Source organism: Methylobacterium nodulans ORS 2060, from assembly GCF_000022085.1.
In the GTDB taxonomy this organism is placed as follows: Bacteria; Pseudomonadota; Alphaproteobacteria; order Rhizobiales; family Beijerinckiaceae; genus Methylobacterium; species Methylobacterium nodulans.
In genome coordinates this window covers 7,082,025-7,194,043 of the sequence record NC_011894.1, presented here as the reverse complement: position 1 = coordinate 7,194,043, position 112,019 = coordinate 7,082,025, and the positions used below count along the sequence as shown (strand labels likewise).

Annotated in this window: 103 protein-coding genes and 3 tRNA genes (1 of these 106 only partly in view); 48 read left to right on the top strand and 58 right to left on the bottom strand. The window is 70.0% G+C overall.

The window, feature by feature from the left end; all coding sequences use genetic code 11:
* Positions 1 to 27: 27 nt before the first annotated feature.
* Complete coding sequence (locus tag MNOD_RS33600; protein WP_015933415.1) at positions 28 to 1,281, bottom strand: aminotransferase class V-fold PLP-dependent enzyme; 1,254 nt, start codon at positions 1,279 to 1,281, stop codon at positions 28 to 30.
* 482 nt (positions 1,282 to 1,763) lie between these two features.
* On the opposite strand from MNOD_RS33600, the gene MNOD_RS33595 reads away from it, so the two are divergent.
* Positions 1,764 to 2,054 carry a hypothetical protein gene (locus tag MNOD_RS33595; protein ID WP_015933414.1) on the top strand — a complete coding sequence of 97 codons (291 nt, stop codon included), beginning with the start codon at positions 1,764 to 1,766 and terminating at the stop codon, positions 2,052 to 2,054.
* Positions 2,055 to 2,331: 277 nt separating this feature from the next.
* Here MNOD_RS33595 and MNOD_RS33590 read toward each other — a convergent pair.
* The 3 genes from MNOD_RS33590 to MNOD_RS33580 all read right to left on the bottom strand — a co-directional run bounded on the left by MNOD_RS33590 (position 2,332) and on the right by MNOD_RS33580 (position 3,147).
* Positions 2,332 to 2,407: transfer RNA gene (locus MNOD_RS33590), tRNA-Ala, on the bottom strand.
* 97 nt (positions 2,408 to 2,504) lie between these two features.
* A tRNA-Ala gene (locus tag MNOD_RS33585) sits at positions 2,505 to 2,580 on the bottom strand.
* Positions 2,581 to 2,763: 183 nt separating this feature from the next.
* Positions 2,764 to 3,147, bottom strand: a complete 384-nt coding sequence (locus MNOD_RS33580; RefSeq protein ID WP_015933413.1) for a TIGR02300 family protein — start codon at positions 3,145 to 3,147, stop codon at positions 2,764 to 2,766.
* Positions 3,148 to 3,315: 168 nt separating this feature from the next.
* On the opposite strand from MNOD_RS33580, the gene aroA reads away from it, so the two are divergent.
* On the top strand, positions 3,316 to 4,665 hold the full coding sequence (gene aroA / locus MNOD_RS33575) for a 3-phosphoshikimate 1-carboxyvinyltransferase (protein ID WP_043749908.1): 1,350 nt from the start codon (positions 3,316 to 3,318) through the stop codon (positions 4,663 to 4,665).
* A gap of 43 nt (positions 4,666 to 4,708) precedes the next feature.
* Complete coding sequence (gene cmk, locus MNOD_RS33570) at positions 4,709 to 5,341, top strand: (d)CMP kinase (RefSeq protein WP_043752832.1); 633 nt, start codon at positions 4,709 to 4,711, stop codon at positions 5,339 to 5,341.
* 3 nt (positions 5,342 to 5,344) lie between these two features.
* On the opposite strand, the gene hrpB is transcribed toward cmk, so the two are convergent.
* Together hrpB and MNOD_RS33560 are read right to left on the bottom strand one after the other, a co-directional pair.
* Positions 5,345 to 7,816 (bottom strand): ATP-dependent helicase HrpB, encoded by a 2,472-nt coding sequence (gene hrpB / locus MNOD_RS33565; protein WP_043752829.1) that lies wholly within the window; start codon positions 7,814 to 7,816, stop codon positions 5,345 to 5,347.
* Between the two features lie 226 nt (positions 7,817 to 8,042).
* On the bottom strand, positions 8,043 to 8,957 hold the full coding sequence (locus MNOD_RS33560) for a helix-turn-helix domain-containing protein (protein ID WP_015933409.1): 915 nt from the start codon (positions 8,955 to 8,957) through the stop codon (positions 8,043 to 8,045).
* A 279-nt stretch (positions 8,958 to 9,236) separates the two neighbouring features.
* On the opposite strand from MNOD_RS33560, the gene MNOD_RS33555 reads away from it, so the two are divergent.
* From MNOD_RS33555 to MNOD_RS33545, 3 genes are all read left to right on the top strand, one after another.
* Positions 9,237 to 10,322 carry an aromatic ring-hydroxylating dioxygenase subunit alpha gene (locus MNOD_RS33555; RefSeq protein ID WP_015933408.1) on the top strand — a complete coding sequence of 362 codons (1,086 nt, stop codon included), beginning with the start codon at positions 9,237 to 9,239 and terminating at the stop codon, positions 10,320 to 10,322.
* Between the two features lie 7 nt (positions 10,323 to 10,329).
* Positions 10,330 to 11,304 carry a PDR/VanB family oxidoreductase gene (locus MNOD_RS33550; RefSeq protein WP_015933407.1) on the top strand — a complete coding sequence of 325 codons (975 nt, stop codon included), beginning with the start codon at positions 10,330 to 10,332 and terminating at the stop codon, positions 11,302 to 11,304.
* A 64-nt stretch (positions 11,305 to 11,368) separates the two neighbouring features.
* The gene (locus MNOD_RS33545; RefSeq protein WP_015933406.1) at positions 11,369 to 12,745 is read left to right on the top strand and encodes an MFS transporter; all 1,377 of its coding nucleotides are present in this window, start codon (positions 11,369 to 11,371) and stop codon (positions 12,743 to 12,745) included.
* Positions 12,746 to 13,237: 492 nt separating this feature from the next.
* Here MNOD_RS33545 and MNOD_RS33540 read toward each other — a convergent pair whose 3' ends face one another.
* On the bottom strand, positions 13,238 to 15,529 hold the full coding sequence (locus MNOD_RS33540; RefSeq protein ID WP_015933405.1) for an NADP-dependent malic enzyme: 2,292 nt from the start codon (positions 15,527 to 15,529) through the stop codon (positions 13,238 to 13,240).
* 571 nt (positions 15,530 to 16,100) lie between these two features.
* Here MNOD_RS33540 and mutS point away from each other — a divergent pair.
* A complete protein-coding gene (gene mutS / locus MNOD_RS33535) occupies positions 16,101 to 18,890 on the top strand; it encodes a DNA mismatch repair protein MutS (RefSeq protein ID WP_015933404.1) in 2,790 nt (929 codons plus the stop codon).
* 370 nt (positions 18,891 to 19,260) lie between these two features.
* Here the strand turns inward: mutS and MNOD_RS33530 are convergent, their stop codons facing one another.
* Entirely contained in the window at positions 19,261 to 20,334 is a 1,074-nt protein-coding gene (locus MNOD_RS33530; RefSeq protein WP_015933403.1) for a sensor histidine kinase, read from the bottom strand.
* A 407-nt stretch (positions 20,335 to 20,741) separates the two neighbouring features.
* Here MNOD_RS33530 and MNOD_RS33525 point away from each other — a divergent pair, with 407 nt between their 5' ends.
* From MNOD_RS33525 to MNOD_RS33500, 6 genes are all read left to right on the top strand, one after another.
* A complete protein-coding gene (locus tag MNOD_RS33525) occupies positions 20,742 to 22,085 on the top strand; it encodes an AmpG family muropeptide MFS transporter (RefSeq protein WP_015933402.1) in 1,344 nt (447 codons plus the stop codon).
* Positions 22,086 to 22,422: 337 nt separating this feature from the next.
* Positions 22,423 to 22,671, top strand: coding sequence for a hypothetical protein (locus MNOD_RS33520; RefSeq protein ID WP_015933401.1), 249 nt, complete (start codon positions 22,423 to 22,425; stop codon positions 22,669 to 22,671).
* Between the two features lie 204 nt (positions 22,672 to 22,875).
* On the top strand, positions 22,876 to 23,766 hold the full coding sequence (locus tag MNOD_RS33515; protein ID WP_015933400.1) for a LysR family transcriptional regulator: 891 nt from the start codon (positions 22,876 to 22,878) through the stop codon (positions 23,764 to 23,766).
* Between the two features lie 147 nt (positions 23,767 to 23,913).
* Positions 23,914 to 25,266: a glucarate dehydratase gene (gene gudD / locus MNOD_RS33510; protein ID WP_015933399.1), complete on the top strand. Its 1,353-nt coding sequence runs from the start codon at positions 23,914 to 23,916 to the stop codon at positions 25,264 to 25,266.
* Between the two features lie 21 nt (positions 25,267 to 25,287).
* On the top strand, positions 25,288 to 26,058 hold the full coding sequence (locus tag MNOD_RS33505) for an HpcH/HpaI aldolase family protein (RefSeq protein ID WP_015933398.1): 771 nt from the start codon (positions 25,288 to 25,290) through the stop codon (positions 26,056 to 26,058).
* Between the two features lie 23 nt (positions 26,059 to 26,081).
* On the top strand, positions 26,082 to 26,963 hold the full coding sequence (locus tag MNOD_RS33500; RefSeq protein ID WP_015933397.1) for a 2-hydroxy-3-oxopropionate reductase: 882 nt from the start codon (positions 26,082 to 26,084) through the stop codon (positions 26,961 to 26,963).
* Positions 26,964 to 27,013: 50 nt separating this feature from the next.
* Here the strand turns inward: MNOD_RS33500 and MNOD_RS33495 are convergent, their stop codons facing one another.
* Together MNOD_RS33495 and MNOD_RS33490 are read right to left on the bottom strand one after the other, a co-directional pair.
* Positions 27,014 to 27,262, bottom strand: a complete 249-nt coding sequence (locus MNOD_RS33495) for a hypothetical protein (RefSeq protein ID WP_015933396.1) — start codon at positions 27,260 to 27,262, stop codon at positions 27,014 to 27,016.
* 139 nt (positions 27,263 to 27,401) lie between these two features.
* Positions 27,402 to 27,938, bottom strand: a complete 537-nt coding sequence (locus MNOD_RS33490; protein ID WP_043749905.1) for a response regulator — start codon at positions 27,936 to 27,938, stop codon at positions 27,402 to 27,404.
* Positions 27,939 to 28,564: 626 nt separating this feature from the next.
* Between MNOD_RS33490 and MNOD_RS33485 the strand changes: the two genes are divergently transcribed.
* From MNOD_RS33485 to MNOD_RS33465, 5 genes are all read left to right on the top strand, one after another.
* Positions 28,565 to 29,410 carry an AAA family ATPase gene (locus MNOD_RS33485; RefSeq protein ID WP_015933394.1) on the top strand — a complete coding sequence of 282 codons (846 nt, stop codon included), beginning with the start codon at positions 28,565 to 28,567 and terminating at the stop codon, positions 29,408 to 29,410.
* A 15-nt stretch (positions 29,411 to 29,425) separates the two neighbouring features.
* A complete protein-coding gene (locus MNOD_RS33480; protein ID WP_015933393.1) occupies positions 29,426 to 29,950 on the top strand; it encodes a SixA phosphatase family protein in 525 nt (174 codons plus the stop codon).
* A gap of 131 nt (positions 29,951 to 30,081) precedes the next feature.
* The gene (locus tag MNOD_RS33475) at positions 30,082 to 31,296 is read left to right on the top strand and encodes a hypothetical protein (RefSeq protein WP_015933392.1); all 1,215 of its coding nucleotides are present in this window, start codon (positions 30,082 to 30,084) and stop codon (positions 31,294 to 31,296) included.
* 69 nt (positions 31,297 to 31,365) lie between these two features.
* Positions 31,366 to 32,811 (top strand): YcjX family GTP-binding protein, encoded by a 1,446-nt coding sequence (locus MNOD_RS33470; RefSeq protein ID WP_015933391.1) that lies wholly within the window; start codon positions 31,366 to 31,368, stop codon positions 32,809 to 32,811.
* 7 nt (positions 32,812 to 32,818) lie between these two features.
* Positions 32,819 to 33,832 (top strand): YcjF family protein, encoded by a 1,014-nt coding sequence (locus MNOD_RS33465; RefSeq protein WP_015933390.1) that lies wholly within the window; start codon positions 32,819 to 32,821, stop codon positions 33,830 to 33,832.
* Positions 33,833 to 34,090: 258 nt separating this feature from the next.
* Here MNOD_RS33465 and pobA read toward each other — a convergent pair whose 3' ends face one another.
* A complete protein-coding gene (gene pobA / locus MNOD_RS33460; RefSeq protein ID WP_015933389.1) occupies positions 34,091 to 35,266 on the bottom strand; it encodes a 4-hydroxybenzoate 3-monooxygenase in 1,176 nt (391 codons plus the stop codon).
* A gap of 161 nt (positions 35,267 to 35,427) precedes the next feature.
* Here pobA and MNOD_RS33455 point away from each other — a divergent pair, with 161 nt between their 5' ends.
* The 3 genes from MNOD_RS33455 (at position 35,428) to MNOD_RS33445 (ending at position 37,881) form a co-directional block, all read left to right on the top strand.
* Positions 35,428 to 36,315: a helix-turn-helix domain-containing protein gene (locus tag MNOD_RS33455; protein WP_015933388.1), complete on the top strand. Its 888-nt coding sequence runs from the start codon at positions 35,428 to 35,430 to the stop codon at positions 36,313 to 36,315.
* A 7-nt stretch (positions 36,316 to 36,322) separates the two neighbouring features.
* The gene (locus tag MNOD_RS33450) at positions 36,323 to 37,228 is read left to right on the top strand and encodes an aldo/keto reductase (protein ID WP_015933387.1); all 906 of its coding nucleotides are present in this window, start codon (positions 36,323 to 36,325) and stop codon (positions 37,226 to 37,228) included.
* 257 nt (positions 37,229 to 37,485) lie between these two features.
* Entirely contained in the window at positions 37,486 to 37,881 is a 396-nt protein-coding gene (locus MNOD_RS33445; RefSeq protein ID WP_015933386.1) for a hypothetical protein, read from the top strand.
* A 190-nt stretch (positions 37,882 to 38,071) separates the two neighbouring features.
* Here the strand turns inward: MNOD_RS33445 and MNOD_RS33440 are convergent, their stop codons facing one another.
* Complete coding sequence (locus tag MNOD_RS33440; RefSeq protein WP_015933385.1) at positions 38,072 to 38,326, bottom strand: hypothetical protein; 255 nt, start codon at positions 38,324 to 38,326, stop codon at positions 38,072 to 38,074.
* Between the two features lie 230 nt (positions 38,327 to 38,556).
* Positions 38,557 to 39,021 carry a tRNA (cytidine(34)-2'-O)-methyltransferase gene (locus MNOD_RS33435; protein ID WP_015933384.1) on the bottom strand — a complete coding sequence of 155 codons (465 nt, stop codon included), beginning with the start codon at positions 39,019 to 39,021 and terminating at the stop codon, positions 38,557 to 38,559.
* A 118-nt stretch (positions 39,022 to 39,139) separates the two neighbouring features.
* On the opposite strand from MNOD_RS33435, the gene MNOD_RS33430 reads away from it, so the two are divergent.
* Positions 39,140 to 41,005, top strand: a complete 1,866-nt coding sequence (locus tag MNOD_RS33430; RefSeq protein WP_015933383.1) for an ABC transporter ATP-binding protein — start codon at positions 39,140 to 39,142, stop codon at positions 41,003 to 41,005.
* 381 nt (positions 41,006 to 41,386) lie between these two features.
* Here MNOD_RS33430 and MNOD_RS33425 read toward each other — a convergent pair whose 3' ends face one another.
* Positions 41,387 to 41,851 carry an outer membrane protein assembly factor BamE gene (locus MNOD_RS33425; RefSeq protein WP_015933382.1) on the bottom strand — a complete coding sequence of 155 codons (465 nt, stop codon included), beginning with the start codon at positions 41,849 to 41,851 and terminating at the stop codon, positions 41,387 to 41,389.
* Positions 41,852 to 42,026: 175 nt separating this feature from the next.
* On the opposite strand from MNOD_RS33425, the gene MNOD_RS33420 reads away from it, so the two are divergent.
* The 11 genes from MNOD_RS33420 to MNOD_RS33370 all read left to right on the top strand — a co-directional run bounded on the left by MNOD_RS33420 (position 42,027) and on the right by MNOD_RS33370 (position 52,850).
* Positions 42,027 to 42,578, top strand: a complete 552-nt coding sequence (locus MNOD_RS33420) for a ubiquinol-cytochrome C chaperone family protein (RefSeq protein WP_015933381.1) — start codon at positions 42,027 to 42,029, stop codon at positions 42,576 to 42,578.
* An 82-nt stretch (positions 42,579 to 42,660) separates the two neighbouring features.
* Positions 42,661 to 43,179 (top strand): YceD family protein, encoded by a 519-nt coding sequence (locus MNOD_RS33415; RefSeq protein WP_015933380.1) that lies wholly within the window; start codon positions 42,661 to 42,663, stop codon positions 43,177 to 43,179.
* Positions 43,180 to 43,287: 108 nt separating this feature from the next.
* Positions 43,288 to 44,322, top strand: coding sequence for a phosphate acyltransferase PlsX (gene plsX, locus MNOD_RS33410; protein ID WP_015933379.1), 1,035 nt, complete (start codon positions 43,288 to 43,290; stop codon positions 44,320 to 44,322).
* Positions 44,323 to 44,341: 19 nt separating this feature from the next.
* Positions 44,342 to 45,319: a beta-ketoacyl-ACP synthase III gene (locus tag MNOD_RS33405; RefSeq protein ID WP_015933378.1), complete on the top strand. Its 978-nt coding sequence runs from the start codon at positions 44,342 to 44,344 to the stop codon at positions 45,317 to 45,319.
* A gap of 105 nt (positions 45,320 to 45,424) precedes the next feature.
* Positions 45,425 to 45,742: an integration host factor subunit alpha gene (locus MNOD_RS33400; RefSeq protein WP_015933377.1), complete on the top strand. Its 318-nt coding sequence runs from the start codon at positions 45,425 to 45,427 to the stop codon at positions 45,740 to 45,742.
* A 156-nt stretch (positions 45,743 to 45,898) separates the two neighbouring features.
* Positions 45,899 to 46,417: a MerR family transcriptional regulator gene (locus tag MNOD_RS33395; protein WP_015933376.1), complete on the top strand. Its 519-nt coding sequence runs from the start codon at positions 45,899 to 45,901 to the stop codon at positions 46,415 to 46,417.
* A 17-nt stretch (positions 46,418 to 46,434) separates the two neighbouring features.
* Positions 46,435 to 46,878: a hypothetical protein gene (locus MNOD_RS33390; protein WP_043749903.1), complete on the top strand. Its 444-nt coding sequence runs from the start codon at positions 46,435 to 46,437 to the stop codon at positions 46,876 to 46,878.
* 189 nt (positions 46,879 to 47,067) lie between these two features.
* Entirely contained in the window at positions 47,068 to 47,487 is a 420-nt protein-coding gene (locus tag MNOD_RS33385) for a hypothetical protein (RefSeq protein ID WP_015933373.1), read from the top strand.
* 335 nt (positions 47,488 to 47,822) lie between these two features.
* Complete coding sequence (locus MNOD_RS33380) at positions 47,823 to 49,775, top strand: PrkA family serine protein kinase (RefSeq protein ID WP_015933372.1); 1,953 nt, start codon at positions 47,823 to 47,825, stop codon at positions 49,773 to 49,775.
* Between the two features lie 105 nt (positions 49,776 to 49,880).
* On the top strand, positions 49,881 to 51,191 hold the full coding sequence (locus MNOD_RS33375) for a YeaH/YhbH family protein (protein WP_015933371.1): 1,311 nt from the start codon (positions 49,881 to 49,883) through the stop codon (positions 51,189 to 51,191).
* A 72-nt stretch (positions 51,192 to 51,263) separates the two neighbouring features.
* Positions 51,264 to 52,850, top strand: a complete 1,587-nt coding sequence (locus MNOD_RS33370) for a SpoVR family protein (RefSeq protein WP_015933370.1) — start codon at positions 51,264 to 51,266, stop codon at positions 52,848 to 52,850.
* 95 nt (positions 52,851 to 52,945) lie between these two features.
* On the opposite strand, the gene MNOD_RS33365 is transcribed toward MNOD_RS33370, so the two are convergent.
* The 3 genes from MNOD_RS33365 to MNOD_RS33355 all read right to left on the bottom strand — a co-directional run bounded on the left by MNOD_RS33365 (position 52,946) and on the right by MNOD_RS33355 (position 55,329).
* Positions 52,946 to 53,281: a DUF1476 domain-containing protein gene (locus MNOD_RS33365; RefSeq protein WP_015933369.1), complete on the bottom strand. Its 336-nt coding sequence runs from the start codon at positions 53,279 to 53,281 to the stop codon at positions 52,946 to 52,948.
* A gap of 247 nt (positions 53,282 to 53,528) precedes the next feature.
* A complete protein-coding gene (locus MNOD_RS33360; RefSeq protein WP_015933368.1) occupies positions 53,529 to 54,809 on the bottom strand; it encodes an extracellular catalytic domain type 1 short-chain-length polyhydroxyalkanoate depolymerase in 1,281 nt (426 codons plus the stop codon).
* Positions 54,810 to 54,900: 91 nt separating this feature from the next.
* On the bottom strand, positions 54,901 to 55,329 hold the full coding sequence (locus MNOD_RS33355; protein ID WP_015933367.1) for a hypothetical protein: 429 nt from the start codon (positions 55,327 to 55,329) through the stop codon (positions 54,901 to 54,903).
* Positions 55,330 to 55,510: 181 nt separating this feature from the next.
* On the opposite strand from MNOD_RS33355, the gene MNOD_RS33350 reads away from it, so the two are divergent.
* The 3 genes from MNOD_RS33350 to MNOD_RS33340 all read left to right on the top strand — a co-directional run bounded on the left by MNOD_RS33350 (position 55,511) and on the right by MNOD_RS33340 (position 59,502).
* A complete protein-coding gene (locus MNOD_RS33350; protein WP_015933366.1) occupies positions 55,511 to 57,190 on the top strand; it encodes an L-lactate permease in 1,680 nt (559 codons plus the stop codon).
* Positions 57,191 to 57,202: 12 nt separating this feature from the next.
* On the top strand, positions 57,203 to 57,892 hold the full coding sequence (locus tag MNOD_RS33345; protein ID WP_015933365.1) for a glutathione S-transferase family protein: 690 nt from the start codon (positions 57,203 to 57,205) through the stop codon (positions 57,890 to 57,892).
* A 107-nt stretch (positions 57,893 to 57,999) separates the two neighbouring features.
* A complete protein-coding gene (locus MNOD_RS33340) occupies positions 58,000 to 59,502 on the top strand; it encodes a helicase HerA domain-containing protein (protein WP_015933364.1) in 1,503 nt (500 codons plus the stop codon).
* A gap of 44 nt (positions 59,503 to 59,546) precedes the next feature.
* On the opposite strand, the gene MNOD_RS33335 is transcribed toward MNOD_RS33340, so the two are convergent.
* The 7 genes from MNOD_RS33335 to ubiE form a co-directional block, all read right to left on the bottom strand.
* A complete protein-coding gene (locus tag MNOD_RS33335) occupies positions 59,547 to 59,723 on the bottom strand; it encodes a hypothetical protein (protein ID WP_341874480.1) in 177 nt (58 codons plus the stop codon).
* 26 nt (positions 59,724 to 59,749) lie between these two features.
* The gene (coaBC, locus tag MNOD_RS33330; protein WP_015933362.1) at positions 59,750 to 60,970 is read right to left on the bottom strand and encodes a bifunctional phosphopantothenoylcysteine decarboxylase/phosphopantothenate--cysteine ligase CoaBC; all 1,221 of its coding nucleotides are present in this window, start codon (positions 60,968 to 60,970) and stop codon (positions 59,750 to 59,752) included.
* Positions 60,971 to 61,031: 61 nt separating this feature from the next.
* Positions 61,032 to 61,346, bottom strand: coding sequence for a helix-turn-helix transcriptional regulator (locus tag MNOD_RS33325; RefSeq protein WP_015933361.1), 315 nt, complete (start codon positions 61,344 to 61,346; stop codon positions 61,032 to 61,034).
* Positions 61,347 to 61,358: 12 nt separating this feature from the next.
* Positions 61,359 to 61,622: a type II toxin-antitoxin system RelE/ParE family toxin gene (locus MNOD_RS44515; protein ID WP_244424612.1), complete on the bottom strand. Its 264-nt coding sequence runs from the start codon at positions 61,620 to 61,622 to the stop codon at positions 61,359 to 61,361.
* A gap of 244 nt (positions 61,623 to 61,866) precedes the next feature.
* Positions 61,867 to 63,129 (bottom strand): ABC transporter substrate-binding protein, encoded by a 1,263-nt coding sequence (locus tag MNOD_RS33320; protein WP_015933360.1) that lies wholly within the window; start codon positions 63,127 to 63,129, stop codon positions 61,867 to 61,869.
* Positions 63,130 to 63,164: 35 nt separating this feature from the next.
* Entirely contained in the window at positions 63,165 to 64,718 is a 1,554-nt protein-coding gene (ubiB, locus tag MNOD_RS33315) for a 2-polyprenylphenol 6-hydroxylase (RefSeq protein ID WP_015933359.1), read from the bottom strand.
* A gap of 31 nt (positions 64,719 to 64,749) precedes the next feature.
* A complete protein-coding gene (gene ubiE / locus MNOD_RS33310; RefSeq protein WP_015933358.1) occupies positions 64,750 to 65,508 on the bottom strand; it encodes a bifunctional demethylmenaquinone methyltransferase/2-methoxy-6-polyprenyl-1,4-benzoquinol methylase UbiE in 759 nt (252 codons plus the stop codon).
* A 294-nt stretch (positions 65,509 to 65,802) separates the two neighbouring features.
* Here ubiE and mutM point away from each other — a divergent pair, with 294 nt between their 5' ends.
* The gene (gene mutM, locus MNOD_RS33305; RefSeq protein WP_015933357.1) at positions 65,803 to 66,696 is read left to right on the top strand and encodes a bifunctional DNA-formamidopyrimidine glycosylase/DNA-(apurinic or apyrimidinic site) lyase; all 894 of its coding nucleotides are present in this window, start codon (positions 65,803 to 65,805) and stop codon (positions 66,694 to 66,696) included.
* A gap of 77 nt (positions 66,697 to 66,773) precedes the next feature.
* Here mutM and MNOD_RS33300 read toward each other — a convergent pair whose 3' ends face one another.
* Positions 66,774 to 67,820 carry a DUF6925 family protein gene (locus MNOD_RS33300; protein ID WP_015933356.1) on the bottom strand — a complete coding sequence of 349 codons (1,047 nt, stop codon included), beginning with the start codon at positions 67,818 to 67,820 and terminating at the stop codon, positions 66,774 to 66,776.
* Between the two features lie 98 nt (positions 67,821 to 67,918).
* On the opposite strand from MNOD_RS33300, the gene MNOD_RS33295 reads away from it, so the two are divergent.
* The 6 genes from MNOD_RS33295 (at position 67,919) to MNOD_RS33265 (ending at position 73,880) form a co-directional block, all read left to right on the top strand.
* A complete protein-coding gene (locus tag MNOD_RS33295) occupies positions 67,919 to 68,662 on the top strand; it encodes a DUF502 domain-containing protein (protein WP_244424611.1) in 744 nt (247 codons plus the stop codon).
* A 147-nt stretch (positions 68,663 to 68,809) separates the two neighbouring features.
* Positions 68,810 to 68,887, top strand: a tRNA-Pro gene (locus tag MNOD_RS33290).
* Positions 68,888 to 69,976: 1,089 nt separating this feature from the next.
* Positions 69,977 to 71,338 (top strand): ATP-binding protein, encoded by a 1,362-nt coding sequence (locus tag MNOD_RS44510; RefSeq protein WP_015933353.1) that lies wholly within the window; start codon positions 69,977 to 69,979, stop codon positions 71,336 to 71,338.
* A complete protein-coding gene (locus MNOD_RS33275; RefSeq protein WP_015933352.1) occupies positions 71,338 to 72,282 on the top strand; it encodes an O-methyltransferase in 945 nt (314 codons plus the stop codon). The genes MNOD_RS44510 and MNOD_RS33275 overlap by 1 nt, the downstream gene beginning before the upstream one ends.
* Positions 72,283 to 72,361: 79 nt before the next feature.
* Positions 72,362 to 73,438, top strand: a complete 1,077-nt coding sequence (locus MNOD_RS33270; RefSeq protein ID WP_015933351.1) for a DNA cytosine methyltransferase — start codon at positions 72,362 to 72,364, stop codon at positions 73,436 to 73,438.
* 1 nt (position 73,439) lies between these two features.
* Complete coding sequence (locus tag MNOD_RS33265; RefSeq protein ID WP_015933350.1) at positions 73,440 to 73,880, top strand: very short patch repair endonuclease; 441 nt, start codon at positions 73,440 to 73,442, stop codon at positions 73,878 to 73,880.
* Between the two features lie 94 nt (positions 73,881 to 73,974).
* On the opposite strand, the gene MNOD_RS33260 is transcribed toward MNOD_RS33265, so the two are convergent.
* Together MNOD_RS33260 and MNOD_RS33255 are read right to left on the bottom strand one after the other, a co-directional pair.
* Complete coding sequence (locus MNOD_RS33260) at positions 73,975 to 75,303, bottom strand: Y-family DNA polymerase (protein WP_015933349.1); 1,329 nt, start codon at positions 75,301 to 75,303, stop codon at positions 73,975 to 73,977.
* Positions 75,300 to 75,755, bottom strand: a complete 456-nt coding sequence (locus tag MNOD_RS33255; RefSeq protein ID WP_015933348.1) for a LexA family protein — start codon at positions 75,753 to 75,755, stop codon at positions 75,300 to 75,302. The genes MNOD_RS33260 and MNOD_RS33255 overlap by 4 nt, the downstream gene beginning before the upstream one ends.
* 109 nt (positions 75,756 to 75,864) lie before the next feature.
* Here MNOD_RS33255 and MNOD_RS33250 point away from each other — a divergent pair, with 109 nt between their 5' ends.
* Both MNOD_RS33250 and MNOD_RS48445 read left to right on the top strand, forming a co-directional pair.
* The gene (locus MNOD_RS33250) at positions 75,865 to 76,119 is read left to right on the top strand and encodes a hypothetical protein (RefSeq protein ID WP_015933347.1); all 255 of its coding nucleotides are present in this window, start codon (positions 75,865 to 75,867) and stop codon (positions 76,117 to 76,119) included.
* Between the two features lie 79 nt (positions 76,120 to 76,198).
* The gene (locus MNOD_RS48445) at positions 76,199 to 76,411 is read left to right on the top strand and encodes a helix-turn-helix domain-containing protein (protein ID WP_198157567.1); all 213 of its coding nucleotides are present in this window, start codon (positions 76,199 to 76,201) and stop codon (positions 76,409 to 76,411) included.
* 50 nt (positions 76,412 to 76,461) lie between these two features.
* Here the strand turns inward: MNOD_RS48445 and MNOD_RS33240 are convergent, their stop codons facing one another.
* From MNOD_RS33240 to MNOD_RS33230, 4 genes are all read right to left on the bottom strand, one after another.
* Positions 76,462 to 76,740 carry a hypothetical protein gene (locus tag MNOD_RS33240; protein WP_157091620.1) on the bottom strand — a complete coding sequence of 93 codons (279 nt, stop codon included), beginning with the start codon at positions 76,738 to 76,740 and terminating at the stop codon, positions 76,462 to 76,464.
* A gap of 672 nt (positions 76,741 to 77,412) precedes the next feature.
* Positions 77,413 to 77,568, bottom strand: coding sequence for an FAD-binding protein (locus MNOD_RS47370; RefSeq protein ID WP_244424610.1), 156 nt, complete (start codon positions 77,566 to 77,568; stop codon positions 77,413 to 77,415).
* A 30-nt stretch (positions 77,569 to 77,598) separates the two neighbouring features.
* Positions 77,599 to 78,252: a response regulator transcription factor gene (locus MNOD_RS33235; protein WP_015933344.1), complete on the bottom strand. Its 654-nt coding sequence runs from the start codon at positions 78,250 to 78,252 to the stop codon at positions 77,599 to 77,601.
* 28 nt (positions 78,253 to 78,280) lie between these two features.
* Positions 78,281 to 80,746 carry a TonB-dependent receptor gene (locus MNOD_RS33230; protein WP_015933343.1) on the bottom strand — a complete coding sequence of 822 codons (2,466 nt, stop codon included), beginning with the start codon at positions 80,744 to 80,746 and terminating at the stop codon, positions 78,281 to 78,283.
* Positions 80,747 to 81,119: 373 nt separating this feature from the next.
* Between MNOD_RS33230 and MNOD_RS33225 the strand changes: the two genes are divergently transcribed.
* Positions 81,120 to 81,827, top strand: coding sequence for a Stf0 family sulfotransferase (locus MNOD_RS33225; protein WP_015933342.1), 708 nt, complete (start codon positions 81,120 to 81,122; stop codon positions 81,825 to 81,827).
* Positions 81,828 to 81,833: 6 nt separating this feature from the next.
* Here the strand turns inward: MNOD_RS33225 and MNOD_RS42030 are convergent, their stop codons facing one another.
* From MNOD_RS42030 to MNOD_RS33195, 5 genes are all read right to left on the bottom strand, one after another.
* On the bottom strand, positions 81,834 to 84,017 hold the full coding sequence (locus MNOD_RS42030; RefSeq protein WP_015933341.1) for a glycosyltransferase family 2 protein: 2,184 nt from the start codon (positions 84,015 to 84,017) through the stop codon (positions 81,834 to 81,836).
* Entirely contained in the window at positions 84,014 to 84,670 is a 657-nt protein-coding gene (locus tag MNOD_RS33210; RefSeq protein WP_015933340.1) for a DapH/DapD/GlmU-related protein, read from the bottom strand. The genes MNOD_RS42030 and MNOD_RS33210 overlap by 4 nt, the downstream gene beginning before the upstream one ends.
* Positions 84,658 to 85,755: a DegT/DnrJ/EryC1/StrS family aminotransferase gene (locus tag MNOD_RS33205; protein ID WP_015933339.1), complete on the bottom strand. Its 1,098-nt coding sequence runs from the start codon at positions 85,753 to 85,755 to the stop codon at positions 84,658 to 84,660. Before MNOD_RS33205 ends, MNOD_RS33210 begins: the two co-directional genes overlap by 13 nt.
* A complete protein-coding gene (locus MNOD_RS33200) occupies positions 85,752 to 86,147 on the bottom strand; it encodes a sugar 3,4-ketoisomerase (protein ID WP_043749895.1) in 396 nt (131 codons plus the stop codon). The genes MNOD_RS33205 and MNOD_RS33200 overlap by 4 nt, the downstream gene beginning before the upstream one ends.
* A gap of 186 nt (positions 86,148 to 86,333) precedes the next feature.
* Positions 86,334 to 88,013, bottom strand: a complete 1,680-nt coding sequence (locus tag MNOD_RS33195) for an IS1182-like element ISMno33 family transposase (RefSeq protein ID WP_015933337.1) — start codon at positions 88,011 to 88,013, stop codon at positions 86,334 to 86,336.
* A 515-nt stretch (positions 88,014 to 88,528) separates the two neighbouring features.
* Between MNOD_RS33195 and MNOD_RS33190 the strand changes: the two genes are divergently transcribed.
* Positions 88,529 to 88,759 carry a hypothetical protein gene (locus tag MNOD_RS33190; protein ID WP_015933336.1) on the top strand — a complete coding sequence of 77 codons (231 nt, stop codon included), beginning with the start codon at positions 88,529 to 88,531 and terminating at the stop codon, positions 88,757 to 88,759.
* On the opposite strand, the gene MNOD_RS33185 is transcribed toward MNOD_RS33190, so the two are convergent.
* The 16 genes from MNOD_RS33185 to MNOD_RS33110 all read right to left on the bottom strand — a co-directional run bounded on the left by MNOD_RS33185 (position 88,756) and on the right by MNOD_RS33110 (position 108,790).
* Positions 88,756 to 89,331, bottom strand: a complete 576-nt coding sequence (locus MNOD_RS33185; protein ID WP_015933335.1) for a hypothetical protein — start codon at positions 89,329 to 89,331, stop codon at positions 88,756 to 88,758. The two genes, MNOD_RS33190 and MNOD_RS33185, sit on opposite strands and share 4 nt — an antisense overlap.
* The gene (locus MNOD_RS33180; protein WP_157091619.1) at positions 89,318 to 89,569 is read right to left on the bottom strand and encodes a hypothetical protein; all 252 of its coding nucleotides are present in this window, start codon (positions 89,567 to 89,569) and stop codon (positions 89,318 to 89,320) included. Before MNOD_RS33180 ends, MNOD_RS33185 begins: the two co-directional genes overlap by 14 nt.
* A gap of 47 nt (positions 89,570 to 89,616) precedes the next feature.
* A complete protein-coding gene (locus tag MNOD_RS33175) occupies positions 89,617 to 89,988 on the bottom strand; it encodes a hypothetical protein (RefSeq protein WP_015933333.1) in 372 nt (123 codons plus the stop codon).
* 130 nt (positions 89,989 to 90,118) lie between these two features.
* On the bottom strand, positions 90,119 to 90,682 hold the full coding sequence (locus MNOD_RS33170; RefSeq protein ID WP_015933332.1) for a hypothetical protein: 564 nt from the start codon (positions 90,680 to 90,682) through the stop codon (positions 90,119 to 90,121).
* A gap of 103 nt (positions 90,683 to 90,785) precedes the next feature.
* On the bottom strand, positions 90,786 to 91,580 hold the full coding sequence (locus MNOD_RS33165) for a glycoside hydrolase family 19 protein (protein ID WP_015933331.1): 795 nt from the start codon (positions 91,578 to 91,580) through the stop codon (positions 90,786 to 90,788).
* A gap of 43 nt (positions 91,581 to 91,623) precedes the next feature.
* A complete protein-coding gene (locus MNOD_RS33160) occupies positions 91,624 to 91,998 on the bottom strand; it encodes a hypothetical protein (protein ID WP_015933330.1) in 375 nt (124 codons plus the stop codon).
* Positions 91,995 to 92,456, bottom strand: a complete 462-nt coding sequence (locus MNOD_RS33155; protein ID WP_015933329.1) for a hypothetical protein — start codon at positions 92,454 to 92,456, stop codon at positions 91,995 to 91,997. The genes MNOD_RS33160 and MNOD_RS33155 overlap by 4 nt, the downstream gene beginning before the upstream one ends.
* Positions 92,453 to 101,473, bottom strand: coding sequence for a TipJ family phage tail tip protein (gene gpJ, locus MNOD_RS33150; protein ID WP_015933328.1), 9,021 nt, complete (start codon positions 101,471 to 101,473; stop codon positions 92,453 to 92,455). Before gpJ ends, MNOD_RS33155 begins: the two co-directional genes overlap by 4 nt.
* Positions 101,474 to 101,480: 7 nt before the next feature.
* Entirely contained in the window at positions 101,481 to 102,068 is a 588-nt protein-coding gene (locus tag MNOD_RS42025; RefSeq protein WP_015933327.1) for a tail assembly protein, read from the bottom strand.
* Entirely contained in the window at positions 102,065 to 102,892 is an 828-nt protein-coding gene (locus tag MNOD_RS33140) for an NlpC/P60 family protein (protein WP_015933326.1), read from the bottom strand. The genes MNOD_RS42025 and MNOD_RS33140 overlap by 4 nt, the downstream gene beginning before the upstream one ends.
* Positions 102,870 to 103,601 (bottom strand): phage minor tail protein L, encoded by a 732-nt coding sequence (locus MNOD_RS33135; protein WP_015933325.1) that lies wholly within the window; start codon positions 103,599 to 103,601, stop codon positions 102,870 to 102,872. Before MNOD_RS33135 ends, MNOD_RS33140 begins: the two co-directional genes overlap by 23 nt.
* Positions 103,598 to 103,963, bottom strand: a complete 366-nt coding sequence (locus MNOD_RS42020) for a phage tail protein (protein WP_015933324.1) — start codon at positions 103,961 to 103,963, stop codon at positions 103,598 to 103,600. The genes MNOD_RS33135 and MNOD_RS42020 overlap by 4 nt, the downstream gene beginning before the upstream one ends.
* 10 nt (positions 103,964 to 103,973) lie before the next feature.
* Positions 103,974 to 104,378, bottom strand: coding sequence for a hypothetical protein (locus tag MNOD_RS33125; RefSeq protein WP_015933323.1), 405 nt, complete (start codon positions 104,376 to 104,378; stop codon positions 103,974 to 103,976).
* 10 nt (positions 104,379 to 104,388) lie between these two features.
* Positions 104,389 to 104,733 (bottom strand): hypothetical protein, encoded by a 345-nt coding sequence (locus tag MNOD_RS33120; RefSeq protein WP_015933322.1) that lies wholly within the window; start codon positions 104,731 to 104,733, stop codon positions 104,389 to 104,391.
* Positions 104,734 to 104,783: 50 nt separating this feature from the next.
* Complete coding sequence (locus MNOD_RS33115; RefSeq protein ID WP_015933321.1) at positions 104,784 to 105,158, bottom strand: hypothetical protein; 375 nt, start codon at positions 105,156 to 105,158, stop codon at positions 104,784 to 104,786.
* A 20-nt stretch (positions 105,159 to 105,178) separates the two neighbouring features.
* Entirely contained in the window at positions 105,179 to 108,790 is a 3,612-nt protein-coding gene (locus MNOD_RS33110; RefSeq protein WP_015933320.1) for a phage tail length tape measure family protein, read from the bottom strand.
* On the opposite strand from MNOD_RS33110, the gene MNOD_RS33105 reads away from it, so the two are divergent.
* A complete protein-coding gene (locus tag MNOD_RS33105) occupies positions 108,789 to 109,010 on the top strand; it encodes a hypothetical protein (RefSeq protein ID WP_043749887.1) in 222 nt (73 codons plus the stop codon). The genes MNOD_RS33110 and MNOD_RS33105 overlap by 2 nt on opposite strands.
* Here MNOD_RS33105 and MNOD_RS50795 read toward each other — a convergent pair.
* The 6 genes from MNOD_RS50795 to MNOD_RS33080 all read right to left on the bottom strand — a co-directional run.
* Positions 109,007 to 109,417 carry a phage tail assembly chaperone gene (locus MNOD_RS50795; protein ID WP_425277521.1) on the bottom strand — a complete coding sequence of 137 codons (411 nt, stop codon included), beginning with the start codon at positions 109,415 to 109,417 and terminating at the stop codon, positions 109,007 to 109,009. The two genes, MNOD_RS33105 and MNOD_RS50795, sit on opposite strands and share 4 nt — an antisense overlap.
* Entirely contained in the window at positions 109,414 to 109,836 is a 423-nt protein-coding gene (locus tag MNOD_RS33100; protein WP_015933318.1) for a hypothetical protein, read from the bottom strand. Before MNOD_RS33100 ends, MNOD_RS50795 begins: the two co-directional genes overlap by 4 nt.
* Before the next feature lie 14 nt (positions 109,837 to 109,850).
* Positions 109,851 to 110,333, bottom strand: coding sequence for a hypothetical protein (locus MNOD_RS33095; RefSeq protein ID WP_015933317.1), 483 nt, complete (start codon positions 110,331 to 110,333; stop codon positions 109,851 to 109,853).
* A 68-nt stretch (positions 110,334 to 110,401) separates the two neighbouring features.
* Positions 110,402 to 110,836, bottom strand: a complete 435-nt coding sequence (locus tag MNOD_RS42015; protein ID WP_015933316.1) for a DUF4128 domain-containing protein — start codon at positions 110,834 to 110,836, stop codon at positions 110,402 to 110,404.
* 2 nt (positions 110,837 to 110,838) lie between these two features.
* Positions 110,839 to 111,282 carry an HK97 gp10 family phage protein gene (locus MNOD_RS33085; RefSeq protein ID WP_015933315.1) on the bottom strand — a complete coding sequence of 148 codons (444 nt, stop codon included), beginning with the start codon at positions 111,280 to 111,282 and terminating at the stop codon, positions 110,839 to 110,841.
* Positions 111,282 to 112,019: the 3' portion of a phage minor head protein gene (locus tag MNOD_RS33080; RefSeq protein WP_015933314.1), read on the bottom strand. It continues 270 nt past the right edge of the window; the window shows 738 of its 1,008 coding nt (coding positions 271-1,008); its start codon lies beyond the right edge, outside the window; it ends in the stop codon at positions 111,282 to 111,284. Before MNOD_RS33080 ends, MNOD_RS33085 begins: the two co-directional genes overlap by 1 nt.

Here is a 112,019-nt window from a genome sequence, read left to right as displayed (position 1 = left end):
TGGAATACCAGACCCGCGGCTTTCTCCTCACACCCGGACGACGCCGTCGGAGTGGTTGCGGTCGAATTTGCCGGCCTCGCTCGGGCGCTTGTCCTTGGCGAGGATGGTCTCGCGGAAGTGCTGCTGCGCCGCCGCGACGCCGCTGCCCGGCTCGATCTTGATGCCGGCATCCAGCATCGACATCTCGGCGCCCGCGAGCGCGCCCAGCAGCATCAGGTCGTTGAGGTCGCCGAGATGGCCGATGCGGAACAGCTTGCCGGCGACCTTGGACAGGCCCGCCCCGAGGGCGAGGTTGTAGCGGCGGAAGGCGATGTCGATCACGTCGGCGCCGTTGATGCCCTCCGGCACCATGATGGCGCTCACCGTGTCGGAGTACCACTTGGGCTCCTTGGCGCAGAGGGTCAGGCCCCAGGCCTTCACGGCGGCGCGGCAGCCGTCGGCGAGGACGCGGTGGCGCTCGAAGACCCGCTCCAGCCCCTCCTCGAACAGGCAGGCCATCGACTCGCGCAGGCCGTAGAGCAGCGGCAGGGCCGGCGTGTAGGGGAAGTAGCCGGTGGCGTTCGCCTTCGACATGTCGCCGAAGTCGAAATAGACGCGGCGGCACTCGGCAGTCTTGTAGGCGGCGAGCGCCTTGGGGCTGACGCAGACGATGCCGAGGCCGGCCGGCAGCATCAGGCCCTTCTGCGAGCCGGTGATGGCACAGTCGACGCCCCATTCCGAGGCACGGAAGTCGATGCTGCCGATCGAGGACACGCCGTCGACATAGAGCATCGCCGGGTGGTTCGCCGCGTCGATCGCCCGGCGCACGGCCCCGATGTCGCTGGTGACGCCGGTGGCGGTCTCATTGTGGACGATGAGGACGGCCTTGATGCGGTGATCGCGGTCGGCGCGCAGGGCCTCCTCGATCCGGTCCGGATTGGCACCCGTGCCCCATTCCTCGTCCTGGATCACCACGTCGAGGCCGACGCGCTGGGCGAGGTCGATCCACAGGGTGCTGAACTGGCCGAAGCGCGAGGCGAGCACGCGGTCGCCCGGCGAGAGGGTGTTGGTGAGGGCCGCCTCCCAGGCGCCGGTGCCGCTCGACGGGAAGATGAAGACCTGCCCGTCCTTCGACTTGAAGACCTTCTTCATGTTCTCGAACAGGGGCAGCGTCAGGTCCGGGAACGACGACGAGCGATGGTCCTCCATCGGCACGATCATCGCGCGCTGCACGCGCTCCGGCACGTTGGTCGGACCCGGCACGAAGAGGAAGTTGCGACCCGGCCGTCTCGATCCTGCCATGTTGTCCTCCAATTTCCTTCACCGTCGTCAGCGTCGAGACCCGGGACGGGCTCGCCGGGGAAAAGCCTCACGCGCGCGCCGCGCGCCGCCCCGGACGGGCATCATGTCGGTGCTGGAGCGCCCTGCGGGCCGAGGATCGGAACCCGATTGCCATGGAGCGCCTTCCCGTCCGGTTCGTTCTGCTTCACGGTGGGCAGGCTCGCGGCGCATTCGGCCGAGGGACCGCCTTCCGTGTCGCGGCGGACTATGGGTCGGGCCGGATCAGAAGGAAAACTGAAAAATCTTTCCATGTCGTTCAAAATATTCGAATTTGTACTTTCGACCGGAGTCTGCGGCCGCCTCGTGGCTCCCTCCGGCCCGGGTCCGGCCGCGCGCCGCAGCGTCCGGCCAGCATCTCTCAGATGAGAGCCAGCACAGGTGGAGAACCAAATCGCGCCCTCTGCGTTGATGTGCGCAGGCATGCTTCAGGCGGAGGACGGGACATGCTGATGAAATCTCTGATGATCGCCGGGGTTCTGGTTGCCGGGGCGGGGGCTGCCCGGGCGGAGGATGCGAGTCTGGCCGCTTCCGGCCTTCAGCCGATGGAGGTGGTGGGCTTCTCCGACAGCGTGCCGCAGGGCATGCCGCTGTTCGTGGCCCTTCCCCGGATGGCGCCGGGGGCGGAGGTCGATCTGCGCGACGTCGGGACGAGTGGCCTCGTCGCCTTCGGCCGGACGGTGCCCGCCGCACTCGACCCGAATGCGGAGATCGCGACCGGCACGGTCACCAAGTAGGATGGGCGCACGATCCGAGAAAAATCCTCCCCCGCGGGGGAGGATTTTTTCGTGCCGAGACCACGTACTGCCGATCGGCACGGCCCCGGTCGGATGATACGGTCTCCGGACGATTCCTTCCTCAGACCGTATCAGTTCGCCACCGGCCTTTGCCGACCCTGAGGGATGAAATCGGCTGAACGAGCCCTTCCTTCCATGGCAGCCAACCCCGGCCCTCATGCTGAGGTGCGGCGGCTTCCACGCAGGTCAGGTTCTATTTAGACGGTGAAGCGGGTGCTGGTGGAGCCAGGCGGAATCGAACCGCCGACCTCTTGAATGCCATTCAAGCGCTCTCCCAACTGAGCTATGGCCCCGCACCGGACCGCGACGCTTGGGGTCGCCGCGGCTATCACGCACTCAAAAAGGCCGCCTGCGGCGGCCTCGTCAATCCGGGTTCGACCGGAGGAAATCTGGTGGAGCCAGGCGGAATCGAACCGCCGACCTCTTGAATGCCATTCAAGCGCTCTCCCAACTGAGCTATGGCCCCACTGAAGATCCGCGGCGGCTGGGTCGTCCGCGGTGCCGCCGGACGCCCCGGAGTGGGGCGGTCGCGTTCGGTGGCGGCTGTATATGAGGGCGCCGCGGCGGAGACAAGCCCCCGCGGCGGCCTTGTGCGAAGTTTTCGTGACCGGGCCGGATTCGCGTGGTCCGGCGGACGGTTAGCCGAGCCTCAGGATTCCTCGTCGGTCTCGATGTCGCCGTCGATGAGGTCGGAGACGTCGTCGCCGCCCTCCTCGTCCTCCTCCAGGAAGGTGTCGTCTTCGCCGCCGGCATCGCCCACATCGGCATCGTCCTCGACGGTCGCGTCGGCGCCCTCCTCGCCGGCCTCGACCTCGTCGAGGGAGATCATCTCGGGCCCGCCGGTCTCGTCGTCGGCCTCCTCGTCCGCCGCGCGGCTCGCGATGGCGGGCGCCGGCACGCGGGTCGAGGTGAGGGCCGCGATCTGATAGACCGTGCCGCATTTCGGGCAGGTGGCGGGGTCTCTGTTGAGGTCGTAGAACTTGGCGCCGCAGCTCATGCACTGGCGCTTCAAGCCGAGTTCCGGTCTGGCCACGGTTCGAAAGCCCTTGAGATATCGTCGGGAAAGGGCCCGTTAGTCGGGGGCGTTCCCGGTGTCAAATCGCCGATGGCCGCGCTTAGCCTCGCAGACGGATGACGCGGCACCGCCCACATGGTAACGACCCGCCGCTCCCGCCAGCCCCCTTCGACCAGGCAGCCCGACGTGTCCCACGATTCCGCCCCATCCCCCATCGCCGCCCGGGCCGGGACGCCCCTGCGGGGCCGCCTGCGCCCGCCGGGCGACAAGTCCATCTCGCACCGGGCGATGATCCTGGGCCTGCTCAGCATCGGCGAGACCCGCATCGAGGGGCTGCTCGAAGGCGACGACGTGCTGCGCACCGCCGCCGCCGCCAGGGCGCTCGGCGCTGGCATCGACCGGGACGGGCCGGGACGCTGGCGGGTGCGCGGGGTCGGCATCGGGGGCCTGAGCGATCCCGAGGGCGTGCTCGATTTCGGCAATGCGGGCACCGGCTCGCGGCTGATGATGGGCGTGGTCGGCGGCCAGCCCGTGACCGCGACATTCGACGGCGACGCGTCCTTGCGCAAGCGGCCGATGCGCCGGATCCTCGACCCCCTGGTGCAGATGGGCGCGACGGTGGTGGCCCAGCAGGAGGGCGGGCGCGTGCCGCTCACCCTGCGCGGCCCCGACGAGGCGATCCCGATCACCTACGAGACGCCGGTCGCCTCCGCACAGGTGAAGTCGGCGGTGCTGCTCGCGGGCCTCAACGCGCCCGGCACCACCACGGTGATCGAGGCGGCCGCCACCCGCGACCACACCGAGCGCATGCTGCGCCTGTTCGGCGCCGAGGTCGCGGTCAGCGCACACGGGCCGGAGGGCCACGGCCGCGCCATCGCGCTCACCGGCCAGCCGACCTTGCGCGCCGCCGAGGTGATGGTGCCGGCCGATCCGTCCTCGGCCGCCTTCCCGCTCGTCGCGGCGCTGCTGGTGCCGGGCTCGGACGTGGTGATCGAGGGCGTGATGATGAACCCGCTCCGCATCGGCCTCATCACCACGCTCCTGGAGATGGGCGCCGACATCACGCGGCTCAACGAGCGCGAGGAGGGCGGCGAGACGGTTGCGGACCTGCGCGTGCGGGCATGCCGCCTCACGGGCGTTACGGTGCCGCCCGAGCGGGCGCCCGCGATGATCGACGAATACCCGGTGCTCGCCGTGGCCGCCGCCTTCGCGCAGGGCACCACGCGGATGCAGGGCCTGCACGAATTGCGGGTGAAGGAATCGGACCGCCTCGCGGCGGTGGCGGCGGGGCTCAAGGCCAACGGCGTCGCGCATGTCGTGGAGGGCGACGACCTGATCGTCCATGGCGACGGCGGGGCGGCGGCCGGGGGCGGCACGGTGGCGACGCATCTCGACCACCGCATCGCCATGGCGTTCCTGGTAATGGGGCTGGCGAGCCGGGACCCGGTCACCGTCGACGACGGGGCGATGATCGCCACCAGCTATCCGAGCTTTCTCGCCGATCTGCGGGCACTCGGCGCCGCCTTCTCGGATTAAGAACAGTCAGGACGGGGTGAGCGTGACGCGCGTGGACGTCGAGATGGTGATCGCGATCGATGGCCCGGCCGCCTCGGGCAAGGGGACCCTGGCCCGGCGGCTCGCCCTGCATTACGGCCTGCCGCATCTCGACACGGGGCTCCTGTACCGGGCGGTGGCTCTGGCGCTCATCGACGCGGACCGGGACCTCGCGGACGCTGCCGCCGCGGAGGATGCCGCGCGCTCCCTGCGGGCGGAGTCCCTGGGCGACACGCGGCTGCGCGAGCGCGCCATGGGGGAGGCGGCCTCGGTCGTCTCGGCGATCCCGGCGGTGCGTGCGGCCCTCCTCGACTGGCAGCGCCGCTTCGCCGCCGCGCCCGGCGGCGCGGTGCTGGACGGGCGCGACATCGGCACGGTGGTCTGCCCCGACGCGCCCGTGAAGCTGTTCATCACGGCCTCGCCGGAGGAACGCGCCCAGCGGCGCTACCGGGAGCTCGGCGGGCGCGGCGAGCCGGTGACCTTCGAGGCGGTGCTCGCCGACATCGTCCGCCGCGACGCCCGCGATGCTGACAGGGCCGCGGCGCCTCTGCGCATCGCCGACGATGCCGTGGTGATCGACACCACCGATCTCGACGCGGACGGCGCCTTCCGGGCGGCGACGGCGGTGGTGGATACGCGCCGGCGGGTGGGGAATTGATCGTCACGTCCCCCGCGGCTTCGCCCGCCGGGTCGGCGGGGCGGTGAGCGGGTCCTCCGGCCAGGGGTGCTTCGGGTACTGGCCGCGCATGTCGGCGCGCACCGCCGCCCAGGAGCCGCGCCAGAAGCCCGGCAGGTCGCGGGTGATCTGGATCGGGCGCTGGGCCGGCGAGAGCAGGTGCAGCACGAGGGGCACCCGCCCGCCGCCGATGCTCGGGTGGATCGGGAGCCCGAAGAGTTCCTGCACCCGCACCGCCAGCACCGGCTCCTCGGACCCGTAATCGACCGGGATGCGCGAGCCGGTCGGCACCTCGATATGGGTCGGGGCCTCCGCTTCCAGGCGCGCGCGGAGGTTCCAGGGCAGCAGCGCCTGGAGCGCCTCGCTGAGGCGGTCCGGGCCGATCTCGTCGAGGCGGGTGAGGCCGACGAGATGGGGGGCGAGCCACTCCTCGATCGTGGCGCCGAGGGCCTCGTCCGACAGGTCGGGCCAGGGCTCCCCCTCGGCCCGGCGCAGGAAACGCACCCGCTCGCGCCACTGCGCCGCCGCCTTCGACCAGGGCAGGGCGGCAAGCCCGAGATCGGCGATCCCGCGGGCCAAAAGCCGCGCGCTGTCCTCGTCGGCCGGGACCGGCAGCACGCGCTCGCCGAGCGTCAGCGCGCCGAGCCGGCGCTGGGCCCTCGCTCTCAGGGCGCGGGCGCCCGCATCGAAGGCGACGCTGGTGCGGGCCTCGATCCGGTCGGGAAACAGCGCCTCGATGGCCTCGAGCGTGATCGGCGCCGCCGCGAGGATGCGGGACGCCGACGCCTTGCCGACGATCTCCGCCACGGCGAGGAAGGGCTCGCGGGCGAGCGCGAGGCCGGGCTCCAGGGCGGCCCCGCGGCCATTGGCCAGCACGAACTCGCCCGGCCGCCCCCGTGCGCGGGCGATCCGGTCCGGATAGGCCAGCGCCAGGAGCGCGCCGGGGGCCGGGGTCTCATCCTCGCCCGCCGCGGGCTCGGCGGCGCGCGCCCAGCCGGCGGCGAGGCGGCGCATGTCCTCCGCGCGGCCGGAGCGGTCGCGGCGGAAGCGCTCGACCCGCTCGGTGAGATCGACCGCCTCGCCCCCGAGCCCGCGCTCGACCAGCACCGCCGCGAGATCGGCCGCGTCGCGGCAGGCCGCCCGGCCGCTTGCTCCCGCCGCCACCACCATGCGGGCGAGGCGCGGCGGCAGGGGGAGCGCCCGCAGGCGCCGCCCCTCCGGCGTCAGGCGGCCGTCCGCATCGAGGGCGCCGAGGCCGGACAGGAGCGCCTTCGCCTCGGCGAGCGCCGGGGCGGGGGGCGGATCGAGGAAGGGCAGGGTGGCGGGATCGGTCACGCCCCAGGCCGCGCCGTCGAGCACCAGGCCCGCGAGGTCGGCCGAGAGGATCTCGGGCTTGGCGAAGGGTTCGAGCGCCCCCGTCGCCGCCTCGGCCCAGAGCCGGTAGCAGATCCCGGGCTGCGTGCGCCCGGCGCGGCCCCGCCGCTGGTCGACGGAGGCACGCGAGGCCCGGACCGTGACGAGGCGGGTGAGGCCGAGATCCGGCTCGTAGACCGGCACCCGGGCGAGCCCCGAATCCACCACCACCCGGACGCCCTCGATGGTGAGCGAGGTCTCGGCGATGGAGGTGGCGAGCACCACCTTGCGGCGGCCAGGCTTGCTCGGGCGCACGGCCCGGTCCTGCTCCGCCCGGTCGAGGGCGCCGTAGAGGGGCGCGAGATCGACGTCCGGATAGGCGCCGAGGCGCTCTTCCAGCAGGGTCGCGACGCGGCGGATCTCGCCCTGGCCCGGCAGGAAGGCCAGCACCGAGCCGGGCTCGGCGCGCAACGCCCGCTCGATCGCCTCGGCCATCGCCTCCTCAATGCGCCGGCTGGGGTCGCGGTCGAGATAGCGGGTCTCGACCGGATAGGCGCGGCCCTCCGAGGCGATGACCGGCGCATCCCCCATCAGCCGCGCCACCCGCGCCCCGTCGAGGGTCGCCGACATCGCGAGAAGCCGCAGATCCTCCCGCAGCCCCGCTTGCGCGTCGAGCGCGAGCGCGAGCCCGAGATCGGCGTCGAGGGAGCGCTCGTGGAACTCGTCGAACAGCACCGCGGCGACGTCCGACAATTCCGGATCGTCGAGGATCATGCGGGCGAAGACGCCCTCGGTGATGATCTCGATCCGCGTGCGGGCCGAGAGCTTCGAGCCGAGCCGGACCCTGAGGCCGACGGTCTCGCCGACCCGCTCGGAGAGCGTCTCGGCCATGCGCTCGGCTGCCGCGCGCGCGGCCAGCCGCCGCGGCTCCAGCACGATGATGCGCCGGTCCCCGCGCCAGGGCGCGTCGAGGAGGGCGAGGGGCACGCGGGTGGTCTTGCCGGCGCCGGGCGGGGCGACCAGCACGGCGTTCGGGCGGGTGGCGAGGGCGGCCTGGAGATCGCCCAGGACGGCGTCGATCGGCAGGGCAGGGGCGGCGGACATGCAGGCCCGCATGGCCGGGCCCGGCCCGCGATGCAAGCCCGCGCCGGGCTCGGCCGCGGGTTGCCGGCGCCGCCGCCCCATCCGGCGCGCTGATCGGGCAGGCGCGGATGTCCCACCGCCAGATGCGCCGTCACCGCATGATACCAACGGCCCGGCCTGCTGACGCCGCATCCCGGCGGAGATCGTCTCCGCCGTCCGGCGGCCCGTGCCTCGCGCGGGTTGCCGTTCAGGCCTGCGGCGCAGGCTCCGCATGCCCGCGCTTCCGGTAGGCGGCCGGACTCATTCCCGCGCGGCTAGAGAAGAAGCGCGAGAAATACGCAGGATCGTTGAATCCCAGATCGAAGGCGATCTTCGCAACCGACAGGGTGGTGTAGATCAGGCTGCGCTTGGCCTCGAGCATCAGGCGGTCGTGGATGATCACCTGGGGCGCCCGGCCGACGGCCTCGGTGCAGGCGGCGTGCAGGCGGTCGGTGCTGACGCCGAGCTCGGCCGCGAAGCGCGCCACAGGCCAGTTCTCGCGCAGATGCGCCTCGACCAGCCGGCGGAACCGGCGGTGGAGGTCGGCCCGCGCCACGGCCGCGGGTTCGACGATGGCCCGGGCCGCCCGCGTGCGCAGAACCCCCACCAGGACGAGCTTGGCGAGCGCCGCGACGACGCTGATGGACCCAGGCAGATGGCCGAACACCTCGTGCGCGAGGGCGTCCAGGATGAGCCTGAGGTCGAGGTCGATCTCGTCCGGCGCGCCGAGCCGGCCGCTGAACATCGCGTCCGCGGCTTCGCGCAGCCGCGCCGCCTCGTGGTCGTGCTCGATGACCGACCCCAGGAAGTCGTCGGCAACGGACAGGACGATGCCGTCCGTCCCCGGCCGGAACGAGAAGGCATGCACCACGCTCGCCGGCACCCAGATCAGCCAGGGAGCGACGATGACGTCCTGCCGTCCGTCGATCCGCGAGATGCCGCCGCCCTCGGTCACCACGAGGGCCTGGGACAGGTTGACATGTCGGTGAACGCCGATCTCCCACCCGTGCAGGGAGGCGCTCGACCCGATCCGCTCCGCGTGGACGAAGCCCGGGATCGTGGTCTCGGCGACCTCACCGTAGAGGCCGAAGACCGGGATCGTCCGCGGTTCGGCTGCGCGCATCGCCATCTCCCCCGGACCTGGGACCGGCGGGAGCCGTGCCAGATCCGTCCAAGTGTTTCCGGTCCCCGTCCATGGCACCGGGATTTCTCCCAGTTTAAGAATTAAACCAGTTCGATCGAGCCGCCTGAAGACGGCCGTGAAGAGCACCGGGAGGAAACCGTACGGCCCTGCACAGCGGCCGAGACGCTTTCTTGCACAGATTGTCCGTGTCGAAACCCCGCCGCCGCTGCGTCAGGGCGCGGCCGCGCGCACCAATGAAACACGATCAGGAGGAAACCGATGGCCGGAGCGAAACCCTATCCGCTGAACGCTTGGTACGCCGTGGCCTGGGACCATGAGATCAAGCGCGAGCTGACCGCGCGGACGATCTGCGACACCGGCATCGTGCTCTACCGCCGGACGGACGGACAAGTCGCCGCCCTGGAGGATGCGTGCTGGCACCGGCTGCTGCCGCTCTCCCTCGGCCACCTCCACGGCGACGAGGTGGTCTGCGGCTATCATGGGCTCATCTTCAACCCGGCCGGCCGCTGCACCTTCATGCCGGCGCAGGAGACGATCAACCCCTCCGCCTGCGTGCGGGCCTTCCCCGTGGTGGAGCGCTACCGCCTCATCTGGGTCTGGATGGGCGATCCGGCGCTCGCGGACCCGGACACTGTGCCGGATTTCCACTGGAACAGCGACGCGCCCTGGGTCGGCGAGGGCGGCACCTTCTACAGCCTGCAATGCGATTACCGGCTGGTGATCGACAACCTGATGGACCTCACCCACGAGACCTACGTCCATGCGGGCAGCATCGGGGACGAGGCGATCACCCGCAATCCGTTCGAGGTGACCCACACCGACCGCAAGGTCACCGTCGAGCGCTGGATGGAGAACATCGAGCCGCCGCCGTTCTGGGCGCGCCTCCTCGGCCGGCCCGGCCATGTCGACCGCTGGCAGATCATCCATTTCGAGGCGCCCTGCGTGGTCGCGGGCGATGTCGGCGTGGCGCTGACCGGAACCGGCGCCCGGCAGGGCGACCGCTCGCAGGGGGTGAACGGCTTCTTCCTCGCCGCGATCACGCCGGAGACCGGGACAAGCTGCCATTACTTCTGGAACTTCGTGCGTAACTTCCGCACCGACGACGCCGAGCTGACGCGATCGCTCAACCTCGCCCACGTCAATCAGGGCCGCGGCGTCTACGACCAGGACCACGACGTGCTGGAGGCGCAGCAACGGGCGATCAGCAAGAATCCGCGCCAGCCGTTCTACAACCTGAACATCGATGCCGGCGCCCTGTGGGCCCACCGCCTGATCGACGGGATGTGCGCAGCCGAGGGCAGGACGCAAGCGGGCACCTCGTCCGACCTTGCGGCGGCGGAGTGACCCGGCCATGCACAGCATCACCGAGTGGCGGCCGGCCCGGCTGCGAGGCATCCGGGACCTGACGCCCGACATCCGCCTGTTCGAGATCGAACCTGCCGGCGGCTTCATCCCGCCGGCTCCCGGCAGCCACATCAGCGTCGCGGTGACGATCGGCGGCCGGCCCGACGCGCGGTCCTACTCCGTCATCGGCCCCTGCCCGGAGGGCCTCTACCGCATCGCCGTGAAGCGGCTGCCCGACAGCCGCGGCGGCTCGGTCTCCATGCACGGTCTCGCGCCCGGCGCCCGGCTGACGATCGCCGGGCCGCGCAACCACTTTCCCCTCGCGCACGGCCGGCCGGACTACCTGCTCGTCGCCGGCGGCATCGGGATCACGCCGATCATCGGCATGGCGCTCGCCCTCGCCGAGGCGGGCGCCCCGTTCCGCCTGCTCTATGCCGTGCGGCAACGCCAGGATCTCGCCTTCGCGGAGGAACTGCGCGAGCGGCTCGGCGACCGGCTCGAACTCTTCGTCGACGAGGAGGGCGGCCGGATCGACCTGGCGGCGGCGCTCGCGCGCCTCAGGCCGGGCGGCGAACTCTATGTCTGCGGGCCGATCGGTCTTCTCGAGGCGTCCAAGCGCGCGTGGCAGGAGAGCGGCCGGCCGGTGGAGGGGCTGCGCTTCGAGACCTTCGGCAACAGCGGCCGCTACGCGACGGAGCCGTTCACGGTCCGGATCCCCCGGCTCGGCCGGGAGATCATGGTCGCCCGCAACCAGACGATGCTGGAGGCCCTCGAAGCCGCCGGCGTCGGGATGATCTTCGACTGCCGGCGCGGCGAGTGCGGCCTGTGCACCGTGCGGATCCTCGCCGCCGAGGGTCCCGTCGACCACCGCGACGTCTTCTTCAGCGACGCCCAGAAGGCGGCGAACACGCATCTGTGCACCTGCGTGTCGCGGACGGCCGGCGGCTGCCTCACCATCGATACCGCGGACCGGACCGCCTGACGGCGACCCGCGGCGGCACGAGATCGCCGGAGCCGGACCAAAAGACACGAAACAGGAGGAAACAATGCCCGATACGAGCCCCGACGCCGATCCCCGGGCGGCGATCCGGGAAGGCGACATGACCGCCTTCCAGGTCGTCGTCGTCGCGATCTGCATCCTGATCTGCGCCCTCGACGGCTTCGACGTGCTGGTGGTGGCCTTCACGGCGGCGGCCATCGCCCGCGACTTCGCCCTCTCGCCCACCGATCTCGGGCTGCTGTTCAGCGCCGGGCTCGCCGGGATGGGGCTCGGCGCCCTGCTGATCGGTCCCCTCGGCGACCGGCTCGGGCGGCGCACCACCCTGCTCCTGTGCCTCGGGATCCTGTGCACCGGCATGCTCGCGGCGGCTTTCAGCCGGAGCCTGGGCGAACTCGCGCTGGTGCGGCTGTTCACCGGCCTCGGCATCGGCGGCGGGCTCGCCAACGTGAACATCGTGGTGGCGGAATACGCCTCGGACCGCTGGCGCAATCTGGCTATCTCTTTGATGTCACTTGGATATCCGATCGGGGCGACGCTCGGGGGCGCCTTCTCGGTCGTCCTGATCGAGGCCTATGGCTGGCGGTCGGTCTACGTGTTCGGCGGCCTCGTCGCCCTGGTCCTGGTCCCAGCGGTGCTGGCCTTCATGCCGGAATCGATCGACTATCTCATGGCCCGACGGCCGGCCGGCGCCCTCGCGAAGATCAACCGGGTGCTGACGCGGATGGGGCGCCCGACCCTCGCCGCGCTGCCCGCCGTCTCCCGGACGGAGATCCTGGCGGGAGTGGGCCCGCTCGTTCTCCTGCGACCGCCCTACGCCGCACGGACCGCGGCGACCTGCCTCGCATATTTCTGCGTGATGATGACCTCCTACTTCTTCCTCAGCTGGACGCCGAAGGTGCTGACCGAGCACGGCCTCAGCATCAGCGGGGGCATCTCGGGGGCGATGCTGATGAACGCCGGCGGGGTGGTCGGCTGCCTGCTGTTCGGCTTCGGCGCCCGCGGGATCGGGACGCGCCGGCTCGCCGCCGCGATGATGGTCGGGCTTTGTCTCGCGGGCGCGATCCTCGGCCTTGTCCCGCCGACGCCGGCATTCCTTCTCGCTGCCACGCTGGCGATCGGGTTCTTCCTCTACGCGTCGATCAACGCGATGTACGCGGTGGTGCCAGCGGTGTTTCCGGCGAGCGTGCGGACCACCGGCACCGGCCTCGCCATGAGCGTCGGCCGCCTCGGCGCCGTCGCTGGGCCCTCGCTCGCCGGCCTGCTGATGGCGGCGGGCTGGGACCGGTCGGGCTATTGCGCGGCGCTCGCCGCCCCGATGCTGGTCGCGGCGCTGAGCCTCGCCTGGGTGCGGGCCGCGGGGCGGGAGGATCGAACGGAGGTGGGGCTGCCGAGCCCGGCGAACAGCCTCGCGACGAGCCGGTAATACCGACGGGCCTTGGACATGACCATTGGTTCCGTTCTCGGATTTTCGCCAAGCCTCGTCACAAAGCCTTTGGCTTGGCATCGACAATTCGAGATGGGTCGACGGCCCGATGCGTGAGCGTGTGCGGCAGCACCTGCTGCCTCGGCAGCCTGGGCCGTTGGTATAAGTTGCCACCGGCCGGGCCGCCCCTGAGAGATGAAACCGGCCGCAAGGCCCCCTCGATGGCAGCCCCGCCGGCCTTCATGCTGAGGTGCAGGGCGGCTTCCAGGCAGGTCAGTTTCTATCTAGCCGGCTTCCGGCTGATCTGTTCGGGGATGATCGAGCGCGGGGAACCCCTCTCCCAAGTGGGAGAGGGGTGTGTCGTGCGCATCCATTTTCCAACGGATCAACACGGACCAGAAGCACCATTGCTGCCTGCGCGGTGTCTCACTTTCGATAGTCCTGTCCCGCCTGCAAGGCCGGAGAGGTTCTGCGGCGCTCGTAGCGGGACGCTCACCCGCCGATGTTGAAGGCCGCCAGTGCCGCCATGTTGACGAGATCGGTGTCGGTGGCGCCGAGCGAGACGATCTGCACCGGCTTGTCGAGGCCAACGATCAGCGGCCCCAGCACCTGCGCGCCGCCGAGCTCCTGCAGCATCCTGGTGGAGATCGAGGCCGAGTGGAAAGCCGGCATCACCAGCACGTTCGCGGGCTGCTTGAGCCGGCTGAACGGATACTGGGCCAGCACCTCCCGGTTGAGCGCCACATCGGCCGACATCTCGCCGTCATATTCGAAGTCGACCCGCATCCCGTCGAGGATCTTGACCGCCTCCTGCACCTTCTCGGCGCGCTCGGCCTTGGGATGGCCGAAGGTCGAGAAGGAGAGGAGCGCGACGCGCGGCTCGTAGCCGAGGCGCCGGGCGACGCCCGCGGCCTCGACCGCGATGCCGGCGATCTCCGGCGCGGAGGGCATCTCGTGGATCGCCGTATCGGCGACGAGCACGATGCGCCCGCGGGCGAGGCAGAGCGAGACGCCGATCACCCGGTGGCCCGGCTTGTGGTCGATGACGTGGCGCACGTCGTCGAGGGCGACCGAGTAGTTGCGGGTCGCGCCCGTAACCATCGCGTCCGCGTCGCCGAGCGCCACCATGGAGGCCGCGAAGTGGTTGCGGTCCTGGTTGATCAGCCGCTGGCAGTCGCGGAACAGCAGGCCCTTGCGCTGCATCCGCGCATAGAGGAACTGAGCGTAGACCAGGTTGCGGTCCGACTTCGCGGCGTTGTGGATCTCGATGTTGTCGCGTCCCGACAGGTCGATTCCGGCGGCATCCGCATTGGCCAGCACCCGGTCCTCGCGCCCGACCAGGATCGCGGTGCCGAGCCCCTGGTTGACGAAGGACACGGCCGCCCGGATGACGACCTCCTCCTCGCCCTCCGCGAAGACGACGCGCTTGGGAAACTTGCGCACCCGCTCGAAGATGCGGTTGAGGGTGCCGGCGACGGGGTCGCGGCGGGCCGAGAGCTGGGCCCGGTAGCCGTCCATCGCGGGAATCGGCTTGCGGGCGACGCCCGTATCCATGGCGGCCTTGGCCACGGCCGGCGGGATCGTATGGATCAGCCGCGGGTCGAAGGGCACCGGGATGATGTAGTCCCGCCCGAAGCGGGGCCGGGTGCCCTGATAGGCCGCCGCCACCTCGTCCGGCACGTCCTCGCGGGCAAGCGCGGCGAGCGCCTGCGCGGCCGCGATCTTCATCTCCATGTTGATCGTGGTCGCGCGCACGTCGAGCGCCCCCCGGAAGATGTAGGGGAAGCCCAGCACGTTGTTGACCTGGTTCGGGTAGTCCGAGCGCCCGGTCGCCACGATGGCGTCGTCGCGCACCTGCGCGACCTCCTCGACCGTGATCTCGGGATCGGGGTTGGCCATCGCGAAGATGATCGGCTGGGGCGCCATCGCGCGGATCATGTCGGGCGTGAAGGCGCCCTTGACCGAGAGGCCGAACACGATGTCGGCGCCCTCGATGGCCTCGGCGAGCGTGCGCTTGGAGGTCTCGACCGCATGGGCCGATTTCCACTGGTTCATGCCCTCGGTGCGGCCGGCATGGACCACGCCCTTGGTGTCGCACAGGATGACGTTCTGGTTACCGAAGCCCATCGCCTTGAGGAGCTCGATGCAGGCGATGCCGGCCGCGCCCGCGCCGTTGACCACGAGCTTGGCCTGGCTGATGTCGCGGCCGGTGAGGTGCAGCGCGTTGATCACGCCCGCCGCCGCGATGATCGCGGTGCCGTGCTGGTCGTCGTGGAAGACCGGGATGTCCATCAGCTCCCGCAGGCGCTCCTCGATGATGAAGCACTCGGGCGCCTTGATGTCCTCGAGGTTGATGCCGCCGAAGGTGGGCCCGAGGTAGCGCACGCAATTGATGACCGCCTCCGGGTCCTCGGTGCCGACCTCAAGGTCGAAGGCGTCGATATCGGCGAAGCGCTTGAACAGGACCGCCTTGCCCTCCATGACCGGCTTCGAGGCGAGCGCGCCGCGGTTGCCGAGGCCGAGGATCGCGGTGCCGTTCGAGACCACCGCCACGAGGTTGCCCTTGGCCGTGTAGTCGAAGGCGAGCGCCGGATCCTCCGCGATGGCGAGGACCGGCACGGCGACGCCGGGCGAATAGGCCAGCGACAGGTCGCGCTGCGTCGCCATCGGCTTCGTGGCGACGACCTCCAGCTTGCCCGGCCTCCCTTGCGCGTGGAACTGGAGCGCCTCCTGGTCGGTGAAGGTCGGGCGCGCGCGGCGGGTGGTGGGACGGGACTCGCTCATGCCGGGACCTTCTTCGCCTTTAGTCTGATCTGACCATGGGAGACGTCCCATAGGGCCGCCCGAGGCGGGGCTCAAGCAAAGTGTTTGCCTCGGCGACCTCGTCCGGTCCGCCTATGCCTCGGCCGGGCGCATCGTCCCCAAATAGAACCTGACCTGCGTGGAAGCCGCCGCACTCCTCATGCTGAGGTGCGAGCGTCAGCGAGCCTCTGGCCGGCATCAGCCGGCACGCACCCCGGACCGATGATCCCATCCCGCCAGAGCCTCGGACCAGCGGTCAGGCGTGCGTGCCGGCTGATGCCGGCCAGAGGCTCCGTGCGATCTTCGATCGCCAGGAGCACCTCAGCATGAAGACCGGTGGGGCTGCCATCGGGGGCGCCTTGCGGCTGGGTTCTCAGTCAGGGTCGGCGAGCCGGTGGTAAGCTGATCGGACGCCGGTGACGGGAACGGAGCCGCGCCATTCGGGCGCTCTCCCGCAGCCCGTCCGTCATCCCCATCATCCCGGGGGAGAACCCCGGGGGAGAACGCGGCGGCCGCCTGGAACGGCCGCCTTCCTCTGCTAGTGTCAGCCCCGATGACGATGGACAGCGACCTCGGCCGGCGCCTGCTGCGCGACGAGCCTCACGAGCCGGCGGACGACGCTCCGCCTCCGCCACGCGGACGGCGCGCCGCCGCGGCCGAGCCCGCCGCCTCGCCCATGATGGCGCAGTACATCGAGATCAAGGCCGCCAATCCGGGCTTGCTGCTGTTCTACCGGATGGGGGATTTCTACGAGCTGTTCTTCGAGGATGCGGAGGTCGCCTCGCGGGCGCTCGGCATCGTGCTGACGAAGCGCGGCAAGCATGGCGGCGCCGACATCCCGATGTGCGGCGTGCCGGTCGAGCGGGCGGACGACTACCTCCAGCGCCTGATCGCGCTGGGGCACCGGGTCGCCGTCTGCGAGCAGACCGAGGATCCGGCCGAGGCCCGCAAGCGCGGCTCGAAATCGGTGGTGCGCCGGGAGGTGGTGCGCCTCGTCACCCCCGGCACGATCACGGAGGAGCGGCTCCTCGATCCGGCCCGCGCCAACCTCCTCCTCGCCCTGGCGCGCCGCCGCGCCTCGGAGTCCGGCTGGACCTACGGGCTCGCCGCGGTCGACATCTCGACCGGGCGCTTCACCCTGAGCGAGATCGATGGGCAGGGGCTCCCGGCCGAGATCGCCCGGCTGGAGCCGCGCGAGATCGTCATGGCCGAGGCGATTCACGCCGATCCGGACCTCGCCCGGCTATGGCGCGACACGAGTGCCGCGGTGACGCCGCTCGGGCGCGGCGAGGCCGACCCGGCCTCGGCCGAGCGGGCGCTGAAGGAGCAGTTCGGCGTCGCCACCCTCGACGGGTTCGGCGCCTTCAGCCGCACGGAGATCGCGGCGGCCGGGACCGTCCTGCACTACATCGCCCGCACGCAGCTCGGCGCCAGGGTGCCGCTGAGCCCGCCCGCCCGCCAGGGTGCCGGCGGCAGCCTGCTCATCGATGCGGCGACGCGGACCAATCTCGAACTCACCCGCACCCTGTCGGGGGAGCGGGCCGGGAGCCTGCTCGCGGCCATCGACCGCACCGTCGGGGCGGCCGGCGCGCGGCTCCTGGCGGAGCGGCTCGCCGGCCCCTCCACCGACCTCGCGCTGATCCGCCGCCGCCACGACGCGGTGGCCTTCCTGGTCGCCGAGGGGGCCTTGCGGGCGGAGCTCCGCGCCGACCTCGCGCGGGCGCCCGACATGGCCCGGGCGCTCTCGCGCATCGGGGTCGGGCGGGCCGGCCCGCGGGATCTCGCGGCTTTGCGCGACGGCCTCGACGCGGCCCGCAGCATCGCGACGCGGCTCGCGGGGGCCGGTGCGCTCCCGGGGGAGATCGGCAAGGCCGCGCGGCTCCTCGCCACCGTGGGCGACGGGCTCGTCGAGACCCTCGCCGCCGCGCTCGCCGACGAGCTGCCGCTCGTCAGGCGCGACGGCAACTTCGTGCGCGAGGGCTACCGGGCCGAGCTCGACGAGGCGCGTGCGCTCCAGAGCGATTCCCGCCGCTTCGTCGCAGGGCTCCAGACCCGCTACGCCGCCGAGACCGGCTGCCGGAGCTTGCGCATCAAGCACAACAACCTGCTCGGCTTCTACATCGAGGTGCCGCAGGCGGTCGGCGAGACCCTGCTGAAGGATCCCTGGCGCGAGACCTTCGTGCACCGCCAGACCATGGTGGACGCGATGCGCTTCACCAGCGTGGAGCTGGGCGAGCTCGAATCGCGCATCGCCAACGCGGCCGGCCGGGCGCTCGCCCTCGAACTCGAGATCTTCGAGGCCCTCGCCGCCGCCGTGATGGACCAGGCCGCGGCGATCAACGCGGCGGCGACGGCGCTCGCGGCCCTCGACGTGGCGGCCTCCCACGCGGAGCTCGCGGTCGAGCTCGACTGGACGCGGCCCGTCCTCGACGAGAGCCTGACCTTCCGGGTCGAGGGCGCCCGCCACCCGGTGGTGGAGGCCGCGCTCCGGCAGGCGGGCGAGCCCTTCATCGCCAATTCCTGCGACCTGTCGGGGAGCGAGAACGAGGCGCGCAGCGGCCGGGAGGCCGGCCAGATCCTGATCGTCACCGGCCCGAACATGGGCGGCAAGTCGACCTTCCTGCGCCAGAACGCGCTGATCGCGGTGCTGGCCCAGATGGGGGCCTTCGTGCCGGCCCGCTCCGCCCATCTCGGCCTCGTCGACCGGCTGTTCTCGCGGGTCGGCGCCGCCGACGACCTCGCGCGCGGCCACTCGACCTTCATGGTCGAGATGGTGGAGACCGCCGCGATCCTGAACCAGGCGACGCGCCGCTCCCTCGTCGTCCTCGACGAGATCGGGCGCGGCACCGCGACCTTCGACGGGCTCTCGATCGCCTGGGCCTGCCTGGAGCATCTCCACGAGGTCACGGGCTGCCGGGCGCTGTTCGCGACCCATTTCCACGAGCTCACCGGGCTCGCGCGGCGGCTCGAGCGCCTCTCGAACGCCACCCTGAAGGTGACCGAGTGGAAGGGCGACGTGGTGTTCCTGCACGAGGTGGTGCCGGGAGCGGCGGACCGCTCCTACGGCCTCCAGGTGGCCCGGCTCGCCGGCCTCCCGGCCTCGGTGATCGCCCGCGCCAAGGTGATCCTGGCCGATCTGGAGAAGGGCGATGGCGGGCGGGGCCGCCGCGCGCCGGTTGCCGAGCTGCCGCTCTTCGCCGCCCTGCCGCCGGCGCCCGAACCGCCGCCCGCACCGAAGCCGGACGCCCTGCGCGACCTCCTCGGCGGCCTCGATCCGGACGGCCTCACGCCGCGCGAGGCCCTCGATGCGCTCTACCGGCTGAAGGCCGCCCGGGACGCGTGACGCGGTTTCCGGAGGATCGGTGCGGAGACCGGATCACAGGGTCTTCGCCCTTTCCGGATTCTCCGCCCCTTCCCGCTTTCCCGGACGACAGGAGCGCTAGGAGATCCGGGACCCAGCACGGTGAGTTGCCGCGAAGCGGCTCCGGTTGCCTCCAGCGTGGCCGAACAAGCGGTCGCTGCGCGACGTCTTGTGCTGGTCCCGGGTCGCATTCCGCTGCCGTTGCATGCGCCCGGGACAGGGAGAGCGGACATCCTCGCCTGGGCTGACGCAGGCTCGATCGAACCTGAGGGCATGCAAGCGGCCACGCTCCTCGGCATGAGAGCCGTTCCGGCCTCCACGGCCGTCATACCAAGACTTCGGAGGGGCGACCTCACGCCCCCGCCGCATCGAGCGGCAGCGAGACCTGCGCCCGCGTGCCGGGACGAGCCTCGTCCCAGACGAGGACGCCGCCGAGCTGACGTGCTACCATGGCGATCAGGCTGAGGCCGAAGCCATCCCGCGGCGGATTGGTCGCCTGCAGGCCGACGCCGTCATCCGCTACCTCCAGGGCGAGCCGCCCGTCGGCGCGCGCGGCGGCGATCCGCACATTCCCCCGCCGCCCGTCCGGGAAGGCGTGGCGGATCGCGTTGACGGCGAGTTCGTGCAGCAGCAGCACCAGCGGCCCCGCCTTGGCGGCCGGGACGAGGATCGGCTCGACCTCCACCGAGACGGTGATGCGACCGGGCTCGACCCCCGCCAGGAGCTCGCCCGCCATCTCCTCCGCGAAGACCCGCAGGTCGAGGCACCCGTCATCCGGCCCGCCAAGGCGCTGGACGGCGGCGAGCGCGCCGACGCGCTCGGCCATCCGGTCGAGGATCGCCCGGGTGGCCGCATCCGGGCCGCGGCGGGCCCGCAGCATCAGCAGTGAGGCGATCACCTGCAGGGTGTTCTTCGCCCGATGGTCGAGTTCGTGCAGCAGCTCCGTCCGGTGCTCGAGGGCCGCCTGGAGCGCGGCGCGGGAACCGGCCGCGTCGTCATCCTCCCGCGCGGCCACGTCGGTGAACACCGCGAAGGCGTAGCGGGTGCCGGAGGCGACCCGCACCGGGCTCACGCTCACCGCCGCGCCGACGAACATCCCGTCCTTGCGGGCGAGCCGGACCTCGCCCCGGGCCTCCTCGCCGCGGGAGAGGGCGGCGCGCAGATGCGCGAGGGGAAGGCCACCGTTCCCGGCCTCCTGCAGGAACGGGCAGTCGCGCCCCAGGATCTCGTCGGCGGCATGACCGGTGAGCCGGCAGAAGGCCTCGTTCGCGAAGGCGACCGGATAACCGGGCGGCCGGGCCTCGGCCAGCAGCATCGGCACACCGCTCGCGCGGATCGCCGCCGCGAAGGTCTCGTCGGCCCTCGGCACCGCGGCGCGGGGGCGCTTCTCCGTGGTCCTGATCGATCGGCGGGCAGCCCCGGCCATCGCCCTTGCTCCGCTGCGCAGCGCCGCCGGCTGCATGACGCAAGGGCGGCACCGTGCAACCGAGCAGAGCACCACCCTCTGAAGTCAAGTCTCCCACGAGCGAACCCCGGGCGACAACCTCCGGTTCCCACCTTATCTGCTTCATCCCGCGGGATTCTTCGCCCATGTCACTTCGCCCATGTCATTTCGCTCATGTCATGAGGCTCCGGCCCGCCGGCGGGACGTTAACGGATCGTGAACCATGATGCCGCCTCACTCCTCGGGCGGAGTGCGCTGCGGCGCGGCCCCCAAGCGAAGCGTCGGCCAGCCGAGGCTTCGCCGGCCGGGGATGCTGGCGTGGCGCGGGTTTTCGGCGGAGAACCGGGGGCACCTTTCCGGAACGGCTTCAGGCGAGGAACGAGGAATTCATGACGACCGGCTGGCTCGACGGCACCCGGCAGACCCTGCGCGACGTCGCCAGCGACAAGCGTATGGCCCTGATGCTGCTTCTCGGATTCGGAGCGGGGCTCCCGATCCTCCTCGTCTTCGCGACGCTCTCGGCGTGGCTGCGCACGGCAGGCATCGAGCGCTCCAGCATCGGGCTGCTCAGCTACGTCTCGCTCGCCTACACGCTGAAGTTCATCTGGGCGCCGGTCATCGACCGCTTCGACCTGCCCGTGCTGGCGCGGCTCCTCGGGCGGCGCCGGGGCTGGATGCTCGCCGCGCAGTTCCTCGTCGCGGGCGCGCTCCTCGCCATGAGCCAGGGCGACCCGTCGCGCTCGCTCGGCTACATGGTGGTCTGTGCGCTCACCATCGCCTTTGCATCGGCGACGCAGGACATCGTGGTCGACGGCTGGCGCATCGATTCCGCGCCGGCCGAGCGCCAGGGCATGATGCTGGCCGCCTACCAGCTCGGCTACAGCCTCGCGCGGATCTGCGCGGGCGCCGGGGCGCTCTTCCTCGCCGATGCCTTCGGCTGGACGCCCGCCTACGTCACCATGGCGGCCCTGATGCTGATCGCGATCGCGGGCTGCCTCGCCGCCCCGAAGGTGCAGGCCGCGGATCCACCCGCGGGACGGGGCTGGCGGACGGCCCTCCGGGAGGCGGTGGTCGATCCCTTCTCGGACCTCGCGCGCCGGAAGGGGGCCGGGCTCGGGCTCATCCTCCTCCTGATCACGCTCTACCGCCTGCCCGACATCGTGTCGGGCATCATGGCGAACCCCCTCTACATCGACATGAAGTACTCGCTCTCCGAGATCGCCACCGTGTCGAAGGTCTACGGGGTCTGGATCGGCGTCGCGGGCGCCTTCGCGGGCGGGATCGCGGTGAGCCGGCTCGGTCTCCTCAACGCGCTCCTGGTGGGCGGGATCGCCGCCTCGGCCTCGAACCTGATGTATGCCTGGGTGGCGCTCGCCGGGCACAACCTGCCGCTGCTGATCGCCAGCATCAGCATCGAGAACTTCGCGGGCGCCTTCGCGGGCACGGCGCTCATCGCCTACATGTCGAGCCTGACCTCGCCGGCCTTTGCGGCGACGCAATACGCGCTCCTCTCCTCCCTCTATGCGCTGCCGGGCAAGTTCGTGGGCGGGCTCTCGGGTTTCGCCGTCGAGGCGGTCGGTTATCCGACCTTCTTCGTCATCACCTCGGCAACGGGCATTCCGGTCGTGGCCCTCTGCCTCGCCCTGCGCCTGCTGCGGGAGGAGCGCCCGGCCCCGCCGCCCGAGGCCGAGCCGGCGGAGCTGCGCGGCGACAGCCTCACGCTGCGCGCCTGATCCGCCAGCCCCAGGTCTCGATCTCACGGACTCTCGATCTCGCGGACTCTCGATCTCGCGGGCGAGATGGAAACGCGTCAGCTCGCCGGAACGGGCTTGGCTTCGATCATGGGGGCTCCCGTGCCGATCCGGATAGGGGACTGGCGCCCTCCGCCGGGGCCTGAATGGATGCGCAACGATGGCGCGATCCTGTCACGGCCGTCCGCTCCAAGCTGTGCGGCGCCGGCTCCCGGCCATGGACGAGGGTTTCCGGATACCGCGAAAACCACGCGCTCGGGGGGAGACAAATTTAAGCGATCGGCGCCAGCTTCGGTTCGGCAGCAGCGGAACCGGATCCATGATCATCGAGCGCCGGAAGGCCTATCGGATGGATGCCTTCAAGCTGGGGCAGATCGTCCTCCAGGATCGCGGGCCGGTCGATTGCCTCGTCTGGAACCGCACCCCGCTCGGCGCCATGCTGGAGATCGAGCCGGAGGACGAGGTGCCGCAGCGTTTCCGCCTGGTGGTCGCGTCGCTCCTGATCGACCGCCCCTGCCTGGTCCGCTGGCGGCGCGGCCGCAAGCTGGGCGTCTCCTTCGTCGATTGACATAAAAGCCCGTCCGGGAGAGCAGGCCCGCTCTCCGGCGGGCGCCCCGGCCCCCAAGCGGCCGATCCGACCCGTGCGCGTGGCAGTGCCCTGCCGCCTTGTCGCGGGCGAGATCCAGCGCGTCATGCTGCGCTGACGGGCCGGGTCCCAGGCGCTATCTTGGGCGTCTCCGGGCCCGGAGCCCGGGGACGGCGGGAGGCGCGCGTGCTCGATTTCAGCCAGATCCGCTGCTTCGTGGCCGTTGCCGAGGAGCTGCATTTCGGGCGGGCGGCGGCCCGCCTCAGCATGACGCAGCCGCCCCTGTCGCGGCAGATCCAGGTGCTGGAGCGCATCCTCGACGTGCAGCTCCTCGAACGCTCCAGCCGCTCCGTGCGCCTCACCGCCGCCGGCCGCAGCTTCCTGCCGGAGGCGGTGCGCATCCTGCGGCTCTCGGAGGCCGCCGCCCACGTCACCCGCCAGGTCGCGGCCGGCAAGGCCGGCACCCTCAAGCTCAGCTTCACGGCGGCCTCGGCCTACGACTTCCTGCCGAACCTCGTCACCGCCTGCCGCGCCGCGCTCCCCGACGTGACCCTCTCCTTACGCGAGATGGTGACCAAGGACCAGATCGAGGAGCTGCTCGCCGGCCGCATCGATGCCGCCCTGGTGCGCCCGCCGGTGACGCATCCGGATCTCGACGCGGTCCGCGCCCGCGCCGAGCCCCTCGTCGCCGCGCTTCCCGCCGACCACCCGCTCGCCGGCCGCGAGACCCTCGCGCTCGCGGATTTCGACGGGATGCCGTTCATCGCCTATGCGCCGCACGAGGCGCGCTACTTCTACGACCTCGTGGCCGGCCTGTTCGCGGAGGCCCGCGTGCAGCCGAGGACCGTGCAGCAGCTCGCGCAGATCCACTCGATCCTCGCCCTGGTGCGGGCGGGCCTCGGCTTCGCGCTGGTGCCCCAGGCTGCCGAGCGGCTGCGCCTGGACGGCGTCGCCTACCGCCCTCTCGCCCTGGAGCGGCCCCGGCCCGTCGAGCTCGTCCTGGCGTGGCGGCGCGACCACGACAACCCGCTGATCGATCAGCTCCGCCGCCTCGTGGAGGAGGGCGCGCGCGCCTGACCGATGCCCTGCCCGCATCGATCAATTCAGCCTTTGGCTTGGACGGGCATCGTTGACCGGGTCTAGATGGGCCGACCGGGCGGCCCGGATAGGGCCGCCCGCTTGCAGGACGGCCCGCAAGAGGCCGTCGGACCGGGAGCACGCCCCATGGAGACCCCGCCTCGCCCCGCGCTCGCGCGCGGCACGCCGACGATCACCGCCATGCGGGTGGTGCCGGTGGCCGGCCGCGACAGCATGCTGCTCAACCTCTCGGGCGCGCATGGGCCGTTCTTCACCCGCAACCTCGTGGTGCTCACCGACTCGACCGGCGCTACCGGCCTCGGCGAGGTGCCGGGCGGCGAGCGCATCCGCCGGACCCTGGAGGAGGCCCGCGACCTCGTGCTCGGGCAGCCCCTCGGCGCCTGGAACGGGGTGCTCAACGCCATGCGGACGCGCTTCGCCGACCGGGATGCCGGCGGGCGCGGGCTCCAGACCTTCGATCTGCGCGTCACCATCCACGCGGTCACGGCGGTGGAATCCGCCTTTCTCGACCTGCTCGGCCGGTTCCTCGGCGTGCCGGTGGCGGCTCTGCTCGGCGAGGGCCAGCAGCGCGATGCGGTCGAGATGCTGGGCTACCTGTTCTATGTCGGCGACCGCCGCCGCACGAACCTGCCCTACCGCGAGCCGGAGGCGCGCGACGGCTGGCTCCGCTTGCGCGACGAGGAGGCGCTGACGCCCGAGACCGTGGTGCGGCTCGCCGAGGCCGCGCACGAGCGTTACGGCTTCAACGACTTCAAGCTCAAGGGCGGGGTGCTGCCGGGCGAGCAGGAGATCGAGGCCGTCACCGCCATCGCCAAGCGCTTCCCGCAGGCCCGCGTCACCCTCGATCCGAACGGCGCGTGGTCGCTGGCTGAAGCGATCCGGCTCTGCAAGGGCAGGGGCGACGTGCTCGCCTATGCGGAGGACCCGTGCGGGGCGGAGGCCGGCTTCTCGGGCCGCGAGATCATGGCCGAGTTCCGCCGCGCCACGGGCCTGCCCACCGCCACCAACATGATCGCCACCGACTGGCGGCAGATGGTGCACGCGCTGCAGCTCGGCGCCGTCGACATCCCGCTCGCCGACCCGCATTTCTGGACGCTGTCGGGCGCCGTGCGCGTCGCCCAGACCTGCCGCGACCACGGCCTCACTTGGGGCTCGCATTCGAACAACCACTTCGATGTGTCGCTCGCCATGTTCACCCATGCCGCCGCCGCTGCGCCCGGCACGGTCACGGCGATCGACACGCACTGGATCTGGCAGGACGGCCAGCGCCTCACCAAGGAGCCGCTGCGCATCGAGGGCGGCCGCGTGAAGGTGCCCGAGCAGCCCGGCCTCGGGATCGACATCGACTGGGCGGCGGTCGAGGCCGCGCACGCCCTCTACGAACGCCACGGGCTCGGTGCCCGCGACGACGCTGCGGCGATGCAGTTCCTCATCCCCGGCTGGACCTTCGACCCCAAGCGCCCCTGCCTCGTGCGCTGATCGTCTCGGGAGACGCGACTCATGGACATCCTCACCAACCGCTTCAAGGCCGGCCTTCGCGAGGGCCGCCAGCAGATCGGCCTGTGGTGCAGCCTTGCGAGCCCGGTCACCACCGAGATCGTGGCGGGCTCGGGCTTCGACTGGCTCCTCCTCGACATGGAGCACTCGCCGAACGACCTGCGCGACATCTACGCCCAGCTCCAGGCCATGGCGGAGGGCACGGCCGCCCCCGTGGTGCGCGTGCCGAGCGACGACCCGATCACGATCAAGCGCATCCTCGACGCGGGCGCGCCCTCGCTGATGATCCCCAACATCGAGGACGCCGAGCAGGCCCGCCGGGTCGTCGCCGCGACGCGCTACGCGCCGCAGGGCATTCGCGGCTTCTCGCAGGCGCCGCGGGCCGCCCGCTTCGGGCGCATCCCGAACTACCACGCCCGCAGCAACGGCGAGATCTGCGTGCTGGTGCAGGTCGAGTCCCGGCGCGCCCTCGACAACCTGGAGGAGATCGCGGCGGTGGAGGGCGTGGATGGCCTGTTCGTCGGCCCCGGCGACCTCTCGACCAGCCTCGGCTATCTCGGCCAGCAGAACCACCCCGAGGTCGTCGCGGAGATCGAGCGCACGATCGGGCGCATCGTCGCGAGCGGCAAGGCCGCCGGCATCCTGACGGCGAACGAGGAGCTGGCCGCCCGCTACGCCGCCGCCGGCACGCGCTTCACCGCCATCGGCTCGGATCTCGGGCTGCTCGCGCGCAGCTCCGAGGCGCTCGCCGCGCGCTTCCGCGCCGGCCTCTGATCATCCGGCAAGAGGAGACGGGAATGGACGTCGGATTCATCGGGCTCGGCATCATGGGCGCGCCCATGGCCGGCCACCTCATCGCGGGCGGGCACCGGCTGCACCTGAAGAGCCGCCGCCAGGTGCCGGAGCAGCTCGTCGCGGCGGGCGGGATCGCCTGCAAGAGCGCCGCCGAGGTGGCGGCGCGCTCGGACGTGGTCATCCTGATGGTGCCGGACACGCCGGACGTGGAACTGGTGCTGTTCGGCGCGGACGGGGTCGCCGAGGGCCTGCGGCGCGGCGCGACGGTGGTCGACATGAGCTCGATCTCGCCCATCGCCACCCGCGACTTCGCGGCCCGCATCGCGGCCAAGGGCGGCGCCTACGTGGACGCGCCGGTCTCCGGCGGCGAGGTCGGCGCCAAGAACGCCGCGCTCTCGATCATGGTCGGCGGCAGCGCGGCGGCGGTGGCGCGGGTGCGGCCGCTTCTTGAGCTGATGGGCAAGACCGTGACGCATGTGGGCGACACGGGCGCGGGCCAGGTCGCCAAGGTCGCCAACCAGATCATCGTCGCGCTGACCATCGGGGCGGTGGCCGAGGGCCTGCTCTTCGCCTCGAAGGCGGGTGCCGATCCGGCCAAGGTCCGCGAGGCGATCACCGGGGGGCTCGCCACGTCGCGCATCCTGGAGCTGCACGGGGAGCGCATGATCACGCGCCGCTTCGACCCGGGCTTCCGGATCGCGCTGCATCAGAAGGATCTCAACCTCGCGCTGGAGGGGGCCCGCACCTTAGGGCTCAGCCTGCCCGGCACGGCGCTCGCCCAGCAGCTCTTCTCGGCCTGCGTGGCGCACGGGGCCGGAGACGCCGACCATTCGGCGCTGGTGCGGGCGCTCGAGATCATGGGGAACCACCAGGTCGCGGGCTGACCGCGCCCGGCGAGCCGTGGCCGCCCGCAAGGGCGGCCACACGCAAGGGATCAGTCCTCAACGAAGAAGCCCGGGATGGGCTGGCTGCGCGGGGCGACGATGATGGGCGCACGCTCGCGTGGATAGACCGCGGAGGGGTTGACCCGCTCGTCGTACCAAGCGCCGTAGCGGCGCTCGAGGCCCGCGCGGGGCCCGCCCGCCTGCGCCCCCGAGGCGTTGTAGGGCGAGCCGCCCTGCGCGAAGGCGGGGGCGGCGGCGAGGATCAGGGCGCCTGCGGCGAGGAGGGGCTTGAGAATCATCGGTCTCTCCATCGTTCTGGCCACCGAAGCGGCTGTCAGGCCGCCGAAGCGGCTTCGGGGAGACGACGTTCGCACCTGCGAATGGTTCGACCCGCTTTGTGCGGCAGCGCACATGCGGGCCGTGCCCCGCTTCAGCGCCTCATACGACCGGCGGATCCGGATGGCGCACCGCATGGTCGACCTGGGCCAGCACGTCGAGGGCGCGCCAGGGCTTGGGCATGTAGACGGCGCTCGGAGGCAGGCCCGCGACGCGGCCGTCGGCATAGCCGGAGGTGACCACGAGCCGCACGCCGGGCCAGAGCTGGCTCACGGCCCGGGCCAGCGCGACCCCGTCCATGTCCCCCGGAAGCCGGACGTCCGTGAACACCATGGCGACGTCGTTGCCGCGCTGCTTCAGGAGCGCCACCGCCGCCTCGCCGCTCTCGCAGGCGACGACATCGAGCACCGTTTCCGTCAGAAGCGCCACAGCGAGGTCGCGGACGGCCGGGTCGTCCTCCACGACCAGCACGAGCTGTGTCGGCTCGTGCCGTCCGGCATGGCGTCCTGCGCCCTCCCGCCGCCCGACCGCATCGCGGGCGAGCAGGAGTTCGGCGAGGTCGCGCAGATGATCCGGCAGGGAATCCTGCGGCGGCGGCCCGAACATGTCCTGCAGCCCCCGTCCGACGCCATGCGCCACGGCCGTATCCGAACTGGCATGCGCAGAATGAAAGACTGTGTCGGCACGACGCATCACAGACCCTCTCGCGGGCGCCCCTCCGCCCTCCCGACCGCCGCTATCGCAGGTTAAACCGCGCAGAAGAGCAATGAGGCCGGATGAGGTTGGTTTCAGCGTGGCGCTACGCGAATCAACGGTGGGCACGATACAATCGGGCCGTCCGTATCGGACGCGGGGCTGGATGCGGCACCCGCTGCATTTCGGAAAACGGGATCGAGCATCCACCCGCCAGAGGGCCGGGCACGCCCGCCTCGCCGCGCATGACCAAGAGGCGGCGCCTGGTGCGGCCGACCGGCCGCTCCCCGACGCCCGCCGCGCCAACTGCATTCGTGGTCGGTGGAACCATTGATGCAGCAGAAGGGTTGGCGGGAGGCAGTGTGTAGCGTCTTGGCTCCTCTGCGGATCTCCTCCCTGTACTGGGCCGCACTGGTAAAGTGCGGCCCTTTTTCCGATTTTTACCTGTGTTAATGGCCGGACTTGCACAATTCAATCTGTGATGGCGGCGCCGCGGGTGCGGCGCCGGCCCGACTCGCCGTCGCGCGCATCATCGCTTAAGTGTCCTGTCAAGCAGCAGGATGTGAGGGCCGATGCGCTTTTCCGGAACCGACACCTACGTCGCCTCGCAGGATCTCGCGGTCGCGGTCAACGCCGCCGTCACGCTGGAGCGCCCGCTCCTGGTCAAGGGGGAGCCCGGCACCGGCAAGACGGTGCTGGCCGAGGAGGTCGCCCGTGCGCTCGGTGCGCCGCTCCTCACCTGGCACGTCAAGTCGACCACCAAGGCCCAGCAGGGCCTCTACGAGTACGACGCGGTCTCGCGCCTGCGCGACTCGCAGCTCGGCGATCCCCGGGTATCGGACATCCGCCACTACATCCGCCGCGGCAAGCTCTGGGAGGCCTTCACGGCGCCCGAGCGCCCGGTCCTGCTGATCGACGAGATCGACAAAGCGGATATCGAGTTCCCCAACGACCTGCTGCTCGAACTCGACCGCATGGAGTTCCACGTCTACGAGACGGGCGAGACCGTGCGCGCGGCCCGGCGGCCGGTCGTCATCATCACCTCGAACAACGAGAAGGAGCTGCCGGACGCCTTCCTGCGCCGCTGCTTCTTCCATTACATCAAGTTCCCGGACGCCGACATGCTGAAGGCGATCGTCGAGGTGCATTATCCGGGCATCAAGCGGCGGCTGGTCGAGGAGGCCCTGCGCATCTTCTTCGAGGTCCGCGAGGCGCCGGGGCTCAAGAAGAAGCCCTCCACCTCGGAGCTCCTCGACTGGCTGAAGCTCCTGATGGCGGAGGATATCGGGCCCGAGCAGCTGCGCGAGCGCGATCCCCGCAGGCTGATCCCGCCGCTGCACGGGGCGCTCCTGAAGAACGAGCAGGATGTCGGCCTGTTCGAGAAGCTCGCCTTCCTGAGCCGCCGTGACGGCCGCTGACCCGACGAGGCCCCGATGCGCCGCCTGATCCTCCTGCGCCACGCCAAATCCGACTGGCCGGACGGCGTGGCCGACAGCAACCGGCCGCTGGCGCCCCGCGGGCGCGCGGCGGCTCCCCGCATGGCGGCCTATCTCGCCGAGGAGGGCCTCAGGCCCGACCGCGTGCTGGTCTCGCCCGCCCGCCGCACGCAGGAGACCTGGGCCCTCGTCAAGCCCGCCCTGGCCGAGGTGGCCGAGGAGCGGGTGCCGCAGCTCTACGAGGCCTCGGCCCCGCGGCTCCTCGACGTGGTGCGCAGCGTCGCCGACGACGTCGCGACGCTGATGCTCGTCGGGCACAATCCCGGCCTGCAGGATCTCGGGCATCTCCTCCTCTCCGACGAGGATCGCGACGGCCTGCGGGCCCTGTCGAAGAAGTTCCCGACGGCAGCCGTGGCGGTGATCGACCTTGCGGCCGCGCGCTGGCCGGAGGTTCAGCCCGGCACCGGCACGCTGGAGCGGTTCGTGACGCCGAAGAGCCTCGGCAAAGGCGAGGACGACTGAACCGGATGGCGGCTCGGCCGTTTCCCACGGCCGCGCGCCGACGCGCGGCCGCCGGGGTCCCGGTCGGATCGGAGGGTGATCGCACGATGACACCGGCTGCCGCGATCGTTCGGCGTCCCTGAGGCGGCCCCGTGCTCCTCGTCCCGCTCCTCGCCCTTGCCACGGCCCTCGGCCACGGCGCCGACCGGGCGGCGGCCCTGGCACGGACAAGCGCCGCAGAGGTCGCGGCGCAGTGGCGGCAGACCGTCGCCCGGGCCGAGGCCCTCGCGGCCCCGGCCGCGGAGCCGCCCCTCTACCAGGTCTCGTCCCGCGCCGTGTCGAACTGGCGCGCGGAGACGCGCACGTCCCTGCGACCGCTCTCCCTCGCCCTGGTCGCCGCGACGGCGCCGGTCGACCCCGCCTTCGTGGCCCGCTGCGTCAAGCTCAACAACTACTGGTGCATCAAGCGCGCGGGCTGGGACGGCGAGGTCGGGGCCGATGCGGAGGGCCATACCGGCTTCGCGACGGCCGAGCAGGGGGCGGATGCCGCGGTCTCGCTGCTGCGCCGCTACTACACGGTGCTCGGGCGCCGCTCGGCCCTCGCCATCGTGCGGCGCTGGGCGCCGGCCGAATGCGGCGCCCCGGTCGCGGCCGCCCGGCGCCCGGCTCCGGTCGCGGCGGCCCCGTCCTCGCCCGCGCTGGCGGCGCTCGCCCCCAAGGGCATCGGCCGCACGCTGCGGGCGCGCTACCTCGCGGCGCGCGGCCGGGGATTCCCGGTCCGGCGCGCCGCCAGACCCTCCGCCGCCCCGGCCCCCGCCGGGAGCCCGGCCTCCGCCGGCGGCCCGGCCCTGCGGGTCCAGCCCTGGTCGGCGCTCGCCCGCCTGTCGGGGCGGCCGCGCGGCCCCGCCCGGCCGCTGCCCCTGATGGCGACGCCCTCGATCGCAACCGGGATCGGCGAGGCGCCCGCGCGGGCGGGTCCGGCCAGGACCGCCGCCGTCACGCCCTCCCGCATCCTCGACGGCGACCGCCTCCTCGCGGAGGCCGCGGCGCTCCCCTCGATCACCTCGGTCGCGGCCCTGCCGCCATCCTTGCGCCCGCCGGCGCCCCTGTGCAGCTCGGACGAGACACGCATCCAGGCCTATGCGGCTCGCATCGCGGGAAGCGTCGGGCTGAAGGCCGGCGATGATCTCGGCCTGTTCGACCCGGAGGGGCGGGCCACGGACCGGCTCGCGCCGGTGCTGCTCGCCATGTCGTCGGTCGAACTCGGCAGCCTCCAGGCGACGCCTTCCCTCGTCGCCGCGGCGATCGCGCGGGCCGACACGACCCGTCCGCGGGCCGAGGGCCTGGCGACGCCGCATCAGCCTTGACCGCCCTTGCGGAAGCGCCCGGCGGGCGCCACCTCCACCCCGACTTATCAAGCGAGAGCGAAAGACCGCGTGCTGCTCCTCCCCAGCTTCGTCGAGCGGGCCGGCTCGGCTGCCCGCGCCCTCGCCGAGGCATCGAGCGACCTCCTCGTCCAGCCGACCGTCCGCCTCGGCGTCACCGGGCTCGCCCGTTCGGGCAAGACCGTGTTCACGGCGGCCCTCGTCCATCAGCTCTCGGGCCTCAACCCGCTGCCGGCCCTGAAGGCCTCGCAGGAGGGCCGCCTGCGCCGGGCGCGCCTCGTGCCGCAGCCCGACGATGCCGTGCCGCGCTTTCCCTACGAGGAGCACCTCTGTGCCCTCACGCAGGAGCGCCGCTGGCCGCGCTCCACCGACCGGATCAGCCAGCTGCGGCTCGCCATCGACTACGAGCGGCAATCCGGCTGGCGGCCGGGCCCGGCGACCCTGATGGTCGACATCGTCGATTATCCGGGCGAGTGGCTGCTCGATCTCGCGCTGATCGAGCAGACCTACGAGGGCTGGTCGCGGGAGACGATCGCCGGGGCGCAGCGGCCCGGCCGCGCCGCCCTCGCGGCGCCCTGGCTCGAGGCCCTGCGGGGGCTCGACCCGAACCAGCCCCTCGACGAGGTGGTGGCCGAGCGGGCGAGCGACGCCTTCAAGGGCTATCTGGCGGCCGTGCGCGCGGGGCCGGAGGCCGTCGCCACCACGCCGCCGGGGCGCTTCCTGATGCCGGGCGATCTCGCGGGCTCGCCGGCCCTGACCTTCGCGCCGCTGGCGCTCGCCGGCCCGACCAGCCCCGACAGCCTCGGCGGCCTGATGGAGCGGCGCTTCGAGGCCTACAAGAGCCGCGTCGTGGCGCCGTTCTTCCGCGATCACTTCCAGCGCATCGACCGGCAGATCGTGCTCGTGGACGTGCTCGCCGCGGTGGATGCGGGCGCAGCCGCCCTGGCGGAGCTGGAGGACGCCCTGGACCGCGTCCTCCTGAGCCTGCGGGTCGGGCGCAACACGGTGCTGTCGCGCCTCTTCGCCCCGCGGGCGGACCGGATCCTGTTCGCCGCCACCAAGGCCGACCATCTCCACCACGCGAGCCACGACCGGCTCGACGCGCTGCTGCGCCTCCTCGTCGCCCGGGCGCTGCGGCGCACGGAGGCCGCGGGCGCGCGGGTCGGCACGGTGGCGCTCGCCTCGGTGCGCGCCACCCGCGAGACGCTGGTGCACGAGGGGGGCCACACGCTCCAGGCGGTGGCCGGCACGCCGGAGGCGGGCGAGGCGATCGGCGACGAGGTCTTCGACGGAACCGCCGAGGCGGCGATCTTCCCGGGCGAGTTGCCCGAGCGCCCGGAGGCCGTGCTGGAGGGGGCGGTGGAGCCGGGCTCCCTGCGCTTTCCCCGCTTCCGCCCGCCGCGGGTGGCGGTCGATGCGCTCGGCCGCCCCGGGCGGCTGCCGCAGATCCGCCTCGACCGTGCCCTGCAGTTCCTGATCGGCGACCGCCTCGCCTGAGAGTGCCATGAGCCAGCCTCCGAAGCCCCGGGCCTTCCGCCTGCCGGCGGAGCAGCCGCCGCCGAGCCCCGGCACCGAGACGCCGCTGCCCGACGGCGTGCGGGTGGTGGAGCAGCCCTTCGAGATCGTGGACGCGGCCGATGGGGTGCCGGTGCCGGTCGCCCCCCGATCCGGCCCGCCCTGGGGGGCGCTGCTCCTGTCGGCCCTGGGGGGCCTTGCGAGCCTCGGCATCGGGCTCGCGGTCGAGCGGCTGATCGCCGACCTGTTCTCCGCCGCCCCCTGGCTCGGCGCCGTGGCGCTGGCCCTCCTCGGGCTCGCCGCGGTGGCACTCCTCGCCCTCGTCTGGCGGGAGCTCGCGGGCGTGCTGCGCGAGCGGCGCATCGAGGCGATCCGCGAGGCGGCCCTGGAGGCGCTGAGCGCGCGCGACCACACCGCCGCCAAGGCGGTGGTGCGGGACGTGGCCGCCCTCTATGCCGACAGGCCGGGCCTGGCGGCGGCGCGCGGGCGGCTCGACACGGTCGCGGAGGCGATCCTCGACGTGGAGGACCGGCTCGGCATCGCCGAGCACGAGCTTTTGGGCTCCCTCGACCGGATGGCCAAGGCCGCGGTGGCGGATGCGGCCAAGCAGGTCTCGGCCGTGACGGCGCTGAGCCCGCGGGCGATCGTGGACGTCGCCTTCGTGGTCTTCGCGGCGGTGCGGCTCCTGCGGCGCGTGGCGACGATCTATGGCGGGCGCCCGGGCCTGTTCGGATTCCTGCGGCTCGCCCGTGCGGCCTTCGCGCATCTCGCCGTCACAGGCGGCGTCGCGGTAGGCGACAGCCTCATCCAGCAGGTGCTGGGCCTCGGGCTCGCCGCCCGGATCTCGGCGAAGCTCGGCGAGGGGGTGCTCAACGGCCTGATGACCGCCCGCTTCGGCCTCGCGGCGCTCGCGGTCTGCCGCCCGCTGCCCTTCCTCCGCGAGCCCGCGCCGCGACTCGGGGACGTGGCCGGAGAGCTGATCCGCACCGGGGAGGGCGAGTGAACCGGTTTCCGGTTGATCCGTTCCGAAACGAGGATGCGCGGGGAACCCCTCTCCCGTGCGGGAGAGGGGCAGGGGTGAGGGTCCAGGTGGTTCAGCAAGAAGACGGAACCGGCCCGCTGCCAGCACTGCCGTCTCGGTTTTATTCTGAAGGGTCCGGGACCCTCACCCCTACCCCTCTCCCGCACGGGAGAGGGGATCCCGCGGTTCCCGCGCCCTCTTGTCTCCGAACGGATCGACCGGAAACCGTATGAGCCGGAATCAGCGCAGCGGCAGCCCCACGTAGTTCTCCGCCAGCACCGTCTGGGCCGCCTGCGACTCGCGGATATAGGCGAGCTCGGCCACCTGCATGCGGCGGGCGAAGGGGTCCATGTCGGGGAAGCGGTGAGTGAGGCCGGTGAACCACCAGCTGAACCGCTCCGCCTTCCAGACCCGGGCGAGCGCCCGGGCCGAATAGCCGTCGAGGCCCGCGGAATCCCGGTCGCGATAATGGCGCACCAGGGCCTCGGCCAGCATGGCGACGTCCGACACCGCGAGATTCATGCCCTTGGCGCCGGTCGGCGGCACGATATGGGCGGCGTCGCCCGCCAGGAACAGGCGGCCGTGGCGCATCGGCTCGGCCACGAAGCTGCGCAGCGGGGCGATGCTCTTCTCGAAGGAGGGGCCGCGCACGAGGCCGGCGGAGACCTCCGGCCCGAGGCGCAGCGCCAGCTCGTCCCAGAAGCGGCTGTCCGGCCAGTCCTCGATCCGCTCGTCGAGGCCGACCTGGACGTAGTAGCGGCTGCGGTGCGACGAGCGCATGCTGGCGAGGGCGAAGCCGTTCCGGTGGTTGGCGTAGATCAGCTCGTGGGTGACCGGCGGCACCTCCGCCAGGATGCCGAGCCAGCCGAAGGGATAGACCCGCTCGAACACTCTCAGCACCTCGGCCGGTATCGAGGCGCGGCTGACGCCGTGGGAGCCGTCGCAGCCCGCGATGAACTCGCAGGCGAGGCTGCGGGCCTCGCCGCCCACCCGGTAGCGCACCGAGGGAGACGAGGTCGCGATATCCTCCAGCACCACGTCCTCGACCTCGAAGACGATCCGCACGCCCCGTGCCGGGGCGGCGTCGAACAGGTCGCGCATCACCTCCTGCTGGCCGTAGACCGTGACGGCGGATCCGCCGGTCAGCGCCGCCATATCGATGCGGAAGATCTCTCCGTCATACGCGAGGTTGGTGCCGGAATGGACGAGGCCCTCCGCCTTCAGGCGTGCATCGAGGCCGAGCTCGGCGAGCAGCGCCACGGTGCCCTGCTCCAGCACGCCCGCCCGCACCCGTCCCTCGACGTAGTCGCGGGTGCGCCGCTCCAGCACCACGGCGTCGATGCCCGCCCGGGCGAGCAGATGGGCGAGGAAGAGGCCGGCCGGTCCGGCCCCGATGATGGCGACCTGCGTGCGCATGCGCGACTCCTGGTGTTTCTCCCGGGCCGCCGCGCAGCGTGGCGCGCGGCCTGTCTTCTCTGCCCGGATGATGCGCCCGCCCGCCGGCCCTGGCGATGGACGCCGCGGCGAATAAGTTGGACTTTCCGCTATCCCCGACCGGCCGGGAGAGGTCGCCCGCGATGCAACCATCCTCCGCGCAAATCCCTGTGGTTCCGCATTTCTTCCTCTACGGGGAGGCGCCGCGGGACGTGGACGACCGCTTCCTGCACTTGGAGGCGCTGGACGATCGCAGCCGGCCGAACCGCTGGAGCATCCGCCCGCATGTGCACACGGATCTGCACCAGATCCTGCACCTGCCCGCGGGCGGCGGCGTGATGCGGGCGGAGGCCGAGACGATCGCCTTCGCGGCGCCCTGCCTCCTGCTGGTGCCTGCCGCCACCGTGCACGGCTTCCGCTTCGACGACGAGACGGTCGGCACGGTGCTGACCCTCTCGGACCGCTACCTGCGCGACCTCGCCCGGCGCGAGCCCGACCTCGCCGGCCTGTTCGCGGCGCCCGCCGCGCTCCCGGCGGGCGAGGCGGGCGCCGCGGGAGAATGCATCGCGGAACTCGCCCGCGAGCTCGCCTGGGCGGCGCCGGGCCGGCGCGCGGCCATCGAGGGGCATCTCCTCGTCCTTCTCGTCGCGGTGCTGCGGCAGCGGCAGGCAGCGCAGGGCGCGCTCGCGCAGCCGAGGCCGCAGGCGGTGCTGGTGGCCCGGTTCCGCGAGGCGGTGGAGGCGCATCACCGGACGGACCGGCCCCTCGATGCCTATGCGGGCGACCTCGGCGTGACGCCCGCCCGCCTGCGCGCCGCGGTGCGGGCGGTGACAGGCGCGAGCCCCGGCCGGATCATCCGCGACCGCCGGCTCCTCGAAGCCAAGCGCACGCTGCTCTACTCGGATCTCGGCATCGCGGAAGTGGCCTACAGCCTCGGCTTCTCGGACCCGGCCTATTTCTCCCGCTTCTTCGCCAAGGGCACCGGCGAGGCGCCGCGCGCGTTTCGCGAACGGCGCGGCGCGATCAGGTGAGGGTGGCATGCCTGCGACACAGCCGGGACCGACCCGCCGGGGCGTCCTGCAGGGTGCCGCCGCGCTCGCCGCAACGGGCTTGGCGGCGCAGGAGGGCGGCATGCACCAGCGCACCATCCCGTCGGGCGGCGAGAGCCTGCCGGTGATCGGGCTCGGCACCTGGATCGGCTTCGACGTCGGGGAGAGGGAGGCCGAGCGGGCGCGGCTGGCGGAGGTGCTGCGCACCTTGCTCGACGGCGGCGGGCGGGTGATCGATTCCTCGCCGATGTACGGGCGCGCGGAAGCGGTGGCGGGCGACCTTCTCGCCGCCTCCGGCGCGCGGTCCCGCGCCTTCCTCGCCACCAAGGTCTGGATCCGCGGGCGCGAGGCGGGGCTCGCGCAGATGCGCCAGTCCTTCGCGCGGCTGCGCACCGAGCACATCGAGCTGATGCAGATCCACAACCTCGTCGACTGGCGCACCCACCTGCCGGTGCTGCGGGCCTTCAAGCAGGAGGGGCGGATCCGCTATCTCGGCATCTCGCACTATACCGAGAGCGCCTACGACGAGGTCGAGGCGGTGCTGCGGGCCGAGCCCCTGGATTTCCTCCAGATCAACTACGCCCTCGACGACCGGGCCGCCGAGACGCGCCTGCTGCCGCTCGCCGCCGATCGGGGCGTCGCCGTGCTGGTCAACCGGCCCTTCGGCGGGGGCGGGCTGCTGCGCCGCCTGAAGGACCGCCCGCTGCCGGATTACGCCGCCGCGCTCGGCTGCGGGAGCTGGGCCGAGATCCTGCTGAAATTCGTCGTGAGCCACCCGGCCGTGACCTGCGCGATTCCCGGCACCGGCCGGCCGGAGCACATGGCGGCGAACCTGCGCGCCGGCACCGGGCCGCTGCCGGATGCGGATCTGCGCCGCCGCATGGCCGCAATCTGAACAACGGTTCAGGTCAAGCCGCAGTCCAGCAAGCGGCGCCGCAAGATCGGCCAAGCTTTCGCGGGCCTCTGCCGCGGCGAAAAGTCCACCTTTTTAGCATCCGCAAGGTGGAACCGATCGCGGCCGCCCCATTTCCGCCCGCTCCGTCGGTTTAATGCCCCCATCCACGCTATCGCCGAGGCGAACGCGACGGGCCCGGAGGGGCCCGGCCGCGTCTGGTCCGCGTCGCGCCCGGCATCCACCACCGAGGGGGAATCATGCTCATCAAGTCCGCCGCTGCCGCGCTCGCACTCACCGCCGGGTTGGTCTCGTCGCTGCCCGCAGTGTCGAGCGAGGCGCGCGGCTACAACGGCACCTGGACCGTGCAGCTCGTCACCGAATCGGGCCTGTGCGACAGCCGCACCACCGTCTCGCTCAGCGTGCGCGACGGCAACATCCGCCTCGCCTCCCTGGACGAGGGCGGCGCCACGGTCACGGGCCGCATCGGCGAGGATGGCAGCGTCGGGCTCACCGTGCGGCGCGGCGGCGCCAGCGGGGCCGCCTCCGGACGGCTGCAGGCCTCCTCCGGCGCCGGCACCTGGACGGTCTCCTCGCTCTGCTCGGGGCGCTGGACCGCGCAGCGCCGCTCGACCCGCGTCGCCCAGGCGGACTGATTGGGCCCGGGGCGGCGCCAGCCCATCCGTAATACCAACGGCCCAGGCTGCTGAGGCAGCGGGTGCTGACGCATCGGGCCGTTGACCTGTCTCGAATTTTCGAAACCAAGCCAAAGGCTTTGTGACGAGGCTTGGCGAAAGTTCGAGAGCGGAACCAACGGTCATGTCCAATGCCCGTTGGCATATGACCTCAGATCGTGCGGCCTAGGGCCTCGATCTCGCGCGCGATCGCGTAGGGCGCCATGCGGGAGACCTGGTGCGTCGGAATCAGCCGGCTCAGTTCCGAGCGGCCCGGCGCGAAGACGTCGATCCACAACCCGTCCGGCACAACCGCGACGCGGATCTGCTTGCCCGCCGCGTTGAGGCTGGCGACCGTCCGGCCGATCGCCGCGAGCGTGTCGATCAGTTCCGAAGCGGACAGCGCGCGCGACTCGTGGCTCGACACCGGATCCGTCTCCGCTTCATCCTGCCTGGATGGCGGGAACATAACGCAAGGGAAACTCCTGCGCAAGGCCGGGCTTACTCTAGGGCTCGTGTCGAGACCAGTCGGCCAAGATGGCCGCGCCGGCCGGAGAGGCGCGCGCGAATTCACGCGGTTACTTCAGCCTGGCAAGCGCGGGCAGGGCGTGGCCCGGGCTCCCGACGCCCCGGCCTCGCGGGCCGGTTCGCGGCCGGTCACGGGTGCCGGAAGCCGCCTGTCTGCCGCATCGCCTCGCCCAAAATCATGGCGGCGGCGACCGCGACGTTGAGGGAGCGCAGCCCCGCCCGCAACGGGATCACCACGCGGGCATCGGCGGCCGCATGCACCGCCTCCGGCACCCCGGCGGATTCGCGGCCGACGAGGAGGCAATCGTCCGGCCCGTAGGCGAGATCCGTATAGGGCAGGGCGCCCGCGGTGGTGGCGAGCACGAGGCGCAGCCCCGCCTCCCGGCGCCACGCTTCGAAGGCCGAGAAGGAGCAGTGCCGCGTGATCGTCACGTGGTCGAGATAGTCGAGCCCCGAGCGGCGCAGATGCCGGTCGGAGACGTCGAACCCTGCCGGCTCAATGATCTCCACCGCCGCGCCGAGGCAGGCGGCGAGCCGCAGCATCGTGCCGGTATTCTGCGGAATGTCGGGCTGGAAGAGAGCGAGGCGCAGCATCGGGCGGCAAGGGTCAAGGCAAGCGTCAAGGCGCGGGCCCCTGCGGCATCGCCCCCCGGTTGGCAGGCCGTCAAGGCAGAATACCTAAACGGATCCGATCCCCCACGAAGGTTCCGGCATGTTCCTCGACTGGCTCGAGCGCCGCATCGACCCGTTCGCGCCCTTCGACGAGGAGCGCCAGCCCCCCGGCACGGTCGCGGGCTTCGCCGGCTACTACCTGCGCCCTGTGCGCAATGCCCTCGTGGTGCTGTTCTTCGTCGGGCTCGCCGCCGGCACCGTCGAGGCCTCGCTCTACCTGCTGATGGGCTGGTTCGTCGACATCCTGGCGAAATCCGCGCCCGCGACGCTCTGGGCAGAGCACGGCACCGGCCTGATCCTCGCCGGGCTCCTGGTCCTGGTGGTGCGGCCGGCCCTGTCCTGGTTGCACGAGGCGCTCTCGAACCAGCTCGTGGTGCCCCAGACCACGAACATGATCCGGTGGCGCACCCATCTCTACACGCTCGGCCATTCCCTGTCGTATTTCCAGGCGGATTTCGCCGGGCGGCTCGCCAACCGGGTGACCCAGGTCGGGCCGGCGGTGCGCGAACTCGCGGTCGTGTTCATCGACACGCTCCTGTACGTCGCGATCTTCGCCGTCACGGCGGTCGGCCTGTTCTCGTCGATCAGCCCCTGGCTGGTGCTGCCGGTGGCGGTCTGGATCCTGGCCTATGCAGGGCTCACCGGCTATTTCGTGCCGCGGGCCCGCGCCCGCTCGCTCAAGGTGGCGGATACCCGCTCGACCCTGATCGGGCGCATCGTCGACAGCTACACCAACATCCTGACGGTCAAGCTCTTCGCCCGCGACCGCGAGGAGCGCTCGGCGGTGCGCGAGGCGACGACCGCCCACACGGATGCCTACCTGCACTCGTTCCGGCTCATCACCGCCACGACCGGGACGCTCGCGCTCCTCAACTCGACGCTGATCGTCGCGACGGCGAGCGCCGTCCTGGCGCTCTGGTCGCAGGGGCGCATGACCACCGGCGAGGGGGCGGCGGGGCTCGCGCTGGTGCTGCGCCTCATCGCCATGTCGGGCTGGGTGATGCAGACCGTGCGGGGGCTCTTCGAGAATATCGGCGTGATCCAGGAGAGCATGCAGACAATCGCGCGCCCGCACGCCATCGTGGACCTCAAGGACGCGCGCGAGCTTGCCGTGACGGAGGGGCGGATCGCCTTCGAGCGGGTCAGCTTCCATTACGGCCGCGAGGATCGGGGCGTCATCGAGGATCTGAGCCTCACGATCGAGCCCGGCGAGAAGGTCGGCCTCGTCGGCACGAGCGGCGCGGGCAAGACCACGATCACCTCGCTGCTCCTGCGCCTGCACGACCTCGAGGGCGGGCGCATCCTGATCGACGGGCAGGACATCGCGGGCGTCACGCAGGCGTCGCTGCGCCGCCAGATCGCGGTCGTGACCCAGGACACCTCGCTCCTGCACCGCTCGATCCGCGACAACATCGCGTATGGCCGGGTCGACGCCACCGAGGAGGAGATCGTCGCGGCGGCCAGGCTCGCCCATGCCCACGACTTCATCCTGGGGCTGGAGGATCACCGGAGCCGCACCGCTTACGCCGCGCAGGTGGGCGAGCGGGGCGTCAAGCTGTCGGGCGGCCAACGCCAGCGCATCGCCATCGCCCGGGTGATCCTGAAGGACGCGCCGATCCTGATCCTGGACGAGGCGACCTCGGCGCTGGATTCGGAGGTCGAGGCGGCGATCCAGGGCTCCCTCGACACGCTCATGCAGGGCAAGACGGTGCTCGCCATCGCGCACCGCCTCTCGACCATCGCGGCCCTCGACCGGCTGATCGTGCTCGACCGCGGCCGGATCGTGGAGGAGGGCCGCCACGCGGAGCTGGTCCGCCGCGGCGGACTCTACGCCCGGCTGTGGGAGCGCCAGTCGGGCGGGTTCCTGGGCGTGGGGGAGGACGCGTTCGATCAGGCCGCGGAGTGATCCGGTTTCCGGACGGATCCTTCGCAAACCGGATCACAGGGTCTCCGCCCCCTTCGCGCTCCCTCTTTCCGGGCCCGTTCGGGCCTGCACGACTACAGCGCCAGCGGAAGGAGATCCGAGACCCAGCACGGTGAGTTGCCGCGAAGCGGCTCCGGTTGTCTCCACGGTGGCTGACGAGCGGCCGCTGCGCGACTTCCCCTGCTGGATCCCGGGTCGCATTCCGCTGGCGCTGCATGCGCCCGGGACAGAGGGAGCGGGCCGATGAGGCGGCCCGGCCGGTGGTGAACTCATAGTCCACAGGCGTTGAAAATGCCCGATGGTTCCGGTCTCGAACGGTCGACGGCCCGACGCGTCTTCAGCGCGGGCCGTCGGTCTGAAGCGTCACTGCGCGTTGCGGAAGGGCTCGTACTTGGTCAGGCCGCGCAGGAGCTGGCCGAGGAAGGCCTGCTCGCCGCCGCTCGTCGGCGTCGTGCGGGAGATGAAGTCGAACACCCGGCCGTCCTGCTGGCCGTAGAGCGCCACGCGCTCGACCTTGAAGCCCTGGTTGAAATAGACCGCGAGGACGCGCTGGTCCTCGGTGCTCTCGCCCAGGAACATGACCGTGCGCTTGGTGTTCTGGCTGATGTAGTACCAGGACTTGTTGCCCACCGTGGAGACGGTGGTTGGCGTGCCGAGGAGCTGGAGCACCTGCTCGGCGCTGGAGCCCGGCTTCACCTGGGCGACGGCGGCTTCGTCGATGAGGTAGCCGCGGCGGAACTCTTCGCCGATCACGCAGCCGGCAACCGACAGGCCGAGGAAGCCTGCCGCGGCGAGGCGGGTGAGCGACGGGATGAAGCGACGCGGCATCGCGACCCTCTGGAACAGCCGAGCGGACGGCGCCCTTGCGCCGGAACGGAGCGCTGCCGTACCCCGGGGTTGTGGCGTTGGCAAGGCACGGCCAAGCTTCGGCCACAGCCGGGGACCGGTCGCGGCGGGGCGGGAAACCGCTCGGCCGCGCAAGGGCTTGGGCAATGGAGGGGTGATGATCCGCAATCTGTTCCGGCGCGATGACGGGCGCCGCCGCGCCATCGAGGCGTTGCACATCCGCATCAATGCCGCCGCCCGGGTGCCTTCGCTCTACCTCGATCTCGGCGTGCCGGACAGCGTCGAGGGCCGTTTCGAGATCCTGTGCCTGCACGTGATCCTGACCCTGCGCCGCCTGCGGCAATTGCCGCCGCCCGCCGAGGACATCGCCCAGGACCTCGTCGATTCGGTCTTCGCACAGCTCGATTCGTCCCTGCGGGAACTCGGCGTCGGCGATCTCGGCGTGGCCAAGCGCATGAAGAAGCTGGCGCAGGCCTTCTACGGCCGGGCGGGCGCCTACGACGCGGCGCTCGATGCGGGCGACCGGGCGGCGCTCGCGGCAGCGCTGGCCCGCAACGTGCTCGGGCGCGACGAGGCGGAGGCGGCCTTGCCGCTCGCCGCCTACGTGGCGGCGAGCGCGCAGGCGCTCTCGGCGCAGGATCTCGACCGCCTGATGGCCGAGGGGCCGGTCCTGCTGCCCGATCCGGCGGGCTTCCGCCGCGCCGCCTGATTCTCCGGAACCCTGCTCGCCCCGCCGCGTGGACCCCAGGCGTTTCGTCTTCACAAGCGTCCCGTCTTCAAAGGAGTGCCCCATGACCCCCGATCCCATCGGCCCGCTCTCCCGTCCGGTCGTGGTCGAGCGCGCCCTCAAGGCCGGGCAGGAGATCGTGGTCGAGGCTGACGCGGAGGAGCGCGCGGCGCTCGCCCGCGACTTCGGTCTCCCGGCGATCCACAGCCTTACTGGACGCTTCCGCCTCGCGGGCTCGCTCCACCGGCTGCAGGTGACCGGGACCGTGGAGGCCGCCATCGCCCAGACCTGCGTGGTGACGCTCGACCCCTTCGAGTCCCGCGTGAGCGAGGAGGTGGAGGTCGACTTCGCCGCCCCGGACGCTTTCGCGGGCACCCCGGCCGAGGATGCCGACATCCCCGACCCGATCGTCAACGGCCGCATCGACCTCGGCAGCCTGACGGCGGAGTTCCTGGCGCTCGGCCTCGATCCCTATCCGAGGAAGCCCGGCGTCGCCTTCGAGCCGCCGGAGGCCGGGGAGACGGAGAACCCCTTCGCGCGCCTGAGCGTCCTGAAGGGCGCCGACACCCCGAAAGGCGACTGAACGCGCACGGGCAGAATTCGTTTGCGGCGCGGCGCCGGGCCGCTATTTTCCGCCGCGCCGCGGCTCCCCCTGTTTCACGCCGCCGGAACGAGGCTCGTCGACGTCCCCATGTCCCAGAGAGTGCGTATCTCGCTCGACGCAATGGGCGGCGACCATGGTCCGTCGACGGTGGTGCCCGGAGCGGCGATCGCCCGCGAGCACCATCCCGAGACCACCTTCCTGATGTTCGGCGACGAGGCGATCCTCGCGCCCATGGTCGCGGCCGAGCCGCGCCTCGCGGGCGCCGTCGAGATCCGCCACACCAGCGTGTCGGTCGGCATGGACGAGAAGCCGAGCCAGGCGGTGCGCACTGGCCGCGGCAAGTCCTCCATGTGGAAGGCGATCCAGGCGGTGCGGGACGGGGAGGCGGAGGCCGCCGTCTCGGCCGGCAATACCGGCGCCCTGATGGCGATGTCGAAGATCTGCCTCAAGACCATGGCCCATATCGAGCGGCCGGCCATCGCCTGCCTGTGGCCGACGGTGCGGGGCGAGAGCGTGGTGCTCGATGTCGGCGCCACCATCGGGACGGATGCGGCCCACCTCGTCGACATGGCGCTGATGGGCGCCGCCATGGCCCGCATCGTCTTCGACCTCGAGCGTCCGACGGTCGGCCTGCTCAATGTCGGCACCGAGGAGATGAAGGGCAACGAGGCCGTCAAGGAGGCCGCCCGCCTGCTGCGCGAGGCGGACCTGCCGACCCTGCGCTACCACGGCTTCGTCGAGGGCACGGATCTCGGCCGCGGCACCACCGATGTGGTGGTGACCGAGGGCTTCACCGGCAACATCGCGCTCAAGACCGCCGAGGGAACCGCCAAGCAGATCGCCACGTATCTCAGGAGCGTGATGAGCCGCACTCTGATGGCGAGGATCGGCTACCTGTTCGCGCGGGGCGCCTTCGAGGCCCTGCGCGAAAAGATGAACCCGAGCCGGGCGAATGGCGGCGTGTTCCTCGGGCTCGAGGGCATCGTCATCAAGAGCCACGGCTCGGAGGACGCGCACGGCTTCGCCGCGGCCATCGATCTCGCCACCGACATGGCCCGCCACGACCTGATGCGGACGATCCGCGACATGCTCGAGGCCACGCCGGCGGCGGCCTCGGCGTGAGGGAGGAGGACCCGACCCCATGACCCGCCTTCGCTCGGTGGTGCGGGGCTGCGGCTCCTATCTGCCGCGGACCGTCGTCACCAATGACGACCTTGCCGCCCGCGTCGACACCTCGGACGAGTGGATCGTCCAGCGCACCGGCATCCGCCAGCGCCACATCGCCGGCCCGGACGAGACCACCTCGGTGCTCGGCATCAAGGCGGCCGCGGCGGCGCTCGCCGCAGCGAACCTCGATCCGGCGAGCATCGACCTCATCATCTGCGCCACCTCGACGCCCGACCACACCTTCCCGTCGACGGCGACGCAGATCCAGGCCGGTCTCGGCATCCATGGCGGCGCCGCCTTCGACCTGCAGGCGGTCTGCGCCGGCTTCGTCTACGGGGTCGCCACCGCCGACAAGTTCCTGACCACGGGCGCCGCCCGGCGCGCCCTGGTGGTCGGCGCCGAGACCTTCTCGCGCCTGCTCGACTGGGAGGACCGCACCACCTGCGTGCTGTTCGGCGACGGGGCGGGGGCGATCGTGCTGGAGGCGCAAGGCGGCGAAGGCCATTCGGGCGACCGGGGGGTGCTCACCAGCCACCTGCGCTCGGACGGCCGCTACCGCGAGAAGCTCTACGTCGATGGCGGCCCCGGCTCGACCGGGACCACCGGCAAGCTCAGGATGGTCGGCAAGGAGGTGTTCCGCTTCGCGGTCGGCTCGGTGACCGACGTGATCGCCGAGGCCTTCGCGGCGACCGGCACGACGGCCGAGGATCTCGACTGGTTCGTGCCCCATCAGGCCAATCGTCGCATCATCGAGGCCTCCGCCGACAAGCTCGGCATCGCCCGCGAGAAGGTGGTCCTGACGGTCGACCGCCACGGCAACACCTCGGCGGCCTCGATCCCGCTGGCGCTCGACGCCGCCTGCCGGGACGGACGCATCCGGCGGGGCGACCTCGTCATGATCGAGGCGATCGGCGGCGGCTTCGCCTGGGGCAGCGCCCTCATCCGCTGGTGAGGCGGCAATCCGAGAAACATCCGGTTGACCCAGCCGGCGCGCCCGATTAGCGTGCTCCATCATAGACATATTCCGATTTCTTGAGATCCGCCGGGGAGCAGCAGGATGGCAGGCAAGACGGTCACGCGGGCTGACCTGACCGAGGCCGTCTATCAGCGGGTGGGTCTGTCGCGGACCGAGTCGGCGGCGCTCGTGGAGACGGTGCTGTCGGAGATCTGCACCTGCCTCGCCTCGGGCGAGACCGTGAAGCTGTCCTCCTTCGGCTCCTTCGTGGTGCGCGACAAGGGCAAGCGCGTCGGGCGCAACCCTAAGACCGGCGTCGAGGTGGCGATCGAGCCGCGCCGGGTGATGGTGTTCAAGCCCTCGAACGTGCTCAAGGCCCGCATCAACGGCAGCCCGGCGGAGGCCGAGGAGGATACGTGATCCATTCCGGGGGCCTCCCCCCGGCTGACTAGAGCAGGGTCCGTTCCACCATGAACGGATCCTGCTCCAGGTGTTTGATTGTGCCGCATTTTCTGCGACGAACCGGGATCCACTTCGTCGGAAAATGCTCTGGTCCTGAGGCGGGAGACCCCGCGCATGACGACGCTCGCGGCCGCCGGGGAGCCGGGCGGCGACAAGGCCCCGGACGCCTTCCGCACCATCAGCGAGGTGGCGGAGGATCTCGACCTGCCGCAGCACGTGCTGCGGTTCTGGGAGACCCGCTTCACCCAGATCCGGCCGCTCAAGCGCGGCGGCAACCGGCGCTACTACCGGCCCGACGACGTCGACCTGCTGCGCGGGGTGCGCCAGCTCCTCTACGGGCAGGGCTACACGATCCGCGGCGTGCAGCGCATCCTGCGCGAGCGCGGCATGCGCTTCGTCCAGGCGGTGGGCCGCGGCGAGCAGGTGGCGCCCGCCGCCTTCCCGGAGGCGGAGGCGGAACCGGAGCGCGAGCCCCCGCCCGGACCGCCGCTCGCGCCGGCCGACCGCGCGGCGCTGACCCGCCTGCTCGACGACCTGCGCGGCTGCCGCGAGCGGCTCGTGGCCCTGCAGGCCGCGCTCCCGCGCGCGCTCGCGCGCGACGAGGCCGGGCCCGACCAGAACCTTACCGGATGAGGGGCGTTCTTCCGGAGATGGCCGACCCGCCCCGCCACGCTTCGCCGACCACACAGCTGATCGCCCGGCTGATGCGCGTCGTGCGCACCTGCCCGGACGCGACGGCGGACGTGCTCGAACTCGTGCTGCTGGTGAGCCAGATCGAGGCCCTGACCAATGTCGACCGGGACTACCGCGACGCCCGCCGGATGATCGCCCGCCTGCGCCACCCGCTCTGGGACATGACGCCCGACCAGCGCGCCACCCTGCTGCGGGCCGCCGACACCATCAAGGACGCCTGCGGCCTCTCGGAGCGCGACATTCCGGCCGATCCGATCGGGGATGCGGGCGAGCGGGAGCGCATCGGGACGCAGCTCGCCGCGGCGCTCGCGGGCGAGTTCACGCCGGCCCAGATCGCCAAGGTGACGGGCGCCGTGATGGCCGTGCTGCAATCCTCCGGAAGCGGCCCGGGGCGCGGCTGATGTTCGGGGACTACCCGGTCGAGGGGCGGGGCTACTGGCTGTGGCTTTCGGGCATCGCCCTGCTCGGGCTGTTCAACCTGTTCGTGATGCTGGCACTTCATTGACGCAGCGGCATCCGGGCCCGTCCGGCCCTCGACGGCGCGGGCCGGGCTCACCACATCCCGCAGAGCTTCCTCGGAGAGAGCCCTCATGATCCGCCCCATCCTCGCGCTCGCCGCCTGCGCGGTCCTGGCCGGCCCGGCCCAGGCCCAGTCCGCCAAGACCATCGAGCGCACGGTGGCGTCGGGCAAGCAGATCCGCCTGCTCGCCGTGCCGAACCTCAAGAAGGATTGCTCCCTCGGCCCGCAGCCGGAGCTGAAGGTCACCGCGCCGCCCAAGAACGGGTCGCTGATCCAGCGCGCCGGGCGGATGAAGACCCCCGCCACCTATCGCTGCCCGAACGTGGAGGCGACCATCCAGGCGGTGTTCTACGAGAGCAAGGCCGGCTTCACCGGCACCGACGAGGTGACGGTCGAGGTGAAGGGGGCGGACGGCACCACCGCCGTGCGCACGATCAAGCTCAAGGTGGGCGGCTCCGGGGACGCCAAGGGCGATACGACGGAGCTGTGAGGAACGTACGTGCGGCGCCCGGCGTTTCTCTTCCGCGGCGAAGGTGGATCCGCCAGGCGAGCGGGTCCGGACCCGCCGCGGAGGAGGCAGGTCCGCAGAACGGCAGCAGGCGTGTCCTTTCCGACACAGAACGGCTGCCGGAATCGCTTTCGCCTTGGCGGGCCTCGGACTTTTGCAGGAGCGCGGCTTCGGCATCGCGTCCGCCCCCTGACGTCCGGCCCCGCTAGCACTGGCCTCCGCAGTTCCCCGGTTTCGCCGCACTGCGACAAACATGGGGATATCGATTGCATCGGAGGCGGGACAGGATGAAGCTGGCGATGTCGTGAGGGTTCGGAATGCCAATGCCGTCAGCGAGCGATCTGTTTCAGACCTTTGCCCGCAGCTACGAGGCCCGGCGTGACGCGGAACTGTCGCTCACCGAGTTCCTCGAAGCGTGCCGCGACGATCCCCTGATGTATGCGAGCGCCCCGGAACGCATCCTGGAGGCGATCGGCCAGCCGGAATTCGTCGACACCGCGCGGGACCCGCGCCTCGGCCGGATCTTCATGAACCGGACGATCCGCATCTACCCGGCCTTCTCGGAATTCTACGGCATGGAGGAGACGATCGAGCGGATCGTCTCCTTCTTCCGCCATGCCGCGCAGGGACTGGAGGAGCGCAAGCAGATCCTCTACCTGCTGGGACCGGTCGGCGGCGGCAAGTCGTCGCTCGCCGAGCGCCTCAAGTCCCTGATGGAGGTGCATCCGATCTACGTGCTCAAGGCCGGCAACGAGCTGAGCCCGGTCTTCGAGAGCCCCCTCGTGCTGTTCGACCCCGAGACGATGGGGCCGGCCATCGAGGAGCGCTACGGCATCCCGCGCCGCCGCCTCACCGGCCTGATGAGCCCCTGGTGCCTCAAGCGCCTCGACGAGTTCGGCGGCGACATCTCGCAGTTCAAGGTCGTCAAGGTCAGACCCTCGCGCCTGCGCCAGATCGCCATCTCCAAGACCGAGCCCGGCGACGAGAACAACCAGGACATCTCCTCGCTGGTCGGCAAGGTCGACATCCGCAAGCTCGAGACCCTGAGCCAGGCGGATCCGGACGCCTATGCGTACTCGGGCGGTTTGAATCGGGCGAACCAGGGCATCCTCGAATTCGTCGAGATGTTCAAGGCGCCGATCAAGATGCTGCACCCCCTGCTGACCGCGACACAGGAGGGCAACTACGTCGGCACCGAGAATATCGGCGCGATCCCGTTCTCGGGCATCATCCTCGCCCACTCGAACGAGGCGGAGTGGCAGAGCTTCAAGACCAACAAGAACAACGAAGCCTTCATCGACCGGATCTATGTCATCAAGGTGCCGTACTGCCTGCGGGTGACTGAGGAGCAGCGGATCTACGAGAAGCTCGTGGCCGGCTCCGAGCTGGCGGATTCGCCCTGCGCCCCCGGCACGCTGGAGATGCTGGCCCGGTTCTCGGTGCTCTCGCGCCTGCGCGAGCACCCGAACTCGAACCTGTTCTCCAAGATGCGGGTCTATGACGGCGAATCCCTGCGCGAGGTCGATCCCCGCGCCCGCTCGCTGCAGGAGTACAAGGATTCGGCCGGCGTCGACGAGGGCATGGACGGGGTCTCGACCCGCTTCGCCTTCAAGGTCATGGCCGCCACCTTCAACCACGACACCACCGAGGTCTCGGCCGACCCGGTCCACCTGATGTACGTGCTCGAACAGGCTTTACGCCGCGAGCAGCTCCCGCCGGAGACCGAGAAGCGCTACCTCGAATTCATCAAGGGCGAGCTGGCGCCGCGCTACGCCGAGTTCATCGGCCACGAGATCCAGAAGGCCTACCTCGAATCCTACCACGATTACGGTCAGAACCTGTTCGACCGCTACATCGACTACGCCGACGCCTGGATCGAGGACCAGGACTTCAAGGATCCGGAGACCGGGCAGCTGCTCAACCGCGAGCTCCTCAACCAGGAACTCACCAAGATCGAGAAGCCGGCAGGCATCGCCAACCCGAAGGATTTCCGCAACGAGGTGGTGAAGTTCGCCCTGCGCTCCCGGGCGCAGCACGGCGGGCGCAACCCGTCCTGGACCTCCTACGAGAAGATCCGTGAGGTGATCGAGCGGCGCATGTTCAGCCAGGTCGAGGAGCTTTTGCCGGTCATCTCCTTCGGCTCGAAGAAGGATAGCGAGACGGAGAAGAAGCATGGCGAGTTCGTCGAGCGCATGCGCGCGCGGGGCTATACCGAGCGGCAGGTGCGGCGCCTCGTCGAGTGGTACATGCGCGTGAAGCAAGCTGGCTGACGCGAGCGGGACGGGGCCGGCGCTGCCGGGCCCCCACCGCGACGCGGATGCTGATGTCGGAGACCGCCCAGTAGGGTAAGATGGCGTGATCGGAAGTTCGGCCTGATGCACATTATCGATCGGCGCCTCAATCCGGGCGGCAAGAGTTTGGCCAATCGACAGCGCTTCCTGCGCAGGGTGCGCGACGTCGCGCAGCGCGCGGTGCGCGAGGCCGCCCGCGACCGCGACATCCGCAACATCGACAAGGAAGCGAGCGTCACCGTTCCGGCCGACGGTGTGCGCGAGCCCCGCTTCAGCCGCGCCCCGGGGAGCGGCGTGCAGGACCACATCCTGCCGGGCAACAAGACCTATATCGAGGGCGACACGATCGAGCGCCCGCCGCGCGGCCAAGCCGGCGGCGGCGGCGCCCAAGCCGGGGAGGGCGGCCAGGACAGCGAGGATTCCTTCCAGTTCATGCTGACCCGGGAGGAGTTCCTGGAACTCTTCCTGGAGGATCTCGAACTGCCGGACCTCGCCAAGCGCCGCCTCGCCGTGGTCGAGACCCCGTCCCTGCGGCGGGCCGGCTACATGGTCTCGGGCTCGCCCGCGAACCTCGCCCTGACCCGCACCTTGCGCAACTCGCTCTCGCGGCGCATCGCCCTCAAGCGCCCGAAGCCCGAGGAGCTCGCCGCGCTGGAGGCGCAGCTCGCGGAGCTGGAGGCCCGCGATCCCGGCTCCCCGGAGGCGGAGGCGCTCCGCGCCGAGTTCGACCGCCTGCTCATCCGCAGCCAGCGCATTCCCTATATCGACCCGATCGACCTGCGCTACCGGCGCTTCGAGCCCTATCCGCGTCCCGTGGCCCAGGCGGTGATGTTCTGCCTGATGGACGTCTCGGGCTCGATGACCGAGCACATGAAGGACCTCGCCAAGCGGTTCTACATCCTCCTGCACATCTTCCTGGTGCGCCGCTACAAGCACGTCGAGATCGTCTTCATCCGCCACACCGACCAGGCCAAGGAGGTGGACGAGGAGACCTTCTTCGGCTCGCGCGAGACCGGCGGCACGCTGGTGTCCTCGGCCCTCGTCGAGATGAAGCGGATCGTGTCCGAGCGCTACAATCCCGAGGACTGGAACATCTACGCCGCCCAGGCCTCCGACGGCGACAACGTGTCGAGCGACTCGACGACCTCGCAGGAATTGCTGCGCTCCGCGATCCTGCCGGCCTGCCAGCACTTCGCCTATCTGGAGGTCGGCGACGAGACCGGGCCGCGGGCGGGGTTCGTGGAGCACCGCACCACGCTCTGGCGCACCTACGAGCCGGTGGCCAGGGCCAATCCGGTGCTCGCCATGCGCAAGGTCAACCACCGGCGCGACATCTACCCGGTCTTCCGCGAGCTCTTCGCCCGCAAGTCCGGGCAGGAGACCGCCTCGGCCTAGAGGGCGCCGCAACAAGGCCGTGATGCGGATGAACGCTGCCCCCTTCAAGACTGACGAGAGGTTCGAGGTCCGATGAGTTCAGCCACGACCGGGGTGACGCCGCGGCCCGCCAGCCCCGCCCTGGTTCGGGCGGGAGAACCCCTCTTCACCGGGAACGACTGGGATTTCGACACGATCCGGCGCGTCCATGACGCCTGCGAGGCGATCGCCGGGCCGGAGCTGGGCCTGAGCTGGTACCCGAACCAGATCGAGATCATCACCGCCGAGCAGATGCTCGACGCCTATGCGTCGATCGGCATGCCGCTCTTCTACAAGCACTGGTCCTTCGGCAAGCACTTCGCCCAGCACGAGGCGGGCTACCGCCGCGGCCTGATGGGGCTCGCCTACGAGATCGTCATCAACTCGAACCCGTGCATCTCCTACATCATGGAGGAGAACACGGCGACGATGCAGACGCTCGTGATCGCGCACGCCGCCTTCGGCCACAACCACTTCTTCAGGAACAACTATCTGTTCCGGCAATGGACGGATGCGGAGGGCATCCTCGACTATCTCGACTTCGCCAAGAGCTACATCGCCCGCTGCGAGGAGCGCTACGGCCACGCCGCCGTCGAGGCCGTGCTCGATGCCGCCCACGCCCTGATGAACCAGGGGGTGCACCGCTATCCCCGCAAGAAGCGCCCCGACCTCTCCTCCGAGCAGCGCCGCGAGCGCGAGCGCCAGGAGCACCAGGAGCGGATGTACAACGACCTCTGGCGGACGCTGCCGACCAAGGCCAGGGCCGACAAGCCGAACCTCACGGCCGAGCGCCGCCGCGCCCTGCTCGAACTGCCGCAGGAGAACATCCTCTACTTCCTGGAGAAGGTCGCGCCGCGCCTGCAGCCCTGGCAGCGCGAGATCCTGCGCATCGTGCGCCACGTGGCGCAGTACTTCTACCCGCAGCGCCAGACCAAGGTGATGAACGAGGGCTGCGCCACCTACACGCATTACCGGATCATGACCCGCCTCAGCGAGACGGGGCAGATCAGCGAGGCGGCCTACCTCGAATTCCTGCAGTCGCACACGAACGTCATCCGGCAGCCCACCTACGACGACCGGCATTACGGCGGCCACAACCCCTACGCCATCGGCTTCGCCATGATGACGGACATCGCCCGCATCAGCACGGAGCCGACCGAGGAGGACCGGGTCTGGTTCCCGGACATCGCGGGCTGCGGGGACCCGATGGGCGTGCTGCGCGACGTCTGGGAGAACTACCGCGACGAGAGCTTCATCGCGCAGTTCCTCAGCCCCCGCCTGATGCGCCAGCTGCGCCTCTTCCACGTGGTCGACGATCCCGACCAGCCCGAGCTGCGGGTGGAGGCGATCCACGACGAGCGCGGCTATCGCCGCCTGCGCCGGGCCTTCGCGCGGCAATACGACGTGGCGTGGCTCGATCCCGATATCGAGGTGGTCGACGTCGACCTCGAGGGCGACCGCCGCCTGATCCTGCACCACCGGGTCCTCAACCGCGTCCTGCTGCAGAAGGACGATGCGGGGCGGGTACTCCAGCACCTCGCCGACCTGTGGGGCTACGACGTGGTGCTCAAGGAGGTCGACCCGGCCTCCGGCACGGTGCTCAAGGAGCACACGGCGAGCGCCCGGCCGACCTTCTTCTGAGCGATCAAGCTTCTGAAGCGACCAGGACGCCGTTCGACCACAGGCGGACCTCTCCCGGACGGGAGAGGTCCGTTCGCGGGTGTGGTGCGGCGGCCTCAGGCCGCCCGGTTCTCCTCCCGGACCGCAAGCGCCGCCTCGGCGCTGGCGCGCGCGAAGAGGTCCGGCAGCTCGGCGGCCGCCGCTTCATGGCCCCGTCCGATCAGCTCGGTGCGCAGGCGGTCCATGAGCGCCTCCTCGGTGAGCGGCGAGGCGACGGCCTCCACGAGCCGGCGCGTATAGGTCTCCGCCTCCTCGTTCGAGAGGCCGAGGCGCCCGCTCATCCAGGTTCCGATGATCCGATTCCGCCGCACGAGCGTGCGGAACCGGAGTTCCTCTTCCTGCGCGAACAGCGCTTCGAAGGCCCGCTCCCGCTCGTCGAACAGGGTCGCCATGAGCATCCTCCCAGAGGCATCGTCCGACGAAACCGATGGTTCGTCGCAGACAAGGCGGAACGACCAAAAGCCGAGATCGGCATCCGCTCCACCCTGAATGGATGCCGCTCTCGCAAGACCGACCGCGATGCTACGCCAATCGTGGCCGGATGCCAGAGGCCGCCGACGCCGCGCTTGACCTCAGGTCCTCCGGCCGGCGGCGCATCAGACCCTGATCGGGCGCTCGCCGGGATGAGGCGCCAGCGCCTCAGTGCCGCGTGATGGCGTGCTCCCGGAAGAACCGCCACATCTCGCGCGAGGCGTCGGGACCGAGGGGGTCGGTATAGCTCCCCGCCGCGTCGCCGCCCGACCAGGCATGGCCGCTGCCCTGGATCACCCAGTGCTCGAAGATCGGGCGCCCGCGCCCGTCCGCCAGGATGCTGCGCCGCCACGTCCGTCCGTTCGGCGAGACGCCGGCCTCCTCGCGCAGGAGCGTGCCGCCCGTGGCCGCGATGATGGCGGCGCCGTTGCGCGGATGCACGGTCGAATCCTGGTCGCCGTGGAACACGATGGTGGGCAGGGCATCCCGGACGGGCGTCACCGCCCGGGCGCCGTCCCGCATGGCGCGCAGCGCCGAGGTCAGGTCGCTCGCCGCGCCCGCGCAGAGACCCGAATGGATGCCGACCGCCGCGAACAGGTCCGGATAGGCTGCGGCCAGGTTCGCCGCCGCGGCCCCTCCCGCCGAGAGCCCCGCCACATAGACCCGGCGGGAATCGACCGCGTAATCCTCCATCACAGCCCGGGCGATCCCGGCGATGATCGACGCCTCGCCCCGGTCGCGGCGCTGGTCGGTCGTGTTGAACCAGTTCCAGCAGCGGGCGTGGTTCGCGGCGGCCGTCTGCGCCGGATAGGCCACCAGGAAGGTCTCGGCCTCGGCGATTCGGTTCATGCCCGTCCCGGCGGCGAAATCGTCCGGGGACTGCGTGCAGCCATGCAGCATCACCACGAGGGGCACCGCCTGGCCCCGGTAGCCGCGCGGCACGTAGAGCTTGTAGGCGCGCTGCCCGGCGGCGTTGGCGAAGCTGCGGTCGAGAAAAAGCCCCGGCTCGGTGGAGGCCGGCACCGTCGGCTCGGCCAGACCGTCGAACAGGGGGCCGACCTTGCCGATCTCCCGCATGAGGTCGCGCAGGCTATCGGGCAAGCCCGGCAGACCACCGGGCAGGCCCGATAGGCCGCCGGGCAGACCCGGTGCGGCGGGCGCCGGCCGGGGCGGCACGGGAGGTTCGGGCGCCGTGGCGCCGGGGGTGGGCGCGGCCATCACCCGGGCTTGCGGCGCGCGCAGCGGCGCCGCGGCCGGCCTGGGGACGGTCGGCTTCGGGAAGGTCGGCTGTGCGGAGGCCAGTTCGGCGGAGGCCGACGGCGCGGGGGCTCCGGAATCCGGGTTCCGGCCCCGCACCACGCGCTGGATCAGGCTCAGCGCCTCGCCGAGGCGCCCGGCGCGCGTGAGACGCGTCACCTCGGCCATGCCGGGAAGGATCTTGTTGCGCATGAAGGGCCTCGTCTTGCAGGCGCGAGAGATGTCGGCGCCGGATCCGGCGACCCGGCGCGGATGGTGTCGGGGAGGAGAGGACGCTCCTCCGTCAGCGGATGCGGTCGGCGAGCGCGGCCTTGACGGCCGGGCTTGCGCGGAGGGCGCCCAGCACCTCGACGGAGGCGATGGCGGCGCGGGCGAGGTCGGGCGTGACGTCCGACGCGATGGTGGCGAGCCCGAGCACGCGGATGTCGAGGGGGCGGTCCGCATCGCGGGCCGCTTCGAGCTCCTCCCGACCGTAGTGCCGCAGGCCCAGCTCGACGCTCTTGCGGGCCACCGACTGGCGGGCGGCCTCGCCGTGCCGGTCGATCTGGTTGCGGATCGCCGTGCGGATGAAGTCGGTGCGGTTGGCGTAGAACCCGTCGCGCACGAGCAGGTCCACGTGCCCCAGATCGACGTAGCCGAGATTGATCGTGATCTTTTCGCTGTCGCCCGGCCTCGGCCGCAGCTCCTGGACGCTTCCACTCATCACGACCATCCCACTACCATCCAACCAGATGGAAGATGGGACGTCTTCGCACTTGCAGCAAGTGCAGTGCAGCGAAAAATTCGCCGGGCGCACCCCCTGCGAAGGGTGTAGGGAGCCGACCGGGCGGGAGCGTTGAGGCGCCCACAACCCTCTGTTAAGCGCCCGCCTCGGTACAACGAGGAGGAACGCCATGTGGAACCAGGTCTATGACCCGTTCGGGAATGCCTGGCTGTCGACCATCGCGGCGGCAGTCCCGGTCGTGGCCCTCCTCGCGCTGATCGCGAGCGGCAAGGTCAAGGCCCATGTCGCCGCCGTCATCGCCCTGGTGATCGCCTTCGCGGTCGCGACAGTCCTGTTCGGCATGCCCACGGGGCTCGCGCTGCGCGCCGCCGGGCTCGGCATCGCCACCGGCCTCTTCCCGATCGCCTGGATCATCCTCAACGTGATCTTCCTCTACCGGCTCACGGTGGAGAAAGGATGGTTCGCGACCCTGCAGCAATCGGTGGCCGGCATCACCGCCGACCGGCGGCTCCAGCTCCTCCTCGTCGCCTTCGCGTTCGGGGCCTTCTTCGAGGGGGCGGGCGGCTTCGGCACGCCGGTCGCGGTCACGGGCGCGATCCTGATCGGGCTCGGCTTCTCGCCGCTCGCGGCCTCGGGCCTCTCGCTCATCGCCAACACGGCCCCGGTGGCCTACGGGGCGCTCGGGGCGCCGATCCAGGGCCTCGCCTCGGTCACGGGCTACGACCCCTACCTCCTCGGCGCGATGATCGGGCGCCAGCTGCCGTTCTTCTCGCTCCTCGTGCCGTTCTGGCTGATCGTCGTCTTCGCGGGGTTCCGCGGCATGGCGCAGATCTGGCCGGCCGTCCTGGTCTGCGGCGCCTCCTTCGCGGCGGCCCAGTTCCTGATCTCGAACTACGTCAACCCGTGGATCGTCGACATCGGCGCCTCGCTCGTCTCGATGGGCGCCCTCGTGGCCTTCCTGAGGGTCTGGCACCCGGCGCAGATCTGGACCTCGACGGCTTTGCGCACCCACGACGATTCCATGGCCTATGCGCCGCCGCGCCCGGCCTCCCTGGGGGCCGCCGCCGCGGAGCGCACCGCCACCCAGCGCGAGATCCTGATGGCCTGGGTGCCCTGGATCATCCTTTCGGTGATCGTCGCGATCTGGGGCACGGGCTGGTTCAAGAACCTCGTCAACCCGCTCTTCACCTGGCGCTACGAGGTCGAGGGCCTGCACAACCTGGTCATGAAGGTGCCCCCGGTGGTCGCCAAGGCGCATCCGGAGCCGGCGGTCTTCCTGTTCACCTACATGTCCTTCACCGGGACGGGCGTGCTGTTCGCGGCGATCATCTCCGGCCTGATCATGGGGTTCGGGCCGATCCGGCTGGTCCGGGCCTATCTGGAGACGATCTGGGTGCTGCGCTACTCGATCACCACCATCGCGGCGATGCTGGCGATCGGCGTGCTCACCCGCTACGCGGGCGTCGACGCCACGCTGGGCCTCGCCTTCGCGGGCACCGGCCTCCTCTACCCGTTCTTCGGCACGCTGCTCGGCTGGCTCGGCGTCGCGCTCACCGGCTCCGACACGGCCTCGAACGTGCTCTTCGGCGGCCTGCAGCGGATCACCTCCGAGCAGCTCGGCCTTTCGGGCATCCTGATGGCGGCGGCGAACTCGTCGGGCGGCGTCATGGGCAAGATGATCGACGCGCAGTCGATCGTCGTCGCCTCGACCGCCACCGGCTATTTCGGCCAGGAGAGCAAGATCCTGCGCTTCGTGTTCTGGCACTCGATCGTGCTCGCCTGCCTGGTCGGCGGCCTCGTGATGCTGCAAGCCTATGTGCCCCCGTTCACGTCCCTCGTGGTGCATTGAGGCGGAGCTGCCGTGGCCATCACCCTGTACGAACTCGCGGGCGCCGATCCCGATCGGCGCTTCTCTCCCTTCTGCTGGCGCATCCGCCTCGCGCTGGAGCATAAGGGCCTGTCCTTCGCGGGCAGGCCCTGGCGCTTCACCGAGAAGGACGCGATCGCCTTCGCGGACAGCGGCACGGTGCCGGTGCTCGTCGACGGTGATCGCACCATCGCCGAATCCTCCGTGATCGCGGCCTATCTGGAGGAGGCCTACCCGGACCGCCCGACGCTGTTCGGCGGGCCGGCGGCCCAGGCGCTGACCCGCTTCCTCGTCCACTGGACGGACGGGGTGCTGCATCCGGCCCTGGCGCCGCTCCTCCTCAGGGACATCCACGCGATCCTGGCGCCGCAGGACCGGGACTATTTCCGGCAGTCGCGGGAGGCCCGGTTCGGCCGGGCGCTGGAGGCGGTCTGCCCCGACCCGGACGCCCAGCGCACGCTCCTGCGGCGGACCCTGTCGCCCCTGCGCGCGACCCTGCGCCTCCAGCCCTTCCTGGGCGGGGAGGGGCCGCTCTATGCGGATTTCGTCGTGATGGGGGCCTTCCTGTGGGCGCGGGGGGTCAGCGCGCAGGCGCTCCTCGAACCCGACGACCCCGTGGAGGCGTGGCGGCTGCGGATGCTGGCGCGGCTCGGACCGGAATCGCGGGCGCTGACGTCGTTCTGATCGTCCCGGGAGCGTCCGCACGAGTCCTGTGGACCCCGCCCGCCGCCGCGGATCGCACCCGCGCCGGCCCGTGTTAGAGGTCGGGGCCGGGTGACAGCGGAGCCGTGATGACGATCAGCGTCGAGATGGGAGTGGCGGCCGGGAACCAGCCCGCCTCCCTCGATCTGGAGGAACTCCTCGCCACCCGCCTCCTCGTCCAGGGCAATTCCGGCTCGGGCAAGTCGCACCTGCTGCGGCGCCTCCTGGAGCAGAGCGCTCCCTACGTGCAGCAGGTGGTGATCGATCCGGAGGGCGACTTCGTCACGCTCGCCGACCGCTACGGCCACGTCGTGGTGGACGGCTCCCACGGGGAGGCGGACCTGCAGCGCATCGCGGCCCGCGTGCGCGCCCACCGGGTCTCGGTGGTGCTGACGCTGGAGAGCCTCGACGTCGAGGCGCAGATGCGGGCCGCGGCGGCCTTCCTGGGCGGCCTGTTCGACGCCGAGCGCGACCATTGGTACCCGGTGCTGGTCGTGGTGGACGAGGCGCAGCTCTTCGCGCCCGCCGCGGCCGGCGAGGTCTCGGACGAGGCGCGCAAGGCCTCGCTCGGCGCCATGACCAACCTGATGTGCCGGGGCCGCAAGCGCGGGCTCGCCGGCGTCATCGCCACCCAGCGCCTCGCCAAGCTCGCCAAGAACGTGGCCGCGGAAGCCTCGAACTTCCTGATGGGCCGCACCTTCCTCGACATCGACATGGCCCGGGCCGCCGATCTCCTCGGCCTGGAGCGCCGCCAGGCCGAGAGTTTTCGCGACCTCGAGCGCGGCTCGTTCGTGGCCCTTGGGCCGGCGCTCTCGAAGCGCCCGCTGACGCTGCGCATCGGGCCGGTCGAGACCGCGCCGCGCTCGACGAGCCCCAGGCTCGTGCCGCTGCCCGCGCCCGCGGCCGAGGACCTGCGCGACCTCATCCTCGCTCCGGCCGCCGACGAGCCGGCGCGCATGCCCGCCCCGCGCCCGGCGCCGCCGCGGCCCTCGCCGGCGGACCTGCTCCAGCAGCTGGCGCAGGCCCGCCCGGTGCAGCCGGAGCCCGAGGACGTGCCGAGCCTCGGCGGCGAGGAGCGGGAGGCGGCGCTCGCCGCGATCCTGCGCGAGATCGCCGCGGATCCGGATGCCGGCCACCACACGATCGCGGTGCTCTACCAGGATTTCCTGGTGCGCTGCCGGATGCGCCGGATCGGCGAGCCCCTCGACCTCGCGGCCTTCCGCCGCCGGCTCGCCGTGGCGCGGGCCGGCCTCGACGGGAGCGGGCCGGAGGAGGCCGAGGCGGATGCCGTGCTCGACGCCTGCGCGGGCCTGCCCGAGGAGGTGCAGGGGCTGTTCCTGCTCATCGCCCGCGCGGCCCGCAGCGGGGCGCCGTGCCCCTCCGACGATGCGCTCGCCCGCGCCATCGGCTCACGCTCGCCCGGCCGGGCGCGGCGGCTGCTGGCCTTCGTGGAGAGCCGCGGCGCCGTCGTCTGCCGCACGGATTTCCGCGGCAACCGCATCGTGGCGATCCCGAGCCTCGGCTGCGAGACCGGCCCCGGCGATCCGAAGGCCGCCCCGGCCGAGCTGCCGGGCCTGTTCGCGGCGGAATAACCGCTCGGCGGGGCGCCGTCAGCGGCGGCGCTCGCAGAGGGTCTTCACGGAGGTGGTCCGGTCCTCGCTGCGGCCGGCCCCGCCACCATCAGCGGCCCCATCAACAGGCATTCCTGGGGCGAATGCGCCAGGGCGGTGATGATGTCCTGGGCGGTCTCGCGGGTGCAGTCCTTCGCGTCCTGGTGCCGCCCATCCCGGCGCCAAGCACCGGATCCTGCCACCGGACCCTGCGCCATCATCGCCGCCCTCAGGTCCCCGCCAGCACCGTGAGCCGCGCGACGAGACGCCGGGCGACCTCGTCCTTGTCCAGGGTGGGCCAGGTCTCGACCGCGCCGTCGCGGCCGATCAGCAGGACGGTGTTGCGGTCGCCCCCCATCACCCCGCTGCCCGCCGAGACGTCGTTGGCCACGATGAGGTCGCAGCCCTTGCGGGCGATCTTGGCGCGGGCGTGCTCCACCACCCGGTGGGTCTCGGCCGCGAACCCGACCACCAGGGGCGGGCGGTTCACCGTCTTCTGCGAGACCGTCGCCAGGATGTCGGGATTCTCGACGAGCGCGATGCCGGGCGGACCATCCGGGCCCTTCTTGATCTTCTCATCCGTCGCATTGGCCGGACGCCAGTCGGCAACGGCGGCGGCGAAGACCGCGATGTCGGCGGGCAGCGCCGCCTCGACGGTGGCGAGCATGGCCCGCGCCGTCTCGACCCGCACCACGGTCACGCCGGGCGGGTCGGGGAGAGAGACCGGCCCCGAGACCAGCGTCACCCGGGCGCCGGCCTCGGCCGCCGCGGCCGCGATGGCATGGCCCTGCTTCCCGGAGGAGCGGTTGGCGATGTAGCGGACCGGATCGATGGGCTCGTGGGTCGGCCCCGAGGTGACGAGGAGGTGGCGCCCCGCCAGCGGCCCCGCGCCGCGGCGGCGCGCCAGCATCGCCACCAGGGCGTCGGCGATCTCCCTCGGCTCGGCCATGCGGCCGGGGCCGGTCTCGGCCTCCGCCATGGCGCCCTCGTTGGGGCCGACCACCGCGACGCCGTCGGCGCGCAGGGTCGCGAGGTTGCGCTGCGTCGCCGGGTGCAGCCACATCCGCACGTTCATGGCCGGCGCGATCAGGATCGGCAGGGTGGTGGCGAGCAGCACCGTGGAGGCGAGGTCGTCCGCATGGCCGCCCGCCATCCGCGCCATCAGGTTGGCGGTGGCGGGCGCCACCACCACCGCGTCGGCCTTCCGCGCGAGCTTGATGTGGCCGATATCGGCCTCGTCGTCCCGGTCGAACAGGTCGGTATGGGCACGCTCCCCCGAGAGGGCGCCGGCCGCGAGCGGGGTCACGAAGGCCTGCGCCCCCGGCGTGAGCACGCAGCGCACCGCCGCGCCCCGCTCGCGCAGGCGACGGATCAGGTCGAGGGACTTGTAGGCCGCGATGCCGCCCCCGATCACGAGCAGCACCCGGCAATTTGCCAACGGAAGGGTCATGGGTGTCTCAAGGCTTGGCCGCGGCCTCGCGGCGGATCTCGGGATCGTCGGGGCGCGACCGCTAAGCGGCCTCCTGATAGGGGACATCGAAGGCGATGCCGCCTCCCTCGACATGGATCGAGACCTTGAAACCGAGCCGCCCGACAAGCCTCATCAGCTTCTGCACGGAGAACCGGCTCAGCTTCTCGTTCAACAAGGCCGAAACGTTGGGCTGATCAAGTCCCAGCAATGCGCCGGCGTCCTTCTGCGTCAGCTCCCGGCGCCGGATCTCCTCGGCGACGAACCGGATCAGGCGCGATTTCACCACCAGGTCGTCCGCATCGGGCATCCCGAATTCGTGAAAGGCGCTCCGGGCTCCTTCGATCCTGTCCGTCATCGCCTCCTCCTCTCATCCCGGACGTCCAGGCGGCTCCAAGACAGCCGCCCGGTCCTGTTCCTCCGCCTCCCGCAGCCGCGATCGGATCAGGTTCATGTCGGGCTTCGGCGTCTCGGACCCGCGTTTCGACTTCTTCTTGAAGGCGTGGAGAACGTAGACCGCGTGGGCGAGGCGAATGGTATAGACGCAACGATAGGTATCACCATCGTGATCTTCACGACCTCGACCACGCCGCCTCCGCCGAATTCCTTCAGAACCTTGGCGCTCGGCGCCCATTCGCCTCTCTGAGCGAGATAGAGAGCGTGACCGACATATCCTGCCGGGCCTCGTCCGGAAACGCGATCCGGTCCTTGCGGCTCGACCCGACGAACACCAACGGTCGAAGCGACCGATCCTCATCCCCCACTGAATCGCCCCCGCTTTATATCAGCGTTTATATATCAGACGCGTCGCAGCGTCCATATCCCGGAGGCCAGCCCCTCTCCGCGACGGAGAGGGGGGATCGTCACTCGACCGCCGCTCAGTTCCCCGTGGCCTTGACCAGCGGGCAGTTGCCCTCGGCGAGAGGCCGGAAGGCCTCGTCGCCCGGCACCGTGGCGATGAGCTTGTAGAGGTCCCACTCGCCGGTCGACTCCTTAGGCGTCTTCACCTGCATCAGGTACATGTCGTGCACCATGCGGCCATCCTCGCGCACCCGGCCGCCATGGGCGAACATGTCCTCCACCGGCATCTCGCGCATCTTGGCCACGACCTTCAAGGCGTCGTCGGTGCCGGCGGCCTGCACCGCCTTCAGGTAATGCCCCACCGCCGAGTAGACGCCGGCCTGGTGCATGGTCGGGATCAGCCCGTAGATCTCCTTGAAGCGCTTGGCGAAGGCCCGGGTGGCGTCGTCGCGGTCCCAGTAGAAGGCCGTGGTGAGGAGCAGCCCCTGCGCCACCTCGATGCCGAGGCTGTGCACGTCGTCGATGTTGATGAGCAGCGCGAGCAGCTTCTGCCCGCCCTGGACGATGCCGAACTCGTGCGCCTGCTTGATGGCGTTGACGGTGTCGCCGCCCGCATTGGCGAAGGCGATCAGCTTGGCCCCCGACCCTTGAGCCTGGATCAGGAAGGACGAGAAATCCGCGGTCGCGAAGGGCGCGCGCACGGTCGACAGCACCTTGCCCCCCGAGCGCTTCACCTCCGCGGCCCCGTCCCGTTCGAGGGCGTGGCCGAAGGCGTAATCCGCGGTGATGAAGGCCCAGGTGTCGAGGCCCTGCTTGACCGCCGCGTGACCCGAGACGTGCGAGAGCGCGTAGGTGTCGTAGGTCCAGTGCAGGCCGGTGGGCGAGCAGGCCGGGCCGGTGAGGTCCGAGGTGCCGCCGCCCGAGACGATCAGCATCTTGCCCTTCTCCCGGGCGATCTGCTGGACGGCGAGCGCCACCGAGGAGGTCGGCACGTCGAGGATCACGTCGACGCCCTCGCGGTCGTACCATTGCCGGGCGATGTTCGAGCCGATGTCGGGCTTGTTCTGGTGGTCGGCGGAGACGACCTCGATGGGCTGCCCCCCGAGGGTGCCGCCGAAATCCTTCACCGCCATCTCGGCGGCGATGACGGAGCCGCGGCCGGTCGAGTCGGCATAGACGCTCGACATGTCGGTGAGGATGGCGATCTTGACCTTGCCGTCGCTGAGCTGCGGCGCGCTCGGCGGCGCAGCCGCCCGCACCGGGCCGGCCACGGCGAGCGCGGCGAAGGACGCGAGAAGGCCGCGGACGATGGTCCTCGTCCGCCGGTGGCGCTGGAACATCAGGCGTTTCTCCCGGATCGTACCCGTGTCCGGGCTCACCGCAGGGCGAGCAGCAGCACCGCGCCCGCGATGGCCCAGAGCCCGAGCGTAGACCAGACCGCGCGCCGCGTCTCGTTCCGGAACCGCCGGTCGGCGCGGGCGTGCTCGCGCGGGGCCGCCTCGTCGAGGCGGATCAGGACGCGCTTGAGGCGCTGCGACAGGTCCGGCGCGTCGGCGAGCACGTCGGCCAGAGTCAGCGCCGCGCGGCCCGCCTGCTCCACGCGCCCGATCGGCCCGAGATTGCGGGCGAGCCAGGTGCGCACCACGGGCTCGGCGGTGGTCCACATGTCGAGCCGCGGATCGAGCGAGCGGGCGACGCCCTCGACCACCACCATGGTCTTCTGGAGCATCACCAGCTCGGTGCGGGTGCTCATGTCGAACAGGGCGGTGACGTCGAACAGCAGGGTCAGCACCTTGGCCATCGAGATCTCGTCGGCCCGGCGCTGGTGGATCGGCTCGCCGATGGCGCGGATCGCCTGCGCGAAATCGTCGACGGAGTGGTGCGCGGGGACGTAGCCCGCCTCGAAATGCACCTCCGCCACCCGGCGGTAGTCGCGCAGGATGAAGCCGAGCAGGATCTCGGCGAGGAAGCGGCGCTCCTTGATGCCGAGCCGGCCCATGATGCCGAAATCGACCGCGGCCAGCCGCCCCGACGGGTCGACGAACAGGTTCCCGGGATGCATGTCGGCGTGGAAGAAGCCGTCCCGGATGGCGTGGCGCAGGAAGGACTGGATGACGGTGCGCCCGAGCGCCACGACGTCGTGCCCGGCCGCCAGGATCGCCGGGCGGTCGCTGAGGCGGATCCCGTCGATCCACTCGGTCACCAGCACGTCGCGGCCGGTGAGTTCCCAGATCGGCGTCGGCACCCGGAAATCCGTGTCGGCCTTGATGTTCTCGGCGAATTCCGAGAGCGCGGCGGCCTCCAGCCGCAGGTCCATCTCCATGGCGACCGAGCGGGCGAGGGTCTCCACCACCTCCCGCGGGCGCAGGCGCTCGGCCTCGGGGCGCAGGGCCTCGACGATGCGGGCCATGAAGCGCATGGCCTGGATGTCGCGGGCGAAGCGCTCGCGTACGCCCGGCCGCATCACCTTCACGGCGATGGTGCGCTCCGCGCCGCCCGGCTCGCGGAGCCGGGCCCGGTGGACCTGCGCGATCGAGGCCGCGGCGATGGGCGGGCTGAAGGAGACGAAGAGGTCGCCGATCGGCCGTCCCAGCGTCTCCTCGACGCTCGCGACCGCGACATCCTGCGGGAAGGGCGGCACCCGGTCCTGAAGCCGCTCCAGGTCGCGGGCCGCCGCCACGCCGACGATGTCGGGCCGCGTCGCCAGGAACTGGCCGAACTTGACGTAGGACGGCCCGAGCCGCGTCAGCGCGGTCGGAAGCCGGGCGGTGGGGCCGAGGCCGCGGCGCTCGAGCCGGCGGCCGAGCCGCAGGAATGCGCGCAGATGCGGCGGCAGGGCCGCGGCGTCCACGAAGGCGAGTGCGCCCTCGCGGGCCAGCACCCAGCCGACCTCGATGCCGCGCACGAGGTGGATGACCGCGCTCAGCAAGGCCGGCGAGCTCCCTGCGGCGAGGACGTCGTCACGCGATCTTCCAGCCCGAATGGATGGCGCAGATGCCGCCGGAGAGCAGCCGGTGCGTGACGTGGGCGAAGCCCGCCTCCTCGATCATGCCCGCGAAGGCGCCAGGCGTCGGGAAGCGGCGGATCGATTCGACGAGGTAGCGGTAGGATTCCCTGTCGCCCGCCACGAGCGCACCGAGGTGCGGGATGATCCGGAACGAGTAGGCGTCGTAGATCCGGTCGAGCCCCGGCACGTCCACATGCGAGAATTCGAGGCACAGGAAGCGCCCCCCGGGCTGCAGGACCCGGTAGGCTTCCGCGAGCGCCCGCTCGATGCGCGGCACGTTCCGGATGCCGAACGCGATGGTGTAGGCGTCGAAGCTGCCATCGGGCAGGGGCAGCGCCTCGGCATTGCCGGCCACGAAGTCGATGCGGCCGGCGAAGCGGTCGCCGGCTCGCTCGCGCCCCACCGCCAGCATCGCGTCGTTGATGTCGAGCACGGTGACGTGCGTCTCGGGGCCGCCCGCCTGGAGCGCCCGGAAGGCGATGTCGCCGGTGCCCCCGGCCACGTCGAGGAGCCGGAAGGGGCGCGTGCGCGAGGGCCGCAGGGCCGAGATCAGCGCACTCTTCCAGGCCCGGTGCAGTCCACCCGACATCAGGTCGTTCATGACGTCGTAGCGGCGGGCGACCGAACGGAAGACCTCGTTGACGCGCCCCTGCTTCTCGTCGAGGGGCACGCGCGCAAAGCCGAAATCGGTGCTGGTCTCGTCGGCGGCCATCGGTCCCTCCACGGCCGCCTCCATAGCGAAGGCGCGGGGATTGCGCCATCTGGAGCCGATGCGGCGGGGTGCGGTTCTTCGCGCCGCGGCTCCCCTGCGCGCCGGCGCCTCGGGGCCGGGGCCCGGCCGAGGCCGCGGCCGGCTCTTTCCGATCCGCCTCTCCGGGGCCCTGGGCGGCGTCCCGCCGTCGGGCCGCCACGGCGATTCGCATGGCGAGATTCGCATGGCGAAACCGGCGCAGAGGCCCCATCTGGCGGGTGGTGGGCCGCCCGCGCGCCCGATCTCCAGGATGCCATGCCCGAACTGCCCGAAGTCGAGACCGTGCGCAGGGGCCTCGAACCCGCCCTCGTCGGCGCGTGCTTCTCCCACGTCCATCTCGCCCGGCCGGACCTGCGCTTCCCGCTGCCGGAGCGCTTCGCGGCGCGCCTCACGGGCCAGCGGGTCGAGGCGCTGTCGCGGCGCGCCAAGTACCTCGTGGCGGATCTCTCCTCGGGCGAGGCGCTGATCATGCATCTGGGCATGAGCGGGCGCTTCGACGTGGTGCTGCCGGATGGGCGCCAGGTCTCGCCGGGCGACTTCTACCTCGAAGGGGCGGGAGCCCGGGCCAAGCACGACCATGTCAGCTTCGCGCTCTCGAACGGCGCCCGGGTCACCTACAACGACGTGCGCCGCTTCGGCTTCATGGACCTCGTGCCCGCGGCCGAGCTCGCCACCTGCCGCCACTTCGCCGGGATGGGCATCGAGCCGCTCGGCAACGAGCTGTCCGGCGAGGCCGTGGCGCGGCTCTTCCGCGGCCGGCGCACGCCGCTGAAGGCGGCGCTCCTCGACCAGCGCCTGATCGCGGGCCTCGGCAACATCTATGTCTGCGAGGCCCTGCACCGGGCCAGGCTCCATCCCGAGACGCCGGCCGGCGCGCTTGCGGACGCGGCCGGCCGCCCGACCAAGGCGGCCCGGCTTCTGGCGGAGGTGATCCGCGACGTCCTCACCGAGGCGGTCGCGGCGGGCGGCTCGACCCTGCGCGACTATGTCCATACGGACGGGACGAAGGGCGCCTTCCAGCACGCCTTCCGGGTCTATGACCGGGAGGGCCTCGCCTGCACGGCCCGGGGCTGCCGCGGGGTGGTGCGGCGCGTGGTGCAGTCGGGCCGCTCGACCTTCTTCTGCGAGGTCTGCCAGCCGGCGCGGTGACGCCCCCCCGAGCGCCCGAGGCCGCGCGATGTGCGACCGCGCACTTCCGAGTGGTGGCTTCCGGATTAGGTTTCGGGTCAGCAGGGTGGCGTTGGCGTCGCGGCCCTGCTGCCCTCGATGGGCGTTTCCTCCCTAGACTTCGGGCCGCTCGCAAGGGCGGCCTTTCTTTCGTCCGGCAGCATCGCGGATGCCATCTTCGACCGGGCGGGCCGCGTGGGAGAATCCCCGCCCGTTGCAGAGGCCGAACGCTGGAGCGCGCGGGCCTGCGCCTGCGCGATGCGGGCGACGGCCCGGCCGGCGCGGGTCGTGGGGGGCGGGGCATCCTCGCCCGCCAGGATGCGGCGCTTGAGCGCCACGAGATCCGGATCCCCCCAGGCCGCCAGCAGGCCCTGGAAGGCCGCATGGCGGGCGCGGTCGAACGCGGCCGTCCCGGCGAGCGGATGCGGGGGCTGGATCATTGCAATCGGCATGAGGCCCGGCGGGATCGGGGCCGTGGCCGCGTGGCTGCGCCGCAGGCGCAGGAGCTTCGGCAGGATCTGGAGGCGCGCGCCCGGCGCGCCGGATCCGGCCGCGGCCTCGGCCCGGTGGCGTCCTGCCAGCACGACCCGGTCGCAGGGCAGGGCGAGGAGGGCTGCGAGGCGCGCCTCGTCGTCGCAGAGGGAGCGGCCGCACGCCGCGCGCAGGATCGCGCAGGCCCCCGGATCATGGCTGCGCAGGCACAGGCGCGCCGCCCTCAGGCCGAGCCCGAGATCGAACAGGATCGCCGCACGGTCGCGGGGGCGGACCGCCCCGGCATCCGGGCCGATCTGCGTCACCTGGTCGGGTGCGCCGCTCCCGCAGGCCTGTCCGTCGATGCAGAGCTCGACCGCGTGGCTCCAGGCCTCTCCGCCGAGCGCGGTCTCGTAGGCGACCGGGTGAAGGCCGGCGAGGTCCCCGAAGGCGAGGGCGCCCCGCGCGGTCACGAGGCCGAAGCGGCCGCACAGGGGCTCGGCCGCTTCACCGGGCGCCCGCGCGAAGGCGATGGCCGCCCCATAGGCGCCGAAGGTCCAGGTCGTGGCGGGATCGGCGAGCGCCGCTTCGATCAGCGCCCGCACGGCGGCGGGATCGGGCGGGGGGCGGCTCATCGGGACCTGCCTTGAGCGCAGCGCAGCAAACCGCTACCTCTGCGCGGGCAGGGGGCGCCTGCGCTGGTGAGGGCGAGAGTGTGAAGGATCCGTCGCCGTTGATCCACGAGCCCGACTCCGGCGCGCGCAAGCGGGTCAGCGTCCAGGGCCGCCTGCGGAACTACTTCTTCACCGGCGTCATCGTGGCCGGGCCGCTGGCGATCACCATCTACATCACCTGGTGGTGCATCAGCCTGATCGACGGCTGGGTCAAGCCGCTGGTGCCGGCGAAGTACCTGCCGGACCATTACCTGCCCTTCAACATCCCGGGCCTGGGCCTCCTCATCGCCTTCGTGGGGCTGACCCTGCTGGGCGCGTTCACGGCGAACCTCGTCGGGCGCTCGGTGGTGGAGTTCGGCGAGGTGCTGCTCGCCCGCACGCCGGTGATCTCGGGCCTCTACCGGGGCCTGCGGCAGGTCTTCGAGACGCTCTTCTCCACGAGCGGCACCTCCTTCCGCACGGTCGGCCTCGTGGAGTTCCCGGTGAAGGGCACATGGTCGGTGGTGTTCCTGTCGGCGCCGGCCGGGCCGGACGTGCAGGGGGCACTGCCGCCGAACGGCGATTATGTCGGCGTCTTCCTGCCCTGCGCCCCCAACCCGACGACCGGCTTCTTCTTCTACTTGCCCCGCTCGGAGGTGATCGAGCTGTCGATCAGCGTCGACGACGCGGCGAAGCTCGTGATGTCGGCCGGCGTGATCCAGCCGGAGGATCCGCAGACCCGCCTCCAGGCCATGGCGGCGGGCCTGCGCGTCGCGCAGGTGGGGCCGGTGGAGATGCCCGCACGGGACAAGCAGGACGCTTGAGCCGGCTCCGTGCGCACCGGCCCTTTGAGGGCCGGTCGGACGGGATCCCGCCCCGGCGCGCTGCACGCTCTCCGAAAAAGGTTGCGCGGCCGACCCGAGGCGGCTAAGACCCGCGGGCTTTCGCGCGGTGCCCACTGCGCAGAGCGTCGGAGCGTAGCGCAGCCCGGTTAGCGCACTAGTCTGGGGGACTAGGGGTCGTGGGTTCGAATCCCGCCGCTCCGACCATTAAACCCTTTGAGATCAAAGGGTTTTTCGAAAACCGGTCCGGGCGGGATCCGCGCCCCAAACGGGAACGAGCGGCGAACAAAAGCCCCCATGGGGCTCGAAGTCCCCACATTTTCCCCCACACATCGGCGGCGCCAGTTTCCTGATTCGTTCCAGTCGCGAGGAGCTGGTGAGCACGCAGATCGCGCGCGCCATCGGGGTTCGGGCTTAGCCTCTCGCCCACCGTCCACCGGCCGGCTAAGAACCGCGGCCATGCTCACCACCGATTCGGCCTCACCATCCCCCACCGTCCTCGAATGGAGCCGCGGGCTCGCCAGTCTGTCGCCCGGACAGCCGCCATGCCCCGGGTTCAGGCCCGACGAGTGGGTGGAGACGCTGGCAAACTGTCGCAGGTTCGTGGACGATTTCGGGCCCGAAGCTGACCACGAGCTCGGGCACGAGGCGGTGAGCCGGTTCTTCGAGCTGGGCCTTGTATCCCAGAGGTACACTCATCAGCAGGCACTGGAGCTCGTGCGTGCTTAGACGCTGCGCGCACCTGAGACCGAACGCCTTGGACGCGAAGCCGGCGTGATCGAAACCCGATCAAAGCTCGAGTGCGGACACGCACTGCGAGTGTCGGCCTTGTAGATCGTCCTAAGCGCGAGGGGGCTCACAGCTGCCCCTCGGGAACTCTCGGCAAGGCTAGCACGCCGGCAAGTACAGTAGCTGGCTCACCCGCCAGTGGTTCGGGTACTTCGGGCACAAGCAGCGATGTTGGTAGCTTTCTGACATCACTGAGCGCCCGTCCGATAAGTGCCTCATAAGAGCATCTGCACTCCTCAATCCTCAGCGCGATCACCCTGCTGATGGCCAGCCTGGCACCTTATGAACGATTTATTGGACGGACGTTAATCACAACTGCACACCAAGGCTGACTGCCTTACGGCCAGAGCCCCGCACCCCCCTGGAAAAGGGGCGGCATCGCTGCGCGTCATACACTGGCTTTGGATCCCGCAAATGCAACTTGCGCGGCATCCGGCGTGCCGATTAGATAGCCGCCAAGCTTGGTCGACGTGAGTCGGCGCCGGCGAGCTTGGAGGCTTCGGGACTGTGACGATCACCCCTGAGACGAAGGCATCAGCAAATCCGACTAAGGAATTCTTCGTAAGGATGCTAACTCGCGATATCTCGCTAGAGGATTGTATTCTGGATTTGATTGACAATAGTGTCGATAGTGCATGGCATAATGAGGGAAGCAGGCCTATGGGCCTGTCTGAAGGCGCGAATCTGGATAAATACATTATTGATATTAAGCTTCTGCCAGATGTTTTCCAAATCAAAGATAATTGCGGCGGAATGACCCTTCACGATGCGGTCAATCACGCGTTCAGTTTCGGACGCAATACGAGTGATGCCCATGATGATTTCAGTATCGGAGTATATGGCATTGGAATGAAACGTGCTATTTTTAAAATTGGCAATCAGATCAAGGTGAGAAGCACGTACAGGTCGGAAGGTGAAGCTTTAGAAGCATTTGCTGTCCCGATCGACGTAGACAGGTGGCTTGAAAACAATACTCTGCCGTGGGACTTCGATATAATCGGTGACGAGCCTCTCGAAGCGGCGGGTGTTGAGATTGATGTAAGGCAACTGACGCAAGGCGCCTTGCAGGCCTTCAGCAATCCTGCCTTCATTCAGAACCTTCGTCGCACAATTGCTAGGGACTATTCTTTTCATCTTGCGCGCGGTCTCCAGATCTTGGTGAATAACGCGCCTGTTGATGGATGGCAGATCGAACTGCGCCAAAGCGACGAATTCCAACCTGTGCGGATCGAGTATGTTGACAAAGTTGGCGATGATGAAGTGACGGTAGAGCTAATCGGTGGAATGGCCGCTCCGCCGCCGGAGAGCACTGATCCAACGGAGGACGAAGGAGATCGCCGCTACGGTTGGTACGTTGCCTGCAATGGACGTATCGTACTTGCTGCAGATAAAACCGTTGTGGCCGGATGGGGATCAGAGGACTGGCCTCAGTGGCATTATCAATATGCGGGCTTCGTCGGAGTTGTGCTTTTTACTGCAGCTAAGGCTTCGGCGCTTCCTCTGACCACAACAAAGAGAAGCGTAGACGTTTCTTCGGAGGTTTTCCGAAGAGCGCGACCGCGCATGCGCGAGATCTCCAAGGCGTGGATTGCATATACCAACGCACGAAAGCAGGCCCTCGAGCAAGCCAAGCAGAAAGAAGCACTAGCCCGCCCCGTGTCGATCCAGGCGGTCCCTAAGCGGTCCACCGTAGCGCTGCCGAATCTCGTTGCGCAGAGAGCGGAGAAAGCCGCGAATATAAACTATTCTGTGCCCGTCTCTAAGCTCAAGAAACTTGCAAGAGAGCTAGGTAATATAAATATGCCTTATCGTGAGGTTGGGCTCACGACTTTTGATTACGCTTACGACGACCTAGTTGGTAACGAGTGATGGCTTCTTTCGATCTCGTGAACTATGGCCTTCGGCCGAGCAAAAGCATACAGCGACAACTTGCTTTTGACGGATTCCGGAGGTTGCAAGCAAACCTTGGATTGAAGGATTTTGCCTACATCGGGTTTGGTTCCATATGGTTTACAGACTTTATCATGGCGCACCGGCTGCTCGGTATCAATGATATGGTTTCGATAGAAGCTCATGATGTTGGGTATGAGCGAGCGAAGTTCAATTGCCCATACGCGCCAATACGAGTTATGCACGGACTCTCATCTAATATTCTGCCTACATTATTCACCGATGAACTCCTAAAGAATCGCCCCTGGATTATTTGGCTCGATTACGACTATGAGTTTAACGAGGACGTTAAGGAAGATGTGCGGCTTGTGCTCGAAAATGCGCCGCTTAACAGCATTTTTCTGATTACCTACAACGGCACGGAGATGGCCTATGGACGAGCTCTAGAAAGACCTGACCGAGTGCGGGATCTGTTCGGCAGCGTATTCCGTGATAGGCTTGCAAAGAATGACTTTAAGGACGAGCGTCTGCACAGGCTGCTAATGGAGCTAACACAAGATCTTATGTGTTCCATCGCCGCGGAGTCATCTCGTCCGGGCAGATTTGTTCCTTCATTTCGTATGATTTATAGGGACGGAGCGCCTATGATTACAGTAGGGGGCATTTTCGCTGACACTGATCGCGTTCAGGCCGCCTCTACATGCGTACGTGCTGCTACTTGGCCCTGCTTTCCCGCTAAGCCGATTGTGGCCCCGCAACTTACATTGCGCGAGGCGACAATGCTTCAATCGCAGCTTCCGAACCCGGAGGGGCTGACCCGAAACGACGTTCGTGCGCTTGGCTTTGATCTGGAAGATGATCAGATAGAAGCCTTCTCCTCCTACTATCTACAATACCCGTCCTTCGCTCAGATTATGTTCTGAGGATAACTCGTTTAGGCCGATCACCGACGGCCTTCAGAGGTGGTACTGTGGAGCAAGTTTCGTAGCTACGGACGTTGCGGTGCTGATTGATCTTTTTTGCGGATGCGGCGGGCTGAGCCTTGGGGCGCGGTCGGCCGGTTTGAAAGTCACGCTGTCTGTCGACAACGATCCTATATTGACTTCAAGCTACACCTTCAATCATCCTCAGTCACGACTCATCCTTGCGGATGTTGCTGATCTGTCTGGCCGCTATCTACGAAGGGCGGCTGGCGGGTATATTGATGGAATAGTTGGCGGGCCGCCCTGCCAGGGCTTTAGCGAGATTGGTGTGGCGAGCCCAGACGATCCCCGGCGGTTGCTGCTCTGGCATTTCTTCAGGTTGGTCGCCGAGGTACGTCCAAAGTTCTTCCTTATGGAAAATGTAAGGGGCCTTGCGTTTGAGAAAAATAGGCCCGAATTAGATGCTGCACTTCAACTCGTGGCAGGAAGGTATACGATTCTCGGACCGTTGAAGCTGGATGCTGCTTCGTTTGGGGCTGCTACGTCGCGGCCCCGAGTGTTTGTGATCGGCTTCGACCGCAGCTGTGTTGACTCCTTCACCGCCGATGACCTGCAAGAGTGGCGTCGACCTGCAGCAACCGTCCAGGAGGCAATAGCCGACTTACAAGGCGCAACGGAAGAGGGGGTCGACAGTGACGGTCTGGACTGGTGGCGCTACGGATCGGACGTCGCTCCCTCGTTGTATGCACGCCGACTGAGAGGCACGAGGCGCCTTTTCTCGGGCCATCGACGGATCCCACACGCTCCGGCGATAGCGGCGCGTTTCGCCGCCGTGCCACAGGGCGGTCGCGATGCCGTCGGCCGACACGCTCGCCTTGACTGGAACAAGCAGTGTCCTACGATTCGGGCAGGAACCGGACCGGATCGCGGATCGTTTCAAGCCGTTAGGCCGCTCCATCCCGCTGAGCCGCGTGTGATCACGGTACGGGAGGCGGCCCGCTTGCAGGGCTTCCCTGACCGTTTCGTGTTTCACCCGACCGCCTGGCACAGCTTCAGGATGATAGGCAATAGCGTGTCTCCGATCATTGCGGAGCGGATCTTCAAGGCGATCCGCTCGAAGATGTTCGACGTGCCGTCGTTGGCAGCGGCCGAGTAGCGTGGTGGATCGCCTCACGCCAGAGGCGCGATCACGCCTCATGGCGGCGGTAAAGGGAAAGAACACCACGCCGGAGCTCAAGGTGCGGAAGCTCGCTCATAGCCTTGGATTCCGCTTCAGACTCCATCGCCGCGACCTGCCGGGAATGCCCGATCTCGTTTTTCCTACAAGGCGTAAGGTCGTCTTCGTGCATGGCTGCTTCTGGCACCGCCATCCCGGGTGCAGGAAGGCTTCGACACCCAGCTCGCACGGCGACTTCTGGCAAGCCAAGTTTTCGCGCAACGTGGACCGCGACGCCCGCAACGAGCGCCAGCTGCGCGACGCCGGTTGGGACGTGCTTGTGATCTGGGAGTGCGAGACGCGGGACGCCGCCGCGGTCGCCGAGCGGCTCACCGCCTTCCTCGGACCACCCGGCCGAGCCAAGCCAGCTGCGCCGGATTGATGGCATGCCCGAAGCGTTGCTGTCTACGGGGCTGTAGAGCGGATCGTGTTCTACGGCGTCGTTCAGTGATGGGCCGCCGCAATCCCCGCCGCACCTACGACGAGGAGGGGCGGATCTCGGGTCCGGCAGTTGCCATCGCTGTCACGACCGGCACCTCGGCGAGCCGCGTCGTGTAGCGCGGCGTGCGCATCTCGAACTTGGTCGCCCAGGTCCGCTTCGCCTCCAGCCCCGCCCGCGCCGGCACCACGGTGCCGCGCCCGAAGCGCCGGTTGCAGGCATCCATCGCCGCCATCAGCGCGCCGCCGCGCTCCCGGTCCAGCGCCCCGAAGAGGGCCCGCGGGCTCTCCGTCAGCGGCACGAGGTCGGTCGTGATCACGCCGGCCTTGCTGTAGCGCCAGGGCTCCGGCCCCTGCTCGCGCCAAGTCTTCGCCACTCCGAGCCGGGCGGCCTTGATCAGGACGAGGGAATCGGAGGTTGCCTCGGGCAGATGCACCACCGTCGAGACCGAGCGCTTCGGATCGCCGCGGTCGTGCTCGCTGGTGTGGTAGAAGACGGTGATCTGGGTGGTAGCGAGCCCATCCCGGCGCAGCTTCTCGGCGAGGCGCGTGGCATGGGCGCTCACCGCCTGCTCCAGATCGGCCTGCTCGGTAACCCGGCTCGCGAAGCTCCGGGTGACGGCGCAGCCCTTGCGGCGGGCCGGCACGATCTCCAGCGGCAGGCACGCGCGGCCGCGCAGCTCGTGGATGATGCGCTCGCCGACCACCGTGAGCGCCTGGCGGGCCGGGCGCGGGTCGAGGTCGCGCAGATCTGCCACGGTGTCGACGCCCAGCGCCTCGAGCTTGGCGAGCGAGGCGCGGCCGATGCCCCAAACCTCGCCGACCGGGATGCCGACCAGCCACATCGCTCGCTCATTCTCGTCGCTCAGATCGCAGACGCCGCCTAACTCGGGCACGCGCTTGGCGATGTGGTTGGCGAGCTTGGCCAGCGTCTTGGTCGGGCCGATGCCCACGCAGGTCGGGATGCCCGTCCAGCGGCGCACGGTGGAGCGCAGATCGCGCGCGAGTTCCAGCCTCTCCCGCTCGCGCACCTCCGAGAGGTCCAGGAAGCTCTCGTCGATGGAGTAGATCTCGACGTCCTTGGCGAATTGCCGGTAGACCGCGTTCGCCCGCGCGCTCATGTCCCCATAGAGGGTGTAATTCGAGGAGAAGACGCGCACCTTCTCGCGCCGGCAGAGCTCGCGGATCATGAAGTAAGGCGCGCCCATTTTGATCCCGAGCGCTTTGGCTTCCGGTGTCCTCGCGACCGCGCAGCCGTCGTTGTTCGAGAGCACGATCACCGGCACACCCACGAGCTTGGGATCGAAGACGCGCTCGCAGCTGCAATAGAAGCTGTTGCCGTCGATCAGGGCGAGGGCGCGGCTCATCGCACGGCGCTCGGCCGGACGTGGTGCCAGCGCACCGAGAACAGCAGGACGCCCCAGATCTGGCACTCCTCCAGGTCCTCCAGGCCGAAGGCGGGCATCTCCGGGTTGTCGAAGGTGAGCGCGAGGCGGTTGCCGTCGAGCACCAAGCGCTTGAGGCTCATCTCGCCGTGCACAACCGCAACGACGACGGCGCCCGGGCCGGGGTGGAGGGAGCGGTCGACGACGGCGAGGTCCTGATCATGGATGCCCGCGCCCTTCATGCACCAGCCGCGGACGCGCCAGATGAAGGTCGCGGCCGGGTTGGGGGCGAGCCAGCGGGGGAGTTCGAGGGCGCCCTCGATGAAGTCCTCGGCCGGGGACGGGAAGCCGGCGCAGAGGGTGGTGCGCATGAAGGGGATGCGCACCAGCCCACTCCAGTCTGCTGCCTGCTCGCCGACCCGGTAGAGACTCACGCCGCCCTCCGCACTAGAACAGAAAGAGAACAAACAGGTGCACAGTTCCCGGTCAAGGCGGTCGGGGCGTCGCTGTGGAGAGCGGGGAGAACCCGCGACGGAGAGTGGTATGGGTATGCGGACGACGTTCGTGGTTCAGACGTTCGAGATCCACCGCAAGAAGCTGCGGCCCGGTACGCGTGATGTTGCTCCAACCGAGAGCGGGGCGCTGAAGCGGGCGGAGGCGATCGCGAAGCGGATGCCCGGGACGGCGGCGCTCAAGATCGTGGCCGACGATGAGACGGGCGAGCTGGAGAGCGTCGCGATCGTCGGCCAGTTCGGTGAGGTGCCGGAGGACTTCGCCGAGCAGCTCGCCGGCGGCTGATGCGACACCGGCACCCGATTCCCCTGACTTGATCGGGAGTGAGGACCGAGCGCGGACTATGACGGATCGTGAGTTTCGCATGGCGCTTGCCGAGCTCGGGCTCACGCAGAGCGCCGCCGCAAGGCTTCTCAGGGTTGAGGCCGGCACGGTTGGCCGCTGGGCGCGCGGCGAGACCAGGGTGCCCGGGACAGCGGAGGCCTTCCTGCGGCTGTTGGTCACCGCCGGCATCACGGGGGAGGCGGCCATTCGACTGGCCAGCGGTGTCACGGAGGATCCGGGGGACCGGGATTGAAACGAAAGTGCCCCGCGCGGCGGGCGCCGGCAGGGCCCTGAGCCGTGGTTTCAGCGCGGTTTGCGCCTGCGGGCGACGTACCTGTCGATGGCCTCAAGGATGACCGAGTGCATCGAGCGCTCCTCGGCGATCGCGATCTCCACCAGGGCGTCGTGCCGCGCATCGTTGAGGTAGACGGTCTGTTTCGAGGCGACCTGACGCGCGACTCGGGGGCGGCCGGGCTTGCGCTTCCGGGCGTTCGACGGCGGGGCCAGGGGAGGGGTGATGAGGAGCAGCTCATCACCTGCGGCGGCCGCGGGTGCGCGCGGGATCGCCGGCTCGTCGCTCATATCCACGAGGCGCGCCGCGCGGATTACCGCGCCGGGGGAGGTTCGCAGCAAATCATTAACCATCCAGCACCGGACCCTCATCATCCCGGCGCGCCGCCATCAAGGAGCCGTCAATCTCACGGGAGATGACAGGGCGCGGCGCGGCCTTTGCCCCGCCACGTATTCCGCGGTAGTGCGAGTCCCGTGAGCCGCTTACTCCTCGTGGCGGGTCGCCCGCGCAAGCGGGGCCCGGGTGCTGGAACCACCCGGGCCGAACCTTCTCAGGCCCTGGCCGGCAGCGTAGCGTCGGAACGAAAAAGCCCGCCGCCGCGGAGCCGGGCGGCCTTGCTGACTCTGGACGTGGGACGCATCAGGGTCGAGACTCAACCACCTTGTCTATGGAAGGGCTGCAATGGGTGGACAGCAGCTCTCTACGCCTTTCGCCCGCAATGACCGGGGCTGACCCGTTTCAGACGTTCGCGGCGGGTGTCGCGAACGTCCGGTTGCGAGTGTTCTCAGGATATTTGATTTCTTGACAGGGTTTCCGGACACAGACGGTTGAGGGGCTGGAGCACCGGGCAGGACCCAATCCGCGTGGAAGGTTTCCCGTCGTTTTTTTGATAATACCTGCCACAAACCGGCTTTCGGTCTGCGCGTAGGGAATGACCGCTTGTGCTGCGCGAGCGGATCTCTTTAAGGCTCGTGGGGTCTGCTCCGCTGTGCCGCGCAGGTGGCGATGCGTGATGCCATTACGAGGGCGGGCCCAAGCGTCGTGCCTGGACCCGAATAGGTGCCCGCAAAGATCGAGACGGCATCAGCCCCGCACGCGAACAGACCCTCAATCGGCATCGTGTCCGCTCGGAGCATGGGCACCGCGGCTCAGGACTCCTCTGCGGCCAGTCTGGCGCGGATGGCATCCTGGTGCTGAACGGCGAAACGGACGAGGCCAGCCTTGTCGCTGAAATGGACCTGCTGGCCGATCGTGGCTGCCTCGTTGCTGATGGTCTTGGTGCTCAGCAGCAGGATCTCTGCAATCCGCCGGTAAGCGTGGCCCTCCGCCAACAGCTGAAGGATGCGCAGCTGACGGATGGTCAATTGATCAAGCGGACTTGCCGGAGGCGGCGGTGGCGCCACCAAGGCAAAGGCCAAATCAGCGTTGAGATAGCCCTTACCGGCCAGGACATGGCGATAGGCTTGCTCGAACTCCGTCAGACCCGCAGCCTTGCAGACGTAGCCCAGGGCACCCGCCTGCAAGGCCAGACGGGCAACGCGAGGCTCCTCGTACATGCTGAACACCAGCACACGCAGCTTGGGATCGCGGCTGCGCAGGCGCCGGATCAGCGTCAGCCCACCCAGCGGCGCCCCGGGAAAGGCCAGATCCACGACGACGAGGCTTGGCGAGTGCTGGAGGGCGAGGCGTTCGCCCTCGGCTGGACTGGTCGCCGTGTGCACGATGATGCCCGTGGGCGCGAGGAGCCCACGGATCGTATCGAGGACGATCGGCTGATCGTCGATGATCAGCACGCCGGCCACGGACCGGCTCGTCCTCCTCAGGCGCAGCTCACCAGGTCACGCGCATGCCGCCATAGACCGAGAGCGGCTGTATCAGGGTGGTGGTGCGCGGGTCGTTCAGCGCGTAGCGGTTGGCGAAATTGGGATCGGTCTCCAGGAAGGTGCCGAAGTTCGGCACTCGGGTGTTGAACAGGTTGGTCACCAGCCCGAACACCTCCACGTTCTTCGTCAGCTGGAAGCTCGTGGTGAGGTTCGCCACCGCGTAGGCCGGCAGCTTCCGGTTCAGGTTCGACTCGTCACCCCGGAAATACGAGGAGGAGAACGCCGCCACGTTCATCCCGAAGCGCCAGAACGGCGTGATCGCGTAATCGAACCCCGCCTTGAACTGATGTTCGGGCACCAGCGGCAGCTTGTTGCCCGGCCGCACCGTGATCAGCCCGTCATCGGCCAGCGGGTTGTTGGGCGAGGACAGGTCGCCGCGGAACTGGAAGGTGGCATCGATCAGCGCGTAGTTGGCGTAAAGCCGCAGACGCTCGCCCACATACTCCGCCGCCACCTCGATGCCTTGCCGCTGCGTCGCCGGCACGTTCACGAAATAGCCCCGCGCCGCATTGCCCGGCACCGCGATCTGCAGGATGTCGTTGGTCAGGTCCGTGCGGAAGAAGCCGAGCTTGTAGGTGAGCAGGCCCCCCTCGGCGACGTCCGGCACCGTGCCGCGGATCCCCGCCTCGTAGGTGTGTGCCTCCACCTGCTGGAGCGGCGGGTCGGCCACCAGCGAGTTCGGCAGCAGGCAGGGCCGGTTCGGGTTGGCGCAGGCCAGTTCGAGCGGCGTCGGCGCCCGGTTCGATTCCGAGTAGCCGCCATACAGCGTCAGCCAGGGGAAGAACCGGTAGGTCAGGCCCGCCACCGGGTTGAGGCGGGTGAAGAAGTGCGTGCCGGTGACATCCGGCGAGAACCCGGTCAGGTCCTGGGTGGAGATGCGCGCGAAGTTCAGCCGCGCCCCGGCGGTGAGCGAGAGCTGATCGGTGACGTCGAAGGTGTCGAGGGCGTAGAGGCCCATGTAGAGGTTCGAGCCGGTCACCTGGCTCGGCGCGACGCCGAGCGCCGCGGCGGTGCGGATCGGCCCGGTGCCGAGCCCGGGGATCAGGCCGTAGGTCGGGTTGTTCGGGTCGGTGGTGACGCTCAGGTCCGGGTTGATCACCCCGAGCGTGCTCGCCGACTTGAAGGTGTAGGAGGCCGCATCGATGCTGCCGCCGAGGATGAAGGTGTTGGCGTGATCGAGCACCCGGTCGCGGTTCGTCGCCTGCAGCGTGCCGCCGTAGCCGGTCGCCTCGGTGCGGACCGTATCGTGGGTGCCGTACGGGATGCCTGCCCGGAAGGGGATCGGCTGGCCGTTCGGCCCCAGGATCAGGAACTGGTTGCGGAACTGCGCCTGGGTCTGGCCGGGGGCGGGCGAGAACCCGTCGTCCTCGAAACAGAGAAAGCCGCGGAAGCTCGAGCGCGTGCTGCAATTCTCGAAGTTGCCGTCGTTGCCGTCGACCACGAACTGGCTGAAGCGGCGCACATAGGCGTTGCCCGCGAGGTCCCAGGTCGGGGAGAGGTTCACCTTGCCGGTGACCTGGATCTGGCCCATCTCGGTGTCGATGGTCTGTGGCCAAGTGAAGATCGCCCGCTCGTTGAGGTGGGTGAAGTCGACGGGTGCGGCAGCGGTGGCCCCGAAGAAGGTCTTGGCGCCTGAGGCGATGAGGTGGAACTCGGAATCGGGCGTGCGATGGCCGATATCGGCATAGACGCGGCCGATCTCGGCGGGCGACCTGAAGCGCCAGCCATCGTCCTTGAGGCCCTCGCCCGCGAAGTAGAAGCTCCAGGGCCCGACCACCTCGCCGTATTGCAGGGTGCCGAGGATGCGGCCGTCCGAGCCGCCCATCACCGAGACTTCCTGGCCCTGCCAGGTGAAGCCGTTCTTCATCTCGATGTTGACCGCGCCGCCGAGCGCGTTGAGGCCGAAGATCGGGTTGCCGGTGACGAGGTCGATGCGGTTGATGGCGACCTGGGGGATCAGATCCCAGTTCACGACGTCGCCGAAGGCCTCGTTGATGCGGGTGCCGTTCTGGTAGACGGCCAGCCCCTGGGGGGCGCCCTGAAGCGGGGAGGCGTCGAAGCCGCGATAGGTGAGGGTCTGGCGGAAGCTGTTGCCCTGGCCGTCCGAGAGGCTGACGCCCGGGGTGGTGCGGGCCAGCGTGAAGGTGGGGTCGAGGGTGGCGCGGTCCTGCTCGAACTGGCGCGCGGTGACGGTCTCGGCCGTGAACGGCACCTTGGAGAGCGGCAGCGCGCCGCCGGCAGCTGCGTCGGCGCGGGCCGCACCGCCGGCTCCGCCGACCGGGGTCACCGGCACGACATCGATCTGCTCGAGAGCGATCGTGTCACCCTGCGCGGCAGCAGATCCGACGAGGCTGAGCGTGGCGCAGGGCACGAGAACCGTCGTGACCAGAAGACTGCGGCGCAGCGCCACCATTGCTTACTCCCCCAAACGCATAGAAAATTCTTAGACCTGACAAGGCCTAGCTTGCTGCTGAGGGGATACGAAAGCCGCGGTTTGGCCGCAATCCGCCGGTTGGACTGCCGTCACGCTTCACGTTGGCTTCCTCTCAGGCGGCAGGTTTGTGTAGCAAAATCAACACAGGCCTCCGGGAGCACTGCGCAAGGACCGCAGGATTATTTGGAAGCGGGTATTGCCAGGTGTTCCCATGTGCCCGTCAGGAGGATGCTGCATCGCACTGGGTCGAGGCTCAGCCCCCAAGCCTCTCCGGGCCGGCATGTGAACCGATTCTGGCGCAGGTCCTTCATTTGGCCGAGCGAGGGATCCGTTAACGGGAGGACTGTCTCACATGAAAGGCTACGCCGTCTGCGGAGCACCGCGCTCGGGCAGCAACTACTTCTGCGACGTGCTGACCAGCACCGGTCAGCTCGGCCGGCCGCGCGAGTACTTCAACGGTGACGCCCGGCGGCGCTACGACGATCCGTCCTACCCGGACGATCCCGCGCTCCAGATCAAGCACATTCTCACCACGGGAGCGACCCCGAACGGGGTCTACGCGCTCAAGCTCTTCCCCGGCTTGTTCGACCGGGTCTCGCCGCATCTGAAGCTCACGCAAGCCCTGCCCAATCTCACCTTCGTGCGTCTGCGGCGTCTCGACGTGCTGGGGCAGGCGCTCTCCTGGGTGCGCTCGATCCAGACCGGGCAGTTCCGCTCGACGGAGACCGCCAACGCCGAGCCGCAGTTCGACGGGCCGCTGATCGCGACCTACCTGGGCCAGGTCTGCCAACGCAACGCGCGCTGGGACATGTACTTCGCGCGCACCGGCTTGCGGCCGGTGGAGGTGACTTACGAGGATCTGGCGGAGAACCCACAGGAGGCCGTCGATCAGGTAGCCGGGCGCCTGGGCGTCCACCCCTCCCCGCGAATCGATCCGAGCCAAGTCCTCTTGCGCCGCCAGAGCGACGCCGTCTCGGCCGAGTGGCGGGCGCGCTTCATCTGGGAGTTCGGGGATCGGGATGTCATGGATGGCGCCGACCTGCTGAGCCGGACGCTCTAGAGCGGTCTAGCTCCGCTTTGGCGCCGCGAGGCGGCGCAGCCGTCCCAGCCAGCGCAGGAACGCGGTCGAGCGCCAGGACAGGGAAGCCCGCATCCGCTCCCGCGAGGCCAGCGTCGCCTTAAGGTGGAAATCGAGTTCCTGCACGGTCGATTCCAGCGCCTCTCGGCGGGCGTCGAGGTCCGCGACGGCCCGCTCGCGCTGGGCAAGAACCCCGCGCATCGCTGCCATCTGCTGCGCGTGCAGAGCTTGGGTTCGGGATATCTCGTCGGCGAGCTGGTCGCGGGCGGCGGCTGCAGCGTCCCGGGCTGCGGCGAAGTCGTCGCGCTCCCGTCCGAGCGCGTCCTGCTCCCGGGTGAGCTCGGCGATGCGCGCGTCGCGGAGCTCGATCTCGCGGACGTTGAGCGCATCGACGCTACCGCCCCACTCGCGCAGCCGGATCATGTGCTCCGGCTCGCTCGCAGCCTCATAGAGCGTGTCGAGGGCGAAGTACCGGTAATCGACCCGTGGCACCCGACGGGCGAGTTCAGCGATCCGCAGCCAAACGGGCTCGCCCGACAGGACGTAGGCTTCCGTGTCGAACACCTCCGCGAACAGTTCCTCGCTGAAGGCCGCGAAGTGGCGCAGCACCTTGCTGCTCTCGTAGATCCAGCGCAGCCGCGTCTCCGGACTCGGTGCGCTCGTGTTGGCGTTGTTGGCGCGGATCCGGAACGCGGTGAGACGGTCCGGCAGCACGTGGATGCGGTGGCCAGCCACCAGCATCCGGATCCACATGTCGAAGTCCTGCAGGTTCGTCAGCCGCGGGTCGTAGGGTCCTGCCGCTGCGTAGGCCTCCCGCCGAATCATGGCGGTCGGCGCGCACAGGATATTGCCCTGGAAGAAGAAGAACCGCAGCCACGTGCGCCGCGAGGAATCCGTGAACCGCAGCGGCGCAGCGAAATCATTAAGGGCTTCCGTAGGCAGACCCTCCTCATCCACCGGTCGCGGTGTGCCGAAGACGAGAGAGATCTCCGGGTTCGCGTCGAGGAAGGCGACCTGCCGGCGCAACCGGCCCGGCAGTGCCCAGTCATCCGAGTTGAGGATCGCCAGATAGCGCCCGCGCGCCCGCGCGATCGTGGCGTTCATCGCCGCCGAGATGCCCCGGTTCTGCGACCAACACTCGAGGCGGATGCGTGGATCGGTGAAGCCGCGCAGGATTTCGGCCGTCCCGTCGGTCGAGCCGTCGTCGGTGACGACGATCTCGAAATCCTGGAAGGACTGCGCCAGCACGCTCTCGATCGTCTGCCGGACATAGGGAGCGTGGTTGTAGGCCTTCACTAGCACCGAGACGGCCGGGGCCACGGCGGGCAAGGCCACCGCGAGCGGGGGGAGCGGTGCAGGATCGGCCCGCGGGAGCCCGCGCTCCTCCCACCAGAGCGGCCGGATGCAGGCGGTGTCCGGCACCACGCGCCCGAGGTCGACCGACTCGCGCTCCATCTTGTCCCAGAAGGCGCGCAGCCGCTCCCGGCCCCAGAGGTAGTGCTGGCCAAGGCCTTGGGCGACGTCGGCGCGCCCGAGCCGCGCGGCCTGGGCTGCCTCGCGGGTGGCGTTCCGCTCAAAGCCGAGATGCTTGTAGTGCCAGAGCACCACCACGTCGCGGGCGGGCAGCAGGAGGTCGCCCTGCGGCTCGGCGGCATGACGCCCCGGGCCGAACCCGGTCTCGCGCAACGCCTCGGGCTTGAACAGGCTGAGCTTGTTGAAGGCCGCGCGGGGCCGCCCGCGCGTGACCCGCTCGGTCAGGAGCCCGGCATCGTCCGGCATCTCCGGATGGGTGAGGTCGAAGCCGAGCGCCGGGACCAGCGTCACGCCGCAATCGGCCTGCTCGGCGAGGTACTCCGCCATCGCCCGGCCGGGCACGTGCAGGTGCTCGTCGATCGCCGTGACCACGATCCAGTCGGCCGTGCCGCGGCTCTCCTTCCAGGCCTCGTTCTGCATCGCCCGATGCGAGAGCACGAAGGACTCCGCGTCGCTGCGCACGAAGTCCCGCAGCTCGACCTTCGGGTGGGCGCGCAGGATCTCGCGCGAGCCGTCCGCCGAGCCGTCGTCGTACACGACGTAGCGGTCGACCCAGGGGTCGTAGTGGCGGAAGAAGAAGCCGAGCATGTCGGCCTCGTCCCAGCACACCGTGTAGAGATGGACGACCGGCCGCCTCATGCGACGGCGATCCCCTTGTAGCCGCCGATGTCGCGCCGGACGATCCGCGCCGGGTTGCCGAGGACGAGGCAGCCCGCCGGCACGTCCCGCGTGACGACCGAACCGGCCCCCACGACGGCGTTCTCGCCCACCGTGACGCAGGGCAGGATCGTGGCCCCCGCCCCGACGAAGGCACCCGTCCCGAGCGTCACGTGGCCTGCGAGGGTCGCGCCCGGCCCGACCGACACGAAGGCGCCACACCGCGCGTGATGGCCGATGCTGGCACCACGGTTGACGAAGGCGAAGGCCCCAAACGTGCTGCCGCTGCCGAGGCTGCAGCCTGCGTTGACGTAGCCGCCCGGGCCGAGGTCGAGGTGCCGGGGCGCCGCCACGCTCGGGTCGATCAGCGCGAATGGGCGGTGCAGGCCCCGCTGCGCGGCCTCCCGCGCGGCGGCCTGCCGGTGGCCCGGGGTGAAGAGCGGGACGAGGAATGGCAGGTCCAGCTCCTCCGGGCCGAGGTCGTCGGGCGCGAGGATGCGCGCGCCCTCCGGCAGGTGGTCCAGCCCCGGATGGTTGCGCACGCCCGCCACGAGCGGGAGCCCCGCCCGGTACAGGCTCTCCTCGACGTCGACCACGAGCGGGGAGCCCACGCCGTAGAGGATCACGCCGGGCACGACAGGCACTCCTGGATTGCGGCGGCGACCCGTTCGACAGCTCCTGCGGCGACCTCCGGCTGGATCGGCAGGCTGAGCAGGGTCGCGGCCAGGGCGTCGGTGACGGGCAGCGAGTTCGGCTGACCCTCCGCGAAGGCCGGGTGCCGGTGCAGGCCCGGCGCATAGTGGATCGCTGTGCCGATCCCGGATCGAGCGAGGCGGCGCATCAGCCCGTCCCGGTCGGCGTGAGTAACGGCGAACTGGTGGTAGACGCAGCCCTCATCCTCGGGCGGCAGGCCAAGGCTGGTCCCGGCGAGGAGGGCCCGATAGCGAGCCGCGATGGCGCGGCGCTCGGCGTTGCCCGCGTCGAGGTGCGGCAGCAGGGCGAGCAGGATCGCGGCCTGGATCTCGTCGAGACGCGCGTTGAAGCCGAGCCGTCGGCTGACGCGCTCAGGTCCTTCGAAGCCGTAGTTGCGCAGGCTGCGCAGGCGCGCGGCGAGGGCCGGATCGCGGGTGACGACCGCGCCGCCATCGCCGATGCCGCCGAGGTTCTTGGTGGGATAGAAGGAATACGCCGCCGCGTGCCCGAAGCTGCCCAGCGGCCGCCCGTCGAGCGTGGCACCATGGCTCTGAGCGCAATCCTCCACCACCGCGAGCCCGTGCCGGGCGGCGAGCGCCGTCAGGGCCGGCATGTCGGCGGGAAAACCGAAGAGGTGGACCGGCAGGATCGCCGCCGTGCGCTGTCCGATCGCCGCTGCTACCGCGGCCGGGTCGAGGCAGCGGGTATGCGGGTCGACCTCGGCGAAGCGCGGGCTCGCCCCGCAGTGCAGGACGGCCTGAGCGGTTCCCGCGAAGGTGAGGGCCGGCACCACTACCTCATCGCCTGGGCCGATCCCGAGCGCGCGGAGCGCAAGCGCCAGAGCATCCGTGCCTGAGGCCACCCCGACGCAGTGCTCTACCCCCGCGTGATTGGCGAAGGCGTGCTCGAAGGCCGCGACAGCCGCGCCCAGGATGAAGGAGGGGCCGGACAGGACCTCGGCGATGGCGGCGTCGATCTCGCGCCGGAAACGCGCCACTCGCAGCGGCGGTGCCGCCTGGGGGATCATGCCGGACACGCTGCCCGCATCAGGTCAGGCCGTGCTTCGTCATAGTGCTGCGTGTCCTTGTAGCGCTCGGAGGCGCAGACGAGGAGGATGGTGCTGGGCACGAAACCGCACAGGCGGATGAGGATGCCACCCTGGATCCATAGTGCCTCATCGTGGCCGGCGAGCCGGACCGTGGCACGCTCGCTACCGTTGTCGACCTCGACTGTCACCGCGCCGCTCAGGACCGTGATGAGTTCGTCACAGGAATTGGCATGGCCGCCGCGGGCGGGCCCAGGCGCATCGACCTTTACGACGAACACGCGCTTGGGCACGAAGGGGACGTTCTCGAACTCCTCGAAGGCCACGAGTTCGCCGCGAGCATCGGCGTGGACCCGCTGCGGGAGGAGGCTCACGCCTCTGATGATGTCGAACTGTCGCAATACCGCCCCCCAACGGCACCTTTACTAGGCTTTCTAAGGGCGTGCCTACAACTCTACAAGTGGCCAGCACGACCTCGTGCAGCTCGGGAAGATTCGGCAATGACAATTGCGCAGATGACCTGATCTGGTTCCGTATGCCGCCCGACACTGTTGGCGAAGTCATCGCTCTGCGGCGAGGGCAGCGAAGCGTGAGGTGCGTGTCGGGGCGAGCGGACGCTGGGCGAACCAGGCGGCGAGCCGGTCGAGGTTGAGGGCCGCGGCGATGGCGATGCTCTGCAAGCCGGTCTTGGCCAAGCCGCGATAGCGTGCCCGGCGTAGGCCGAAGGCGCGCACGCCCTGCGCGATCGTGCCTTCGATCCCGCGCCGCTGGGCGTAGAGGCGCCCCACCTCACCGGCCTGCCGAGCCCGGGCTGCTGCCAGCGCCTCGTGTTCTGCGCGCAGGTGCAGCGTCAGCTGCCGCCCCTGCCGACGACCCGACGTGCAGCGCGCTCGGGACGGGCATGGGGCACAATCGGCGGCGGCGAAGCAGATGCGGATGCGACGTCCGCGCGCCTCGTCGTAGGAGCGCCGGGTGAACTCGCGCCAGGACGCATTGCTGCGGCCTTCGGGGCAGCGCACGACGCGGCCATCCCAATCCACCGCGAAGTCCGCGACGCCGAAGCCGTCCGGGCTGCGGTTCTGCCAGGTCGACTGCGGCCGAGGCGGGCCGATCAAGTCGACTTGGTGGCGCTCGTGGGCGGCGGCGAGCTGCTCCGCGCTGACGTAGGCCGCGTCCGCGAGGTGCTCGGACGGGATCAAGCCCTTGGCGGCCAGCGCGTCGTGGATCGCCGCGAGCCGCATCACCTCGTGCACGTTGGCGACCGTGGCGTCGGTGTGCACGATCAGGTGCGGCGCACCGGCGTCGCAGGTCTCGGTGAGGTGGACCATGTAGCCGGTCCAGCCCGTCATCCGCTTGGTGCGGAAGCGGGCCTCGGTGTCGTAGGGTGACTGAACGCGGTCGCCCGGGCCGCGGCTCTGGAGGGCGCACACCCGCACGCCGGAGGTCGGATCCCCCTGCGTGCCCGCCCCGCCCCGCGCAAAGTGGCGCTCCCACACCCGACGCAGTACCGCGACCTCGGGCAAATTCCGCGCCTGCGGGGGCGCCTCGGGGGTATCCAGCGCATCAAGCAGGTGGAAGCCGTCCGCCCCCACCCGGACGACGTAGGCGTCGCGCTTGGGGCCGGGGCCGGGCAGGTCGGCATCCTCGACCCGCCGGTCGTAGCGTTCGTGCCAGTCCGCCGGCGCGAGGGTGCGCAGCCAGGCCGGGGCCGCGATGGCCACGGCGTTGAGTGCCGCGCGCAGCGTCTCGGCCACCAGCTCCAGGCGGTTCATCAGGCGGATGGCAGCCAGCACGTGCGTGCTGTCCGTGCGCTGCCGACCGCGAGCCTTGACCAGCCCACCTGCGCGGGCCACCTCCAGCAAGCTGTCGAGCAAGCGCTCGCTCGCCCCGTGCCGCAGCAGGCGAGCCCGGAACTCGCACAGGACGGAGAAGTCGAAGCCCGCGTCCGTCAAGTCGAGAGCGAGCAGGTATTTCCAGTCGATCCGGCCCCGCACCGCCTCGGCCGCTCGCCGGTCACTCAAACCCTCGCGGAACTGCATGAGCGTGACGAGCGCGAGGCGCCAGGGCGCGTACGCGGGCTGGCCGAGCCTGGGGTAGAGGTCGGCGAAGTCGGCGTCGGCGAACAAGGCGCCGAGCCGGTCACGCAGCAGCATGTACGGGTTGCCTCGCCGGAACGCGGCCTGCGCAACCCGGGCGGTGTCTTCGGGCACGGGTGGCAGCGGCTGCGAAGGGAGCGACATGGACGGCCTCCGGGCAGGGATGCCAGCTCAACGTCCGCCAGACCGACCATGCTCACTTCGCCAACAGTGTCCCGCCCTTATGCGAATGGGATGAGGATCGGCAGGTGCGAGTCGAAGGGTTTCGACAGGTCCGCTGTCGGGTGTCGAGCGGCCATTCCGACGGCACTCACTGAGGGTCTGCAAGTGGCGGATTTTGTTGAAAAAGTCCCTGACACCCTTCACCGCCTCTACATATAGTGACTGGCGCGACACGCAGACCCAATCCTTTGTATGTTGAAATCCGCTAACGAGCGACGAGACGAGTTTTTCAACAAAATCGGCGCAATGCAGTCGTCGGCTCAGCGTCCGCAGAGTCTCAAGATCGGACCGCATGGCAGGTTCCACGCAATAGAATAGCCCGCCGCGGTCAGGCGGGGCGGGCTGGTGATGAGGCGATCCTTGACGGCCCCCCAGAGGGCCCGCACCCTGCGGGTATGGCTGAGGGATGATCCCCGGCCGGATTGAGGGACAGGGCCATGACGCCCGATCGCTTCCGCGAATGCCTGAGCCTCCTGCGCTGGTCTCAGCGCGGGCTGGCCGAGGCCCTGGAGTGCGACGACCGGCTGGTGCGGCGGTGGGCGACCGGCGAGGTGCCGATCCCGTGCGGACTGGCCGCATGGCTGGAGACGCTGGGCCAAGTCCACGCCGCGGCGCCGCCGCCGAAGACCTACCGCAGGAGATCCGCGCGGGCGGCCGGCGAGGGCTAGTCCACCCCGGCGTTCTGGACGTAGCGGGGGAAGTCGTGCGCGGTCTCCAAGTAGGGCCGCAGCCACTCCGCCAGGGGGCGCAGATCCGGGCGGGCCAGGGCGAGGTAGATGACCAGCGCAAAGGCGAGCATCCACAGCGCACCGTGGCGCAACTTGTAGGACCGCGGCACGCTCCCTCCGAAGATGCCGATGGCGATCAACTTAATGATGATGCCGATAATGACGAGCGCGCGCCATGCGCCATAGATGTCATTATTGATGAGCCAGGGCGCCTCACCTGCCAGACGGTAGAATAAGCCCCAAGCGCCGTTCCAGTTGATGCCCAAGCTCGTGACGAAGATGCCGAGCCCGACAAGATCGTCCGGGTGCGGCCATCCCCGCCCGGTGAAACACCGGAGGGCGACGCCGCCGACCGTCACCATCGCCCATGCCGACACGGTGATCTGGGCGATCTGCACCACGTCCGTGAACTGGCTGGCGGGGGTGAAGCGAGACAGGCCGGCGTAGAGGCAGAGGAGGAGGAGCGCCAGCCACACGAGCGGGCGGGTGAAGAACCGGTTATCGCTGCGCACGGGCCAACTCCTCCAGCAGGCCACGCAGCCGATCGTTGACCGGATGGACCTCGCCGGCCCTGACGCGGGCGGCCCGCCGCTTGTCCCGCTCAGCGCTGCGCTCCTGCAGTTGTCGCGTCCTGTCCTCCAGCCGCGCGCGCTCTTCCTCGGCTCTGGATGCGAGGCCCGCGGCGGCTCGGCAGTCGGCCGCGTGGGCGTCATCCAGATCCGCGAGCGCAGCGTGCAGGCGCGTCTGCACCTCGGGCTCGGGCGTCCGGCGAAATAGGGACATGAGTCGCCTCAAGATCACGCAGAGCCCCCACGGGCCAACTCACGCAACCGCTCCAGCACGCGCGCGATGGCTTCCTGGCCCGCCCGTAAGTTGGCGACATCGTGCGCGATCTCGCGTCCTGTTTTTTCCGCATCGCGCGCTTGCGTCTCCAGCGTGTCGCCGACCTGGGCGATGGTGCCGCGCATCGCCTCCAGCGCGGCGGCGTTCGCGGTATGTGCCGACCGGGCATCGGCGAGGGCGTGAATGACGCGCTCCAGCAGGGCGCAATACTGCTCCTCACGCCGCTGCAACCTTCGGTCCTGATAGACGACGACGACCGCAAGCAGCGCTGCGACGCCGACAGGCCCGTACTCTCTGAGCAGGCCGGCAATATCGATGGCCGTCACTGCTGACCCGGCAAGAGATTATTCATGCATCCCGTGCGTCCTGGGGCGGACCCCGCGACGCTCCCCATTCGAGCGTGGTGTGGGTCAGGGCCCGGGGGGCGTCGCAACCGCCGCTCGGGCCCGCGAGGGCTCAGCGCTTGACGACGCTCGGCAGGATGGCGCTGAGCTGCGCGTCCTTCTGCTGGCTGGAGCGCGAGGAGCCGAGCCAGAAGGCGATGGCGGTGCCCAGCGCGAGGTTGGCTGCGCCGTAGGCTTGGCTCAGCAGCTGGTAGACCCGCTCGGGGATCTCGCCCTGGATGAAGTAGAGCGCGCTGGTCAGCAGCGCCCAGGCGGCGAGGATCGCCAGCGTGACGATCGCCGGCATGGAAGCGGTCCAGTGACTGGCCTGCGCCAGCCCGAGCTGCATCTGGCGAGCGTTCGAGAGGTCTTCCAACTCGGCCACCTGGAGCTTTGCGGCGGCCTCGATCTCGGCGAGCTTGATCTGCGCGCCTGAGGGATCGGCCTGCACCGCCTGGCTGATCGCCTGTGGGGTGGCCGGCACGCCCAGCGCCGCGCCGATCGCGGCGGCCGCGCCCTTGCCGAGGGCGCCGCCGATGCCGCCGCCGAGCGGTCCGCCGAGCGTGGTGCCGAGGAGCGCGCCGAGAGAGGGCAGCCCGACCTGCGCGAGCTGCCCGGCCAACTGGAGCCAATCCATGTCAGGGGACCTTGGGAGGTAACCTCCCCTCGCAAGGAGGGGAGTTCGCGCGGCGGGCCCGGCCGGCTCGGGGTGAACTGTCTGGAATTTCCGGAGGGGTCGGTCAGGCGGCCTTGCGGCCGAACAGGCTCTTGAGCGCCGCGAGGAAACCGCCGGTCTGCACCGTGGCGGCCTTCGGCGGCGCCTCCACCACGGGCTTGCCGATCACGACGCTTTCGGGGAGGGGCGGCACGCCGGGCTTCGGCGGGGCGACGGTCGCGAACCGGAGCGGCATCCCGCCGACCGCCAGGGCGGCCTCGAAGTCGTGCGCGATCTCGGCGATCTCATGCGCCCGGTCGGTCCCGTTCACGGTCCGGCGGGCGCCGACATAATCGCACACGCCATCGTGGATGTAGTCTTCGAGCGCCTTGCCGGTGAAGTCGCCCCGGTTCGAGAGGCCGCGCAGCAGCCCCTCCCAGAGGATGCGGGCGGACACCGCGGGGTCGAGAGCGAGGTCGGGGGTCTCGGCGAGCGGCAGGCCGAGCAGGGTCCCCATGGTGATGTAATTGCGCTCGTGGGTCAGCTGCACGTCGCCGCGGCCGTAGAAGGAGAGGCCCTTTTTGTTCGGGAGGGCATAGTTCGACTTGATCTTGCCCTGCGCGAGCAGCTTCGCGACATGCGCCCGGGCCTCGGCATCGGTCTTCGCGAAGCCCTCGCGGACCGGCATCATCCGGCCGCCCGTCTCCCACCGGCTGGTGGCGAGCCCGTAGGCGAGGTGCCGGCGATCGCCGCTCCCGTAGAGGGTGAAGGCGGCCAGGAGGCGGTTGATTCCGTCCACCTGGCTCTGGGACATCGAGCCCGCGAAGACGGGCTGGCGCAGGGCGTCGAAGAACGCCCGCGCGTTCGGGAGCGCGGTCATCAGCAATCTCCGATTGGGGGAAGGGTGCGCTGAAGCGGCGGGCTTAAGCGGCCCCGGCGTCGAGGCTCAGCGTGAGGCCGAAGCGGGCGAGGATGGCCAGGACGCCCGCCTCCGAGGTGGCCGCGTCGATCGCCACGTTGGTCTGCATCCGCGCCATTTCCAGGCGGGTCGAGTCGGCCGCCATCGCATCGATCATCTGGGCCATCTCCAGATCCGAGATGCCCCGGATCTGAGCTTCCTCGTGGATCATGTCGGAGGCGCCGCCGGCCAGGACCCGGCGGGCCTCCTGGAGCTTCAGGACGTACATCGCCCGCAGGGTCGGCTCGACGCCATCGCTCTCGGCGATCGACACGAAGTAGCTCTGCGCCCGCTTCTTGGCGGCTTCCTTCAGGGTGGTGAGGTCCGGGCCGAGGATCACGCCGTCACCTCCAGCGTGATCGCCGCGCGCCGGGCGGGGAACGGCTCGATGGTCAGCGTGTAGCGGCCCGGGATCGAGAAGCCGATCGCCAGATCCCCGCCCGGGTGCTCGATGCTCCCGTTGTAGGGGCCGGCGAAGCGGAGCGGGCCGGCCGGCACGGCGGGGATCGTCACCTCCTCGCCAGCGGCGGCCGTGAGGCTCGCCGGCAGCTCCAGCACCGGGCGCTCGCGCAGCTCCGGCGCATCCCCGGACAGGTCGACGTAATGCGTCGCCTGCTGGCCCTCGCCGGGCAGCATCCGGTGGCCTTGGAGCCGGGCGATCTGGAGCACGCCGCCGGCCATGCGGCCATGGACGGTAATCCGTCCGGTGTCGTCGTAGGCCACGTAGGAGACCTGCTCCACGAGGAGCGGGTTGGCGGCGTCCTCCACGCCGGCCGGAACGGGATCAGCGCTCATCATCGCGACAGCTCCGTGACCTTCATGAATGTGGTGCCGCTGGCCCTGGCGGCATTACTGTTGACCAGACGATACCAGTAGACGCCAGGATTTGCGACGACATCGACCGTCACGTAGCAGGTCGGCCCCATGTAGACCAAGTTATTGGTGCTGTTTATGTGGTAGGCGCAGTTGCCAGACAGGACATGAGGCCCGTCGCTCCGGTAGACGTCGAGCGCACCGATAGCGGTCCCGAGAGCATAGCCGCTCCCGCCCGTGCCGGAAAAATACATGCCGATCTCGACCCGGGTGTTGGGCTGTCGGATGTTGATCCAGCAGTAGATGTCGTCGCCCGCGCTCTGCCCCCACACCGTCTGCGTGATCGCGTTGTTGTTGACCTGGAGATTGTCGACAACCAAGTTACCGATCTGGGCCGACTGCGAGATGAGCTGGCCCGTGCTCAGCTCGTTGGCGGTGATCGAGTTCGCGACGAGCTTGTCCGCCGCGATCGAGCGCGCCCAGATGCCGCCGCCGTTGAGCCCGGTCCCGTTGATGATGAGGTTGCCGGCGGCATCCCACATCGCGAGACCCCAGCCGCCGCCGGAGAGATCTTCGATGTAGCCGACCGCCACGCGCAGGGTCTGGTTGCTGTCCCGCGCGAAGATGCGGCCCCAGCCAGAGCCCTGATAGGTCTCCATGACGAACAGGGTGGAGCCTAGCTGAATCGCGCCCGCGTTCATCATCCCGGCGCCGATCTTGTCGGCGGTGACCTGCCCGGCGGAGATGTGGCTCGCCTGGATCTGGTTGGCCGCGATGTGGCTGGCCTGGATGGCGTTGGCGGCGATCTGGTTGGCGGTGATGGTGCCGGTGTTGATCCGGGTGCCGTCGATGATCGTGCCGCCCAGGAGCACGTTCAGCCCGGCATAGCCGTCATAGGACGCCAGCAGTATCGTGTTCTTGTCGGTAAAGATATCGTTCCAGTTGTTGGCCGCGGCGTTGAGCTGGTTGGGAGTGAACTTGTTCCACCAGACGTAGACGAAAGTAGCGCCACCGTTGGCAGTACCCGCCGGGACTTGGCTCGCCACGTTGTTGCCGGCGTCATCGATCCATAGGATGAAGCCCGCTGTCCACGAGATCGTCCGGGTGTTCTTGTCGACCGAGAAGTCCAGCCCGACCGTGCGGACCCCGCGCAGGCCGACCGTCAGGGTGTTGACCCGGATCGAGTTGGCCTCGATCGCGCCGCCGTTGATCTTGGTGGTGTCCGAGCCCATCCAGCTCGTGAGCGACTGCCCGCCGCCGACCTGGATCTTGTCGGCATAGATCGAGTTCGACTGGATGTGCGCGCCCGTGATGGTCGAGCCCGCGATCTCGTAACCCGTGATGGTGGCGCCCACGATCAGGTCTGCGGTCAGGGAGCGCACCGCGATCCGGTCCGCGGTGATCGAGCGGGTCGCGATGACGCCGCCCCAGATCACGGTCGCCGAGCCCGGCGCCCAGTCCGAGTATTGGGTCTGGTTGTTCTTCGCCTGGGCGAAGTAGATCCCAGACCAGAAGTTATACGGGCCGTCGCCACCGTTGAAGCTCATGCGCAACGAGACGGTCGCCGTCGCGGCGCCACCCGGCGCGGTGCCCATGCCGGTGCAGCGCGCCCAGGCGTTCAGGTTGCCGGTCGACATCTGGTTCTCAACGACGGTCGTCGTCGTAGCCCCGAGATAGTTGCCGCCCGCGTCATACCAGGACACGACGATATAGGCCTGCGAGCGGTGGGCGCTCACATAGCCGGACACCTCATACCGCTTGCCGCCCACGACCGGGAACTTGGCCTCCCAGCCGCCGTCCTGGCGCGGGTAGGCCAGATAGGCGTCCATGATCTGGCCCGCCGGTGGCGTGCCGGCGCAGGACATCTGGAGCGAGCCCATGCCATTCGGCTGCCAGCTCGGGCCCGACTGGTTGAGCCCGATATAGGGGGCGCTGACCGTGACACTCGATCCCCAACCGCTAACGCCCGGCGGCATCGCGCCGGCCGCACCTGCCTTGAAGTCCGAGTTGTAGAGCAGGTTGGTCGAGTTGAGCCCGACGCCGATCTTGTCGGCCGTGATCGCGCCCGCCGCGAGCTGGTCCACGCCGATGGCGCCGGCCTGGATTTCGCCCGCCGTGATCGAGTTGGCGACGAGCTTGTCCGCTGTGATCGTGCGGCTCGCGATCTCGTAGGCTGTGATCGTTCCGCCCACGAGGTTGGACGCCGTGATGGTGCGGACGGCGATCTCGTAGGCCGTGATGGTGCCGCCGACGAGGTTGCTGGCCGAGATGGTGCGGACCTGGATCTTGTCTCCGGTGATGGTCGAACCGGCGATGCGGTCGCCCGTGATGGTCGAGCCCCCGATCTCGGTTGCGGTGATCGCGCCGACCGCGATCTGGCCGGCGGTGATTGACCTTGCGACGATGCGATCAGCACTCAGCGAATTCGTGACGACCGAGCCGCCGTCGATCTTGGTGACCGCGGGTGCGACGTAGGGCGAGCACTCGGTCTGGCTCGAATTCGCGCCGGCATACATGGTGCCGGTCACGAAGATGAACGGGTCGGCCCCGGTGAAGTTGATGCCGCGGTAGATCACGAAGCAGGAGGCCGCGTTGCCCGGCGCCTGCGTGATGCAGGTGAAGCGCGGGAAGTCGCGGATCGTCCCACCCGAGCGGCTCCCCTGCGGGATCACCTGCCCGCTGGAGTAGGAAATGACGGTGCCGGCGCTGTCGGCCCAGCCGATGTAGCACTGGACGTCACAGCGGTGGGCGTTGGCGTAGGCCGAGAATTCATACCAAGCGCCGCCCTGGACGGGATAGTTCTTCGGGTTGCCGGTCGCCGGATCCACCGTCTGGTGGACGAGGTCGAAATAGCCGCCGGCCGGGGCGCCGCCATCGGACGGATGCGCGCCGATGCCGGTCATGCCGGATGGCATCCAGAAGGCGTCCACGAACATGGAGATGGGTGCGCCCCAGGTGGTGACGCTGGCGCTCCAGCCGCGGGTGCTCTGATTGCCCTCCGAGTTGAACGCGAAGTTGCCCGTGCTGATGGCGAGCTTGTAGCCGGTGATGGAGCCGGCCGCGAGTTCTCGCGCGGTCAGGGTGCCCGCGTTGATGTTGCCGCCCGTGATGGTGTTGCCGGCGATCCTGTCCCCGGTGATCGTCCCGCCCGCAATCTCGGTCGCGGTGATCGTTCCCGTCGCGATCTGACCTGCGGTGATGGACTTCGCGATGATCTTGTCGGCCGCGATCGAGCTGGTGCGGATCGAGGCGCCGTTGATGGTGGTGAGCCCGGCCGGCGAGAACGGCGAGACCTCGGTCTGCCCCGCCACCGCAACCGCCAGCATCACGCCGGAGATGAAGCAGTAGGGGATGTCCTGCCCCGGATACCACGTCCCGCCGTAGCGGACGTAGGGCCGGCAATAGACCGCGCCGGCCGGCGCGATGACGATCAGCTTCGAGCGGCCCAGCAGCTCCCAGTCCGACTGGGGGTTATAGATGCTGCCCTGCCAGTTAACGATCTGGCTGCCCCAGCTCTCGCCCATGTAGGCTTGGTTGGCGTCGTACCAGACCAGCCCGACATAGCCCGTGCAACGGTGCGTCGAGAGATAGGCCGAGACCTCGTAGGTCGTGCCCGCGCGGCAAGAGAAGGGGTAGAGGGTGCCGTCCGTCTCGACCCGGCTTAGCCAGACCTGCCCGATCGAGCCCTGGTTGGTCGGAACCGCGGTGGCGGCGATCTTCATGGCCCGCATGCCGGCGGGGCAGTAGATGTAGTCGACCCCGCTGGGGAGCATGGTGGCGCCGGCAATCTGGGAGCTGTCGCTGCTCCAGGCGGCCGGATTGCCGAAGGTGTTGAGATTGCCCATGTCGCCATTGATGGCGAGGTTCAGGCTGGCGACCGCGAGCTTCGAGGTGGTCACCGAGCCCGCCGCCAGCTCGGTGGCGGTGAGCGTCCCGGTCGCGATCTGCGAGGCCGTGATGGTGCGGCCGGCGATCTTGTCGCCCGTGATGGTGGCTCCGGCGATCTCCGTGGCCGTGATCGTCCCGGTGGCGATCTCGCCTGCGGTGATGGCGCGGGCCACGATCTTGTCGGCGCCGATCGAGCGCGTGCGGATCTGGCCGCCCTCGATCATGGTGACGCCCGCGTCGGAATACGGGCTCGGCTCGGTCTGGCCCGCGACCGCCTGGGCGAACATCAACCCGCCGGCCATGCAGTAGGGCTGGGTGCCGAAGCCGGTCCAGCGGATACGGATGTCTGCGAAGGCGGCGTTGGCCGGCGCGGTGGCGATCACCCAGGAGCGGGAGTGCTTGTCCCATTCACTCAGGGCACTGCCGGCGCCGTACTGGGTGTCGGTGACGATGTTGCCGCCGACTTCCGTGATGTAGGCGCTATTGGCGTCCCACCAGATGATCGACACGTAGGCGGTGCAGCGGTGCGCCGAGATGTAGGCGCTGAACTCATAGGGCGCGCCGGGCGTGATCCGGATGAGCTGCCCGATCCCGGCCGCATCCGGGTTGCGGTAGACGATCTCGGAGACGCCGCTGGTCGGCTTGCTGCCGTCGTCGTAGCGGGTGGAAAAAACCCGCATGCCAGCGGGGGCGTAGTCAGTGCGGACGCCCTCCACGATCGGCGTGATGCCCGTGCCGCCGGCCGAACCGAGCCAGCCAGAGGTGCCCTGCTGAAGGCCGCCGTTGCTCGCGAGGTTTAGGCTCGCCACGGCGAGCTTCGAGGCCACGACCGCTCCGGCGTAGAGCTGCGCCGTCTTGACCGCGCCCGCGTTGAGCTGGGGCGTGTCGATCGCGTTGTCCGAGACCTGCGTCCGCTGGATCTGTCCGCCCAGCCGGGCGAGGTTGAGGGCCTGCTGCTGCGCGTCCGTGAGCGTGCCCTGCACCTGGAGCATGCTGATTTGGGCGCTGGCGAGGTTTCCAACGACCTTCGCCGCATCGATCTGACTATACTGCTGCTCGGTGAGCTGTCCGCCGAGTTTCGCAAGATCAAGTAGCCGCTGCTGCTCATCGGTCAGCGTGCCCTGAACTTGAAGCATGCTGATCTGAGCACTGACCAGATCCCCGACAACCTTCGCGGCATCGATCTGGCTATACTGCTGCGCAGTGAGTTGCCCGGACAGCTTCGAGAGGTCGAGCAACCGCTGCTGGGCATCGGTCAGAGTGCCCTGAACCTGGACCATGCTGATCTGGGCATTGACGAGATCGCCCACGATCTTGGCGGCGCTGATCTGATCGATCTGGGCTTCGGTCAGCGTCCCGGATAGCTTGGCGAGGTCGATGGCCTGCTGCTGCTCGGTGGTGAGCGCCCCGACGAGGTCCACGGTCGGCACGCCCGCCGTCCACTGGCCGTTGACGCGCCGATAGAGCTTGCCGTCCGTCGCGTTGTAGGCGAGGTCCGGGCCGGTCCAGGTCGCCGGATCCGGCAGGCTGGAGACAGCGGCCGGCGCCACGAGCGAGGACGCGATCTTGGTGGCGTCGATGATGGCGTTCTGGAGCGCCGCCGCCGGGAGAGCCGCCGTGGTTGCAGTGCGCGGGCCGGCGAAGTCGCCGGGCGTGCCCGAGCTGTTGACCGGCCGCACCCAATACTTGCGGACCTGAACAATGCCGAGGGTGGTGTCCGTGAAGAACGCCAGCGGGACCGGCACCTTGGCGAACAGGGTGGCGTCCGCCCCGTCGTCGCGCGTCCCGATCCACACCTCCACGTAGGCGAGGTCCGGGTCAGCCGGGTTCGCCCACGACAGGTAGGCCGCCTGGAAGGTGGCCTCCGCGACGAAGTTGGTGATCGCGCCGGGCTTGTTCAGGTTCTTGGCCGCGACGATCGAGGCCGGGACGGACCAGCCCGAGGGCGCGATGCCCTGGGCGTTCACGGACCGGACGCGGGCCGTGTAGAGCTGGCCCGGCTTGAGGTTGCGCCACGTGAAGCGCGGCTGACCCTTGTCGGAGCGGTCGCGGACCCACGAGGGGGCGGTGATCCCGTCGCCCTCGGTCAGCTCGAATTCGTAGATGCCGAGATTGTCGCTTCCGACCGCATTCCAGGTCGCGTCGATGCGCGAGGTGGCGACGCCGGTCGCCGAGACCTCCAGCGCGGTCGCCAGGGCGAGGCCGGTCGGGATGTCGGGCGCCTGGACGTCGAACAGCAGGTTGGTGGTGCGGATCTCGATCTGGGGCGAGATGTTCAGCTCGGCCGGGTTCTTGCCGAAGCTGTCGTAGAAGGCGACCCGGACGTAGTAGGTCGTCTCCGCTTCGGCCGGCAGCAGCGTGAAGCCCGTGGGCGCCAGATCGGCCGCCGGCGCCGTGGTCACCGGGTTGAAGCCGTTCGTCTTGGACAGCCAGATCAGCACGCCCGCCAGATCGGTGTCGGCCGGCGGGGTCATCCACACGCCGATGCTCTCCGTCGTCCAGTCCAGCGTCGGGACGACCATGGCGGGCGGTGGGTTGGACACGACCAGCACCGCCGGCTGGCTCTCGCGGCCGATCGCGTCGCGCGCGGCCACCGAGACCTTGAACCGGCGGCGCGGGCCGCCCTCGTTGACGTTCTCGTCGTAGTCGTAGGTCGCCTGGGCGGCGGTGATGATCTCCTGATGCAGGAAGGCGTCGGTGTCCGCGTCGAAGACCCGGAAGGCGTAGCCGACCTCGTAGGGCGTGACGTCCGCCGGCCAGGTCAGGCCCCACTCCAGCGTGCAGCTGCGCCCGGTGAAGACGGAGCCGCCGCCCTTGACCTGCAAGCCGGTCACGGTGGGGCCGGCGATCCCTTCCCAGCCCTGGACCGTGAAGGTGATCTGGGCGGCGTCCGAGAGGCGCCCGTTCAGCCCCTCGGCCTGGACGATGAAGGTCCACTCGCCGGTCGCCGCATCGAGGAATTCCACCGAGGTGGAGCTCGTCTTGGGCAGCGTCACCAGGGAGCCGTTCGGCTTCACCGCGGTGACGTAGTAGGCAACCGAGTTGAAGGGCTGCCCGGCCGTCCACGACAGCAGCAGCGCCTGCCGCGGCAGGTTGTTCTCGAAGTAGGTCGACTCGCGGACCGTGAGGTTGGTCGGGGCGAGGACGATGTCGGGGAATTCCGAGACCTTCAGCGGCTCGAAGGCCGCGCCATCATCCACCGCCGCATAGATCGAGGGCTCGTGCTGGAGCGCCTGGATCTCGTAGATGTGCGGCTCGACCTCCTTGATGCCGACGATCCGAAACAGCTGCGGGACGATCTCGCCCGTGATCTGCCAGACCGCGCCGGGCTGGGCGTCCGCCGTGAAGGGCTCGGTGTGGGCGATGGTGCGCCCGGCCTCATCCGTCGAGACGCTGGAGAGGGCGCGCTCCTGCACGCTGCCGTCCGGCAGCTGCATGGACAGGGTGTAGGAGACCCCCGCCTTCAGCTCGACGGCGCGGTCAAGCGGGATGTCGGTCCAGTTCGCCCCCGCCAGCACGCGCCCGCCGACGTCGATGTTGCTGATCTGCGGGTCGGCGATCGCGATGATGTCGCCGGGGCGCCGCACGGCATGATCGAGGCCGGCCCGGTAGGTCACCGTCTGGGTCGCGTACTGCTCGACCAGGAGCCGCCACAGGCCCTCGCGGTGGGCCTGTCCGCGGCTGGTGCAGCCGAGCAGGTCGATCTTGGTCGGGTTGTAGCCGTAGCGGGCGACGCCCTCGTTGTGCTCGACCACCTCGATCTGCGGCTTGTAGAGGTCGGTCGGGTCGTTCCAGGTCACCAGCGCCACGGTGTGGCGGGCCTTGCGCGCCGAGGACGAGTAGGTGATCAGCCCGTCGATCACGTTGGCCGGCGTCACCAGGGCGCGCACGTCGTCGGGCCGGTCCTGGGTGGCCGTGACCGCGCCCGAGGACCAGTAGGCCATGCCGCGCCAGATCGCGCTGATCTGCTGGAGCAGATCGAAGGCGTCCGCGAGCTGGGTGATCTGGGCGTTGAAGCGGAAGCGCGGCTCCTGGCCGCCCTTGCCGTCCGAGACCAGCACGTCGCAGTAGGCGCCGATCTGGTACAGGGTCCACTTGTCGATCGCGGCGATGTCGATGAATTCGCCCAGCCCGTAGCGGTCGTTCCACAGCAGGTCGTGGAAGACCCAGGCCGGGTTATCGGTCCAGTCCTCCTTGAAGGTGCCGTCCCAGATGCCCGCGTAGGTGCGCGCGACGGGGTCGTAGTTGCTCGGAATTTTGACCAGCAAGCCCTCGACCAGATAGGTCCGGGCCGGCACGGACGCGCCGAACTGGCTCGCATCCGCGGTCAGGCCGACCAGCGCCGAGTGCGGGTAGCTGAACTTCGCGTCCTGGATCGCCGTGAGCGAGTAGAAGATCAGGTCGCTCTGGCTCGTCCACTTGTCCTGGCTGTTGTTGAAGTCGTCGGTGTCCGGGGTCAGCCGCGTGACCCGCACCTGCCAGGGCGGCGAGGAGCCGGCCGGATTGCGCGGCAGGTCGACCTCGTAGGACACGAAGTAGGGCGAGGTGTTCTTGCCGGTGATGGTGAGGTCACCGAGCTGGTTCACCCACGGCCCGCCCGAATAGCGCGCCTCGATCCGGAAGCTGACGTTGTTCTGGCGGACCGAGCCGTCGTTTTTCGCCAGAAAGAGCGCCGGCAGCTCGATGATGACGCGGGCGCGGTCGGCCTCGCCGTCGCTGATCGAGGCGGTGTGCGGGACCGCCTGCTTGACCGTGACCCCGACGTCCTGCGGCGTCTCCACATCGGGATAGCCGGGCATGTAGGACTGGTCGGGCGTGCCGGTGCGGAAGTCGGCCGAGAGGCCCTTGTAATTGAAGCTGCCGTCCTCGTTCTGGACCGGCACGTCATTGAAGTAGACGCCCTTCAGGCCGCCGACGACGCCCTTGATCTCGCCCTCGCCGATGAGGTCCACGAGGCGGACCGTGGCGTTCGAGAACAGGGTGTCGGGTGCGTTCGAGCCCGAGCCGCCGGTCTTGCCGCCGCCGCTGGACGACTTGCGTCCGCGGATCGGCGCCGCGTCCGGGCGCGCCTCGTCGTCCCGCGCCGCGGGATCGAAACCGTCGATGCGATCCATGATGTCCTTACACGGTCGGGGTCGCGGACGCGGTCGGCAGGCCGTTGGTGTTGGCCGTCGTCACGCCCGCCGAAATCGTGATCGGGTTGGCCATGCAGCGCCCATAGATGAGCGGCACGGGAATCCCCTGTTCCGACACGTTGTCGGCGCCCTGGAACATGTACGACTTCTTTTCCTTCTCCTTCTTCTTTTTCGGGCTGAGCAGCGCGGAGACGCCCTGGAGGGCGAGCATGGCGCCCATGCCGATCAGCCACGCCGGGCCGCCCATCCACCACGTGGCGACCGCGATCAGGGTGCCGACGATGATCTTGCCGATCGACATGCCGCTCTTGCGCGCCCGGATCACCGGGACGATGTGCAGGTCGCCCGCCGGCAGGCCGAAGGTGATCAGATCGTGATCGAGGTGCAGCGCCCGCTTCGCGCGCAGGCTCTTGCCGCACACGACCCGGAAGCGGCCCTCCTCGATCGCCTGCCGAAAGCCCGGGATCTGGGCGCCGAGCGCGCGGCACGCCTCGGCCAGCGAGCGCACGTCGAGCCGGAAGGAGGCGCCGAATTTTTCCGCCAGGGCGCCGTAGAGGCGGACGGTCCGCATCATTCAGGGGGCCTCCAGTCGTCGGGCAGGTCTTTGTGGCGCACGAGGAAATCGAGCTTGGTCCGCCAGACCGCGGCGGGGTCGCGGCCGGAGAGCTGGTGCGCCAGGTGGTGCAGGATCAGGCCGCCGCCGAGGTAGACCCCGCCATGGTTGAAGACGGGCGAGCGGACGCGGCACAGGAAGCAGTCGCCCGGCAGCGGGCCTTCGGGGCCGCGCACGACGCGCCGGAAGCCCGCCCGCTCGAAGCCGTCGCGATACAGGTCGAGTTGGGGCTGGCCGTCCCGCGGCAGCCACCAGTCCGGGTCGCGCGCAAAGTCGGGGATCTCGATGCCGGCGACCTCGCGGTGCCAATCCCGGCCCAGCGAGTAGCAGTCCCAGACGCCATGCCGGAACGGGCGACCCAGCAGCGGGGCGCGGGGCACCTGATCGCCGAACCAGAACGGGTCCGTCACGCCCGTGGAGGCGGCCAGCGTGATGCCCCACGGGACCGCGGTCGCCATCTGGCTTTCCATGTCGGCGCCCGAGGGGCAGTCCGGCGGCGGGATGATCTTGCCGGTCTCCGGATCCTCGATCGAGCAGTGCGAGTGCAGCACCGCGACGTAGGCGGCCGTGTCCACCTCGCCCGGATCCGGCTCGAATTCGGTCAGCGGGTCGGCGGCGGCGTTGGCGAGGGGGCGGTAGGAGCCGTCCTCGAGGACGACGCCGCCGGCCTCCGCGGGCCAGTGCGCGTGCGCGTGGCGCTTGTGCGCCTCGACCGCGGCGGCCCAGCGGGTGGAGAGCCCGTCATCGAAGGCGAAGGCGAGCTTAGACCCGTACCCTGGCGACACCCGGGAATCCTCCGAAGGGCAGCTGCGCGTCGGCGCCGAAGCGGACCTTGCAGCAGGTGGCGACGTGCCGGCTCGGCTCGTCCTTGTCGGGCGTGGTCGGGTTGCCAAAGCGGTCGTAGCACTGGGCCCCGTTGTAGGGGCACTTCACGTGGCTGTAGTCGAACGCCTGGGCGTCTTCATCCCAGCGGCGGTACGGCCACAGGCAGATGTCGCGGATGACCAACCGACCGGGCAGCTCGCGGCCCTCCTGATCCATGTCGGCCGCGAGGTTCCAGACGATCTGATGCTTCGAGTGCTCGGTCTTCTGCTCGAACCGATAAATGTCCTGGGTGTAGGCCGCCTCGGGGTCGGGCGTTTCGCCGTCATCGAGAAACTGCGCGTAGGTGCGCGTGCGGATCAGCTTGGCGCCGATCAGGTCTTGGTAGAGCAGCGTCGCGCTCGACATCAGCCGGGTCGCGTTCGAGACCGAGATCTTCGGCTGGGGCATGGCGCCCTGGCCGGTCAGCTCGAAGCCCTCGGCCTTCACGTCGAGGGGGGTGTAGGTGATGCCGCGGAATTTCAGCGGGCCGCGCGCCCGGTCTGCCTCGGACGTGAAGGCGAACTGCTGGTTCACCCGCAGCGGCGACAGGTCGATGATGAACAGCGCGACGAGATCGCCCGGCGTGAGGCTCTGGCCCGCGCGCAGGATCGCGGCGTTGGGCGAGGTCATGGGTCAAAATTCTCCTTGAACATCGCCATCAGGGTGCTGCGCAGCGGATCCCCGTAGTCGGTCGTCCAGCTGTCGCAGATGAACTGGCGCGGCGCCGGCTCGAAGGGGACCTGGAACAGGAAGGGCAGGTAGCCCTTGCGGCTGACCAAAAAATCTTCGAGCTGCCGGATCTGGTCCGCGGCGAGCGGGATCGAGCGATAGCCGAAGTCGCGCGTCAGCGGGTTGATGCCGTCGCCCGTGCGCTGGCTGTAGCGGTCGCCGAAGGTGGCGGTGAGCACCGCCGCCTTCGCCTCCTTGGACGAGCCGATGGTGACCGGCCCGTAAGGCGCGATCCCGAGGGTCGGGAAGGTCGGGTAGGCCACCGGCGGCCCCTTACGCGGTCGGCGTCGGGCTGGGGTACATCATCGGCGCCGTCACCGTCGTCGGCGGGACGCTCACGAGGAGCACCGTGTAGGGCTCCAGCGGGTGCAGCGCCTCGCGGCCGTAGGCGGCCTCCAGCGCGTCGAACAGCGCCACCTCCGGGGCGTAGTAGCCGGGCGTCGCGGCGGCCGCGGGGGCGGCGAACACGTTCTGCCCGATGAAGCGCTGGCAGAGGTTGTAGAGGCGCCCGACCTCGGAGGAGACGATCACGCCCTGGGCGGAGGTGCCGTCCTTGCCCTGGATCGTGACCGGGCCGCGCATCGTGAAGGCGTCGAAGCCGCGCTGGAAGATCGCCACGGGCGTGCCGCGGGCGATCGTGTTGGCATTGAGGTCGAGGGTGAGGGTCTGGGTTGCCATCGATCGGCTCCTAGTGCTGCCCCAGCGGGGTCATGAAGCGGCGGGCGCTGTCGCTGAGCTGCTCGACGCGCTCCGGCTGCATCGCGATGGCCCGCAGGGCGCCCCGCTCGACCTGCACCGGGCTGCCGGTGAGCTGGAGCAGGTACATGAGCGTGATCTCAAGGACGTCGGCCGTGCCGATGCCGGCGCCCGGCTTGAACAGGCAGGGCGGGTTGTTCTCGACCGTCGGCATCGGCATGTCGCCGGAGGCCTGCGGAGCGTCCTGCGGCGCCGGCTGGGGCGGCAGCGGGGGCGGGGTGACCTGGGCATCCGGGGCGGTGCGGTCGATTGGCGGTTTCTGAGGGGTTCTGGCCATGCTGGCTCCTCGTGTGAGCGGTCGGGATCCCCGGACCGCGCGGGGCGGCGTCAGGCGCCGAAGCTGAGCGCGCCAATCAGGCGGTCCTGATCGGTGCAGAAGGGGTCAATGCGGGTCTCGAAGAGGCGGCCGGGGGTGATCGAGCCGCAGGGGATCCGGCCGGCGCGGACCGCCCCGGCGATGAAGTCTTCGTCAGGGAGCGAGCCGCAGGTGATCCGGTCGGCTCGGATCGAGCTGCAGCTGATCCGGGTGCCGTCGATGACGGTGTCCGAGAGGCCGCCGGCGTACCCGCCGACCATCAGGTTCTCGATGTGGGCCGCGGAGCTGATCAGCGTGGTCTCGTGGACCGCCTGCTTGGCGGCCAGGGCGACGGGGGCGGCCACGGGCGCGAGCCCGAGCATCGCCAGCAGCGAGCGACGGTTCATGGGGATTCCTCGTGCGGGGATCAGGAGGCGCGGCGCGCCCCGGCGGCGTGCAGGGCTCCGCCCGGCCGCATTTCGCGCTGGGCCATCGCCATCCACATCTTCTCGTATTCCGCCCGCATCGCCTTGGCGTTGGCCTTGGCCGCGCGCTGGTCGGCCTGGGGATCGCCGGTCGCCTGCGAGGTGATCTGGGCGATGAAGGTCGGCCCGTTGGCCGGCTGGTTGCTGTTCGCGGGCGCGGGCGCGGCCGGCACCGGATAGTCGGCCGGGCTGACATAGCCGCCCTCCGCATAGCCGCGCAGGCGGCCCCGCAGGGCGTCGAGCGTGCCCACCCCGACCTTCGCGACGGTGGCGGCGTCGAACACGTACTCGCCGCGGTGGACGATGCCGGCCGGGTCGTACTTGCCGCCCGCCCCGGTGTAGCCGCCCTCGGCGAACCAGAGGGTGCCGTCCGCCGCGGTGATCACCGAGTCGGCCGCGCTGCTCGCGCCACCGCCGCCGCCGAAGATCTTACCGAAGATCCCGCCGAGCCCGCTGCCGCCGAAGCTGAGGCCGCCGCTGCCGTCGACTTTGATGCCGCTGAACATGCCGCTGACCAGCTTGTCGATGGCCATGTTCGCCAGCTTGTCGATGATGCGGTTCATCACGTTCTGGAGCGCCTCGGCCGCCGAGACGCCGCGGCGCAGGTCGCTCGCCAGCCCGCTGAAGGCGTCCTTGGCCACCGCCTTGGCCTCGCCCAGGGCGTCGGTGACGCGCATCACCTCGGCCTCCGGGCTGTCCATGCCGAGGCCGGTGCCGCGCAGGCGGGAGGCGATCCGCTGCTCGCTGTCGGTGCGTCCGAGCTGGGAGGCCTGGAACAGGGCGTCCTGCATGATCTTCGACTGCTGCATGGCCGCGACGTTCTTGGAGTGCGCGTCGGCGAGGCTCAGGATCGTGTCGCGTTCCGCCCGCTCGGCGTCGGTCAGGTCCTTCTCGTTGGCGGTCAGCAGCTCCTGGGCGGTCTTGAACTTGAGGCCGATCGCCGTGCCGGCCTCGCGGCGGGAATTCAGCAGCTCCTGGATCTTGTCCTGCCGGGCGAGCGCTTCGCTGGTCTGCTCGGTGGTGGTGATCCGCGAGCGGTCGACGGCGATCTGGCGCTCGGCCGCCTGGGCGTCGGGCAGCTTCCGGTTGATGGCGGCGTCGGCCCAGTTGAGCACCTGCCCGGCGGTCTTTCCGGCGAGAACCTTGCGGTTCGCGGCAATCGCGTCCGGGCTCAGGATCTCGCTGACGGGCGTGTTCGGGTCCGCGCGCAGCAGGTCGAGACCGCCCTTCGGGCCGGCGAACCACATCAGGTACTGGTTGCGCAGGCTCGTATCGAGCTGGGCGGTCTCCAGCTTCCGGCGGTTCTGCTCGGCGTAGACCTTGATCAGCGCCATCTGGTCGTCGCGGTCCCAGCGCCGCCCCCAAACGGCCTCGTCGCTCATGCCCTGCGCGCGGTCGGGGAAGGTCTGCCGGAACAGCGGGATCCACGTCTTGCGGACGAACTGGCCGATGCCGCTCGCCGAGGAATTCGGGTTCTTGGCGAACTGGTCCCCGCCGCTCTCGGCCCCGATCATCGCCTTGATGAACAGGTCGGTGGTCGCGCTGCTCGACCGCTTGGCCGCCTCCTCGGCCGTCTTCAGGATGGTATCGCGCTCCTTGTCGGCCGCCGCGTTCGCGGTCTCGCGCGCGGCGACCAGCTCCATCCGCTTGTTGCGCTCCGCGACAATACTGGCGAGATCCCGGGCGTCGAGGTTGGGATCATTGAGGCGGGATTCATACTCTTTATTCAGTTCCTCGCGGGTCGGAACGCCGTCGAACTTTTTCAGCTCCTGCTGGCGCTTGAATTCGAGGTCGGACAGCTGCTTCTCGACCGGGTTCATCCCGACCGTCTTGTTGGCCTGCTCGGCCGCCCGATAGGCCGTAGCGCCGGCCTCGGAGCCGAACCGCAGGATGTCGTAGGTGGTATTGCGAACCGAGGCCGAGATCCGGTCGAAGGCGTTCGCCACCTCGGCGAGCTGGTTGCGATCGAGGCCGAACTGCACCGGGTCGGCGATCGCCTTGCGCAGCAGCTCCACCTTGCTCTTCAGGCTGTCGAACTGGGCGGCCTCCGGATCGAGACCGCGCACGATCCCCATCACCTGCCGGCTGTTCGCCGCGGCGGTGGCCTGGGCGTTGCGGTCGTCCCGGGTCTTGATCTGCTGCTGGATCGCCTGGACCAGCTTCGTGAGCTTATCGATCGTCTCGTCCGAGCCGCCGATCAGGGCGGAGACGATCGAGCCCCGGCTGGCCTCGGCGGTCCGCAGGAGGTCCTGCGCGGTCGCGAGCTGCTGCTCCAGGGTGCCGCCGGTCACGGCCTTGTTGATCGCGCCGCCGACCTTGTCCCAGAGGTCGGAGATCTGGTTGCCGGCCCAGGTCGTGACCTGCGCCCAGGCCGAGGTCCGCTCCGAGACCTTGTCGAGCTGCATCGCGTAGGCGTAGAACAGGGCGCGCTGCGCGCCCAGGCGGTCGCCCTGCTCCTGCAACCGCCGGACCGACTCCAGGGTGCGATCGTTGAGCCCCCCGAGTTTTTCCTGAAGCGCCTCGGCGCCCTTGGCCGGGTCGGCGAAGGCTTGCGCCAGATCCTTGATCGCGTCGGGAACGTCCTGGCCGGTGGTGTAGGCGTAGTCCTTCGCGCTCTTGATCAGGTCGGCATATATCGCCTGCCCGATCCGGCCGGTGGCCGCGAAGGTGCCGGCCATCTCGCGGTACTCGCTCTGCGAGAACCCGGCGGCGCCCGCGTTCGCCGCGGCAAGGTCGTTGATGCCTTGCAGGGTCGCGCCCGAGGCGCGGCCGGCGCCGGAGAGCTGGAGCCGCAGCGCGTCCTGGGAGGCGCGGTAGGACCACGCCGCCGCGGCCGCCGCGCCGATCGCCAGCGTGAAGCCGCCGAGCGCCCCGCCGACGATCCCGATCCGGCCCACGAAGCCGCCGATCGCCTCGGTCACCTGGGCGGCCATGCCGCTCAGGGTCGGCCGGTTCGGTCCCATGAAGGTCGGCGCGATCTGCCCGCCCTGCTGGAGCGCGATCGTGACCGGGCTCATCCCGCTCGCCGCCGAGGCGATGATGTCGGTGCCCTGGTAGAACAGGTTCTGGGCTTGGTTCGCGTTGATCCGGCCGGGCACCGCGGCCGGCTGGCCGGGCGCCGCCGGCCGCTGCGGGACCGCTCCGGTGCTCGACAGGCTCGACAGCTGCGCCATGGCCTGCCTGTTGCGGTCGTACTGCTGGATGGCGTCCTTGCCCGCCTCGGAGAGCGCCCGCCAGCCGGCCGCCTGACGCGCGAGGGCCGCGGTGGTGTCGTTGGCCGCCCGCGCCACCCCGCCGGCCTTGCCGATGAACTGGTCGAGGTTGACGCCCGTGGTCTGGACCGCCGCCCCGAGTTCGCGCTGGGCGGTGGCCGCCGTCCGCGCCCCCGAGGCGCTGGTACCGAGCGCGGCGTTGACCCGATCCGCCGACGCGAGCAGCTTGCCGACCGACGCCTCGGCCCCGCCGGCCGCGGCGGTCAGCTCGCCGAGCGCGGTGACGGCCTCGCGCGCGGGGCGCGAGTCGATCCCAAGGCCGAGGGCTGCGACGTCAGGCATGTGGGTGCTCTTCTGGATCATGGTCGCGCAGAACGGCGCGGTGACGAGCGGTTCGGCGGAATTCGAGACCTTTGAGGCGTGCCGGGCGGCGTCGACCTACATCGGCCTTGCGGCCGCGCAGGCGAGCGAGAGCGCCAGCACCCGAGGGACGCGCGGGCCGGTCATGACGCGGCAGACCCAGTGCTTCGACAAGAAGACCGGCAAGCCCGCGTGGCCCTAAGCCGGCGGGGGCGGGATCTCGATCACCGGCCCGAAGCTGTCGAACAGGCGCTCGACGCCCTCGGCGTCGGTGGCGCTCACCCGGCGGGTGATCTTGGGCTCGTCCGCGTCGTCGGCCTGGCTGCCCGGGTAGACCGCGCGCCGGGCGGCATCCATGGCGACGATGATGCGGACCTCCCAGGGCCGCAGGGAGAAATCGAGGAGGCGGCTGGCCGCCTCGATCTCCTGGTAGGTGAACGTCGCCGGGCCGAAGCCGCCCTGGCTCTGGCGCGTGCGTTCGATCTGCCAGAAGGCATCCCACAGGTAGGCGCCTTCCGGGGGGACCCGCTCAAGAAACGGATCGGGGGAGCCGGTCGCGGCCTGTTCGAGCGTGACGCGCCGGACCTGGGCGCAGAGCCGCCCGCTCAGCCGCGCGCGAAGTTTCCCGGTGCGGTGATGAAGGCGAGGATCTGGTCAGCCAGCCAGGGCCGCTTGAAGCACAGCTCCACCGCGGCCTCGCGCGAGAACTCGACCGCCTGCTTGCCGTAGCCGATCCCGGTCCAGCCGGTGATGGCGGCGCCGGCCTGCCGGGCGCGGGCGAGGAGCATCCGGGTGTCCTCGTCCGTCGGCTCGCGCTCCGGATAGGCCGCCGCCGCGTCGCGGAGCTTGCGCAGGTTGGCGCGGTAGCTGGCGGCCTCCTGGCCCAACAGAGTGACCGTGGCGCCGGTCCGGGCTCCGGTGCGGGGATTGACGACCGGCATGGTGGCGCCGCGCTCCGCGTCCGCCTCCAGATCGATGGTTTCGAGGTCGAGCAGGACCGGCGCGGTCTCGTCGGGCGTCTCAGTCATCCGTCAGGTCTCCGTTAGGTTGCCGCGACTTTGAAGGTCGCCGTGTTGACGCCGATGTTGATGGCCATGGTGATCGGGTTGTTGGCGGCCCCGACCGTCTCGCGGCACGACATCACCTGACCGGCGAAATACCGCCGGCCGTTATTGCCGGCGTCGGTCTTCTTGTTCGGGATCTCGACGTAAAAGCCGTAATCGAAGTTGGTCTTCTCGGCGGCGATGGCCGCCTCCTGGCCGGGGTCGCCTTCCTTGCGATCCACGACGATCGAGGGCGAGCCGCCGTCGCGGGTGCCCTTCATCTTCAGGGTGCGGTTGTTGCCGAGCTGGTTCGAGGTGATCGCGGACGACTCGTCGCCGAACGCGCCGAGATCCTTGACGCCCTTGACCTCGACCCAGCCGGTGAGCGCGGTGAGCGCCGCCCCGGTGTCGTCGATGGTGTCGATGTCGATCGCCGGCCCGATGAACAGCTTCGAGCCGTTGCTGGGAGTGAACCCGGCCATAATGCCCTCCTAGACAGGGGTGAGGCCGCCCGCAGGCGGCGGGGGACGGGCGAGCGCCCGAACTCGGATCAGGCGTCGGCCGGAACGCCGACGCGCCAGCGGACCGTCACCGCGACGCGCACCCAGGGCGCCTCATCGACCGGAGCGTCCACCTGGGGCACCTCATCGACGCAGACGACGAGATCGTCCCGCCACAGGCGCGTCCCGGCGGCAAACGCCCGGCGGACCTGGGCGGCGACATCGAGGGGCTTGAGGAGGCCCTGGCCGGTCGGCCAGACCACCGTGAGCACGAACAGGCCGGCGTGGGTCCGATCGCTGTCGAACGGCAGCCCGTCGAGGCCGGCGGTGTTCGGGTAGAACGAGGCCTCCAGATACGCCTTGCCGGTCTGGGGCGCGAAGGCGACGCCCGGCTGCGCCACGGGCAGGGGCGGCGCGAAGGTGAGCCCGGCGAGGTAGCCGAGCAGCGCGTCGAGGATCTTGGCCTCGGTCCCGGTGGCCGCCATCGTCAGCGCCCCGCGCTGGCCTGCAGCTCGGCGCAGACCTCCGCCACGATCTGCGGCCAGCGCTGGGCGGCGAGCCCGACGAAGTGCCGGCCCGCCTGATTGTAGGTCCGCCCGAGGCTGTCGGTGCCGACGAAGCCGTAGTTGACGCGGCGCGCGTAGACCGCCGAGTAGCTGGCGTAGAGGGTGTCGCCGATCTCGGCCCCGGCGATCGCCAGGGTCGCGGCGGTCGGGTTGTAGGCGGGGGCCGCGCCGGGGGGCGGCTTGCGGTCGGCCGGGACCGGGGCGTCGGTCGAGACCTGCAGCGACGACTTCAGGAAGCCGGTATCGACCGGGACGCGGCTCTGCATGTCGCTGATCACGCGCTGGGCGGACTCGCGGAACACCGCGGTCAGGCGCTCCTCGGTCTGGCGCACCCATTCGCTGACCTGGCTCTGGAAATCACCCATCAGCGCACTCCTGCGAGGAAGTTCACCTTGACCTCGACGTAACAGCGGCAGTTCACGATCTCCGCGGCCGGGGCCTGCGGATCGCCCGGGTAGCGCAGGCGGGCGCCGCTCGGGCTGACGAAGGGCTGGCCGCGCCGCACCCGCTGGCCGTTCATCGCGCGGTGCGTGTCGCGCTCGCGCCCGTCGAGCGTGGTGCGCCAGATTTCTTCCACGTGCATCGGGTTGATCTGGCCGGCATTGATCGCCTGCTGGGTCGCCTCGTGCTGGCTCTGATGCAGAGCGGCCATTGCCTCGGTCCGGCCGATCGTCTCGGCCCGGTACCGGAGCGCCCGGTTGCGGTAGGCCAGGACCATCTTGGCGATCTGGTCCGCCTTCAGCGCCTTGCCCTGCTCGATCGCCGTGCGGACCGTGCTGTCGAAGCGCTTGTCGCGCAGCTGGCGGGTGAGGGCGGCCGGATCGAGGCGGGCGAGCTGGTCGGCGTAGCGGCGTGCCCACTCCTCTTGGTGGGCGGTGAGCCCGATGGTGCCGCCCTCGCGCCGGCCGGTGGCCGGGTTGATCCGGCCGACCAGATCGAGCGCCACGTCCCGCGGGTTGCGGCCCGCCACCATGCCGGCGGTGAGCGCCGCGCGGATCATCACGCGCTGGTCGTCCACGATCTCGGTCACTTTTCGCGAGGAATGATCGCGCAGCCAGTCCTCGGCCGAGGGGTTGCGCACGTCGAACCGGATCGTCAGTCG

Excerpts from the sequence above, each read along its gene's own strand:
- MNOD_RS33545 (WP_015933406.1), top strand. The coding sequence starts at position 11,369 with ATGCCCGATACGAGCCCCGACGCCGATCCCCGGGCGGCGATCCGGGAA.
- MNOD_RS33425 (WP_015933382.1), bottom strand. The coding sequence starts at position 41,851 with ATGCCGCGTCGCTTCATCCCGTCGCTCACCCGCCTCGCCGCGGCAGGC.
- MNOD_RS33505 (WP_015933398.1), top strand. The coding sequence starts at position 25,288 with ATGGACATCCTCACCAACCGCTTCAAGGCCGGCCTTCGCGAGGGCCGC.
- MNOD_RS33135 (WP_015933325.1), bottom strand. The coding sequence starts at position 103,601 with ATGACCTCGCCCAACGCCGCGATCCTGCGCGCGGGCCAGAGCCTCACG.
- MNOD_RS48445 (WP_198157567.1), top strand. The coding sequence starts at position 76,199 with ATGGCGCTTGCCGAGCTCGGGCTCACGCAGAGCGCCGCCGCAAGGCTT.
- MNOD_RS33525 (WP_015933402.1), top strand. The coding sequence starts at position 20,742 with ATGACGACCGGCTGGCTCGACGGCACCCGGCAGACCCTGCGCGACGTC.
- MNOD_RS33190 (WP_015933336.1), top strand. The coding sequence starts at position 88,529 with ATGACGCCCGATCGCTTCCGCGAATGCCTGAGCCTCCTGCGCTGGTCT.
- plsX (WP_015933379.1), top strand. The coding sequence starts at position 43,288 with ATGTCCCAGAGAGTGCGTATCTCGCTCGACGCAATGGGCGGCGACCAT.
- MNOD_RS33155 (WP_015933329.1), bottom strand. The coding sequence starts at position 92,456 with ATGATGAGCGCTGATCCCGTTCCGGCCGGCGTGGAGGACGCCGCCAAC.
- MNOD_RS33300 (WP_015933356.1), bottom strand. The coding sequence starts at position 67,820 with ATGAGCCGCCCCCCGCCCGATCCCGCCGCCGTGCGGGCGCTGATCGAA.
- cmk (WP_043752832.1), top strand. The coding sequence starts at position 4,709 with ATGGTGATCGCGATCGATGGCCCGGCCGCCTCGGGCAAGGGGACCCTG.
- MNOD_RS33560 (WP_015933409.1), bottom strand. The coding sequence starts at position 8,957 with ATGCGCGCAGCCGAACCGCGGACGATCCCGGTCTTCGGCCTCTACGGT.
- gpJ (WP_015933328.1), bottom strand. The coding sequence starts at position 101,473 with ATGGATCGCATCGACGGTTTCGATCCCGCGGCGCGGGACGACGAGGCG.
- MNOD_RS42015 (WP_015933316.1), bottom strand. The coding sequence starts at position 110,836 with ATGGCGGCCACCGGGACCGAGGCCAAGATCCTCGACGCGCTGCTCGGC.
- hrpB (WP_043752829.1), bottom strand. The coding sequence starts at position 7,816 with ATGTCCGCCGCCCCTGCCCTGCCGATCGACGCCGTCCTGGGCGATCTC.
- MNOD_RS47370 (WP_244424610.1), bottom strand. The coding sequence starts at position 77,568 with ATGCCGATTGAGGGTCTGTTCGCGTGCGGGGCTGATGCCGTCTCGATC.
- mutS (WP_015933404.1), top strand. The coding sequence starts at position 16,101 with ATGACGATGGACAGCGACCTCGGCCGGCGCCTGCTGCGCGACGAGCCT.
- MNOD_RS33435 (WP_015933384.1), bottom strand. The coding sequence starts at position 39,021 with ATGCTGCGCCTCGCTCTCTTCCAGCCCGACATTCCGCAGAATACCGGC.
- MNOD_RS33120 (WP_015933322.1), bottom strand. The coding sequence starts at position 104,733 with ATGGCCAGAACCCCTCAGAAACCGCCAATCGACCGCACCGCCCCGGAT.
- MNOD_RS33445 (WP_015933386.1), top strand. The coding sequence starts at position 37,486 with ATGCTCATCAAGTCCGCCGCTGCCGCGCTCGCACTCACCGCCGGGTTG.
- MNOD_RS33095 (WP_015933317.1), bottom strand. The coding sequence starts at position 110,333 with ATGGCCGGGTTCACTCCCAGCAACGGCTCGAAGCTGTTCATCGGGCCG.
- MNOD_RS33395 (WP_015933376.1), top strand. The coding sequence starts at position 45,899 with ATGACGACGCTCGCGGCCGCCGGGGAGCCGGGCGGCGACAAGGCCCCG.
- MNOD_RS33370 (WP_015933370.1), top strand. The coding sequence starts at position 51,264 with ATGAGTTCAGCCACGACCGGGGTGACGCCGCGGCCCGCCAGCCCCGCC.
- MNOD_RS33595 (WP_015933414.1), top strand. The coding sequence starts at position 1,764 with ATGCTGATGAAATCTCTGATGATCGCCGGGGTTCTGGTTGCCGGGGCG.
- MNOD_RS33170 (WP_015933332.1), bottom strand. The coding sequence starts at position 90,682 with ATGGATTGGCTCCAGTTGGCCGGGCAGCTCGCGCAGGTCGGGCTGCCC.
- pobA (WP_015933389.1), bottom strand. The coding sequence starts at position 35,266 with ATGCGCACGCAGGTCGCCATCATCGGGGCCGGACCGGCCGGCCTCTTC.
- MNOD_RS33420 (WP_015933381.1), top strand. The coding sequence starts at position 42,027 with ATGATCCGCAATCTGTTCCGGCGCGATGACGGGCGCCGCCGCGCCATC.
- MNOD_RS33485 (WP_015933394.1), top strand. The coding sequence starts at position 28,565 with ATGCGCTTTTCCGGAACCGACACCTACGTCGCCTCGCAGGATCTCGCG.
- MNOD_RS33195 (WP_015933337.1), bottom strand. The coding sequence starts at position 88,013 with ATGTCGCTCCCTTCGCAGCCGCTGCCACCCGTGCCCGAAGACACCGCC.
- gudD (WP_015933399.1), top strand. The coding sequence starts at position 23,914 with ATGGAGACCCCGCCTCGCCCCGCGCTCGCGCGCGGCACGCCGACGATC.
- MNOD_RS33415 (WP_015933380.1), top strand. The coding sequence starts at position 42,661 with ATGACCCCCGATCCCATCGGCCCGCTCTCCCGTCCGGTCGTGGTCGAG.
- MNOD_RS33555 (WP_015933408.1), top strand. The coding sequence starts at position 9,237 with ATGGCCGGAGCGAAACCCTATCCGCTGAACGCTTGGTACGCCGTGGCC.
- MNOD_RS33125 (WP_015933323.1), bottom strand. The coding sequence starts at position 104,378 with ATGGCAACCCAGACCCTCACCCTCGACCTCAATGCCAACACGATCGCC.
- MNOD_RS42025 (WP_015933327.1), bottom strand. The coding sequence starts at position 102,068 with ATGATGCGGACCGTCCGCCTCTACGGCGCCCTGGCGGAAAAATTCGGC.
- MNOD_RS33530 (WP_015933403.1), bottom strand. The coding sequence starts at position 20,334 with ATGGCCGGGGCTGCCCGCCGATCGATCAGGACCACGGAGAAGCGCCCC.
- ubiE (WP_015933358.1), bottom strand. The coding sequence starts at position 65,508 with ATGGCCGCCGACGAGACCAGCACCGATTTCGGCTTTGCGCGCGTGCCC.
- MNOD_RS33115 (WP_015933321.1), bottom strand. The coding sequence starts at position 105,158 with ATGAACCGTCGCTCGCTGCTGGCGATGCTCGGGCTCGCGCCCGTGGCC.
- MNOD_RS33520 (WP_015933401.1), top strand. The coding sequence starts at position 22,423 with ATGATCATCGAGCGCCGGAAGGCCTATCGGATGGATGCCTTCAAGCTG.
- MNOD_RS33325 (WP_015933361.1), bottom strand. The coding sequence starts at position 61,346 with ATGACGGACAGGATCGAAGGAGCCCGGAGCGCCTTTCACGAATTCGGG.
- MNOD_RS33390 (WP_043749903.1), top strand. The coding sequence starts at position 46,435 with ATGGCCGACCCGCCCCGCCACGCTTCGCCGACCACACAGCTGATCGCC.
- MNOD_RS33100 (WP_015933318.1), bottom strand. The coding sequence starts at position 109,836 with ATGACTGAGACGCCCGACGAGACCGCGCCGGTCCTGCTCGACCTCGAA.
- MNOD_RS33375 (WP_015933371.1), top strand. The coding sequence starts at position 49,881 with ATGCACATTATCGATCGGCGCCTCAATCCGGGCGGCAAGAGTTTGGCC.
- MNOD_RS33400 (WP_015933377.1), top strand. The coding sequence starts at position 45,425 with ATGGCAGGCAAGACGGTCACGCGGGCTGACCTGACCGAGGCCGTCTAT.
- MNOD_RS33385 (WP_015933373.1), top strand. The coding sequence starts at position 47,068 with ATGATCCGCCCCATCCTCGCGCTCGCCGCCTGCGCGGTCCTGGCCGGC.
- MNOD_RS33380 (WP_015933372.1), top strand. The coding sequence starts at position 47,823 with ATGCCAATGCCGTCAGCGAGCGATCTGTTTCAGACCTTTGCCCGCAGC.
- MNOD_RS33450 (WP_015933387.1), top strand. The coding sequence starts at position 36,323 with ATGCCTGCGACACAGCCGGGACCGACCCGCCGGGGCGTCCTGCAGGGT.
- MNOD_RS33105 (WP_043749887.1), top strand. The coding sequence starts at position 108,789 with ATGTGGGTGCTCTTCTGGATCATGGTCGCGCAGAACGGCGCGGTGACG.
- MNOD_RS33405 (WP_015933378.1), top strand. The coding sequence starts at position 44,342 with ATGACCCGCCTTCGCTCGGTGGTGCGGGGCTGCGGCTCCTATCTGCCG.
- MNOD_RS33225 (WP_015933342.1), top strand. The coding sequence starts at position 81,120 with ATGAAAGGCTACGCCGTCTGCGGAGCACCGCGCTCGGGCAGCAACTAC.
- MNOD_RS33085 (WP_015933315.1), bottom strand. The coding sequence starts at position 111,282 with ATGGGTGATTTCCAGAGCCAGGTCAGCGAATGGGTGCGCCAGACCGAG.
- MNOD_RS33500 (WP_015933397.1), top strand. The coding sequence starts at position 26,082 with ATGGACGTCGGATTCATCGGGCTCGGCATCATGGGCGCGCCCATGGCC.
- MNOD_RS33365 (WP_015933369.1), bottom strand. The coding sequence starts at position 53,281 with ATGGCGACCCTGTTCGACGAGCGGGAGCGGGCCTTCGAAGCGCTGTTC.
- MNOD_RS33550 (WP_015933407.1), top strand. The coding sequence starts at position 10,330 with ATGCACAGCATCACCGAGTGGCGGCCGGCCCGGCTGCGAGGCATCCGG.
- MNOD_RS44515 (WP_244424612.1), bottom strand. The coding sequence starts at position 61,622 with ATGGGCGCCGAGCGCCAAGGTTCTGAAGGAATTCGGCGGAGGCGGCGT.
- MNOD_RS33355 (WP_015933367.1), bottom strand. The coding sequence starts at position 55,329 with ATGGTCGTGATGAGTGGAAGCGTCCAGGAGCTGCGGCCGAGGCCGGGC.
- MNOD_RS33165 (WP_015933331.1), bottom strand. The coding sequence starts at position 91,580 with ATGACCGCGCTCCCGAACGCGCGGGCGTTCTTCGACGCCCTGCGCCAG.
- MNOD_RS33360 (WP_015933368.1), bottom strand. The coding sequence starts at position 54,809 with ATGCGCAACAAGATCCTTCCCGGCATGGCCGAGGTGACGCGTCTCACG.
- MNOD_RS33275 (WP_015933352.1), top strand. The coding sequence starts at position 71,338 with ATGGCTTCTTTCGATCTCGTGAACTATGGCCTTCGGCCGAGCAAAAGC.
- MNOD_RS33110 (WP_015933320.1), bottom strand. The coding sequence starts at position 108,790 with ATGCCTGACGTCGCAGCCCTCGGCCTTGGGATCGACTCGCGCCCCGCG.
- MNOD_RS33540 (WP_015933405.1), bottom strand. The coding sequence starts at position 15,529 with ATGAGCGAGTCCCGTCCCACCACCCGCCGCGCGCGCCCGACCTTCACC.
- MNOD_RS33340 (WP_015933364.1), top strand. The coding sequence starts at position 58,000 with ATGACGATCAGCGTCGAGATGGGAGTGGCGGCCGGGAACCAGCCCGCC.
- MNOD_RS33480 (WP_015933393.1), top strand. The coding sequence starts at position 29,426 with ATGCGCCGCCTGATCCTCCTGCGCCACGCCAAATCCGACTGGCCGGAC.
- MNOD_RS33240 (WP_157091620.1), bottom strand. The coding sequence starts at position 76,740 with ATGAGCGACGAGCCGGCGATCCCGCGCGCACCCGCGGCCGCCGCAGGT.
- MNOD_RS33260 (WP_015933349.1), bottom strand. The coding sequence starts at position 75,303 with ATGAGCCGCGCCCTCGCCCTGATCGACGGCAACAGCTTCTATTGCAGC.
- MNOD_RS33230 (WP_015933343.1), bottom strand. The coding sequence starts at position 80,746 with ATGGTGGCGCTGCGCCGCAGTCTTCTGGTCACGACGGTTCTCGTGCCC.
- MNOD_RS33465 (WP_015933390.1), top strand. The coding sequence starts at position 32,819 with ATGAGCCAGCCTCCGAAGCCCCGGGCCTTCCGCCTGCCGGCGGAGCAG.
- mutM (WP_015933357.1), top strand. The coding sequence starts at position 65,803 with ATGCCCGAACTGCCCGAAGTCGAGACCGTGCGCAGGGGCCTCGAACCC.
- MNOD_RS33250 (WP_015933347.1), top strand. The coding sequence starts at position 75,865 with ATGGGTATGCGGACGACGTTCGTGGTTCAGACGTTCGAGATCCACCGC.
- MNOD_RS33495 (WP_015933396.1), bottom strand. The coding sequence starts at position 27,262 with ATGATTCTCAAGCCCCTCCTCGCCGCAGGCGCCCTGATCCTCGCCGCC.
- MNOD_RS33350 (WP_015933366.1), top strand. The coding sequence starts at position 55,511 with ATGTGGAACCAGGTCTATGACCCGTTCGGGAATGCCTGGCTGTCGACC.
- MNOD_RS33205 (WP_015933339.1), bottom strand. The coding sequence starts at position 85,755 with ATGATCCCCCAGGCGGCACCGCCGCTGCGAGTGGCGCGTTTCCGGCGC.
- MNOD_RS33320 (WP_015933360.1), bottom strand. The coding sequence starts at position 63,129 with ATGTTCCAGCGCCACCGGCGGACGAGGACCATCGTCCGCGGCCTTCTC.
- MNOD_RS33455 (WP_015933388.1), top strand. The coding sequence starts at position 35,428 with ATGCAACCATCCTCCGCGCAAATCCCTGTGGTTCCGCATTTCTTCCTC.
- MNOD_RS33600 (WP_015933415.1), bottom strand. The coding sequence starts at position 1,281 with ATGGCAGGATCGAGACGGCCGGGTCGCAACTTCCTCTTCGTGCCGGGT.
- MNOD_RS42030 (WP_015933341.1), bottom strand. The coding sequence starts at position 84,017 with ATGAGGCGGCCGGTCGTCCATCTCTACACGGTGTGCTGGGACGAGGCC.
- coaBC (WP_015933362.1), bottom strand. The coding sequence starts at position 60,970 with ATGACCCTTCCGTTGGCAAATTGCCGGGTGCTGCTCGTGATCGGGGGC.
- MNOD_RS33430 (WP_015933383.1), top strand. The coding sequence starts at position 39,140 with ATGTTCCTCGACTGGCTCGAGCGCCGCATCGACCCGTTCGCGCCCTTC.